This is a genomic window from Pseudomonas vlassakiae (assembly GCF_014269035.2).
In the GTDB taxonomy this organism is placed as follows: Bacteria; Pseudomonadota; Gammaproteobacteria; order Pseudomonadales; family Pseudomonadaceae; genus Aquipseudomonas; species Aquipseudomonas vlassakiae.
This window is the reverse complement of sequence record NZ_JABWRP020000011.1, coordinates 113,527-212,408: the sequence shown is the minus strand read 5'-3', so window position 1 is coordinate 212,408 and position 98,882 is coordinate 113,527. Positions and strand designations below refer to the sequence as shown.

General features: G+C 62.9%; 97 protein-coding genes and 1 tRNA gene (1 of these 98 running past the window's edge). 58 read left to right on the top strand and 40 right to left on the bottom strand.

Going from position 1 to position 98,882, the window contains the following annotated elements:
* Nucleotides 1-36: 36 nt before the first annotated feature.
* On the bottom strand, nt 37-927 hold the full coding sequence (locus tag HU738_RS16295) for a bestrophin family protein (RefSeq protein ID WP_186603558.1): 891 nt from the start codon (nt 925-927) through the stop codon (nt 37-39).
* 210 nt (nt 928-1,137) lie between these two features.
* Here HU738_RS16295 and HU738_RS16290 point away from each other — a divergent pair, with 210 nt between their 5' ends.
* On the top strand, nt 1,138-1,371 hold the full coding sequence (locus HU738_RS16290) for a helix-turn-helix domain-containing protein (protein WP_186603559.1): 234 nt from the start codon (nt 1,138-1,140) through the stop codon (nt 1,369-1,371).
* Nucleotides 1,372-1,395: 24 nt separating this feature from the next.
* On the opposite strand, the gene HU738_RS16285 is transcribed toward HU738_RS16290, so the two are convergent.
* Entirely contained in the window at nt 1,396-2,043 is a 648-nt protein-coding gene (locus HU738_RS16285; protein WP_186603614.1) for a trypsin-like peptidase domain-containing protein, read from the bottom strand.
* A 253-nt stretch (nt 2,044-2,296) separates the two neighbouring features.
* On the opposite strand from HU738_RS16285, the gene HU738_RS16280 reads away from it, so the two are divergent.
* On the top strand, nt 2,297-2,587 hold the full coding sequence (locus tag HU738_RS16280; protein WP_186603560.1) for a hypothetical protein: 291 nt from the start codon (nt 2,297-2,299) through the stop codon (nt 2,585-2,587).
* Nucleotides 2,588-2,679: 92 nt separating this feature from the next.
* Here HU738_RS16280 and HU738_RS16275 read toward each other — a convergent pair.
* A tRNA-Leu gene (locus HU738_RS16275) sits at nt 2,680-2,764 on the bottom strand.
* 108 nt (nt 2,765-2,872) lie between these two features.
* Between HU738_RS16275 and queA the strand changes: the two genes are divergently transcribed.
* From queA to HU738_RS16245, 6 genes are all read left to right on the top strand, one after another.
* Nucleotides 2,873-3,922, top strand: a complete 1,050-nt coding sequence (gene queA, locus HU738_RS16270; RefSeq protein WP_099814285.1) for a tRNA preQ1(34) S-adenosylmethionine ribosyltransferase-isomerase QueA — start codon at nt 2,873-2,875, stop codon at nt 3,920-3,922.
* 14 nt (nt 3,923-3,936) lie between these two features.
* On the top strand, nt 3,937-5,052 hold the full coding sequence (gene tgt, locus HU738_RS16265) for a tRNA guanosine(34) transglycosylase Tgt (protein WP_176510082.1): 1,116 nt from the start codon (nt 3,937-3,939) through the stop codon (nt 5,050-5,052).
* Nucleotides 5,053-5,094: 42 nt separating this feature from the next.
* Entirely contained in the window at nt 5,095-5,430 is a 336-nt protein-coding gene (gene yajC / locus HU738_RS16260) for a preprotein translocase subunit YajC (protein ID WP_008092587.1), read from the top strand.
* 64 nt (nt 5,431-5,494) lie between these two features.
* Entirely contained in the window at nt 5,495-7,357 is a 1,863-nt protein-coding gene (gene secD, locus HU738_RS16255) for a protein translocase subunit SecD (protein ID WP_099814287.1), read from the top strand.
* 10 nt (nt 7,358-7,367) lie between these two features.
* The gene (gene secF / locus HU738_RS16250; RefSeq protein ID WP_176510067.1) at nt 7,368-8,276 is read left to right on the top strand and encodes a protein translocase subunit SecF; all 909 of its coding nucleotides are present in this window, start codon (nt 7,368-7,370) and stop codon (nt 8,274-8,276) included.
* A gap of 120 nt (nt 8,277-8,396) precedes the next feature.
* Nucleotides 8,397-8,939: a glycine zipper 2TM domain-containing protein gene (locus HU738_RS16245; protein WP_176510066.1), complete on the top strand. Its 543-nt coding sequence runs from the start codon at nt 8,397-8,399 to the stop codon at nt 8,937-8,939.
* A gap of 213 nt (nt 8,940-9,152) precedes the next feature.
* On the opposite strand, the gene suhB is transcribed toward HU738_RS16245, so the two are convergent.
* Nucleotides 9,153-9,971, bottom strand: coding sequence for a type III secretion system regulator SuhB (suhB, locus tag HU738_RS16240; protein ID WP_186603561.1), 819 nt, complete (start codon nt 9,969-9,971; stop codon nt 9,153-9,155).
* Between the two features lie 151 nt (nt 9,972-10,122).
* On the opposite strand from suhB, the gene trmJ reads away from it, so the two are divergent.
* The 21 genes from trmJ to HU738_RS16135 all read left to right on the top strand — a co-directional run bounded on the left by trmJ (nt 10,123) and on the right by HU738_RS16135 (nt 28,889).
* Nucleotides 10,123-10,893 carry a tRNA (cytosine(32)/uridine(32)-2'-O)-methyltransferase TrmJ gene (gene trmJ / locus HU738_RS16235; protein ID WP_176510064.1) on the top strand — a complete coding sequence of 257 codons (771 nt, stop codon included), beginning with the start codon at nt 10,123-10,125 and terminating at the stop codon, nt 10,891-10,893.
* A 3-nt stretch (nt 10,894-10,896) separates the two neighbouring features.
* The gene (cysE, locus tag HU738_RS16230) at nt 10,897-11,685 is read left to right on the top strand and encodes a serine O-acetyltransferase (protein ID WP_054887561.1); all 789 of its coding nucleotides are present in this window, start codon (nt 10,897-10,899) and stop codon (nt 11,683-11,685) included.
* Nucleotides 11,686-11,864: 179 nt separating this feature from the next.
* Entirely contained in the window at nt 11,865-12,356 is a 492-nt protein-coding gene (iscR, locus tag HU738_RS16225; RefSeq protein ID WP_054887562.1) for a Fe-S cluster assembly transcriptional regulator IscR, read from the top strand.
* A gap of 46 nt (nt 12,357-12,402) precedes the next feature.
* Nucleotides 12,403-13,617, top strand: coding sequence for an IscS subfamily cysteine desulfurase (locus tag HU738_RS16220; RefSeq protein ID WP_027920282.1), 1,215 nt, complete (start codon nt 12,403-12,405; stop codon nt 13,615-13,617).
* A 46-nt stretch (nt 13,618-13,663) separates the two neighbouring features.
* Nucleotides 13,664-14,050 (top strand): Fe-S cluster assembly scaffold IscU, encoded by a 387-nt coding sequence (gene iscU, locus HU738_RS16215; protein WP_007929523.1) that lies wholly within the window; start codon nt 13,664-13,666, stop codon nt 14,048-14,050.
* Between the two features lie 35 nt (nt 14,051-14,085).
* Nucleotides 14,086-14,409: an iron-sulfur cluster assembly protein IscA gene (gene iscA / locus HU738_RS16210; protein WP_023630636.1), complete on the top strand. Its 324-nt coding sequence runs from the start codon at nt 14,086-14,088 to the stop codon at nt 14,407-14,409.
* 8 nt (nt 14,410-14,417) lie between these two features.
* Complete coding sequence (hscB, locus tag HU738_RS16205) at nt 14,418-14,939, top strand: co-chaperone HscB (protein WP_186603562.1); 522 nt, start codon at nt 14,418-14,420, stop codon at nt 14,937-14,939.
* Between the two features lie 42 nt (nt 14,940-14,981).
* Nucleotides 14,982-16,844, top strand: coding sequence for a Fe-S protein assembly chaperone HscA (gene hscA / locus HU738_RS16200; protein ID WP_186603563.1), 1,863 nt, complete (start codon nt 14,982-14,984; stop codon nt 16,842-16,844).
* A gap of 3 nt (nt 16,845-16,847) precedes the next feature.
* Nucleotides 16,848-17,189: an ISC system 2Fe-2S type ferredoxin gene (gene fdx, locus HU738_RS16195; RefSeq protein ID WP_054887566.1), complete on the top strand. Its 342-nt coding sequence runs from the start codon at nt 16,848-16,850 to the stop codon at nt 17,187-17,189.
* Nucleotides 17,190-17,199: 10 nt separating this feature from the next.
* Nucleotides 17,200-17,400 carry a Fe-S cluster assembly protein IscX gene (iscX, locus tag HU738_RS16190; protein WP_023382209.1) on the top strand — a complete coding sequence of 67 codons (201 nt, stop codon included), beginning with the start codon at nt 17,200-17,202 and terminating at the stop codon, nt 17,398-17,400.
* Between the two features lie 90 nt (nt 17,401-17,490).
* Nucleotides 17,491-17,916 carry a nucleoside-diphosphate kinase gene (gene ndk, locus HU738_RS16185; RefSeq protein WP_054887567.1) on the top strand — a complete coding sequence of 142 codons (426 nt, stop codon included), beginning with the start codon at nt 17,491-17,493 and terminating at the stop codon, nt 17,914-17,916.
* 28 nt (nt 17,917-17,944) lie between these two features.
* Entirely contained in the window at nt 17,945-19,090 is a 1,146-nt protein-coding gene (rlmN, locus tag HU738_RS16180) for a dual-specificity RNA methyltransferase RlmN (protein WP_186603564.1), read from the top strand.
* A gap of 13 nt (nt 19,091-19,103) precedes the next feature.
* On the top strand, nt 19,104-19,865 hold the full coding sequence (pilW, locus tag HU738_RS16175; RefSeq protein WP_186603565.1) for a type IV pilus biogenesis/stability protein PilW: 762 nt from the start codon (nt 19,104-19,106) through the stop codon (nt 19,863-19,865).
* The gene (locus HU738_RS16170) at nt 19,862-20,893 is read left to right on the top strand and encodes a RodZ domain-containing protein (RefSeq protein ID WP_186603566.1); all 1,032 of its coding nucleotides are present in this window, start codon (nt 19,862-19,864) and stop codon (nt 20,891-20,893) included. Before pilW ends, HU738_RS16170 begins: the two co-directional genes overlap by 4 nt.
* 3 nt (nt 20,894-20,896) lie before the next feature.
* Nucleotides 20,897-22,006, top strand: coding sequence for a flavodoxin-dependent (E)-4-hydroxy-3-methylbut-2-enyl-diphosphate synthase (ispG, locus tag HU738_RS16165; protein ID WP_027920273.1), 1,110 nt, complete (start codon nt 20,897-20,899; stop codon nt 22,004-22,006).
* Nucleotides 22,007-22,030: 24 nt separating this feature from the next.
* Nucleotides 22,031-23,320: a histidine--tRNA ligase gene (hisS, locus tag HU738_RS16160; protein WP_176510058.1), complete on the top strand. Its 1,290-nt coding sequence runs from the start codon at nt 22,031-22,033 to the stop codon at nt 23,318-23,320.
* A gap of 39 nt (nt 23,321-23,359) precedes the next feature.
* Nucleotides 23,360-23,998: a tetratricopeptide repeat protein gene (locus HU738_RS16155; protein WP_054887573.1), complete on the top strand. Its 639-nt coding sequence runs from the start codon at nt 23,360-23,362 to the stop codon at nt 23,996-23,998.
* Nucleotides 23,999-25,141, top strand: coding sequence for an outer membrane protein assembly factor BamB (bamB, locus tag HU738_RS16150; protein WP_176510057.1), 1,143 nt, complete (start codon nt 23,999-24,001; stop codon nt 25,139-25,141).
* A 117-nt stretch (nt 25,142-25,258) separates the two neighbouring features.
* On the top strand, nt 25,259-26,722 hold the full coding sequence (der, locus tag HU738_RS16145) for a ribosome biogenesis GTPase Der (RefSeq protein ID WP_054887575.1): 1,464 nt from the start codon (nt 25,259-25,261) through the stop codon (nt 26,720-26,722).
* A gap of 239 nt (nt 26,723-26,961) precedes the next feature.
* Nucleotides 26,962-28,110 carry a pyridoxal phosphate-dependent aminotransferase gene (locus tag HU738_RS16140; RefSeq protein ID WP_186603567.1) on the top strand — a complete coding sequence of 383 codons (1,149 nt, stop codon included), beginning with the start codon at nt 26,962-26,964 and terminating at the stop codon, nt 28,108-28,110.
* Nucleotides 28,098-28,889, top strand: coding sequence for an amidohydrolase (locus HU738_RS16135; protein ID WP_176508738.1), 792 nt, complete (start codon nt 28,098-28,100; stop codon nt 28,887-28,889). The genes HU738_RS16140 and HU738_RS16135 overlap by 13 nt, the downstream gene beginning before the upstream one ends.
* A 111-nt stretch (nt 28,890-29,000) precedes the next feature.
* Here the strand turns inward: HU738_RS16135 and HU738_RS16130 are convergent, their stop codons facing one another.
* Together HU738_RS16130 and HU738_RS16125 are read right to left on the bottom strand one after the other, a co-directional pair.
* Complete coding sequence (locus tag HU738_RS16130; protein WP_186603568.1) at nt 29,001-31,556, bottom strand: PepSY domain-containing protein; 2,556 nt, start codon at nt 31,554-31,556, stop codon at nt 29,001-29,003.
* Nucleotides 31,557-31,658: 102 nt separating this feature from the next.
* Entirely contained in the window at nt 31,659-33,971 is a 2,313-nt protein-coding gene (locus HU738_RS16125; RefSeq protein WP_186603615.1) for a TonB-dependent receptor, read from the bottom strand.
* 216 nt (nt 33,972-34,187) lie between these two features.
* Between HU738_RS16125 and HU738_RS16120 the strand changes: the two genes are divergently transcribed.
* Together HU738_RS16120 and HU738_RS16115 are read left to right on the top strand one after the other, a co-directional pair.
* A complete protein-coding gene (locus HU738_RS16120; RefSeq protein ID WP_054887579.1) occupies nt 34,188-34,868 on the top strand; it encodes a Fe2+-dependent dioxygenase in 681 nt (226 codons plus the stop codon).
* A 3-nt stretch (nt 34,869-34,871) separates the two neighbouring features.
* The gene (locus tag HU738_RS16115; RefSeq protein ID WP_186603569.1) at nt 34,872-35,621 is read left to right on the top strand and encodes a tetratricopeptide repeat protein; all 750 of its coding nucleotides are present in this window, start codon (nt 34,872-34,874) and stop codon (nt 35,619-35,621) included.
* A 72-nt stretch (nt 35,622-35,693) separates the two neighbouring features.
* On the opposite strand, the gene HU738_RS16110 is transcribed toward HU738_RS16115, so the two are convergent.
* Complete coding sequence (locus HU738_RS16110; RefSeq protein WP_054887581.1) at nt 35,694-36,857, bottom strand: type III PLP-dependent enzyme; 1,164 nt, start codon at nt 36,855-36,857, stop codon at nt 35,694-35,696.
* Nucleotides 36,858-37,363: 506 nt separating this feature from the next.
* Here HU738_RS16110 and HU738_RS16105 point away from each other — a divergent pair.
* From HU738_RS16105 to HU738_RS16095, 3 genes are all read left to right on the top strand, one after another.
* Nucleotides 37,364-37,852, top strand: a complete 489-nt coding sequence (locus HU738_RS16105) for a sigma-70 family RNA polymerase sigma factor (protein WP_186603570.1) — start codon at nt 37,364-37,366, stop codon at nt 37,850-37,852.
* Between the two features lie 17 nt (nt 37,853-37,869).
* Nucleotides 37,870-38,832, top strand: coding sequence for a FecR family protein (locus HU738_RS16100; RefSeq protein WP_186603571.1), 963 nt, complete (start codon nt 37,870-37,872; stop codon nt 38,830-38,832).
* A 107-nt stretch (nt 38,833-38,939) separates the two neighbouring features.
* Complete coding sequence (locus HU738_RS16095; protein WP_186603572.1) at nt 38,940-41,369, top strand: TonB-dependent siderophore receptor; 2,430 nt, start codon at nt 38,940-38,942, stop codon at nt 41,367-41,369.
* Nucleotides 41,370-41,508: 139 nt separating this feature from the next.
* Here the strand turns inward: HU738_RS16095 and HU738_RS16090 are convergent, their stop codons facing one another.
* Genes HU738_RS16090 through HU738_RS16075 form a run of 4 tightly spaced genes read right to left on the bottom strand, consistent with a single transcriptional unit; the run spans nt 41,509 to nt 44,954 of the window.
* Complete coding sequence (locus HU738_RS16090) at nt 41,509-42,666, bottom strand: osmoprotectant ABC transporter ATP-binding protein OsmV (protein ID WP_186603573.1); 1,158 nt, start codon at nt 42,664-42,666, stop codon at nt 41,509-41,511.
* Nucleotides 42,663-43,316, bottom strand: coding sequence for an ABC transporter permease (locus tag HU738_RS16085; RefSeq protein WP_054901077.1), 654 nt, complete (start codon nt 43,314-43,316; stop codon nt 42,663-42,665). The genes HU738_RS16090 and HU738_RS16085 overlap by 4 nt, the downstream gene beginning before the upstream one ends.
* Nucleotides 43,313-44,227, bottom strand: coding sequence for a glycine betaine ABC transporter substrate-binding protein (locus tag HU738_RS16080; RefSeq protein ID WP_186603574.1), 915 nt, complete (start codon nt 44,225-44,227; stop codon nt 43,313-43,315). The genes HU738_RS16085 and HU738_RS16080 overlap by 4 nt, the downstream gene beginning before the upstream one ends.
* Nucleotides 44,228-44,240: 13 nt before the next feature.
* Complete coding sequence (locus HU738_RS16075; protein ID WP_054887588.1) at nt 44,241-44,954, bottom strand: ABC transporter permease; 714 nt, start codon at nt 44,952-44,954, stop codon at nt 44,241-44,243.
* A gap of 431 nt (nt 44,955-45,385) precedes the next feature.
* Between HU738_RS16075 and HU738_RS16070 the strand changes: the two genes are divergently transcribed.
* The 3 genes from HU738_RS16070 to HU738_RS16060 all read left to right on the top strand — a co-directional run bounded on the left by HU738_RS16070 (nt 45,386) and on the right by HU738_RS16060 (nt 47,711).
* Complete coding sequence (locus tag HU738_RS16070) at nt 45,386-45,700, top strand: type II toxin-antitoxin system RelE/ParE family toxin (protein WP_225923476.1); 315 nt, start codon at nt 45,386-45,388, stop codon at nt 45,698-45,700.
* The gene (locus tag HU738_RS16065; protein ID WP_186603575.1) at nt 45,701-46,030 is read left to right on the top strand and encodes a helix-turn-helix domain-containing protein; all 330 of its coding nucleotides are present in this window, start codon (nt 45,701-45,703) and stop codon (nt 46,028-46,030) included. It begins immediately after the preceding gene.
* A gap of 97 nt (nt 46,031-46,127) precedes the next feature.
* Nucleotides 46,128-47,711: a peptide chain release factor 3 gene (locus tag HU738_RS16060; protein ID WP_054886973.1), complete on the top strand. Its 1,584-nt coding sequence runs from the start codon at nt 46,128-46,130 to the stop codon at nt 47,709-47,711.
* A 33-nt stretch (nt 47,712-47,744) separates the two neighbouring features.
* On the opposite strand, the gene HU738_RS16055 is transcribed toward HU738_RS16060, so the two are convergent.
* The 4 genes from HU738_RS16055 to HU738_RS16040 all read right to left on the bottom strand — a co-directional run bounded on the left by HU738_RS16055 (nt 47,745) and on the right by HU738_RS16040 (nt 51,521).
* Nucleotides 47,745-48,824, bottom strand: a complete 1,080-nt coding sequence (locus HU738_RS16055; RefSeq protein ID WP_186603576.1) for a polyamine ABC transporter substrate-binding protein — start codon at nt 48,822-48,824, stop codon at nt 47,745-47,747.
* 51 nt (nt 48,825-48,875) lie between these two features.
* Nucleotides 48,876-49,217, bottom strand: a complete 342-nt coding sequence (locus tag HU738_RS16050; RefSeq protein ID WP_176508725.1) for a cupin domain-containing protein — start codon at nt 49,215-49,217, stop codon at nt 48,876-48,878.
* 32 nt (nt 49,218-49,249) lie between these two features.
* On the bottom strand, nt 49,250-50,656 hold the full coding sequence (locus HU738_RS16045) for an NAD(P)/FAD-dependent oxidoreductase (RefSeq protein ID WP_186603577.1): 1,407 nt from the start codon (nt 50,654-50,656) through the stop codon (nt 49,250-49,252).
* Nucleotides 50,657-50,720: 64 nt separating this feature from the next.
* Nucleotides 50,721-51,521: an AraC family transcriptional regulator gene (locus tag HU738_RS16040; protein WP_186603578.1), complete on the bottom strand. Its 801-nt coding sequence runs from the start codon at nt 51,519-51,521 to the stop codon at nt 50,721-50,723.
* A 213-nt stretch (nt 51,522-51,734) separates the two neighbouring features.
* Here HU738_RS16040 and HU738_RS16035 point away from each other — a divergent pair, with 213 nt between their 5' ends.
* The 3 genes from HU738_RS16035 to HU738_RS16025 all read left to right on the top strand — a co-directional run bounded on the left by HU738_RS16035 (nt 51,735) and on the right by HU738_RS16025 (nt 54,235).
* Nucleotides 51,735-52,634, top strand: coding sequence for a hypothetical protein (locus HU738_RS16035; protein ID WP_186603579.1), 900 nt, complete (start codon nt 51,735-51,737; stop codon nt 52,632-52,634).
* A gap of 454 nt (nt 52,635-53,088) precedes the next feature.
* The gene (locus tag HU738_RS16030; RefSeq protein WP_186603580.1) at nt 53,089-53,616 is read left to right on the top strand and encodes a hypothetical protein; all 528 of its coding nucleotides are present in this window, start codon (nt 53,089-53,091) and stop codon (nt 53,614-53,616) included.
* Between the two features lie 16 nt (nt 53,617-53,632).
* On the top strand, nt 53,633-54,235 hold the full coding sequence (locus HU738_RS16025; protein WP_186603581.1) for a hypothetical protein: 603 nt from the start codon (nt 53,633-53,635) through the stop codon (nt 54,233-54,235).
* A gap of 102 nt (nt 54,236-54,337) precedes the next feature.
* On the opposite strand, the gene HU738_RS16020 is transcribed toward HU738_RS16025, so the two are convergent.
* From HU738_RS16020 to HU738_RS15980, 9 genes are all read right to left on the bottom strand, one after another.
* Nucleotides 54,338-55,306 (bottom strand): peptide ABC transporter ATP-binding protein, encoded by a 969-nt coding sequence (locus HU738_RS16020; RefSeq protein ID WP_186603582.1) that lies wholly within the window; start codon nt 55,304-55,306, stop codon nt 54,338-54,340.
* Nucleotides 55,306-56,274, bottom strand: a complete 969-nt coding sequence (locus HU738_RS16015) for an ABC transporter ATP-binding protein (protein ID WP_186603583.1) — start codon at nt 56,272-56,274, stop codon at nt 55,306-55,308. Before HU738_RS16015 ends, HU738_RS16020 begins: the two co-directional genes overlap by 1 nt.
* Nucleotides 56,275-56,284: 10 nt before the next feature.
* Complete coding sequence (locus HU738_RS16010; protein WP_054886980.1) at nt 56,285-57,211, bottom strand: ABC transporter permease subunit; 927 nt, start codon at nt 57,209-57,211, stop codon at nt 56,285-56,287.
* 8 nt (nt 57,212-57,219) lie between these two features.
* The gene (locus tag HU738_RS16005) at nt 57,220-58,230 is read right to left on the bottom strand and encodes an ABC transporter permease subunit (RefSeq protein ID WP_186603584.1); all 1,011 of its coding nucleotides are present in this window, start codon (nt 58,228-58,230) and stop codon (nt 57,220-57,222) included.
* 75 nt (nt 58,231-58,305) lie between these two features.
* Nucleotides 58,306-59,901, bottom strand: a complete 1,596-nt coding sequence (locus HU738_RS16000) for an ABC transporter substrate-binding protein (protein ID WP_186603585.1) — start codon at nt 59,899-59,901, stop codon at nt 58,306-58,308.
* Between the two features lie 73 nt (nt 59,902-59,974).
* A complete protein-coding gene (locus HU738_RS15995) occupies nt 59,975-61,354 on the bottom strand; it encodes an OprD family porin (protein ID WP_054886983.1) in 1,380 nt (459 codons plus the stop codon).
* Nucleotides 61,355-61,601: 247 nt separating this feature from the next.
* On the bottom strand, nt 61,602-63,194 hold the full coding sequence (locus HU738_RS15990; RefSeq protein ID WP_186603586.1) for an ABC transporter substrate-binding protein: 1,593 nt from the start codon (nt 63,192-63,194) through the stop codon (nt 61,602-61,604).
* Between the two features lie 149 nt (nt 63,195-63,343).
* Nucleotides 63,344-64,969 (bottom strand): ABC transporter substrate-binding protein, encoded by a 1,626-nt coding sequence (locus HU738_RS15985; RefSeq protein WP_186603587.1) that lies wholly within the window; start codon nt 64,967-64,969, stop codon nt 63,344-63,346.
* 418 nt (nt 64,970-65,387) lie between these two features.
* Complete coding sequence (locus HU738_RS15980; protein WP_176508717.1) at nt 65,388-66,104, bottom strand: SIMPL domain-containing protein; 717 nt, start codon at nt 66,102-66,104, stop codon at nt 65,388-65,390.
* A 202-nt stretch (nt 66,105-66,306) separates the two neighbouring features.
* On the opposite strand from HU738_RS15980, the gene HU738_RS15975 reads away from it, so the two are divergent.
* The 4 genes from HU738_RS15975 to HU738_RS15960 all read left to right on the top strand — a co-directional run bounded on the left by HU738_RS15975 (nt 66,307) and on the right by HU738_RS15960 (nt 70,678).
* Entirely contained in the window at nt 66,307-67,563 is a 1,257-nt protein-coding gene (locus HU738_RS15975) for an ATP-binding protein (protein WP_054886987.1), read from the top strand.
* Nucleotides 67,563-68,123: a response regulator transcription factor gene (locus HU738_RS15970; RefSeq protein ID WP_054886988.1), complete on the top strand. Its 561-nt coding sequence runs from the start codon at nt 67,563-67,565 to the stop codon at nt 68,121-68,123. The genes HU738_RS15975 and HU738_RS15970 overlap by 1 nt, the downstream gene beginning before the upstream one ends.
* Nucleotides 68,124-68,320: 197 nt before the next feature.
* On the top strand, nt 68,321-69,262 hold the full coding sequence (locus tag HU738_RS15965; RefSeq protein ID WP_054886989.1) for an AEC family transporter: 942 nt from the start codon (nt 68,321-68,323) through the stop codon (nt 69,260-69,262).
* Nucleotides 69,263-69,319: 57 nt separating this feature from the next.
* Nucleotides 69,320-70,678 (top strand): amino acid permease, encoded by a 1,359-nt coding sequence (locus HU738_RS15960; RefSeq protein WP_186603588.1) that lies wholly within the window; start codon nt 69,320-69,322, stop codon nt 70,676-70,678.
* 19 nt (nt 70,679-70,697) lie between these two features.
* Here HU738_RS15960 and HU738_RS15955 read toward each other — a convergent pair whose 3' ends face one another.
* From HU738_RS15955 to gatC, 5 genes are all read right to left on the bottom strand, one after another.
* On the bottom strand, nt 70,698-71,741 hold the full coding sequence (locus HU738_RS15955; protein ID WP_186603589.1) for a calcium/sodium antiporter: 1,044 nt from the start codon (nt 71,739-71,741) through the stop codon (nt 70,698-70,700).
* A gap of 72 nt (nt 71,742-71,813) precedes the next feature.
* Nucleotides 71,814-72,188 (bottom strand): septal ring lytic transglycosylase RlpA family protein, encoded by a 375-nt coding sequence (locus tag HU738_RS15950; protein WP_082433675.1) that lies wholly within the window; start codon nt 72,186-72,188, stop codon nt 71,814-71,816.
* Between the two features lie 134 nt (nt 72,189-72,322).
* Nucleotides 72,323-73,768, bottom strand: a complete 1,446-nt coding sequence (gene gatB / locus HU738_RS15945) for an Asp-tRNA(Asn)/Glu-tRNA(Gln) amidotransferase subunit GatB (protein WP_176508714.1) — start codon at nt 73,766-73,768, stop codon at nt 72,323-72,325.
* 11 nt (nt 73,769-73,779) lie between these two features.
* Nucleotides 73,780-75,231, bottom strand: a complete 1,452-nt coding sequence (gatA, locus tag HU738_RS15940; RefSeq protein WP_176508713.1) for an Asp-tRNA(Asn)/Glu-tRNA(Gln) amidotransferase subunit GatA — start codon at nt 75,229-75,231, stop codon at nt 73,780-73,782.
* A 15-nt stretch (nt 75,232-75,246) separates the two neighbouring features.
* Nucleotides 75,247-75,534, bottom strand: a complete 288-nt coding sequence (gene gatC / locus HU738_RS15935) for an Asp-tRNA(Asn)/Glu-tRNA(Gln) amidotransferase subunit GatC (RefSeq protein ID WP_054887192.1) — start codon at nt 75,532-75,534, stop codon at nt 75,247-75,249.
* 204 nt (nt 75,535-75,738) lie between these two features.
* Here gatC and mreB point away from each other — a divergent pair, with 204 nt between their 5' ends.
* From mreB to tldD, 8 genes are all read left to right on the top strand, one after another.
* A complete protein-coding gene (gene mreB, locus HU738_RS15930; protein WP_003255163.1) occupies nt 75,739-76,776 on the top strand; it encodes a rod shape-determining protein MreB in 1,038 nt (345 codons plus the stop codon).
* A gap of 162 nt (nt 76,777-76,938) precedes the next feature.
* Nucleotides 76,939-77,982 (top strand): rod shape-determining protein MreC, encoded by a 1,044-nt coding sequence (gene mreC / locus HU738_RS15925; RefSeq protein WP_176508742.1) that lies wholly within the window; start codon nt 76,939-76,941, stop codon nt 77,980-77,982.
* Entirely contained in the window at nt 77,982-78,470 is a 489-nt protein-coding gene (mreD, locus tag HU738_RS15920) for a rod shape-determining protein MreD (RefSeq protein ID WP_054887193.1), read from the top strand. The genes mreC and mreD overlap by 1 nt, the downstream gene beginning before the upstream one ends.
* Nucleotides 78,471-78,500: 30 nt before the next feature.
* Complete coding sequence (locus tag HU738_RS15915) at nt 78,501-79,112, top strand: Maf family protein (protein ID WP_186603590.1); 612 nt, start codon at nt 78,501-78,503, stop codon at nt 79,110-79,112.
* A gap of 54 nt (nt 79,113-79,166) precedes the next feature.
* Nucleotides 79,167-80,624 (top strand): ribonuclease G, encoded by a 1,458-nt coding sequence (gene rng, locus HU738_RS15910; protein ID WP_176508711.1) that lies wholly within the window; start codon nt 79,167-79,169, stop codon nt 80,622-80,624.
* 82 nt (nt 80,625-80,706) lie between these two features.
* Nucleotides 80,707-84,522 carry a YhdP family protein gene (locus HU738_RS15905; RefSeq protein ID WP_186603591.1) on the top strand — a complete coding sequence of 1,272 codons (3,816 nt, stop codon included), beginning with the start codon at nt 80,707-80,709 and terminating at the stop codon, nt 84,520-84,522.
* 14 nt (nt 84,523-84,536) lie between these two features.
* Nucleotides 84,537-85,388 (top strand): carbon-nitrogen hydrolase family protein, encoded by an 852-nt coding sequence (locus HU738_RS15900; RefSeq protein ID WP_186603592.1) that lies wholly within the window; start codon nt 84,537-84,539, stop codon nt 85,386-85,388.
* A gap of 2 nt (nt 85,389-85,390) precedes the next feature.
* Nucleotides 85,391-86,830: a metalloprotease TldD gene (gene tldD / locus HU738_RS15895; protein WP_186603593.1), complete on the top strand. Its 1,440-nt coding sequence runs from the start codon at nt 85,391-85,393 to the stop codon at nt 86,828-86,830.
* Nucleotides 86,831-86,868: 38 nt separating this feature from the next.
* On the opposite strand, the gene yjgA is transcribed toward tldD, so the two are convergent.
* Nucleotides 86,869-87,390 (bottom strand): ribosome biogenesis factor YjgA, encoded by a 522-nt coding sequence (yjgA, locus tag HU738_RS15890; protein ID WP_027920225.1) that lies wholly within the window; start codon nt 87,388-87,390, stop codon nt 86,869-86,871.
* 109 nt (nt 87,391-87,499) lie between these two features.
* On the opposite strand from yjgA, the gene pmbA reads away from it, so the two are divergent.
* The 6 genes from pmbA to HU738_RS15860 all read left to right on the top strand — a co-directional run bounded on the left by pmbA (nt 87,500) and on the right by HU738_RS15860 (nt 92,754).
* Nucleotides 87,500-88,846 carry a metalloprotease PmbA gene (pmbA, locus tag HU738_RS15885; protein ID WP_176508706.1) on the top strand — a complete coding sequence of 449 codons (1,347 nt, stop codon included), beginning with the start codon at nt 87,500-87,502 and terminating at the stop codon, nt 88,844-88,846.
* 128 nt (nt 88,847-88,974) lie between these two features.
* The gene (locus HU738_RS15880; RefSeq protein ID WP_186603594.1) at nt 88,975-89,376 is read left to right on the top strand and encodes a FagA protein; all 402 of its coding nucleotides are present in this window, start codon (nt 88,975-88,977) and stop codon (nt 89,374-89,376) included.
* Nucleotides 89,369-90,745, top strand: coding sequence for a class II fumarate hydratase (locus HU738_RS15875; protein ID WP_186603595.1), 1,377 nt, complete (start codon nt 89,369-89,371; stop codon nt 90,743-90,745). Before HU738_RS15880 ends, HU738_RS15875 begins: the two co-directional genes overlap by 8 nt.
* A 29-nt stretch (nt 90,746-90,774) precedes the next feature.
* A complete protein-coding gene (locus tag HU738_RS15870) occupies nt 90,775-91,236 on the top strand; it encodes a DUF2753 family protein (protein WP_186603596.1) in 462 nt (153 codons plus the stop codon).
* 1 nt (nt 91,237) lies between these two features.
* Nucleotides 91,238-91,849 (top strand): superoxide dismutase, encoded by a 612-nt coding sequence (locus HU738_RS15865; RefSeq protein WP_186603597.1) that lies wholly within the window; start codon nt 91,238-91,240, stop codon nt 91,847-91,849.
* Nucleotides 91,850-91,860: 11 nt separating this feature from the next.
* On the top strand, nt 91,861-92,754 hold the full coding sequence (locus HU738_RS15860) for a ZIP family metal transporter (RefSeq protein WP_186603616.1): 894 nt from the start codon (nt 91,861-91,863) through the stop codon (nt 92,752-92,754).
* 18 nt (nt 92,755-92,772) lie between these two features.
* On the opposite strand, the gene HU738_RS15855 is transcribed toward HU738_RS15860, so the two are convergent.
* The 10 genes from HU738_RS15855 to lptC all read right to left on the bottom strand — a co-directional run.
* Nucleotides 92,773-93,093 (bottom strand): helix-turn-helix domain-containing protein, encoded by a 321-nt coding sequence (locus HU738_RS15855; RefSeq protein ID WP_176508702.1) that lies wholly within the window; start codon nt 93,091-93,093, stop codon nt 92,773-92,775.
* Nucleotides 93,086-93,457, bottom strand: coding sequence for a type II toxin-antitoxin system RelE/ParE family toxin (locus HU738_RS15850; RefSeq protein ID WP_186603598.1), 372 nt, complete (start codon nt 93,455-93,457; stop codon nt 93,086-93,088). Before HU738_RS15850 ends, HU738_RS15855 begins: the two co-directional genes overlap by 8 nt.
* A 91-nt stretch (nt 93,458-93,548) precedes the next feature.
* Nucleotides 93,549-93,821: an HPr family phosphocarrier protein gene (locus tag HU738_RS15845; RefSeq protein WP_186603599.1), complete on the bottom strand. Its 273-nt coding sequence runs from the start codon at nt 93,819-93,821 to the stop codon at nt 93,549-93,551.
* Between the two features lie 20 nt (nt 93,822-93,841).
* Entirely contained in the window at nt 93,842-94,696 is an 855-nt protein-coding gene (gene rapZ, locus HU738_RS15840; RefSeq protein ID WP_176508699.1) for an RNase adapter RapZ, read from the bottom strand.
* Between the two features lie 2 nt (nt 94,697-94,698).
* Nucleotides 94,699-95,163, bottom strand: a complete 465-nt coding sequence (gene ptsN, locus HU738_RS15835) for a PTS IIA-like nitrogen regulatory protein PtsN (RefSeq protein ID WP_085673595.1) — start codon at nt 95,161-95,163, stop codon at nt 94,699-94,701.
* Between the two features lie 12 nt (nt 95,164-95,175).
* Nucleotides 95,176-95,484 (bottom strand): ribosome hibernation-promoting factor, HPF/YfiA family, encoded by a 309-nt coding sequence (gene hpf / locus HU738_RS15830; RefSeq protein ID WP_003255135.1) that lies wholly within the window; start codon nt 95,482-95,484, stop codon nt 95,176-95,178.
* Nucleotides 95,485-95,562: 78 nt separating this feature from the next.
* Complete coding sequence (locus HU738_RS15825; RefSeq protein ID WP_176508698.1) at nt 95,563-97,056, bottom strand: RNA polymerase factor sigma-54; 1,494 nt, start codon at nt 97,054-97,056, stop codon at nt 95,563-95,565.
* Between the two features lie 176 nt (nt 97,057-97,232).
* Entirely contained in the window at nt 97,233-97,958 is a 726-nt protein-coding gene (gene lptB / locus HU738_RS15820; protein WP_060511298.1) for an LPS export ABC transporter ATP-binding protein, read from the bottom strand.
* The gene (gene lptA, locus HU738_RS15815) at nt 97,959-98,483 is read right to left on the bottom strand and encodes a lipopolysaccharide transport periplasmic protein LptA (RefSeq protein WP_027595608.1); all 525 of its coding nucleotides are present in this window, start codon (nt 98,481-98,483) and stop codon (nt 97,959-97,961) included. It abuts the gene before it with no gap.
* Nucleotides 98,470-98,882, bottom strand: partial view of an LPS export ABC transporter periplasmic protein LptC gene (lptC, locus tag HU738_RS15810; protein ID WP_176508697.1) — the 3' portion only. 160 nt of this gene lie beyond the right edge of the window; 413 of the gene's 573 nt are visible here — the last part of the coding sequence; its start codon lies off the right edge, out of view — the gene reads right to left on this strand; its stop codon occupies nt 98,470-98,472. The genes lptA and lptC overlap by 14 nt, the downstream gene beginning before the upstream one ends.

The window sequence follows — 98,882 nt, the reverse complement described above, 5'->3', positions numbered from 1 at the left end:
GGCCTGACAGATAGCCGGGGCTGCAAAGCAGCCCCTTTACTGCACCAACTCCCCACACTGAGCTTCCCGCTGCATCGATTCCAGATTCCTTTCAATCGTCTCGCAGATGGTATCCATCTGGATCTGATGCTCACTGAAACGAAACGGACTTTGCAGGTCTGTCCCGATCCGCTCGATCGCCAGCAGCATGAACCCGACCACTGTCGATGCCAGCGGTGTGAACCAGCCCAGCGATTCCACCAGCCCCACCGGCACGATCAGGCAGAACAGGGTGATGAACAGCCGTGGAAAGTACACGTAAGGGTAGGGCAGTGGGGTGTTGGCGATCCGCTCCATGCCACCTTGGGCGTTGGACAGGTCCACCAGCGTCGACTCCAGCCGCGCCAGGCGAATGCTGTCCAGCCGCCCAGCCTGATATTCGCGTGCCAGCAACGCCGCCGAGCCGCTGAGAATATCGTTGGCGAAGTTGTTCGAACGGTTACGCCGCTCGAACTCGCCAGGCGGAATGAACGCCATCAGCTCGTCCGGGCAGGCCTCGCCCTTCAGGTGCGCCGCCAGGCAGTTCACATAGGCGATGTGCCGGCGCAGCAAGGTAGCCTTGACCGGGTTCGGTCCCTCTTCGCTGTCATCGATCAGCGTCAGCGTCTGCCGGGCGAAGCTGCGTGAACTGTTGACCAATGCCCCCCACAAGGTCCGCGCTTCCCACCAGCGGTTGTAGGCGCTGCTGTTGCGAAAGCTCACCAGCACCACCAGCGCCGAACCCAACAAGGTCAGTGGGATCAGCGGCAGGGTGAACTTGCTGTTGAAGAACAGCATGAAATCGATGGTGACCAGCACGTCCCAGAGCAGCAGCCAGAACAGCGACCAGCCGATGTAGCCGAAAGTCTTGACGACCAGGCGGTATTTGCGGGCGATGACGTCTTTCACACGAGCTGCCTCGAAAAAGCCGGGGATGCAGGATGGGACGTCGAGTGGCGGGTATGGTTCGGTGCTGTCCGCGAACAGGTGTTACTGGACGTGTTGTTTAAAAAGCGCGAAGCGTACTACACAGCTTTCGGATGCCGCTGACTAGAGTGTCGAAAAGAGAACTGGCATTGTCGATGCTTCTTCGTTTAGCGCATTTAAGCAGGAGCCGTGATGACGCCAAATCTGATTCCTTTCGACATGGCAAACCTCCTGGATTGCGAAGAGGCAATCGAGCAGTACCTGATGCAGGTGATGAAAGATGGCAACTCTGCCGAGCTTGCCCGGGCGCGGCTTCACATCGACAGAGCCCGGACGCGCAATGCCGTGATCAACCGAGCTGCTGTTTCATCTGCACCAACGCTACCCGCTTGCCATCCTGAGCCTGCCGCTGCGCAAGGCCGGTGAAACCCGCCTGACTGCAAATGTTGATCAAGGCTTGCTCGCTACCGCCACATAACCCTTGACTGCAGCAGGTGCGTTGTGTGGCTTGCCCTTGTGCGCCAGGTACTGGAAGCGCCGCCATTCCTTGTCGATTTCGTTGTACGACATGAACACGCTGACCCGCGCCTTGTCGGCCAGGTCCGGGCGGCTGCGGGCATCGATCCCGTCCTTGGCGATGAAGGCTACGTTCATCCCCACCACCTTGCCATCATCGGCAAATACCGGGCCGCCAGACATGCCTTTGGTGATGGGGCCGTCATGCACTGAGTAGAAGACGCTGCCTGGTGTACCTTTCAGACGCACGAGGGAGTCGAGCGTGCGCCCCTTGCCTTGCACCGGCATCATCATGCTGTTGAAGCCGACCGCCGTCACCGACTCGCCAGGCACGAACTGGCGCCACTGCGGCACCTTGCTGGCCTTGTGCTTGAAGAACACCACATCACCCAGCCCTTCATGCACCACGTTGCGCAGGAACGGGGTGTGCTTGGCGGTGACGGCGTAGTCTTCGTTCCACTGGATGGCGCTGGCCATCAGCAGCATCGGGAGGGGGGCACCGGAAGTAACGACAAAAGCCTGGTCGTAGACGGGGTCTGAAACGTAAGCGGTTGGCATTCCATTGCACCCACTGAGCAGCATCATTGCTGCCAGACAGGGCGCGGTTTTGTTCATGGGTCACGCAGTGTTAATGGGTAAGGGGGCGCAACTATGGCGAAGAGCCATCACGGCATCAATACTTTTGGCATATAACCGACGAATGACAGCTTATGGCCATCAATGTCTTGGCGGCCAATAGATTCGTTGGATACCTGGAGGGCACGTGGTCGTGGGCGTGGCGTCAAAAAGCGGGTTGGTTTATCAGGTTTAATGAACTGGGTTGAATTGAGCTGCATTGAGCTGCATTGAGCTGCAAATATGGCGTGATGCTCGAAGCATTGGGGGGCCGGACCCTGTTCGTCTGCGCTATCGAGAGCTGCTGAACGAAGCAATCAATGCCGTGGTGCGCGAGGGTCTGACTGCGGATCAGGTGGTGGCTGGGCTGGATCTGCCTGAAGCAGAGAAAGTGCAGTTTGCGCCATTGCTGCGCGGCGAACTGGATATTCTGGCGCTGCACAACTGCGCCCGTTACAGGTTGGGCCTGAATCAGGTGAAGGCATGGATTGATGCCGGTCGTCCCTGCTGAGGCCGAGCAAGCCGTGAGCTGCCCAGTAGCCCTGTCAGGGGGAAACGCCAGGCACAAAAAAACCGACCATAAGGTCGGTTTTTTCCGGATTTTGGTGCCCCGAGGGAGACTCGAACTCCCACTCCTTTCGAAAACGGATTTTGAATCCGCCGCGTCTACCAATTCCGCCATCAGGGCTTGTGGCGCGCAGTATAGAGAGGTGCTCGTGGTCGGTCAATCGGCTTTCATGGTCAATTTTCACACATTGGGCTAAACTTCCCGGCCCTGTCGAACCCGAACATCATCATGCGCGTCGCCGATTTTTCCTTCGAACTCCCCGATTCCCTGATCGCCCGCCACCCTCTGGCCGAGCGCCATGGCAGCCGTCTGCTGGTCCTCGATGGCCCGAGCGGGGCGTTGGCGCACAAGCAATTCCCCGATCTGCTCGACTACCTGCGGCCGGGCGACCTGATGGTGTTCAACAACACCCGGGTGATTCCGGCGCGGTTGTTTGGCCAGAAAGCCTCCGGCGGCAAGCTGGAAGTCCTGGTCGAGCGTGTACTCGACAGCCACCGTGTGCTGGCCCATGTACGTGCCAGCAAGGCGCCGAAAGAAGGCGCAGTGATCCTCATCGATGGCGGTGGCGAGGCGGAGATGGTCGCCCGCCACGACACGCTGTTCGAACTGCGCTTCACCGAAGAGGTGCTGCCGCTGCTCGATCGTGTCGGGCACATGCCGTTGCCGCCCTATATCGACCGCCCCGACGAAGGCGCCGACCGTGAGCGCTACCAGACCGTGTACGCCGAACGCGCCGGTGCGGTGGCCGCGCCGACTGCCGGCCTGCACTTCGACGAGGCGCTGCTGGAGCAGATCGCCGCCAAGGGCGTCGAGCGTGCCTTCGTCACCTTGCACGTGGGTGCTGGTACTTTCCAGCCAGTGCGGGTCGACAAGATCGAAGACCACCACATGCACAAGGAATGGCTCGAAGTGAGCCAGGACGTGGTCGACGCCATCGAGGCCTGCCGCGCCCGTGGCGGCCGGGTGATCGCAGTCGGTACCACCAGCGTGCGCTCGCTGGAGAGCGCAGCGCGCGATGGCGTGCTCAAGGCCTTCAGCGGTGATACCGACATCTTCATCTACCCGGGTCGGCCATTCCATGTGGTCGATTGCCTGGTCACCAACTTCCACCTGCCGGAGTCCACGCTGCTGATGCTGGTCTCGGCCTTCGCCGGTTACCCCGAGACCATGGCTGCCTACGCGGCGGCGGTTGACCAGGGTTACCGCTTCTTCAGTTACGGTGATGCCATGTTCATCACCCGCAATCCGGCGCCACGCGGCCCAGAGGATCAAGCATGAGTCGCACCTGTCGAATGTCGTTCGAACTGCTGGCCACCGACGGCAAGGCCCGTCGTGGCCGGCTGACCTTCCCCCGTGGCACGGTCGAGACCCCGGCGTTCATGCCGGTGGGCACCTATGGCACGGTCAAGGGCATGCTGCCGCGTGACATCGAGGCCATCGGCGCCGAAATCATCCTCGGCAACACCTTCCACCTGTGGCTGCGCCCGGGTACCGAGGTGATCAAGAAGCACAACGGCCTGCATGACTTCATGCAGTGGAAAGGCCCTATCCTCACCGATTCCGGTGGCTTCCAGGTGTTCAGCCTGGGCGCCATGCGCAAGATCAAGGAGGAAGGCGTGACCTTCGCCTCGCCCGTCGACGGCTCCAAGGTGTTCATGGGCCCGGAAGAGTCCATGCAGGTGCAGCGTGACCTGGGCTCGGACATCGTCATGATTTTCGACGAGTGCACGCCGTACCCGGCCGAGCACGACGTGGCGCGCACCTCCATGGAACTGTCGCTGCGCTGGGCCCAACGCTCGAAGAATGCCCACGCCGACAACACGGCGGCACTGTTCGGTATCGTCCAGGGTGGCATGTACCAGGACCTGCGCATGCGCTCGCTGGAAGCCCTGGAAAACATCGGTTTCGACGGCCTGGCCATTGGTGGCCTGTCGGTTGGCGAGCCGAAGCACGAAATGATCAAGGTGCTCGACTACCTGCCGGGCCAGATGCCTGCTGACAAACCTCGTTACCTTATGGGGGTAGGCAAACCGGAAGATCTGGTTGAGGGTGTGCGCCGCGGCGTCGACATGTTCGACTGCGTGATGCCCACGCGCAACGCGCGCAACGGCCATCTGTTCGTCGATACAGGGGTGATCAAGATCCGCAACGCGTTCCATCGCCATGATGATTCGCCGCTGGATCCGACCTGTGACTGCTACACCTGCACCAACTTCTCCCGCGCTTATCTGCATCATCTGGACAAGTGTGGCGAAATGCTGAGCAGCATGCTGAATACCATCCACAACTTGCGCCATTACCAGCGCTTGATGGCCGGTTTACGCGAGGCTATTCAACAGGGTAAATTGGCCGCCTTTGTCGACGCCTTCTACGCCAAACGCGGGCTGCCTGTGCCGCCTTTGGACTGACTGTTCGCATCCATTATTAGAACATTACATTAGGAGTGCCCAATGAGCTTCTTGATCCCCGCCGCTTACGCGGACGCTGCAGCACCCGCCGCTGGCCCAGCCGGCACCGGTTTCGAATGGATTTTCCTGGTCGGTTTCCTGGTCATCTTCTACCTGATGATCTGGCGCCCGCAGGCCAAGCGCGCCAAAGAGCAGAAGAACCTGCTGAGCAACTTGCAGAAAGGTGATGAAGTTGTCACCAACGGCGGCATCGCCGGCAAGATCGTCAAAGTTTCCGATGACTTCGTGGTCCTGGAAGTTTCCGACACCGTCGAACTGAAGTTCCAGAAGGGTGCCATCGCGGCCACCCTGCCAAAGGGTACGCTCAAGGCTATCTGAGTTACCGGTTTCATTTTTCCAGTCGGGGCGCGCAAAGCGCCCCGCGTCTTGAACGGGCGGCGTGATGCTGAACAAATACCCTCTGTGGAAATACGCACTGATCCTGGTGGTACTGGCGATCGGTTTCATTTATTCCGCTCCCAACCTCTACCCGGATGATCCGGCGGTGCAGATCAGCGGTGCCAGCTCGGCGCTGCGGGTCAACCAGGCCGACCTCGATCGCGTCAGCAAGGCGCTGGTCGATGCCGGTATCACCGTCAAGGGCGCGAGCCTGGGTGAGAAGGGCAGTGGGCTGATTCGCCTGACCAACCAGGAAGATCAACTGCCAGCCAAGGATGTCGTGCGCAAGGCACTGGGCGATGATTATGTCGTGGCCCTGAACCTGGCCCAGACGACCCCGCAATGGCTGCGCAACCTGGGTGCAAGCCCGATGAAGCTGGGCCTGGACCTGTCCGGTGGTGTGCACTTCCTGCTCGAAGTGGACATGGACAAGGCGATGAGCGCCCGCATGAAAGTCTACGAAGGCGAGGTCAAGACCTTGCTGCGCAAAGAGCGCATCCGCTACCGCAGTCTGCCGCAGCAGGATGGCGGCGTAATGCTGGGCTTCGCTGACGATGCTACCCGCGAGCAGGCACGCGCCCTGATCCGCAAGAATTTCAATGACTTCGACCTGACCACCACCGAGCGCAACGAGCTCGCCGTGCTGCGTCTGGCGCTGACCCAGGCGAAAGTCGCCGAGATCCGCGAGTACTCGATCAAGCAGAACCTGACCACCGTGCGCAACCGTGTGAACGAGCTGGGCGTGGCCGAGCCGCTGGTGCAGCGCCAAGGCGCCAACCGCATCGTGGTCGAGCTGCCGGGCGTGCAGGACACCGCCGAAGCCAAGCGTATCCTCGGTAAAACCGCCAACCTGGAGTTCCGCTTCGGTGCCGAGCCGGGCGCTTCCAAGGCCACTACCGAGGTCTTCGAGTTCCGTGAAGGCAACCGTTCCGCTGCTGTCGAGCGCGGCCTGATCATCACCGGTGACCAGGTTACCGATGCCCAGGCCAGCTTCGACGAGCATGGTCGGCCGCAGGTGAACATTCGCCTGGATGGCCACGGTGGCGAGCTGATGAGCCGCGCCACCCGCAGCAACGTTGGCCGCAGCATGGCGGTGATCTTCATCGAGCAGAAGCCGGTCACTCGCTACGTCAAGCAGACTGTCGATGGCGTCGAGAAGGACGTTGCCGTACAGAGCTTCCAGGAAGAGAAAAAGATCATCAGCCTGGCGACCATCCAGTCGCCACTGGGTAGCCAGTTCCGTATCACCGGCCTGAACGGCCAGGGTGAGTCGTCGGAACTGGCCCTGCTGCTGCGTGCCGGTGGTCTGGCTGCGCCGATGTACTTCGCCGAAGAACGTACCATTGGTCCAAGCCTGGGTGCCGACAACATCACCAAGGGTATCGATGCGTCGCTGTGGGGCATGCTGTTCGTCTCGCTGTTCATCATCGCCATCTACCGCGGCTTCGGCGTGATCGCCACTGTTGCCCTGGCGGGCAACATGGTCCTGCTGCTGGCGCTGATGTCGCTGTTGGGCGCGACCCTGACCCTGCCAGGCATCGCCGGTATCGTGTTGACCATGGGTATGGCGGTGGACGCCAACGTGCTGATCTTCTCGCGTATCCGTGAGGAGCTGAATGCCGGTATGTCGGTGCAGCGCGCCATTCACGAAGGTTTCAACCGCGCCTATACCGCGATCATCGACGCCAACCTGACCAGCCTGCTGGTCGGCGGCATCCTGTTCGCCATGGGTACCGGCCCGGTCAAGGGCTTCGCGGTCACCATGTCCCTCGGGATTTTCACCTCGATGTTCACCGCCGTCATGGTGACCCGTGCAATGGTCAACCTGACCTGCGGCGGGCGTGACATCAAGAAGCTGTGGGTTTGAGGGAGCTGCGATGAAAACCATCAACTTCATGGGCGTGCGCAATGTCGCGTTCGCCGTCACCGTGCTCCTCACCGTGCTGGCGCTGTTCAGCTGGTGGCAGAAGGGCCTGAACTTCGGCCTGGACTTCACCGGCGGTACGCTGATCGAGCTGACCTACGAGCGCCCGGCCGACCTCAAGGCGGTACGTGCCGAGCTGGTCGACTCCGGCTTCCACGAGGCCGTGGTGCAGAGCTTTGGCGCCACCACCGACCTGCTGGTGCGCATGCCGGGCGATGACCCGCAGCTGGGCAACAAGGTTGCTGCCGCGCTGCAGAAGGTCGGTGGCGACAACCCAGCCACCATCAAGCGCGTCGAGTTCGTCGGCCCGCAGGTGGGTGAAGAGCTGCGCGACCAGGGCGGCCTCGGCATGCTCCTGGCATTGGGTGGCATCCTCATCTACCTGGCCTTCCGCTTCCAGTGGAAGTTCGCCGTGGGCGCGATCGTCTCGCTGATCCACGACGTGGTGGTGACCTTGGGTATCCTGTCGTTCTTCCAGATCACCTTCGACCTTACGGTGCTGGCGGCGGTACTGGCGATCATCGGCTACTCGCTGAACGACACCATCGTCGTCTTCGACCGCGTACGTGAGAACTTCCGTGTGATGCGCAAGGCCTCGCTGATCGAGAACATCAACGTCTCGACCACCCAGACCCTGCTGCGCACCATCGCCACCTCGGTGTCGACCTTGCTGGCGATCGCTGCGCTGCTGTTCTTCGGCGGCGACAATCTGTTCGGCTTCTCGCTGGCGCTGTTCATCGGTGTCATGGCCGGTACCTACTCGTCGATCTACATCGCCAACGTGGTACTGATCTGGCTGAACCTGAACAGCGAAGACCTGATTCCGCCTGCGAAAAACGAAGGTGTGGATGAGCGTCCTTAAGGATTAGTCCTACGCCGTTCGGCGACCAAAAAGGCGTGAGTGTTGAACTCACGCCTTTTTTTTCGCTCCAAGGCTGGGAGAAGGCGGGAAGGCTCCCGCAGGCAGGATCAGGAGGTTCATGTGAACAAATCAATGCTGGTAGGTGCTGTACTGGGTGCTGTCGGTGTGACTGCCGGAGGTGCTGTCGCAACCTACAGCTTGGTGAACAAAGGGCCTGAGTACGCGCAGGTCACCGACGTGCAACCGATCAAGCAACAGGTCAAAACCCCGCGTGAGGTCTGCAAGGACGTCACCGTTACGCGTCAGGCGCCGGTCAAGGACCAGCACCAGATCGCCGGTACCGTGGTCGGTGCCATTGCGGGTGGCTTGCTGGGTAACCAGATCGGTGGCGGCACCGGCAAGAAGATCGCCACCGTGGCCGGTGCGGTCGGTGGTGGTTATGCCGGTAACAAGGTGCAGGAAGGCATGCAGGAGCGTGATACCTACACGACCACGCAAACCCGCTGCAATACCGTCAACGACATCAGCGAGAAGGTGGTGGGCTACAACGTCAAGTACACCATCGGCGACCAGGTCGGCCAGGTGAAAATGGACCGCGAACCGGGTTCGACCATTCCGCTGGACAAAAATGGCAAGCTGATCCTCAGCGAAGCCGGGCAATGATTTCGGTCTTGCATTGCTTTTTGTGGGAGCGGCCTTGCGTCGCGAATGGACTGCGAAGCAGTCCCGGCAATTTATGATATGGCAGAGATCCCGGGGCCGCTTTGCGACCCTTTCGCGACGCAAGGCCGCTCCCACAAGGTGTGTGCAAGCTCTGGAAATCAGGCATAAAAAAAGCACCTCAATAGGTGCTTTTTTTGTGCCTGCGATCCGCGCTTAGCGCTTCATGCTTTCTGGCAGGTGTGGCTGGATAGCGGTCAGTACGGCCTTGAAGCACTTGATGTTGCCTGCAACGATGTGGCCCTTGTCGAGGAAGTCATGGCCACCGTTGAAGTCGCTCACCAGGCCACCGGCTTCCTGGATCAGCAGCACGCCTGCCGCCATGTCCCACTCCGACAGGCCCGACTCCCAGAAGGCGTCGAAACGGCCGGCGGCCACGTAGGCGAGGTCCAGGCTGGCGGAGCCGGCGCGGCGGATGCCGGCGGTCTGGCCAGTCAGGGCGCGGAACATGCCCAGGTAGTTGTCCAGGTCGGCCATCTGGTTGTCACGGAACGGGAAGCCGGTGCCCAGCAGGGCGCCGTCCAGGCTGGTGCGCGAGCTGACGCGCAGGCGACGGCCATTGAGCTGGGCGCCACGGCCGCGGCTGGCGGTGAATTCTTCCTGGCGAACCGGGTCGACGATCACGGCATGCTCGAGGCGGCCACGGTATTTGCAGGCGATGCTGACAGCGAAGTGCGGGATGCCGCGCAGGAAATTGGTGGTGCCGTCCAGCGGATCGATGATCCACAGATAGTCCTTGCCTTCTTCGCCGGTGCCGGCGTGCAGGCCGGTTTCTTCACCTTGGATGGAGTGGTTCGGGTAGGCCTTGCGCAGGGCGTTGACGATGCTCTGCTCGGCGGCACGATCCACTTCGGAGACGTAGTCCTTGGCCTCTTTCTCGTCGACCTTGATGCTATCCAGGCGTTCGATGGAGCGGAAAATCAGTTCACTGGCGCTGCGAGCGGCGCGCAGGGCGATATTCAGCATAGGCTGCATGGGCGGGTCACCTGGAGATGTTAAAGAAGAAAGCCGGACATTCTAACAGAAAAGTTTGGCGGCAGAAGTGTCACATTTGCTTTCGTGGCGTTACGCTGGTCGGTTCTGTAAGATCGTTTTCCCCCAAACCTGCATCTGAGAGCACAACACCTTGCTGCAAAATATTCGTGTTGTTCTGGTCAATACCAGCCACCCCGGCAACATCGGCGGCGCTGCGCGTGCCATGAAAAACATGGGCTTGTCGCGTCTGGTGCTGGTGCAGCCAAAAGAGTTCCCGTCCGGCGACGCCACCGCGCGGGCTTCGGGCGCCGACGATATCCTGGCCAATGCCCAGGTGGTCGACAGCCTTGAAGACGCGTTGGTCGGGTGCAATCTGGTCATGGGCACCAGTGCTCGTGAGCGCAGCATCCCCTGGCCGTTGATCGACCCGCGCGAATGCGGGGCCAAGGCCGTGGAGCACGCCAACGGTGGTGAAGAGATCGCCCTGGTGTTCGGGCGTGAGCACGCCGGCCTGACCAACGAAGAACTGCAGCGATGTCACTTCCACGTGCACATTCCCTCGAACCCCGACTTCAGCTCGCTGAACCTTGCCGCCGCAGTCCAGGTGCTCTCCTATGAGGTGCGCATGGCCTGGCTGGCAGCCGAAGGCGCGCCTACCAAGGTCGAGAAGTTCGACGCCAACTCGCTGCGCAGCAACGAGCTGGCGACCATGGACGAAATGGAGCTGTTCTACGAACACCTGGAGAAAACCCTGGTGGACATCGGCTTCCTCGACCCCGAGAAGCCCAAGCACCTGATGCCGCGCCTGCGCCGGCTGTACGGGCGCAGCTCGGTAAATCGTTCGGAAATGAGCATTTTGCGCGGCATCCTCACCGAGACCCAGAAGGTCGCCCGGGGTGAGCCGCATAAACGGAAGGACTGACAGATGTTCGAACGTCTGCGTGAAGATATCCAGAGCGTATTCCATCGTGACCCGGCGGCACGCAATGCCTTCGAGGTGCTGACCTGCTATCCGGGCATGCACGCCATCTGGCTGCACCGCCTGGGCAATGCCTTGTGGAAGCGTGACTTCAAGTGGCTGGCGCGCCTGGTGTCGAACTTCGGTCGCTGGATGACCGGTATCGAGATCCATCCCGGCGCGACCATCGGTCGGCGCTTCTTCATCGACCATGGCATGGGTATCGTCATCGGTGAAACCGCCGAGATCGGCGACGATGTCACCCTTTATCAGGGGGTGACCCTGGGCGGCACCAGCTGGAACAAGGGCAAGCGTCACCCAACCCTGGAAAACGGTGTGGTGGTCGGGGCGGGTGCCAAGGTGCTTGGCCCGTTCACCGTCGGTGCCGGGGCCAAGATCGGCTCCAATGCCGTGGTGACCAAGGCGGTTCCGGCCGGCGCCACTGCGGTTGGCATCCCGGGGCGGATCATCGTCAGGAACAGCGAGGACACCGAGCTCGAGGCCAGGCGCAAGGCCATGGCCGAGAAGATCGGCTTCGATGCCTACGGTGTCAGCGGTGACATGCCGGACCCGGTAGCCCGCGCCATCGGTCAGATGCTTGATCATCTGCAGGCGGTCGACGAGCGGCTGGAGGGGATGTGCGGCGCGCTGACCAAGATGGGCAGTGACTATTGTGCCAAGGAGCTGCCGAAGTTGCCGGAAGATGACTTCGCGGTCGAAACCCAGGCGGCCCAGCGCGACACTCAGTCGCATTGATTGCGTCGCGGTGAAGTCACTCTGACATATGGGGCGTGTGCTCGCGCCCCATTGCTGCTACACTCGCGCCCGCCTCCCTGATGCAAACCCGACTAAAGCAGTAGGTCTAATAGTTGACTTAAATGCTCGGGAATCGCATACTCGCACACATCCCGTAACTCCCGTGGTACCCATTAGCCATGCGACTGACTACCAAAGGCCGATACGCCGTCACTGCCATGCTCGACCTGGCATTGCACGCGCAGCATGGGCCGGTGTCTTTGGCCGACATTTCCGAGCGCCAGGGCATTTCCCTCTCTTATCTGGAACAGCTGTTCGCCAAGCTGCGCCGCAGCAGCCTGGTTTCCAGTGTGCGCGGTCCGGGCGGTGGCTACCAGCTGTCGCGCGGCATGGAAACCATCCAGGTGGCCCAGGTCATCGACGCGGTCAACGAGTCGGTCGATGCCACCCGTTGCCAGGGCCTCGGGGATTGCCATGCCGGTGACACCTGCCTGACCCACCACCTGTGGTGCGACCTCAGCCAGCAGATTCACGAATTCCTCAGTGGCATCAGCCTGGCTGACCTTGTCATGCGCCGTGAGGTGCAGGAAGTCGCCCAGCGCCAGGACCTGCGGCGTGTCGCAGGCCGTACCGCCCTGCTGGACAAGATTGAGACGTCCGCCGTCGACTGACCGCTTAACAGTCACGAGCGACGCCACCGCCTGATAGGAGATACCCATGAAGTTGCCGATCTACCTCGATTACTCCGCTACCACGCCGGTCGACCCACGTGTCGCCCAGAAGATGGCCGACTGCCTGCTGGTCGACGGCAACTTCGGTAACCCGGCCTCGCGTTCCCACGTGTTCGGCTGGAAGGCCGAGGAAGCGGTCGAGAACGGCCGCCGCCAGGTTGCCGAGCTGATCAACGCCGACCCGCGCGAAATCGTCTGGACCAGCGGTGCCACCGAGTCCGACAACCTCGCCCTGAAAGGTGTGGCGCACTTCTATCAGACCAAGGGCAAGCACATCATCACCTCCAAGATCGAGCACAAGGCGGTCCTGGATACCGCTCGCCAGCTCGAGCGCGAAGGTTTCGAAGTCACCTACCTGGAACCGGGCGAAGACGGCATCGTCACCCCGGCCATGGTCGAAGCCGCCCTGCGCGACGACACCATCCTGGTCTCGCTGATGCATGTGAACAACGAAGTCGGCTCGATCAACGATATCGCCGCCATCGGTGAGCTGACCCGTTCACGCGGCGTGCTGTTCCATGTCGACGCCGCCCAGTCCGCCGGCAAGGTCGAAATCGACCTGCAGAAGCTGAAGGTCGACCTGATGTCGTTCTCGGCGCACAAGGTCTACGGCCCCAAAGGCATCGGCGCGCTGTACGTCAGCCGCAAGCCGCGCGTGCGTCTGGAAGCCATCATCCACGGCGGTGGCCATGAGCGCGGCATGCGTTCGGGCACCCTGCCGACCCACCAGATCGTCGGCATGGGCGAGGCCTTCGCCATCGCCAAGCAGGAAATGGCCGCCGAGAACGTGCGCATCAAGGCCCTGAGCGACCGCTTCTTCAAGCAGGTCTCGGACCTCGAAGAGCTGTACGTCAACGGCAGCAAGACTGCCCGCGTGCCGCACAACCTGAACCTGAGCTTCAACTACGTCGAAGGCGAGTCGCTGCTGATGTCGCTGAAGGACATCGCCGTATCGTCCGGTTCGGCCTGTACCTCCGCTTCGCTCGAGCCGTCGTATGTACTGCGCGCTCTGGGCCGCAACGACGAGCTGGCGCACAGCTCGATCCGCTTCTCCTTCGGCCGCTTCACCACCGAAGAAGAAGTCGACTATGCCGCGCAGCAAGTCTGCATGGCCGTCAACAAACTGCGTGAGCTGTCGCCGCTGTGGGACATGTACAAAGACGGCGTTGACATCTCCAAGATCGAGTGGGCCGCCCACTAAGCAGTCGCCGGCAAGAGCGGCTCCCTGATGAGGAAGGAATTGCACCATGGCATACAGTGAAAAGGTCATCGACCACTACGAAAACCCACGCAACGTCGGCAAGATGAACGCCGAGGACCCGGATGTCGGTACCGGCATGGTCGGCGCCCCTGCGTGCGGTGACGTGATGCGTCTGCAGATCAAGGTCAACGAGCAAGGCATCATCGAAGACGCCAAGTTCAAGACTTACGGCTGCGGTTCGGCCATCGCTTCCAGCTCCCTCGCCACCGAGTGGATGAAGGGCAAGACCCTGGACGAAGCCGAAACCATCAAGAACACCCAGCTGGCGGAAGAACTGGCGTTGCCGCCAGTGAAGATCCACTGCTCGGTACTCGCCGAAGATGCCATCAAGGCAGCTGTTCGCGACTACAAGCAGAAGAAAGGCTTGATCTAAGCCGCCCGTTGCAAGGTAAGAGTCAAGGAGTTCCGATGGCTATCAGCATGACAGAAGCCGCCGCCAACCACATTCGCCGCTCCCTCGACGGGCGCGGCAAGGGTGAGGGCATTCGCCTGGGCGTGCGCACCACCGGCTGCTCGGGCCTGGCCTACGTGCTGGAGTTCGTCGACGAGCTGGCCGCGGAAGATCAGGTGTTCGAGAACCATGGCGTCAAGGTGATCATCGATCCCAAGAGCCTGGTCTACCTCGATGGCACCGAGCTGGACTTCGTCAAGGAAGGGTTGAACGAAGGCTTCAAGTTCAACAACCCCAACGTGCGCGGTGAGTGTGGCTGCGGCGAAAGCTTCAACGTCTGAGGCTGGCCGTGGGTACTCCTTGTCATTTCGCTCTGTTTGACCTCCAGCCCAGCTTCCGCCTGGACCTCGACAAACTGGCCACTCGCTACCGCGAGCTGGCGCGCGAGGTCCATCCGGACCGCTTCGCCGACGCCTCCGAGCGCGAGCAGCGGGTAGCGCTGGAAAAGTCGGCGGCGCTCAACGACGCCTACCAGACCCTGCGCAGTGCGCCGCGCCGTGCCCGCTACCTGCTGGCTATCGGTGGCCACGAAGTGCCCCAGGAAGTCACGGTCCATGACCCTGATTTCCTGATGCAGCAGATGCAATGGCGCGAAGAGCTCGAAGAGCTGCAGGATGAAGCCGACCTCGACGGCGTGGCGGTGTTCAAGAAGCGCCTGAAGGTCGCCCAGGACACGCTCAACGAGGATTTCGCCGCCTGCTGGGACGTGCCTGCCGAGCGCGACAAGGCCGAGCGCCTGATGCGCCGCATGCAGTTCCTCGACAAGCTCGCCCAAGAAGTGCGCCAACTGGAAGAGCGCCTCGACGATTAACCCGGCGTCGCCCGTGATGACGCCTAAGGTATTCAGATAAGCATGGCCCTACTGCAGATCGCCGAACCCGGTCAAAGCCCCCAGCCACACCAGCGCCGCCTGGCGGTGGGGATCGACCTGGGTACCACCAATTCACTGGTCGCTGCCGTGCGCAGCGGTCGCAGCGAGCCCCTGCCCGATGCGCAGGGCAACGTCATTCTGCCGTCGGCAGTGCGTTACCTGGCCGGTCACAGCGAAGTCGGCCTGGCCGCGCGCGAAGCCGCTTCCAGCGACCCGCTGAACACCGTGCTGTCGGTCAAGCGCCTGATGGGTCGTGGCCTGGCTGACGTCAAGCAGCTCGGCGAACAGCTGCCGTACCGCTTCATCGGCGGCGAGTCGCACATGCCGTTCATCGACACCATCCAGGGGCCGAAAAGCCCGGTGGAAGTGTCCGCCGACATCCTCAAGGTGCTGCGCGAGCGTGCCGAAGCCACCCTGGGTGGCGAGCTGGTGGGCGCGGTGATCACCGTGCCGGCCTATTTCGACGACGCCCAGCGCCAGGCTACCAAGGATGCCGCGCGCCTGGCCGGCCTGAGCGTGCTGCGCCTGCTCAACGAGCCGACCGCCGCGGCCGTGGCCTATGGCCTGGACCAGAACGCCGAAGGCCTGGTGGCCATCTATGACCTGGGTGGCGGCACCTTCGATATTTCCATCCTGCGCCTGACTGCCGGCGTGTTCGAAGTGCTGGCCACCGGTGGCGATACCGCGCTGGGTGGCGACGATTTCGACCACGCCATTGCGGGCTGGATCATCGAGCAGGCCGGCCTGTCCGCCGATCTCGATCCGGCCACCCAGCGTCAGTTGCTGCAGGCCGCCTGCGCTGCCAAGGAAGCCCTGACCGATGCCGACACCGTCCGCGTCAGCCACGGCGCCTGGGCGGGCGAGCTGAGCCGCGCCGCCTTCGAAGCCATGATCGAGCCCCTGGTTGCCCGCAGCCTGAAAGCCTGCCGCCGCGCCGTGCGCGACAGTGGCATCGAGCTGGAAGAGGTGGGCGCAGTGGTGATGGTCGGTGGTTCGACCCGTGTGCCGCGTGTTCGGGAAGCCGTGGGCGCGCTGTTTGGTCGCACCCCGCTGACTTCGATCGACCCTGACCAGGTAGTGGCCATTGGCGCCGCCATCCAGGCCGATACCCTGGCCGGCAACCGCCGCGAAGGTGGCGAACTGCTGCTGCTCGATGTCATCCCGCTGTCCCTGGGTCTTGAGACCATGGGCGGGCTGATGGAGAAGGTGATCCCGCGCAACACCACGATTCCGGTGGCCCGTGCCCAGGAATTCACCACCTATAAAGATGGCCAGTCGGCCATGATGATCCATGTTCTGCAGGGCGAGCGCGAGCTGATCAGCGATTGCCGCTCCCTGGCGCGCTTCGAGTTGCGCGGCATTCCAGCCATGGTGGCTGGCGCCGCCAAGATTCGCGTGACCTTCCAGGTCGACGCCGACGGCCTGCTCAGCGTTGCTGCCCGTGAACTGGGTTCGGGCGTGGAGGCCAGCATTCAGGTCAAGCCGTCCTACGGCCTGACCGATGGCGAGATCGCCCGCATGCTCAAGGACTCCTTCGAGCACGCCGGTTCCGACAAGCAGGCGCGCCAGCTGCGTGAGCACCAGGTTGACGGCGAACGCCTGCTCGAAGCGGTGCAGGGCGCCCTGGATGCTGACGGTGACCGCCTGCTCAGCGAAGAAGAGCGGGTCGCCATCGAGTATCAGATGCAAGAATTGCGTGATTTGCTCAGCGGCACCGATGGCGCAGCCATCGAGCAGCAGACCAAGCGTCTGTCGCAGGTGACCGATGCCTTTGCCGCCCGCCGCCTTGATTCGACGGTCAAAGCCGCACTGGCCGGGCGCAACCTGAATGAGATCGAGGAGTAACCGATGCCCCAGGTGATTTTCCTGCCGCACGAGAAGTTCTGCCCGGACGGGCTGGTGGTCGAGGTAGAGCCAGGAACCAACATCCTGGAGTTGGCCCACGAGCACCACATCGAGATGGAAAGCGCGTGCGGCGGTGTGTGCGCCTGCACCACCTGCCACTGCATCGTGCGCGAAGGCTTCGACTCGCTCGAGGAGGCCGACGAGCTGGAAGAGGATATGCTGGACAAGGCCTGGGGCCTGGAGGCGCAGTCGCGCCTGGCCTGCCAGGTGATCGTCGGTGAAGATGACCTCACCATCGAGATTCCGAAGTATTCGCTCAACCACGCTGCCGAAGCGCCGCACTGAGGTTTGCCCGATGAGCCTGAAATGGATTGATGTACTTGAGATCGCCATCCAGCTTGCGGAAAGCAAGCCGGACGTCGATCCTAGATATGTGAATTTCGTCGATCTGCACCGTTGGGTGCTGGCCCTGCCAGAGTTCAGCGACGATCCGTCACGTGGCGGTGAGAAAGTGCTCGAGGCCATCCAGGCGGCCTGGATCGAAGAAGCCGACTAAGCGTGACGCTGCAGGTTAGGCAATCCCCTGGAACCCGCGTATAATTCGCGGGTTTAATTTTTCGTAACACTCAATATTCTGGAGTTTTCCATGGCTGTTCAACGTACTTTCTCGATCATCAAGCCTGACGCCGTTGCCAAGAACGTCATCGGCAAGATCACTACCCGCTTCGAAGAAGCCGGCCTGAAAATCGTTGCCTCGAAAATCAAGCAACTGTCCAAAGCCGAAGCCGAAGGCTTCTACGCCGAGCACAAAGAGCGCGGCTTCTTCGCTGACCTGGTTGCCTTCATGACTTCCGGTCCGGTCGTTGTTCAGGTTCTGGAAGGCGAAAACGCCATCGCTCTGAACCGTGAGCTGATGGGCGCTACCAACCCGAAAGAAGCTGCTCCTGGCACCATCCGTGCCGACTTCGCCGAATCGATCGACGCCAACGCCGTTCACGGTTCGGACTCCGAAGCTGCTGCCGCTCGCGAGATCGCTTACTTCTTCGCTGCTACCGAGGTAACCACTCGCTAAGCGAAAGCTTACGGGTGAGGGTGAATCCATGACGACATCTACTGGCAAGATCAACCTGTTGGGGCTGACCCAGCCGGAAATGGAAAAGTTCTTCGACTCGATAGGGGAGAAGCGCTTCCGTGCCGGCCAGGTGATGAAATGGATTCACCATTTTGGCGTGTCCGACTTTGCGGCCATGACCAACGTAGGCAAGGCCTTGCGCGAAAAGCTCGAGGCCGTTGCCGAGATTCGCCCCCCGGAAGTGGTCAGTGAAGACATTTCCGCCGACGGCACCCGCAAGTGGGTGATCCGCGTTGCCTCCGGCAGCTGCGTCGAGACCGTCTACATCCCCACCGACGACCGCGGTACCCTCTGCGTCTCGTCGCAAGCCGGCTGCGCCCTGGACTGCAGCTTCTGCTCCACCGGCAAGCAAGGCTTCAACAGCAACCTTACCGCCGCCGAGGTGATCGGCCAGGTGTGGCTTGCGAACAAATCCTTCGGGACCGTCCCGGCCAAGATCGACCGCGCAATTACCAACGTGGTCATGATGGGCATGGGCGAGCCCCTGCTGAACTTCGACAACGTCATCGCCGCCATGCACATCATGATGGATGACCTGGGCTATGGCATTTCCAAGCGTCGCGTCACCCTGTCCACCTCGGGCGTGGTGCCGATGATCGACGAACTGGCCAAGCACATCGACGTGTCCCTGGCGCTGTCGCTGCATGCGCCGAACGACGAGCTGCGCAACAAGTTGGTGCCGATCAACAAGAAGTACCCGCTGAAGATGCTGCTGGAGTCGTGCATGGGCTACATGTCGACCCTGGGCGGCAAGCGCGTGCTGACCATCGAGTACACCCTGCTCAAGGACGTCAACGACCAGCCCGAGCATGCGGCGCAGATGATCGAGCTGCTGCGCGACGTACCGTGCAAGATCAACCTGATCCCATTCAACCCGTTCCCGCATTCGGGTTACGAGCGGCCGAGCAACAACGCCATCCGCCGCTTCCAGGACCTGCTGCACCACGGTGGTTTCAACGTCACCACCCGTACCACCCGTGGCGACGATATCGACGCCGCCTGTGGTCAGCTGGTCGGCCAGGTCAACGACCGCACCCGCCGCAGCGAGCGCTACATCGCCGTCCGCCAGTTGTCCGCTGACGCCGAGCTGCAAGACAGCGCCGTGCGCCACTGAGTCCGGCCTTGCCATGAGCCTGCGCGCCGCGCTGTCGATCCTTGCGCTTTTGCTGCTGGCCGGCTGCGTGTCGGGCGGCGCGAGCGATCCCCTGGCCAACCGCCAGGGGCGGGCAGAGGCAGGGCGTGCCTACACGCAGCTTGGCCTGGGTTATTTGCAACAAGGTTTGACCCAGCAAGCCAAGGCCCCCTTGGCCAAGGCCCTGGCGCTGGATGCTGCGGATGCCGACGCTCACGCCGCCATGGCTCTGGTGTTCCAGGCCGAAGGCGAGCCAGCTCTTGCCCAGGCGCACTTCGAAAAAGCCCTTGCAGCCCGCCCGGGTGACACGCGAATTCGCAACAACTACGGCAGTTTCCTATATGCTCAGCAACGTTTCGCCGAAGCCGAGCAGATGTTTCGCCTGGCCAGTGCCGATACCCTGTATCCTGAGCGTTCGCGGGTGTACGAGAACCTTGGCCTGACGGCCCTGGAGCTCGACGATCGCGACCAGGCACATGCGTATCTGACCAAGGCCCTGCAACTCAACCGACGCCAGCCCAGAGCGTTGCTGGAAATGGCTGAGTTGTCCTTCGAAAACAGGCATTATGTGCCGGCCCGGGATTACTACGATCGTTTCAGCCAGTTGAGCGATCACAACGCCCGTAGCCTTTTGCTGGGCAGCCGCCTTGCCCGGGTATTCGGCGAGCAGGGCACCCTGGCCGATCTGGGCCAGCAATTACAACGACTTTATCCCGGTACGCCGGAATATCAGCAATACCTGTCGGAGCAACGATGAAAGCCGCGCATCCCGAAGTAGCAGCAGCGACTGGCCAGAACCCCGGTGAGCTGTTGCGCCAGGCCCGCGAGAAACGGGAGTGGTCGCAAGCCGAGGTGGCCCGCAAGCTCAACCTCACCGTAAGTTCGCTGAACCACGTGGAAACCGGCGCCTTCGACAAGCTGCCAGGGCATACTTTCGCGCGTGGTTACATTCGCGCCTACGCCAAGTTGATGGACATGGACCAGGCGCCGCTGGTCGAGGCCTTCGACCAGTACACCGGTACCCATGCCAAGGGCAGTGATGTGCACTCCCTGGGCCGTATCGAAGAGCCAGTGCGGCTTTCGCACAACATCATGCGTGGCGTCACCTTGCTGCTGCTGGTTGCAGTGGTCGGCGGCAGCTTCATCTGGTGGCAGGATCAGGGCAGCTTGAAAGGCAAGGACCTGGCCAAGATGGCGCTGGAGCACGTGGAAGTCGAAAGTGCCGACGGCACCACCCAGATTCACCCACTGGACGAACCTGAAGACCAGGCAGTGACCGCGGGCCAGCAGCCTGAAAGCGCACCGCTGGCGCTGGAGCAGGCCCCCGCCGAGGCGGCAGCCGAAACCACCGGCGAGGCCGCCCCGGCTGCGACTGCACCGGCGCCCGCGCCTGCTCCTGTTCAGGTGCAGCAGGCACCGGTCCATGCTGTCGCACCCGCCCCGGCCCCTGCGGCTCCGGTGGCACCGTCAACGTCGGCCGCGGCAGTCGCCAGCGTGCCGGCCACCGCTGCTGAGCCTGCCGCGCCTGTGGCCGTGCCGGCCGGCAGCGCCAAGGTTGCAATCCAGTTCACCGCCGATTGCTGGACCCAGGTGTCCGATGGCAACGGCAAGGTGCTGTTCAGCGCGATCAAGCGCAAAGGGGACAACCTCGAGCTGACCGGCAAGCCGCCGTTCGCGGTCCGCCTGGGCTTTGCCCGTGGCGCCCAGGTCAGCTACAACGGCCAGGCCGTCGATGTGGCCCCATTCACCAGTGGCGAGACCGCTCGCCTGAAGTTGGGACAGTAAGTCATGCACGGCGAATCTCCGATCAAACGTCGCGAATCCCGCAAAATCTGGGTCGGCAATGTGCCGGTGGGGGGGGATGCCCCCATCGCGGTGCAGAGCATGACCAACACCGACACCAACGATGTGATGGCCACCGTGGCGCAGATCCAGCGCCTGGTCGACGCCGGCGTCGACATCGTCCGCGTCTCGGTACCCGACATGGACGCCGCCGAGGCGTTCGGCAAGATCAAGCAGCTGGTCAGTGTGCCGCTGGTTGCCGATATCCATTTCGACTACAAGATCGCCCTGCGTGTGGCCGAGCTTGGCGTCGATTGCCTGCGCATCAACCCGGGCAATATCGGCCGTGAAGACCGCGTGCGGGCGGTGGTGGACGCTGCCCGCGACCGGGGTATCCCGATCCGCATCGGCGTCAACGCCGGTTCTTTGGAAAAGGACCTGCAGAAGAAGTACGGCGAGCCGACCCCGGCCGCGCTGGTCGAGTCGGCCCTGCGTCACGTCGAGCACCTTGATCGCCTGGACTTCCAGGACTTCAAGGTCAGCGTCAAGGCCTCCGACGTGTTCATGGCCGTCGAAGCGTATCGCCTGCTGGCCAAGCAGATCATCCAGCCGCTGCACCTGGGGATCACCGAAGCCGGTGGCCTGCGCTCGGGGACAGTGAAATCTGCCGTCGGCCTCGGTATGCTGCTGGCCGAAGGCATTGGCGATACCATCCGTATCTCGCTGGCGGCCGACCCGGTCGAGGAAGTGAAGGTCGGCTACGACATTCTCAAGTCGCTGCACCTGCGTTCGCGGGGCATCAACTTCATCGCCTGCCCGAGCTGCTCGCGGCAGAACTTCGACGTGGTCAAGACCATGAACGAGCTCGAAGGGCGCCTGGAAGACCTGCTGGTGCCACTGGACGTGGCGGTGATCGGCTGCGTGGTCAACGGCCCTGGCGAAGCCAAGGAGTCCCACGTGGGGTTGACCGGTGGTACGCCGAACCTGGTCTACATCGACGGCAAGCCGGCGCAGAAGCTGACCAATGACAACCTGGTCGATGAGCTGGAAAAGCTCATCCGCCAGAAAGCGGCCGAAAAGGTCGAGGCTGACGCGGCGCTGATTGCCCGCAGCTGACACACAGATTCGTAAGGACTTTTCGTGAGCAAATCGCTGCAAGCCATCCGTGGCATGAACGACATCCTGCCAGAGCAGTCGCCACTCTGGCGCTACTTCGAAGGCACCGTCGCCGGCCTGCTGGACACCTATGGGTACAGCCAGATCCGCACGCCGATCGTCGAGTTCACCGAGCTGTTCAAGCGCTCCATTGGTGAAGTCACCGACATCGTCGAAAAAGAGATGTACACCTTCGAGGACCGCAACGGCGATTCGCTCACCCTGCGCCCTGAAGGCACCGCCGCCTGCGTGCGGGCTGTGCTGGAGCATGGCATCACCGGCAACGGCCAGGTGCAGAAGCTCTGGTACATCGGCCAGATGTTCCGCCACGAGCGCCCACAGAAGGGGCGCTATCGGCAGTTCCACCAGATCGGTGTGGAAGTGTTCAACCTGGACGGCCCGGACATCGACGCCGAGCTGATCATGCTGACCTGGCGCCTGTGGGGCCTGCTGGGCATCCAGGATGCGGTCAAGCTCGAACTCAACAGCCTGGGCACCAGTGAAGCCCGCGCCCGTTACCGTGACGCGCTGGTCGAGTTCCTCTCGGCGCGCCTGGAGCAGCTCGACGAAGACAGCCAGCGTCGCCTCAAGAGCAACCCGCTGCGTATCCTCGACAGCAAGGACCAGGGCACCCAGGCGGTGCTGGTCGGCGCACCGAAGCTGGAAGATTATCTGGACGATGATTCCCGCGTGCACTTCGAGGGCCTCAAGGCACGCCTCGACGCCGCCGGCATTCCGTTCGTGATCAACACCAAGCTGGTCCGCGGCCTGGACTACTACAGCAAGACCGTATTCGAGTGGGTCACCGACAAGCTCGGTGCCCAGGGCACCGTCTGCGCCGGTGGCCGTTACGACGGACTGGTCGAGCAGATGGGCGGCAAGCCGACCACTGGCGTTGGTTTCGCCATGGGCATCGAGCGCCTGATCCTGCTGCTGGAAACCCTCGGCAAGGTCCCCGAGTCGATCAACCGCACCATCGACGTCTACCTGTGCGCCTTCGGCGAGCAGGCGGAACTGGCCGGCCTGCGCCTGTCCGAAGGCCTGCGCGATCGCCTGCCGGGCCTGCGCCTGGCGGTCAACGCCGGCGGGGGCAGCTTCAAGAGCCAGTTCAAGAAAGCCGACAAGAGCGGCGCACTGTTCGCCCTGATCCTCGGCGACGACGAACTGGCCAAGCAAGAAATCGGCTTGAAGCCCCTGCGTGGTCAGGGCGAACAACAGAACATTGCCTGGGATGCTCTGGCTGAGCACCTGGAAACCGCGATCGCTCAGGCGTAACGCGGTTCAACAAGCGAATAGGCGAAAAGGAGTATTGGGGTGTCGAGTACCGATGATGAACTGGCAGGGGTCAAGGACTGGTGGAACCGCAACGGCAAGCCGCTGCTGACCGGTGCCCTGCTGGCTGGCGTGGTGGTGTTGGGCTGGAATACCTGGCACAAGTACCAGAGCAACCAGTCGCAAGGTGCCTCGCAGCTGTATCAGGCCCTGCTTGAGACCAGCCTGACGCCGAATGGCCAGCCAGACGCAACCAAGGTCGCGGAGCTGGCCGGCAAACTCAAGAGCGAGTTCGGCGGTACTGCGTACGCCCAGTACGGCAGCCTGTTCGTGGCCAAGGTCGCGGTCGAGAGCGGCAAGCTCGACGACGCTGCTGCCGAGCTGAAAAGCGTGCTGGACAAGCCGGCCGATGTCACCCTGGGCGAAATCTCGCGCCAGCGCCTGGCACGCGTGCTCGCCGCCCAGAACAAGGCCGAAGAAGCCCTCAAGCTGCTCGACGGTGATGCCGACAAGGCATTCCTGGCCAGCCGTGAGGAACTGAAAGGTGATCTGCTGGTGCAGTTGGGTCGTGGCGACGATGCCCACAGTGCCTACGAGAAAGCCAAGGCCGCGCTGTCTGATGAAGCAGCAGTCGGTGGCCTGCAACTGAAGCTGGATGACCTGGCCAAAGGGGACGCGTAAGTGATCGGTTGGAAACAAGCAGCAGTGCTGACCCTGGCCGTGCTGGCCGCAGGTTGCAGCAGCAACAGCAAGAAGGAACTGCCTCCGGCCGAGCTGACCAAGTTCACCGAGGAAGTGGTGCTGAAGAAGCAGTGGAGCCGTTCGATCGGTGACGGCCAGGGTGAAACCTACAACACCCTGGTTCCGGCGATCGAGAACGACCGTATCTACGCCTCCGACGTCAACGGTGAAGTCTTCGCCCTCGACCGCATCACCGGTGACGTGGTGTGGAAGAAGGACCTCGAGCTGCCGGTCTCCGGCGCTGTCGGCGTAGGCTACGGCCTGGTGATGCTCGGCACCCTCAAGGGTGAAGTCATCGCGCTGGATTCCAGCACGGGTGAAGAGCGCTGGCGCTCGCGTGTTACCAGTGAAGTGCTGGCGCCACCGGCCAACAACGGTGACGTTGTGGTGGTACAGACCCAGGACGACCGCCTGATCGGACTGGATGCCGCTACCGGCGACCGCCGCTGGATCTACGAAAACACCCCGGCGGTGCTGACCCTGCGTGGTACCGGCGCGCCGATCGCCACCAACCGTCTGGCCGTGGCCGGCCTGTCCACCGGCAAGGTGGTGGCGGTGGACATCAACAACGGCGTGCCGGTGTGGGAGAGCCGCGTGGCCATCCCGCAGGGCCGTTCCGAACTGGACCGCGTGGTCGACATCGACGGCGGGTTGCTGCTGTCTGGTGGTACCCTGTACGTCAGCACCTACCAAGGCCGCGTAGCGGGCCTGGACCTGGAAAGCGGCCGCGTGCTGTGGCAGCGCGATGCTTCCAGCTATGTGGGTGTCGCCCAGGGCTACGGTAACGTCTATGTCAGCGAGGCCACCGGTACCGTTGAAAGTGTCGACGAGCGCTCTTCCAGCGCCCTGTGGACCAACGACTCCATGGCTCGCCGTCAGCTGACCGCGCCTGAAGTGTTCTCCAGCTATGTGGCTGTGGGGGACTTCGAGGGTTACCTGCACCTGCTGAGCCAGGTCGATGGCCGCTTCGTCGGCCGTGAGCGTATCGACAGCGATGGCCTGCGCGCCCGCCCACTTGTGGTCGGCGACACCATCTACGTCTTTGGCAACAGCGGCAAGCTCGAGGCACTGACCATCCGCTGAAGCTATGCTTGGAGCCTTGGCGGGCTTCAGGCCGCGGCGTAGGACACGCCGCCCGAACTCCGGCCGCTGCCTTGCAGCGGCCTTTGCATTTTCAAGAATTCAAGAGTGGAGAGCCGCATGGTTCCCGTAATCGCCCTGGTGGGCCGCCCGAACGTCGGCAAATCCACCATGTTCAACCGCCTGACCAAGACCCGCGATGCCATCGTCGGTGACTTGTCGGGCCTGACCCGTGATCGCCAGTACGGTGATGCCACCTGGCAGGGTCGTTCCTTCATCCTCATCGACACCGGCGGTATCACCGGTGACGAAGTGGGCATGGACGAGAAGATGGCCGAGCAGTCGCTGATGGCCATCGAGGAAGCCGACTACGTGCTGTTCCTGGTCGACGCCCGCGCCGGCATGACCGCCGCCGACCAGATGATTGCCGAGCACCTGCGCAAGCGCAACAAGTCGGCCATCCTGGTCGCCAACAAGATCGACAACATCGACGCCGACGTCGCCCGCGCCGAGTTCTCGCCGTTGGGCATGGGCAATGCCATTCCGGTAGCCGGCTCCCAGGGCCGTGGCATCAACGCGCTGATGGAGGCGGTACTCGGCCACATCCCGCGTGACCAGGTCGAGGAAGCGCTGGACGCTGAAGTCGCCGAAGGCGAGGAAGCGGTACGCATCCCAGGCCCAAGCGAGAAAGATGGCATCAAGATCGCCATCATCGGCCGCCCGAACGTGGGCAAGTCGACCCTGGTCAACCGCATGCTCGGCGAAGAGCGCGTGGTGGTGTACGACCAGCCGGGCACCACCCGCGACAGTATCTACATCCCGTTCGAGCGTGATGACGAAAAGTACACCTTCATCGACACCGCTGGCGTGCGCAAGCGCGGCAAGATCCACGAGGAAGTCGAGAAATTCTCGGTGGTGAAGACCCTGCAGGCGATCAAGGACGCCAACGTGGTGATCTTCGTCATGGATGCCCGCGAAGGTGTGGTCGACCATGATCTCAACCTGCTGGGCTTCGCCCTGGAAGCCGGCCGCGCCATCGTCATCGCCCTGAACAAGTGGGATGGCATGGAGTCGGGTGAACGCGACTACGTGAAGACCGAGCTGGAGCGCCGGCTGTTCTTCGTCGACTTCGCCGACATCCACTTCATCTCGGCCCTGCACGGCACGGGCGTGGGCCACCTGTACAAGTCGGTACAGGCCGCGTTCAAGTCAGCGGTCACCCGCTGGCCGACCAGCCGCCTGACGCAGATCCTCGAAGATGCCGTGAGCGAGCACCAGCCACCGCTGGTCAACGGTCGCCGCATCAAGCTGCGCTATGCCCACCTCGGTGGTGCCAACCCGCCGCTGATCGTGATCCACGGCAACCAGACCGACAAGATTCCGAAGTCGTACTCGCGTTACCTGGAGAACACCTACCGCCGCGTGCTGAAGCTGGTCGGTACGCCGATCCGCATCGAGTACAAGGGCGGTGAGAACCCGTACGAGGGCAAGAAGAACACCCTCACCGATCGCCAGGTCAACAAGAAGCGCCGGCTGATGTCGCACCACAAGAAGGCCGAGAAGAAGCGCCGCGACAAGCGCTGATTCTGCGGTAACTTCTTCGCGGCGGTTCGACGCCTCGATGAACCCGCGCCCGCAGGACTGCACAGTATTCGGATCTGTGAAGTCTCTGTGGGAGCGGGTTCATCGAGGCGTCGAACCGCCGCGAAGAGGCCCGTTGATCCAGCGCAATCCCTCTGTTGTTTCAACCTTTTTCCTGACCGCTCGATCCGCTATGCTCGGACTCCACCCCGTGCCGGATACACCCCAGGAAAGAGGGCTCCATGATCCGCAGCAAACTGCCGAATGTCGGCACGACCATCTTCACCACCATGTCCCAGCTCGCCATGCAGACCGGCGCGCTCAACCTGTCCCAAGGCTTTCCCGACTTCAATGCCCCGCAGGCGTTGCTCGATGCAGTCGGCCGGCATGTCGCCGCCGGGCATAACCAGTATTCGCCGATGACCGGCCTGCCGGCCCTGCGCCAACAGGTGGCGGCCAAGGTCGCGCGGCTGTACGGCGCGCAGGTGGATGCCGATCAGGAGGTGACCATCACCCCGGGCGCCACCGAGGCGATTTTCTGTGCCATCCAGGCTTTGATCCACACCGGTGACGAGGTGATCGTCTTCGACCCTTGCTACGACAGCTACGAGCCGTCGGTGGAACTGGCGGGCGGGCGCTGCGTGCATGTGCAACTGAGCGACGGCGACTTCCGCATCGACTGGCAGAAGTTCAGCAATGCCTTGAGCCCACGCACGCGCATGGTCATCCTCAATTCGCCGCACAACCCCAGTGGCGCGCTGATCAGCCGCGAAGACCTGGACCAACTGGCCAGTCTGATCGCCGATCGCGACATCTGTCTGGTCAGCGACGAAGTCTACGAGCACCTGGTCTACGACGGTGTGCGCCATGCCAGTGTGTTGGCCCACGAGCAGCTGTATTCACGGGCGTTCGTCGTCAGCTCGTTTGGCAAGACCTACCACGTCACTGGCTGGAAGACCGGTTACGTGATTGCGCCGCCGGCCTTGAGCGCCGAACTGCGCAAGGTGCATCAATACGTCAATTTCTGTGGCGTGACACCGCTGCAATGCGCCCTGGCCGACTTCATGGCCGAGCACCCGGAACACATCGACGAACTGCCGGGCTTCTACCAGGCCAAGCGCGACCTGTTCTGCGACCTGCTCGAAGGCTCGCGTTTCAGCTTTACCCGCACGGCGGGCACCTATTTCCAGCTGGTCGACTATTCGCAGATCCGCCCGGACCTGAACGATGTCGATATGGCTCTGTGGCTCACCCGTGAACATGGCGTGGCGACCATTCCGGTGTCGGTGTTCTACCAGCAACCCATCCCCGAGCAACGCCTGGTACGCCTGTGCTTTGCCAAACGTGAGGAGACGCTGCGTCAGGCAGCGGAAAAACTATGCGCGATCTGAGTGCACTGCCCAACCTGAAAGTCGCCCTGGTCCAGACCACGCTGGCCTGGCATGACCGTGAGGCCAACTACGCGCATTTCGAGGTGCTGCTGGACCAGGCCCGCGGCAGCGATCTGGTGGTTCTGCCCGAGATGTTCACCACGGGTTTTTCCATGCAGTCGGAAACCCTGTGCGAGCCTGAGAACGGCCCGACCTACAAATGGCTCAAGGCCCAGGCCAAGCGTATCGACGCGGTGATCACCGGCAGCGTGATCATCCAGGCCGCCGACGGCAGCCACCGCAACCGCTTGCTGTGGGCGCGGCCGGATGGCGAAATCCTGCATTACGACAAGCGTCACCTGTTCCGCATGGCGGGGGAGCACAAGCATTACACCCCCGGTGAGCGCCAGGTGCAGTTCGAGATCAAGGGCTGGCGGGTGCGCCCGCTGATCTGCTATGACCTGCGCTTCCCGGTGTGGAGTTGTGATGCCCAGGACACGGACCTGCTGCTGTATACCGCCAACTGGCCGGCAGCGCGGCGCCAGCACTGGAACCGCCTGCTGCCAGCGCGGGGCATCGAGAACCTGTGCTACGTGGCGGCGGTGAACCGGGTGGGGACCGACGGCAAGGGCTTCGCCTATTCTGGCGACAGCCAGGTGCTGGACTTCCAGGGTGAGAGCCTGCTCAGTGCAGGCGAGGCAGACGGGGTGTTCACTGCGGTGCTGAGCGCGGCGGAACTGGCGGCGTACCGCACCAAGTTCCCGGCCAACCTGGATGCCGATACCTTCGAGCTGCATTGATAGCCTGTACAGCCTCTTCGCGGATAAATCCGCTCCTACAGGGGACCCTCTGCCCTTGTAGGGAGCGGATTTATCCGCGATGAGGCCGGTGCCGGTTACATCAATACCTGATCAGAACACATCCCGCCGATACCGCCCATCCTCGATCAGTTGCTGTACCGTTGCTTCCCCAAGCATGCCGTTGAGCGCCGCATCCACGCCTGCCGCCATCCCTTGCAAGCTGCCGCAGACATACACGCAAGCCCCATCAGCCACCCAGCGCTTGAACTCCTCGGCGTGCTGCAGCAGTACATCCTGCACATAAACCTTCTCGGCCTGATCCCGCGAGAACGCCAGGTCCAGCCGCGCCAGGTCGCCGCTGTCGAGCCAGCCCTGCAGCTCTGCGCCGCACAACAGGTCATGCGCCCGGTTGCGCTCGCCGAACAGCAACCAGTTGCGTTGCTCGCCCGCATTGACCCGCGCCCGGATCAGGCTGCGCAGGCCGGCCAGGCCGGTACCGTTGCCGATCAGGATCATCGGTGCCGCGGCCTCAGGCAGGTGGAAACCGCTGTTGCGGCGCAAGCGCAGGCTCAAGGTGCCCTGGAGCGGCAGGTACTCGGTCAGCCAGCCGGACCCGAGGCCGAGGCTGCCGTCGGCATGGCGCTCCTGGCGCACGATCAGCTCCAGCACGCCATCGCTGGCGATGGACGCGATCGAGTACTCGCGGCTGCCGATCGGTACCAATGCATCGACCAGCGCCTGCGCATGCAGGCCGAGCAGGTGATCGCGACGGCTTGGCAACTGGCGGCCAGCCAGCGCCTGGCGCAAGGTTTGCTGCAGGCCATCGACGTGCACGACGGCGTTGGCGTCGAGTGCCATGCCGTCGAGGAACGCATCGATCCGTGGCTGGCCATTGAGCGGCAGGACCTCCACCAGGTCACCGGCTTCCCAGCTCGCGGGTTGCTCGGGCCGCAGCCCGAGCAGGTAGACCGGCTGGCCTTGGCTGCCAGGGTTGAGCAGCGCGCGTTGCACCAGCGTCCAGTTGCCGAAACTCGGTGGCTGCCAGGCGCTGACAGGCTGCGCACCGGTCAGTTGCGCCAGTTCCTGTTGCCACTGCTGCAAGGCGGCCTGGTCGGCGTTGTCCACTTCCACCGGGCTGAATGCGCTGCTTGCGCCGCGCTCGCCAAGCCACGCCTGCAGGCGCCGGGCGAAGCCACAGAAGTGCGGATACTGGCGGTCGCCAAGGGCGAGCAGGGCATAGTTGAGGTGGTTCAGTGCCCAGGGTTGGCCCAGGACTTTGCGTTCGAAGCCGCGGGCGCTGTCGGGCGCTTCGCCGTCTCCGAAGGTGCTGACCACGAACAGCGCGCGGCGGGCCTGAAGCAGGTCGTGTTCACCTACATCGGCCAAGGCGCGCACCTGTACCGGCAAGCCGGCGGCCTGCAGTTGCCCGGCGCTCTGCCAGGCCAGTTGCTCGGCGAAGCCGCTCTGACTGGCGAAGCCGATCAGCCAGCTGTCGCCGCTGGCCTGGCTGCTGTCTACGGTACCGCGAGCGGCGCGTACCTGGCGCTTCTTGCGGCGGCGGTCGAGGTACAGCAGCCAGCCGGTCACGAAGAACAGCGGCATGGTCAGGCTGGCCAGGGTGACGATGATGCGACCCGGCAGGCCGAAGTATTCGCCAACGTGCAGGGCGTAGACGCTCTGCAGCAGCTGGGCCTTGAAGGACTTGTCGCTGTAGCGGTCCTGGCTTTTCACCTGGCCACTGGCCGGGTCGAGCACCAGGGTGTTGAACGCGCGCGGGTGGGCGGCGCCTTCGAGCAGGTAGAACAGATTGGCCGGCTGGCCACCTGCCGGCGGCAGACGCAGGTTGTACAGGGCCAGGCCTGGGCCGGCGGCGTCCTTCAGGTTGGCCCAGATGGCGTCGTAGTCGACCACCAGTGGCGGCGCGTTCTTGTCGATCTTGGGCGGCCCATGGCGGCCACGGCCTTCGCTACGCTTTTGTTGCTGCCCGGCAGCGGGTTGGTCAGCCAGCAGTTTGTTCAGGCCCGAGCGGTACCATTCGTAGGACCAGAACAGCCCGGTCAATGCGAACAGCAGGTAGAACAGCAGGCACCAGGTACCGGCCACGGCGTGCAGGTCCCAGTTGAAGGCGCGGCCTTTCCTGGCCCAGTCGAACGTCAGCCAGGTGCGCCAGTTCAGCGCCTTGCGTGGCCAGCGCAGGTACAGGCCGGACAGGCAGAAGAACACCAGCATCAGGGTACAGGCCCCGGTGATCTGCCGGCCAGTGTCGCCCATGGCGAGGAAGCGGTGAAGGGTCAGCATCAGGTTGAAGAAGCCTTGCCCAGCCGCATCACCCTTGAGTTCGCCGGTATATGGGTCGGCATAGCGCAGCGCGCCGCGGCGCTCGCCCGGTGGCGGGGTGAAGAACACCCGCGCGGCGTTGCCTTCGCGCACGTCGACCCACAGCATCGACACCTTGTCGCCCTGCTCGGCCTCGACCCGGCGCACCAGTTCGCCCATTGGCAGGACGCCTTCGGCGCGTACCTCGACCTTGAGCACATCGGCGTTGAAGGTGCGCAACAGCTCTTCCTGGAACGAGTACAGCGCACCAGTGATGCCCATCAATGCCAGCACCAGCCCGGCGGTGATGCCAAACAACCAGTGCAGTTGGAACAGCGTTTTCTTCACCACATCCATCACCTTGTGTTGCTGCCGCGGACCGCAGGGCGGGCATTATGCCTTGATACGCAAAAGCCCCGCTCACAGGTATGAACGGGGCTCGGCGGTGTTGCGTCAGAAGTGGACGCTGGTGGTCAACAGTGCAGTCCGCCCGGCCGCCTGGTTGGCGAAGTGGGTGGAGAAGGCCTTGTCGTAGTACACCTTGTCCGTCAGGTTCTGCACGTTGAGCTGCAGGTCGACGTTCTTGGTCAACTTGTAAGCGGCCATGGCGTCATAGCGGACATAGCTGTCGACCATGGTGGTGTTGGCCACGCTGCCGTACACGTCATCCACATAGAACGCACCGCCACCGACGGTCAGCTTCGGCGTGATGGAATAGGTTGTCCACAGGCTGGCGCTGTTGTTCGGCGTGTTCGGCAGCTGGTTGCCGTCATTGGCCGCGCCCAGCGGGCCGCCGTCGATCTGGCGCGCTTCCATGTAGGTGTAGCCGGCGAACACTTGCCACTTGTCGGTGATCTTGCCGCTGGCGGACAGCTCGATACCCTGCACGCGGGTTTCGCCGACGTTCTCGTAGGTGGTGGTGTTTACCTGGACGCGCGCGTTTTCTTTCTCGGTACGGAACAGTGCCGCAGCCAGGGACAGGCGTTCGTTGAACAGGTCCCACTTGGTACCGATTTCGTAGTTGGTGGTTTCTTCCGGCTCCATGTCGCTGGAGAGCAGGTTGCCGCTGCGGTCGGTGGTGTTGCCCAGCGGGTTGCCTTCCATGCCTTCGCCGAGGTAGGCCCCCGGCGGGGTGGCCGAGGTAGCGTAGGACACATAGATGCTGCCGTTGTCGGCCGGTTTCCACACCAGGCCCAGCTGGCCGGTGATGAACTCACTGGTGTCCTTGCCCTTGGAGACGATGCCCTTGGAACTTACCGCAGTGCTGCCGTTGGCGTTGTAGCCACGGTACTGGGTGTCGAAGTGGTCGTAACGCAGGCCCATGTTCAGCAGCCACTGTGGCGACAGTTCGAGGGTATCGAACACGTAGATGGCCCGGGTGTTGCTCTTGGTGTTGGTGCCGGCATAGTTGCGCGAGATGGCACCGTTCCACGGATCATCCGGGTTCGGGTTGCTCAGCGAGGTGCAGTTGTAGCCGCTGGTGGCACCGATCATGCCTGGGGTGCAATTGGTGTTCGCTGCGCCACCTGGGACGGTGTCAGTGTCAACGTTGTAGGTTTCGCGATCGCTTTCTTCGCGGCTCAGCTCGATACCGGTGGAGAAGCTGTTCTTCAGGCCGCCCAGGTAGAATTCGCCGAACAGGTCGGTCTGGTTGGTGGTGGTGGAAGTGTTGCCAACGCGGGTGTTGGCGCGGCGCCAGACGCTGCCATTGTTGACGTTGCCCTTGCTGTCGTCGGGCTGGGTCAGGATGTAGTCCTGCATGCTGTTGCCGTGACGGAAGGTGTTCTTGATGGTCAGCGCATCGGTCAGGTCGTGCTCGATGGCGAAGGTGGCGATGTCGACACGGGTCTTGCGGAAGTCGCGGTCGGTCAGGCCGTAGAAATTGTCGCTGTCGCCACCGTCGTTCGGCTTGCTCGGGTGAGCCGAGGTACGCGCTGCGCTGCCAGCGGTCGGAATGCTGTACGGAATACCCGAGTCCGGCAGGTCGTCGCTTTCCAGGTGGTAGTAATCGAGGTTGACGCGGGTCGCGGTGCCCAGGCCGAAGGCCAGCGACGGGGCGATACCCCAGCGGTCGTAATTGACCTTGTCACGGCCGGCGACGTTGCTTTCGTGGGTCATCAGGTTCAGGCGGCCGGCAACGGTGTCGCTGAACTGGTAGTTGCCATCGAAGGTATAGCGCTGGGTCTGGTCGCTGCCCCAGGTCCAGGCGCCGTCGAGCGAGTTGCCCAGGTGTGCGCGCTTGCTCACCAGGTTGATGGTGCCGCCGGCAGCGCCGCGGCCGCCAATGGCCGAGTTCGGGCCCTTGGCCACTTCGACCGATTCGACGGCAAAGATTTCGCGGGTCTGGGCGCCCGTGTCACGCACGCCGTCCAGGTAGGTGTCACCCTGGGCGTCGAAGCCGCGGATGAACGGGCGGTCGCCTTGCGGGTTGCCGCCTTCGCCGGCACCGAAGGTGATGCCGGGCACGGTGCGCAAGGCGTCCTGCAGAGTCAGGGCGTTGGTGTCCTTGATCACTTGCTGCGGGATCACGGTGACCGAGCGCGGGGTGTCTACCAGCGGGGCGGTGTACTTCTGCGAGGAGGCCCTTTCGACCTTGTAATCGGTGCTGGCCTGCTCAGCCTTGCCATTGACGCTGGTGGCGTCGAGGGTGATGGCGGTGCTGGCGGCCGGATCAGCGGCATAGGCGCCGGACGCGCTGAAGGCGACACCGATGGCTGTGACGATCAGGCGTGGTGAGCTCACTGCAGATGGTACGTGACGCATTATTGAAGGCCTTCCCCAAGGTGTGAAGGCGGCGGATGTTAATGTAAGGATTTGTAAGGCACAATTGAGACTCGTTACCATTCGCTATAAATTTACAATCTTTACATATTCTCTTTACGGTTTATGGACGCTGAATCGTCTAAGGCATGCCAAGGGCTTTGCATCGCAAAAGGGAATCAATATCATTGACGCTTTACAGATCTTAACGGTGCCGCCGCCATGCTGCTTCATATCCCAGGGTTGTTCGACGCCGATGAGCTGGCGCGCATCCGCGAGGCACTGGCGCAAACCGACTGGGCCGATGGCAAGGTCACGGCCGGTTACCAGTCGGCCAAGGCCAAGCACAACCTGCAACTGCCGGAAGGGCACCCGCTGGCCAAGGAAATCGGTAGCGCCCTGATCGATCGCTTGTGGCAGACCCCGCGTTTCATGTCGGCGGCCTTGCCGCACAAGGTGTTCCCGCCGCTGATCAACTGCTACCGCGAAGGCGGCAACTTCGGTTTCCACATCGACAACGCCCTGCGCCAGCCCAAGGGTAGCCCGGAGCGGGTGCGCACCGACCTGTCCTCGACCCTGTTCCTCAGCGAACCGGACAGCTACGACGGTGGCGAACTGGTGATTCAGGACACCTACGGCGTGCAGCAGGTCAAGCTGGCAGCCGGTGACCTGGTGCTGTACCCGGGCACCAGCCTGCACAAGGTCAACCCGGTAACCCGTGGCGTGCGCTACGCGGCGTTCTTCTGGACCCAGAGCCTGGTGCGCGAGGACAGCCAGCGGGCGTTGCTGTTCGAGATGGACAATGCCATCCAGCAACTGACCGCCGATGTGCCGGACCACCCGTCCTTGCTGCAGCTGACCGGCACCTACCACAACCTCCTGCGCCGCTGGGCCGAGGTCTGAGCCGTGTCCTATCAGCTGCGTCGTGAAGAAGTGGTGGATGCTGCCGGCCTGCAGGCGATGCTCGAACACAGCCCCGGCAAGGCGGCCCAGGCGATCCTGGCGGCGGCGGGGGAGGGCATGGTCGAGGCGCAACTGCTGCTCGGGCAGATCCTGCTCGATGGCCGTGGCATCGAGCAGGATGCCGGCGTCGCCCGGCGCTGGTTCGGCATTGCGGCCCAGGGCGGCAGTGCCATGGCGCACAACATGCTTGGGCGTTGCCTGGAGCATGGCTGGGGTGGCGCTGTTGATCCGTCGCTGGCCGCCATCCACTACGCCCGTGCGGCGGATGCTGGTCTGGACTGGGGCCTGTACAACCTCGGCAACCTGCTGGCCACCGGGCGCGGGTTGCCGGCCAACCAGGCGCAGGCACTGGCCTGTTACGAAAAGGCTGCGCAGATGGGCCATGCCAAGTCGATGAACCTGTACGGGCGCTACCTGGAGCATGGCATTGCCACCGCGCCGAGCCCGGTGCGGGCGGTGCGCTGGTATCGGCGTTCGGCCGAGGCGGGGGATTTTCGCGGGATGTTCAGCTTGGCGATGGTGCTGATCGAACGGGGCGAAGTGGCCGAGGCCGGGACCTGGCTGGAGAAAGCCAAGGTTGAAGGTAACCTGAACTTCCTGCGCAGCGCCCTGGTGACTTTGCAGGGGGCGGGGCCGGTGTTGATGGCTTTTGCCGCAAGCTATGCCGAAGAGCTGGAACGGCGCAAAGCCTGATATGGCCTGTACCGGCCATTTTGCGGATACAGCAGCACAAATGAAAACGGGGCCTTTCGGCCCCGTTTCGCATTACAGGTAGTAAGCCTTCAGCGGCGGGAAGCCGTTGAATTCCACTGCGCTGTAGCTGGTGGTGTAGGCACCGGTCGACAGCCAGTACAGGCGGTCACCGATGGCCAGGTTCAACGGCAGGCCGTACTTGTAGTTCTCGTACATGATGTCGGCGCTGTCGCAGGTCGGGCCGGCGATGACCACTTCTTCGGCTTCGCCTTTCTTCTCGGTCCAGATCGGAAACTTGATGGCTTCGTCCATGGTTTCGATCAGGCCGGAGAACTTGCCCACGTCGGTGTAGATCCAGCGCTCGACGGCGGTGCGCGACTTGCGTGCGACCAGCACCACTTCGCTGACCAGGATACCGGCGTTGGCGATCAGCGAACGGCCTGGCTCGAGGATGATTTCCGGCAGGTCGTCACCGAAGTCTTCCTTGAGGAAGCGGATGATCTCCTCGGCGTAGGTCTCGAGGCTGTTGGTACGGGTGATGTAGTTGGCCGGGAAGCCGCCACCCATGTTGATCAGCTTCAGCTCGATGCCGTCTTCTTCCTTCAGGCGCTCGAAGATCACCTTGACCTTGGCAATGGCCGCGTCCCACACGCTGATGTCGCGCTGTTGCGAACCGACGTGGAAGGAAATGCCGTAAGGCACCAGGCCCAGGTCACGGGCAAGGATCAGCAGGTCCATGGCCATGTCGGTCTGGCAGCCGAATTTGCGCGACAGCGGCCAGTCGGCAGTGGTCGAGCCCTCGGTGAGGATACGCACGTACACTTTCGAGCCCGGTGCGGCCTTGGCGATGTTGCGCAGGTCGGCTTCCGAGTCGGTGGCATACAGGCGCACGCCCTTCTCGTAGAAGTAGCGGATGTCCTTGGATTTTTTGATGGTGTTGCCGTAGCTGATGCGGTCGGCACTGACACCACGGCCCATGACCTTGTCCAGCTCGTAGATCGAGGCGATGTCGAAGCTCGAGCCTTTTTCCTTGAGCAGGTCGATGATCTCGACGGCCGGGTTGGCCTTGACCGCGTAGTACACCTTGGCGAATTCGAAACCCGCACGCAGGTCGTCATAGGCCTGGCTGATCATCTGGGTGTCGATGAGTACGAACGGGGTTTCCTGCTTGTCGGCGAACGCCTTCATTTTCTGGAAGGTGTCACGCGCGAAATAGTCTTCGACCTGGATCGACATGCTCAGGGACTCCATGGGCAAACTGAATGATTAAGTGGCTGCAAACTGAACGTCCTCCGTATCCCCACTTTGGTTCGCCTACTCAGTACTTGAGCCGGATGGATCGTTTCCAGCATGGACGTTCGGCGCGCACTTTAGGGCGTGAAGAATGCAGAATCAACAGGCAATCCCGGTGCGATCGTCGTTGATCGACCCCCTACCCGTTGAATAACCGACTCGCATGACCGGCTGATGTTCCCCGGGGTGTTTCAAGCGTAAAAAATTGTGGAATGGAGCGTTTTGACCCCTGCGCAGGCAAGCCCCTTTTTACAGGCATCAAGCGATTCCCGTGGGGGCGGGCGGGCCCGCGAAAAGGCCTCAGGTGTTCATATTTATGGCCACATTTCCCTGGCACTGCCGTGCATGAAAAACCCCATAAATTTTTTGTTACCGTCGGGCAGATTTGCCGTTATGGATGAGAAACATTACTATTCGCACCCTGAACCGCCTCCCTGACGACCCTGAACGTGTCCGCACACAAAGGCTTCCTCGACCACTACCATGAGCTGATCGGCACCTGGACGCGCAAGTTGCGCAGTCGTCAGCAGGCCGAGGACCTCACGCACGATGCCTTCCTCCGGGTGCTGGAAAACCCGCGCGAACAGGTCGAGCAGCCCCGTGCCTACCTGCACCAGACCGCCCGCAACATCGCCGTGGATGGTTTCCGTCGCGAAGACCGGCGTCAGGCCCTGGAACTGGAAGCGTTCGATGAAGGCGTGGCCAGCAGCGACGATCCGGAAGCCTACGTCCAGGCCCTGGAACTGGCCGACAGCGTCGAGCGGGCGTTAGCCGAGTTGCCGCTGAATTGCCGCCGGGTGTTCATCTGGCAGAAGCTTGAAGGCCTGAGCCAGGCCGAGATCGCCGAGCGCATGGGTTTGACCAAGAACATGGTCGAAAAGTATATGATCCGCACGCTCCGACATCTGCGTGAGCACTTGGATGTGTCGGCACGATGAGTCAGGAGACCATTCCCATGAAACAGCACGGTTCCGAGACCGTCCGTGAGCAGGCGGCCGCATGGTTCGTCCGCATACAGGATGCGCCGCGCGATGCCGCGCTGCAAAAGCAGCTGCGTACCTGGCTGGCTGCCGATCCCAGCCATCGTGTTGAGTACGATGCCCTGGCCACGGTCTGGAGCGCGGCGCAGCTGATCCCCCGCCAGCGCCTCGAAGCGCTGTGCGAGCCGGACCCGATCCCACAGCTGCCGCAACGGCGCCTGCTGCGCCAGGCACTGGCGGCCAGTGTGGCGGTGGTGGCACTGGGGCTGGGCTGGACGGCCTGGCAGCAGCAACAGCTCAATCACCAGGGTCAGCTGCAGACCGCCTTTGGCGAGCGCCGTCAGGTCGAGCTGCCAGATGGTTCGCGCCTTGAACTCAACAGCGCAACCGAGCTGCAGGTCGATTTCAGCCCAGGTCGTCGTCATGTTCAACTGAACGCAGGTGAGGCGATGTTCATCGTCGCCCCTGACCGCAGCCGTCCGTTCGTGGTCGACACCGCCCAAGGCAGCGTGATCGTCACCGGCACCCGTTTCGATGTGCGCCTGGACCCTGCAGCTACCCGGGTGGCGGTCGAACAGGGCTCGGTGCGCGTGCAGGGCCGCGACACTTCGCTGGCGCAACTGGGGGCAGGTCAGGGTTCCTCTATCGATGCGCATGGGCGAGTTGCCGCGCCCCAGGCAGTGGACGCCGCCAAGCTGACCGCCTGGCGTCAGGGCAAGCTGGTGTTCGACAACGCCACCCTCGCCGATGTGGTAGCCGAAGTGTCGCGTTACCGCACCCAGCCTTTGCGCGTGGCACCTGGCAAGGTTGCCCAACTGCGCCTTTCCAGCACCTTCAGCACCGATGACACGGACGCGCTGCTGCGCGCCTTGCCGAGCATCCTGCCGGTGGCGATCAAGGCCCATGAAGACGGTTCCCGCGAAATAGTCGCGAAATAGATTCAGGTTTTTTTCCGCTCGTTCGTCTCCCCCGTCAGCTGCAACTGCCAAGCATTTCCATTTGCATGCGGTTGGCGTTTATTCCTTCTTCCGGATGTTTCGACGACGTGAACAACAACAAACCGTTTCCACGCCTCAGCGCTCTGGCGCTGGCCTTGGCGGTCAGCGCCGTGACCGTGAACGTTCAGGCCGGGCAGGCCGAGCGCACAATCCAGATCCAGGCGCAGCCGTTGGCCTCGGCGCTGAGCCAGTTGGGCCAGCAGACTGACCTGCAGCTGTTCTTCAGCCCCGAACTGGTAGCCGGCAAGCAGGCCCCGGCGGTGTCCGGCAACCTGGCGCCTGAGCAGGCCCTGCAGCAACTGCTGCAGGGCAGCGGCCTGACCTACGAGAAGTCCGAAGACACGGTAGTGGTGAAACCGGCCCAAACTGCCGGCACGCTCACCACCGGCAGCCTGGAGCTGGCGCCTACCGATGTGAAGGTGGTCGGTGACTGGCTGGGTGATGCCGACCAGGCCGTGGTGCAGAACCACCCTGGCGCACGTACCGTGGTACGCCGCGAGGCGATGGAAGAGAAGGGCGCGATGAACGTGCGTGACGTGCTGCGCGGCATCCCGGGGGTGCAGGTGCAGGACAGCAACGGCACCGGTGGCAGTGACCTGTCGCTGAACGTAGGTGTGCGCGGCCTGACCTCGCGGCTGTCGCCGCGCTCGACCGTGCTGATCGACGGCATTCCGGCAGCCTTTGCGCCCTATGGCCAGCCGCAGCTGTCGATGGCACCCATCTCCTCGGGCAACCTCGACAGCATTGACGTGGTGCGCGGTGCGGGCTCTGTGCGTTATGGCCCGCAGAACGTCGGCGGGGTGATCAACTTCGTGACCCGGGCGATTCCCGAAAAGCCGTCGGCTGAACTGTCCACCACGCTGGAAACTTCCCGGCATGGTGGCTGGAAGCACACCGAGTCGGCGTTCGTCGGCGGCACCGCCGACAATGGCATGGGTGTGGCTTTGCTCTATACCGGTGTGAACGGCAATGGCTATCGCGAAAGCAACAACGGCAACGACATCGACGACGTCATCCTCAAGACCCACTGGGCACCGACCGACGTCGATGAGTTCTGGCTCAACTTCCACTACTACGATGGCCGTGCCGACATGCCCGGTGGCCTGACCCAGGCCCAGTACGACAGCAACCCGTACCAGTCGCTGCGCGACTACGATTACTTCGCCGGCCGGCGCAAGGACGTGTCGTTCAAGTGGCAGCGCCAGCTCGACGATGCCACCCAGTTCGAAGTGCTGACCTACTACACCGACAGCTTCCGTGGCAGCGCCATCGCCGCCCGCGACATGAAGACCCTGTCGTCTTACCCGCGCAACTACCACACCTTCGCCATCGAGCCACGGGTGTCGCGGATCTTCTTCGCCGGCCCTACCACCCAGGAAGTCAGTGTCGGCTATCGCTATCTGAAAGAAGCCATGCGCGAGCAGTCGACCCGCCTGGCGCTGATCGACAATGTGCCGACGCCCACGCCGACCTCCGACGGTCACGTGTTCCAGGACCGCAGCGGTGGCACCGAAGCCAGTGCCTACTATATCGATGACAAGATCGATGTCGGCAACTGGACCATTACCCCTGGCATCCGCTTCGAACACATCAATACCGACTGGCGCGACCGCCCGGTGCTCGGTGCCAACGGCCAGCCGGTAGCGGAAAAGAACCGCAGCATCACCAGCAACGAGCCATTGCCGGCGCTGAGCGTGATGTACCACATCTCCGATGCGTGGAAAGTGTTCGCCAACTACGAGACCTCGTTCGGCAGCCTGCAGTACTTCCAGCTGGGCCAGGGCGGCACCGGCAACAGCACGGCCAACGGCCTGGAGCCGGAAAAAGCCAAGACCTATGAGCTGGGGACCCGTTATGACAACGGCGGCTTCGCCGGCGAGCTGACGGCGTTCTACATCGACTTCGATGACGAGCTGCAGTACATCAGCAACGACGTGGGCTGGACCAACCTCGGGGCGACCAGGCACCAGGGCATAGAGGCCTCTGCACGTTATGACCTGGCCGGACTGGATCCGCGCCTGGAGGGGCTGTCGGTGAGCGGTGGCTACACCTATACCCGCGCGACCTATGAAGGGGATATTCCCGGTTTCAAGAGCCGTGACCTGCCGTTCTATTCGCGTCAGGTGGCCACTGCCGGGGTGCGCTACGCGATCAACCGCTGGACCTGGAATCTGGATGCCTACGCCCAGTCCAAGCAGCGTGCGCCAGGGACCGGAATCAATGCCGATGGCAGCTTCAACGGTGATTACATCACCGAGCCGAGTGCCGATGGGCAGTACGGCGATATTCCGGGGTATGTGACCTGGCATGCCCGTGGCGGGTATGAGTTCGGCGCGGACCTGTCCAACCTGAAGCTGGCGGCGGGGGTGAAGAACCTGTTCGACAAGCAGTACTTCACCCGCTCCAGCGACAACAATGCCGGCATCTATGTCGGCGAGCCGCGGACCTTCTATGTGCAGGCCAGTGTAGGGTTCTGATCCGCGATAGCCGGGGCCGCTCTGCGGCCCTTTCGCGACACAAGGCCGCTCCCACATGTACAGCGACAGCTTCCAACTCTGCGCAATACCTGTGGGAGCGGCCTTGTGTCGCGAAAGGGGTGCAAAGCACCCCCTGCGATTAAGAAGCGACCGCCTCAGCCGGCGAGACAATGCTGGTCTTCGCCCCCCGCGATCGCCCCGAGCTCAGGTAAGCCGCAATCGACTCCTGGGTTACCTCACCCAGAAACACCTGTTCGGCGTCCAGCACCGGCAACCAGGCCCGGTTGAACTCGTACATTCGCGACAACAGGATGCGCAGGTGCTCGTCATGCGACGCCGTGGCATTGAACGGCCGCAGGAAATCGCCACAGGTACCTTGCTGGCGGTGCATGTCACGCCGGCGCACATACCCCAGTGCCTTGTTCTGCCCGTCGGTCACCACCACATAGCGACGGTCGTGCTCGTCGAGCAGCTCCAGAGCATCGCTCACCGGCGTCTGCGGGCTCACCGAGGGCGCGTTGTCCGCGGCATCCTCGGCACGTACCAGCAACAGGCGCTTGAGCGTGCTGTCCTGGCCGACGAAGTTGCTCACGAAGTCATCCACCGGGTGCGCCAGCAAGGTATCCGGGTGGTCCAGCTGCAGCAGCTTGCCAGCGCGGAAGATGGCGATCTTGTCACCCAGCTTGATCGCCTCGTCGATGTCATGGCTGACCATGATCACGGTCTTGTTCAGTGCCCGCTGCATCTCGAAGAACTCGTTCTGGATCATCTCGCGGTTGATCGGATCGACCGCGCCGAACGGCTCGTCCATCAGCAGCACCGGCGCTTCTGCGGCCAGCGCCCGGATCACGCCGATGCGCTGCTGCTGGCCACCGGACAGCTCGCGGGGGTAGCGCTGCAGGTACTGCTTGGGTTCGAGCTTGATCATGTGCATCAGCTCGCGGGCGCGCTCGTGGCACTTCTGCTTGTCCCAGCCGAGCAGGCGCGGGACCACGGTGATGTTCTCTTCGATGGTCATGTTGGGGAACAGGCCGATCTGCTGGATCACGTAGCCGATGTGCCGGCGCAGGGTGACTTCGTCCAGCGCGCTGGTGTCTTCGCCATTGATGAACACCTGGCCGGAGGTGGGCGTGATCAGGCGGTTGATCATCTTCAGCGTGGTGCTCTTGCCGCAGCCCGAAGGGCCGAGGAACACGCAGATTTCGCCTTCGTTGACGGTAAGGCTGACCGCGTCGACGGCTTTGACGTCCTTGCCGTTGACGTTGAAGGTTTTGCTGAGGTTCTTGAGTTCGATCATGAGCGCAGTCCTTCTGGAGTCAGGGCACGTTGCAGGGTTTGCAGGAGCAGGTCGGCGATGATCGCCAGCAGGCTGACCAGCACGGCGCCGACCAGCAGCATCGACATGTCGCTGCGGCTGATGGAGGTGAGGATGAGCACGCCCAGGCCGCCAGCGCCGATGGTGGCGGCGATGGTCATGACGCCGATGTTCATCACGACGGCGGTGCGCACGCCAGCGAGGATCACCGGCACCGCGATCGGCAGTTCGACCATGCGCAGGCGCTGGCCGAAGGTCATGCCGATGCCCCGCGCTGCTTCACGAATGCCGGGCTCGACGTTGGTCAGCGCGAGGTAGGTGTTGCGCAGGATCGGCAGCAGTGAGTAGAGGAACACCGCCGTGATCGCCGGCAGCGGCCCGAGGCCCTGGCCGAACTTGGAATAGAACGGCAGCAGCAGGCCGAACAGGGCGATGGAAGGGATGGTCAGCAGCACGGTGGCGCTGGCTTGCAATGGGCCGGCAACAGCCGGGAAGCGCGTCATCAGGATGCCCAGCGGCACGCCGACGATGATCGCCAGGCCCACGGCGACGCCGACCAGCATGATGTGCTGCCAGGTCAGTTGCAGCACCTGGGCCCAGTCGAGGTGGGCGAACGTGTCGAGCAGGCTCATGGCTGTACCTCGCTTTGCAGTGGGTGCTCACGCAGGAAGGCGGCGGCCACCGTGGACGGGTTCTGGTGCTCGACGTCGACCTTGGCATTGAGCTGGCGCATGGTTTCGTCGTCCAGTTGCTCGGCCAGCGGCTTGAGCAGGCCGGCCAGTTTCGGGTTGGCGTCGAGCACCTGTTTGCGCACCACCGGGGCGGCGGTGTAGTCGGGGAAGTAGTGCTTGTCGTCTTCCAGCAGCTTGAGGTTGAACGCGCTCAGGCGGCCGTCGGTGGTGTACACGAGGCCGGCGAACACCTGGTTGTTGTGCATCGCGGTGTAGACCAGGCCGGCATCCATCTGGCGAATGTTGGCGCGGCCCACTTGCAGGTCGTACATCGCCTTGAGGCCGACCAGCCCGTCCGGACGGTTGGCGAACTCGGTGTCCAGTGCCACCAGGTGCTTGCGCTGGCTTTCGTCACGCAGCACCTGGTTGAGATCGCTGATCGTGTTGACCTGTGGATAAGCCTCGGCCACCTGCTTGGGCAAGCCCAGGGCGTAGGTGTTGCTGAACTTCGAGGGGGTCAGCCAGATCAGGTCCTTCTTCGCGTCCAGTTCCTTGACCTTGGCGTAGGTGGCCTCGGCACTGGGCATGCGCTCGTCGATATGGTTGTACGAGACCAGCGATACGCCGGTGTATTCCCACATCAGGTCGAGCTGGCCGGTTTCCTGGGCCTGGCGCGCGATGCTGCTGCCCAGGCCGGAGGTGACACGTACGTCGAAGCCGTTGGCGCGCAGGTACTGCGCGGTGATTTCGGCAAGCACGGTCTGTTCGGTGAACACCCGCGCACCGATGCGGATCAGTGGTTTTTCCGCTGCCTGGGCAAATCCTGCAAACAGCAGGGCCGCACCCAGCAGCAAGGCGATTCTTTTGTTCATGGGTTCCCTCGTGTTATCCAGCCAGGCCACGTTCCAGCCAGCGCTTGCTGGAGAAACTCACCGCAGCGTCCAGCACCAGCGCCAGCAAGGCGGTGCAGGCGGCGCCGAGCAGCAGCTGTGGCTGGTTGTTCAGGGCGATGCCGGGGAAGATCAGGCTGCCCAGGCTGTTGGCGCCGATCAGAAACGCCAGTGGTGCCGTGCCGACGTTCAGCGCCAGGGCCACGCGCACGCCGCCGACGATGATCGGCACGGCATTGGGCAGTTCCACCTGCCAGAGCTGTTGGCGTGGGGTCATGCCGATGCCGGTGGCGGCTTCCTTGAGCGAGGCGGGAACGTTTTTCAGGCCCTCGTAGGTGTTGCGCACGATGGGCAGGAGGGAGGCGAGGAACAGCGCGAAGATCGCAGGCCCGGCGCCGATGCCCAGGATACTCAGGGCAATGGCCAGAACGGCCAGAGGGGGGATGGTGTTGCCTACGTTGAAGAACTGCATGAAGCGCTCGGCTTTGTCGACCCGGTGCGGTCGACTGAGCGCAATGCCAGCGGGGATGCCCACGGCCAGCGCCGCCGCCATCGAAGCCAGCACCAGTACCAGGTGCGCTTGCAGGTAGAACCCAAGATCGTCGCGATAGCGCGCGATCGTGTCGATGCCGATCCAGTGGATCAGCAGGGCCAGGATGACGAGCACGGCGGCCCATCCCAACAGCCCTTTTCCGTAGCGTGTTGCCACAGGCGGACTCCTTGTGTTGTCGGCGAGCACACTTCTTGGTAGCCGGCCAGTGCTGGCGGCGGGTGGTGTGTTCGCGAGTAGCAGCGCGAGGCAGCCGAAGGCTGCGCTCAGGCCATGAGCCGAACCCCGTCGGGCCCGAAAATGCTGGTGAAACCAATCCCCAACCGAAGCGGGTTGCAGGGGAATGGACGTCTCCGTGGGCGTAAAGGTTCCCATCTGAGGCGGCATTTGGCCAGCGTTAATCACTGGCGTCTTAGAAATTTCACGCGAAAAATAAGCGCCTTTCCTACATCAAGGCGTTGAATTACCTGCTATCCAGCCGTTTGTCCCGCCGAGCAATATCTGCTTTGAAATGCTCTCGATATTCACTTGAGAGAATATTCTTCAGAGGGTATGTTGTGGTGTGGTCTATAAGGATGTGCCCGGAATTCATGATCGAATTCAAGGCGCTGGCACTGGAGGTTCAGGATGAGCTGTTGGCTCAACTCCATCTGCTTGCCTGCCGCGGCCCGGCTCTGGGGCGACCCCGTGTGGATTCCTTGAAAGGCTCTAGGCATTCGAACATGAAAGAGTTGCGCTTCAGTGTCGGCGATGGAGTGTGGCGGGTAGCGTTCGCCTTTGATCCATCACGCTGTGCGCTGCTGTTGGTAGCCGGCGATAAGGCAGGCATTAGTGAGCGTAGGTTTTACCGCAGCCTGATCGGTCGTGCTGACGCGCGTTTCGAACGGCATCTGTGTAGAGATTGAATGATGAAAACACTCGATGAGGTTATGAACGAGCTTTCGCCTGAGCGTAGAGCCAGGGTTGAAGCCCGCGGTCGTGAACTGATCCGTGAAGAAATGACCTTGCAAGCGTTGCGCAGGCAACTGGCAGTCACCCAGGAAGGGCTGGCGGAGCGTCTGGATATCCGCCAGGGCAATGTTTCGAAAGTGGAGAAGCGGAGTGACATGTTGATTTCCACCTTGCGCAGCTATGTGGAGGCTCTGGGCGGGACTTTGGAGCTGGTTGCGCATATTCCAGGGCGCCCCCCCGTCACGCTTGACGGTTTCCTTGAGGAGCAGGAAAAACGCGCTTGATTCCTGCAATGGACCGGTTGGGGGATCAAATTTTGGTCCGCGCCCAACTTCAGGTATGATATCGCCCCTTTCAAATCCCCCAGTCAGGCGATTTCCCATGACCAACCAGGCCGCCGAAGTCGCGAAGCGCCGCACTTTCGCAATCATTTCCCACCCCGACGCCGGTAAGACCACCATCACCGAGAAGCTGCTGCTGATGGGCAAGGCCATTGCCGTCGCCGGTACCGTGAAGTCGCGCAAGTCCGACCGCCACGCCACCTCCGACTGGATGGAAATGGAGAAGCAGCGCGGCATCTCCATCACCACCTCGGTGATGCAGTTCCCGTACCGCGAGCACATGATCAACCTGCTCGACACCCCCGGCCACGAAGACTTCTCGGAAGACACCTACCGCACCCTGACCGCGGTGGACTCGGCACTGATGGTGCTCGACGGCGGTAAAGGTGTAGAGCCACGGACCATCGCCCTGATGGACGTGTGCCGCCTGCGTGACACGCCGATCGTCAGCTTCATCAACAAACTCGACCGCGACATCCGCGACCCGATCGAGCTGCTCGACGAGATCGAAGCCGTCCTGAAGATCAAGGCCGCGCCGATCACCTGGCCGATCGGTTGCTACCGCGACTTCAAGGGTGTGTATCACCTGACCGGCGACTACATCGTGGTCTACACCCCGGGCCATGGCCACGAGCGCACCGAAGCCAAGATCATCCAGAAGCTGGACTCCGACGAGGCCCGCGCACACTTGGGCGACCAGTACGACTCGTTCGTGGAACAACTGGAGCTGGTGCAGGGTGCCTGCCACGAATTCAACCAGGAAGAGTTCATCAACGGTCAGCTGACCCCGGTGTTCTTCGGTACCGCGCTGGGCAACTTCGGTGTCGACCATGTTCTCGACGCCGTCGTCGACTGGGCGCCGCGTCCGCTGGGTCGCGTGGCCCATGAGCGCACCGTCGAGCCTGTGGAAGAGAAATTCACCGGCTTCGTGTTCAAGATCCAGGCGAACATGGACCCGAAGCACCGCGACCGTATCGCCTTCATGCGCATCTGCTCGGGCAAGTACGAGAAGGGCATGAAGATGCGCCACGTGCGTATCAACAAGGACCTGCGCATCGGCGACGCGCTGACCTTCTTCTCCTCCGAGCGTGAGCAGCTGGAAGAGGCCTATGCCGGCGACATCATCGGCCTGCACAACCACGGCACCATCCAGATCGGCGACACCTTTACCGAAGGCGAGGCGCTGGGCTTCACCGGCATCCCGCACTTCGCCCCGGAACTGTTCCGCCGTGTGCGCCTGAAAGACCCGCTGAAATCCAAGCAGCTGCGTCAGGGCCTGCAACAGCTGGCCGAGGAAGGTGCGACCCAGGTGTTCTTCCCCGAGCGCAGCAACGACATCATTCTCGGTGCGGTGGGTGTGCTGCAGTTCGACGTGGTCGCCAGCCGCCTGAAGGAAGAATACAAGGTCGAGTGCGCCTACGAGCCGATCACTGTCTGGTCGGCCCGCTGGATCGGCTGCGACGACAAGAAGAAGCTCGAGGAATTCCAGAACAAGGCCATGGAAAACCTGGCTATCGACGGCGGCGGTCACCTGACCTACCTGGCGCCGACCCGGGTCAACCTGGCGCTGATGGAAGAGCGCTGGCCGGACATCAAGTTCCGCGCTACCCGCGAACACCACTAAGTATCGGAATTGGGGCCGCAAAGCGGCCCCATTTCAGTTCCCGGCCTTGATACTGGTCCAGATCCGGGTCCTGATGCGGTCGATCTTGGCCGGCATCGCCTCCAGCGCATAGAGTTTGCCCATCACATCCTCGCTCGGGTAAATCATCGTATTGCCTTTCATCGCCGGTTCCACCAGCCCGTCCGCCTTGAGGTTGCCGTTGGCGTACTGCACGTGGTTGCTGATGTTGGCCATCACCTCTGGCTGCAGCAGGTAATTCATGTAGGCATACCCGGCCTTCTCATCCGGTGCATCGGCCGGCATGGCCACCATGTCGAACCACATCGGCGCACCTTCCTTGGGGATCGAATACCCCACCTTCACCCCGTTCTTCGCCTCTTCGGCGCGGTTCTTCGCCTGCAGCACATCCCCCGAGAAGCCCACCACCACGCAGATATCGCCGTTGGCCAGGTCGCCGGTGTACTTCGACGAGTGGAAGTAGCTGATATAAGGCCGCACCTGCATCAGCAGCGCCTTGGCCTTGTCGTAGTCGGCCGGGTTCTGGCTGTGGTGCGGCAGGCCCAGGTAGTGCAGGGCGATCGGCAGCAGTTCGGGGCCGTTGTCCAGTACCGCGACGCCGCAGCCTTTCAGCTTGCTCATGTACTCGGGCTTGAAGATCAGGTCCCAGGAATCCACCGGCGCATGGTCGCCGAGCACCGCCTTGACCTTGTCGATGTTGTAGCCGATGCCGGTGCTGCCCCACAGGTACGGAAAACCGTACTGGTTGCCCGGGTCGTTGACCTCCAGCGCCTTGAGCAGCACCGGGTTGAGGTTGTGCCAGTTGGGCAGCTGCGACTTGTCCAGCGGCTTGAGGGCCTTGCCCTGGATCTGCCGGGCCATGAAATGGTTGGACGGGAACACCACGTCGTAGCCGGAGTTGCCGGTCATCAGCTTGCCGTCGAGGGTCTCGTTGCTGTCGTACACGTCGTAGGTCGGGACGATGCCGCTGGCCTGCTGGAAGTTTTTCAGCGTGTCGGGCGCCACATAGCTGGACCAGTTGTAGATCTTCACCGTTTCGGCGGCGCTGGCGAAGCCTGCGGCCAGCATCAGGGGGGCGAACAGGAACATGCGCATATCGGGATACCTTGCTTTGTCTGTTGTTATCGAAGGCAGGCGATCAGCGGATCAGAAAATGAGCACGTAGGTCTTGCGCACGGTCTCCTGGATATCCCAGGTGCCAGTGCTGTTGGCCGGTAGCATCAGGGCGTCTCCGGCTTCTATGACCAGGGTTTCGCCACCGTCGGGGGTGAAGGTGCAGCGGCCCTTGATGAAATGGCAGAACTCCTGCTGCACGATCTGCCGGCGCCAGCGCCCGGGGGTGCACTCCCAGATGCCGGTCTCGACGCCATCATTGCGCTCCACGCAGGTAACCGAAGTCACTGCAACGGGTTCGCCAAGTGGCACCGCGACCGGGTTGGAGCTGTCGAGCACGGCGCTGTCGGTGCGTTTGAACTGGGTGATGCTCATGGCCGGTGGTTCCTGTGTCAGGGAAAGGGAAGTCAGTGCATGAAGCCTTCCATGAAGTCCGCTAACGAGCTGGCCAGGCGCCGCCTCCAGGGCGCGCTGGCGGGGTTGGCGAGGGTCCGGTCCTCGTGGACGAAGCTTTGGATGATTGCGTTGTAACCGAGCCAGCGGCAGGGCTCCGGCGGCCAACTGGCCAGGCTCGCCACTGGGCGGTTGTCGAGTACCCAGGGTTGCGCGGTCAGCAGGCTGTGCTGGTTGAGGATCAGCGCCGCCAGCGTGCGCCCGGCGAGGTTGGTGGCGCCGACACCTTCGCCGCCGTAGCCGCCGGCCAGGGCGATGCCGCGCTGGCGGTCGCAGAGCATGTGCGGGTGGAAGCGCCGCGCCATGCCCAGGTTGCCGCCCCAGGTGTGGGTGATGCGCGCGTGCCTGAGCTGCGGGAACAGTTCGCTGAACAGATAGCGACGCAGCTCGATCTCGTGCTCATCAAGGTTGAAGTTCTCGCGCAGCCGGCCGCCGAAGCGGTAGCCGCCGCGGGCGCCGAACACCAGGCGGTTGTCGGCGGTGCGCTGGCCGTAGGTGACCTGGCGGCTGCTCTCGCTGAAGGCCTGGCCTTGGCTGAGGCCGATCTGCTCCCAGGTCGATTCCGGCAGCGGCTCGGTGGCCACCAGCAGGCTCTGCACCGGCAACTGATGCTTGCCCAGCGGCGGCAGGCTGGCGGCGTACCCTTCGACCGCAGGCACCATCCACTGGCAGCGGATGCGTGCCAGAGGCGAGCGCACTTCGCCGGGCTGCCAGTCGATGGCCGGGGTGTTCTCGTAGATCGTCACGCCCAGCGCCTCCACGGCCCGGGCCAGGCCACGGGCCAGCTTGGCCGGCTGGATGGTCGCGGTGTGCGGGCTGTAGATCGCGCCGTAGGCATTGCTGACTCGCAGTTGCGCGTCCAGCTGCTCGGGACGCAGCCAGCGGTAGTCGTCCTCGGTCATTCCCTGGCGATAGAGATCGTCGAGATAAGCACGCAGGCTGCGTTCCTGTTCTGGGTAACGCGCGGCGCAATACAGCACGCCGCCTTTGCGGTAATCACAATCGATGCGTTCGCGCTGCTGCACGCTGTGCACTTCATCAGGGATGCCATGCAGCAGGTCGATGCTGGTGCGGCGCTGTTGCGGCGACAGGGTGGCCAGCAGGCGGTCTTCACCGAGCAGGTTGCCCATCAACCACCCGCCATTGCGTCCCGAGGCGCCGAAGCCGGCGATGTTGGCCTCGATCACTGCGATGTTCAGGTGTGGCGCCTGGCGCTTGAGGTAATAGGCAGTCCACAGCCCGGTGTAGCCGGCGCCGATGATGCACACATCGACCTCAGCGTCCTGGCGCAGGGCCGGGCGCGCGCACAGTGGCTCGTCAAGCTGGTCCATCCACAGGCTGAGCGTGCGCAGGGGTTGCATCGGGTTTTGCTCCACATCCATCAAGGTCTGTGGGCGATGCTAGTGGTGTCGGCCAGTGGCTGTCTTACGTGCGTGCACGCAGGGAAATTTGCTTGAGGTAGGCCTTGGGAGTGAGGCCGGTGTGCTCGCGGAAGCACTTGTAGAATGCCGAAAGCGAATTGAAACCGGCGTTGAACGCCAGGTCGTCGATCGATGCTTCGACGCTGTCGTCGCCAAGGCTGGCCATCAGGTGTTGCAGGCGTGCCTGGTTGACGTAACGGTAGAAGCTTTGCCCGAGCACCTGGTTCAGCAGGTAGGAAATCTGGTTGCGGCTGTAGCCGCTGGCGTCGGCCACTTGTTGCAGGTCCAGTTCCGGGTCGAGGTAGGGGCGCTGGCGCTGGAAGTAGTGTTCCAGGTCCTGGGCCATGGTCGACAGCTGCCGAGGTGACAGGCCCAGGCGGCTGGTGGCCGGGCGTGGGCCGCTGCTGGTCTGGGCGACGCTGTTCTGTCTAACCAGGGTGGCGTATTCGTTGACCCGCCAGATCAGGCCGTCCTTGACGGTGATCGCTTCGCTGGACTGGAACGCCACCAGGCCTTCGCCGCCTTGCACCGTGACCTGATACTGGATGAACGCGGTGCAGCCGTCGACGCGGATGCGGTCGCTGTGGACGATGTCCTCGCCGGCCTCATGGGGCAGGCAGGCGCGCACGTAGTCGCGCAGTTCGGCGTAGCCGAGCACGCGGTTCTGGAAGAAATCGTGGTACTGGATGTCAGGGTGGTAGAGCGCGATCACGCCGTCGAGGTCACGGTGCTTCCAGCACAGGTGGTAGCGCAGCACGGTATCGGCGGTGAGCGGGGTCTGGGCGGGGCCGTCAGGTAGCGTCATGGGTAGATCATGCCTCGTCTGTCAGACCCGTTACAAGAATGCAGAACACCTGATGCAGGGGGGCGCGTCGCGCATTTTGCACGGTCAGACCTCGGCCAATTTCAGTAACTCATTGATATTCAAAGGCGTCATTTTTTGTCACAACTGGCACAACCGCTGCAATGGTGACTGCGCGAACGGAATTTATCGCTCACAACATAAGGCGCATACATCATGATCACCCCTGCCGATTACCCTGCTATCGATACGCAAAACCGTTCAGGAGTCTCCTGGGCGGCGATCTTTGCTGGCGCGGCCGCTGCTGCCTCGGTGTCCCTGATATTGCTGGTACTGGGGGCCGGACTCGGTTTCGCGGCCACCTCACCGTGGGCCGACGAGGGCGCCAGCGCGAAGGCCCTAGGCGTTTCCAGCATCGTCTGGCTACTGGTCACACAGGTCATTGCATCGGGTTTGGGCGGCTACATTGCCGGTCGCTTGCGTGTGAAATGGACCAACTTGCATGGTGATGAAGTCTACTTCCGCGACACTGCCCACGGTTTTCTGTCCTGGGCCGTGGCTACCCTGGTAGCAGCCATGCTGGTAGTGGGGGCCGCAGGCAATCTGCTGGGGGCCGGAGCCAGTGCAGCCTCGCAGGCAGCTACCGTTTCAGCCACTACAGGGGGGGCCGCAGCTGCGGGTAGCAACAACGACTCGATGGATTACTTCGTCGATAGCCTGTTCCGTGGCGATGGCCCGGCGCCGGTCAGCGAAGACGCGGCCAATGGCATAGCTGCGCGCATCCTGGCCAAGGGCGTTGCAGGCGACAGGGCATTGCCTGCAGAAGACCGCGCTTACCTGGCGCAACTGGTTGCCCAACGGACTCGCCTGAGCCAGGCCGAGGCCGAAGCGCGGGTCGACCAGGTAATGGCCCAGGTGCAACAACTGAAAACCGCTGCCAAGCAAGCGGCGGACACTGCTGCCAAGGTGGCTGCCTGGACTGCGCTGTGGACCTTCGTCGCACTGCTGTGCGGCGCATTCTTCGCCAGCCTGGCTGCCCTTTACGGTGGTCGTCAACGCGACAGCGTGCAGTGGCTGGAAGGCGACTATGCAGCCCACCGCACCCTTCAACGTTAAGCAAGGAGAACTGCCATGCGCTCGATACTGCTTTGGATGATTGGCGTCCCGATCCCGGTCATCATTCTGATTGCGCTGTTCATGCATTGACTGAAGAAGGGCGGCTTTGCTGCCGTTCATTTTTCTGGCCAGTACCCTGTCGCCTTGAGCGGCACGAGGAACAACAACATGCGCTCGATATTGCTCTGGATGATCGGGGTGCCGATCCCGGTGATCATACTGATCTGGCTCTTCATGCATTGATAACCAAGGGCCGCTGTGCGCGGCCCTTGTCCATTCATGGAACCCTGGAGGCCGAGCATTAAAGCGTGGATATGTCAGGGAACCATTTATACATGCCCATGCTCTTTGCCGCACTTTAGTCTTCGCGCTGTGACGGCGCCATGAGGCCCCTGCAAATAGCTGGGTCCCTGCGTGCTGGTCATGCCTGAATACTAAAAGTGGAGTGTCCGACGTGGCTGATTCAATTCAAAACGAAAGTGGCGAATGGGAAATGTTGAACCCGAATGGTGACTGGGTAATTGTTTCCGGTGACATTGATCCAGACGCGCCAACTCATGCGCAAGCGCGATTGGCTGGGAAGTTTCGCAAGGTCAAACGGCCAAGGCTGGGAGGTGCGACGGGAAAAGCCAGCGGGCGCTTGCGCAAAGGTATTGTTTCCCAGGCCGGCAAGGCATTTTTGGAGCATTTTATCGCTCCCGTCGCGGTCGAGATAATCGTCGATGAGATAGAGGGCAATCTATTCAAGCATCCCGCCGATAGCGTGAAAAATGCTGACGGCAGCTATACGTACAAGGATGGATCCATTGCAACGGACAGGCAGATAAAACATCCCGATGGCAGCGTGTCGACCCCGGACGGTAAAGTGGCTTATCAGAACGGTACTTCCTATGATCGTGCGACCCAAGTCGTGAAATTTGCGGATGGCGCGGAAGTACAGGGGGAATATGACGAGAATGATAAATTGGTCGTGACGCTTTAATAAGGCGGTGATCACAATGGTTGAAAAATTGCCACCAGAATCCACCCACAACTGGTCATCGGGGCAACGCTGGGAAATGAGGAACGCTGACGGAAACTGGCAACTTCTGGAGGAGGATTTTGACCCGGCAGGTCTCGAGGCAATCGGGGATGGGCTCTGGATGTTCCCTGCCCCGCATGGTGCAGAGCATAGCCGATCAGAAAGGAGCCTTTTCGGTGAGATTTTTCGGGTATCGGCAGGCCTCATGCTTGAAAACCCTGAGTCTCAGCGGCGTCCGCAGCAGATTGAGGGTTGGGGAGAAAGAGTCCTGGACGACGCGGTACCGGGTACTGAAATCTATATCGATGATCGGGGCAAGTACGTCTTCCGCCACATCGGCGCGAATCATGTTCTTTTGGACAATACGGCCCGTTATGAAGATGGCTCTGTAGGCAAGGAAACTACTTTGACCTTGCCTGATGGACGGATCTTTCACGCCAGTGGGCACACGGTGTATCCGGATGGGCGCTCACTCAACCGGCGTACCGGTGTGCTGTCCGATCTTGGTGGGAACCTGCAGCACCTTGAGCGCCGGGCAGACGGGGAATGGGATGTGCCGGCAGCCCAGGGTTCCACATAACGGCATAGCCTGCCGACCGTGAACGGCCCATCGCGGATAAATACGCTCCTACGACGGTAGCGATGTAGGAGCGGATTTATCCGCGATGGATTTCACACTGATCTAGAGAAATTGCTCGGCATAATGGCAGGCCACCTGCCGGGTACTCACCTGCCGAAACGCTGGCACCTCCTTGGCACACCGCTCGGTCGCATACGGGCAACGCTTGTGGAACGCACACCCGTCCGGTGGATTGAGCGGGTTGGGCAGCTCCCCGGCAATGCGGATCTTCGGCTTCAGCGGATCCGGGTGAATCGCCGGTGTCGCCGACAGCAGCGCCTGGGTATACGGATGCAACGGCTTTTCGTAGATATCCTCTTTCGGCCCCATCTCCGCCGGCCGCCCCAGGTACATCACCAGCACCTGATCGGCCACATGCCGCACCACCGCCAGGTTGTGCGAGATGAACACGTAGGCGGTGTTGAATTCCTTCTGCAAGTCCATGAACAGGTTCAGCACCTGCGCCTGGATCGACACGTCCAGCGCCGAGGTCGGCTCATCCGCCACCAGCACCTTCGGCTGCAGCATCATCGCCCGGGCCAGGGCAATGCGCTGGCGCTGGCCGCCGGAGAACATGTGCGGGTAGCGCTGGTAATGCTCAGGCCGCAAGCCGACCTGCTCCATCATCTTCTGCACTTTCTCGCGCCGTTCGGCCTTGCTCAGCGAGGTGTTGATCAACAGCGGCTCGGCCAGCTGATCACCGATCTTCTGCCGCGGGTTCAGCGAAGCGTAGGGGCTCTGGAACACCATCTGCACGTCGCGGCGCAGTTGCTTGCGCTCGGACTTGCTGGCGCCCTTCACCTCGGTGCCGGCGATCTGCAGCGAGCCGGAGGAAGGTTCTTCGATCAGTGTCAGGGCGCGGGCCAGGGTCGACTTGCCGCAGCCGGACTCACCGACCACGGCCAGGGTCTTGCCGGCCTCCAGCTCGAACGACACGCCATTTAGCGCGCGTACCAGGGCGTGGCCCTTGAACAGCCCGCGGGAAACTTCGTAATGCCGGGTCAGCTCCCGGGCAGTGAGAACGACGGCCATCACGCCACCTCCTGGTTCAGCGGGTAGAAGCAACGCACCAGGCTGTGGGCCTGCGGGTCGAGAGGTGGGCGCTGATGGCGGCAGTTGTCCTGCACGTAAGGGCAGCGCGGCGACAACAGGCAGCCAGCCGGGCGGTCATAGCGGCCGGGAACGATGCCGGGCAGGGTGGCCAGGCGCTCGGCGCCGACGCTGTGCTCGGGGATCGCCGCCAGCAGTGCTTCGCTGTACGGGTGGGCGGGTACGTCGAACAGCTCCGGTACCTGGCCCACTTCCACGGCCTGGCCGGCGTACATCACACACACGCGCCTGGCGGTTTCGGCGACCACGGCCAGGTCGTGGGTGATCAGGATGAGCGCCATGTTGCGCTCCTTCTGCAGGTTGACCAGCAGCTCCATGATCTGCGCCTGGATAGTCACGTCCAGCGCGGTGGTCGGTTCGTCAGCGATCAGCAGTTTGGGTTCGCCGGCAATCGCCATGGCGATTGCCACGCGCTGGCTCATGCCGCCGGAGAGTTGGTGCGGGTAGGCGTCCAGGCGGCTTTCCGCAGCCGGGATTTCCACTTTTTTCAACAGCTCCAAGGCCCGCTGGCGTGCAGCCTTGCCTTTCAGGCCGAGGTGCTGGCGCAGGACTTCCTCGATCTGGTAGCCCACGGTGTAGCTGGGGTTGAGCGCGGTCATTGGGTCCTGGAAGACCATGGCGATGTCCTTGCCCACCACCTTGCGCCGCTGGCGGCCGCTGAGCTTGAGCATATCGGTGCCGTCGAAGGTCAGCGAATCGGCAGTGATGCGCCCAGGGGCGTCGATCAGGCCCATCAGGGCCATCATGGTGACCGATTTGCCCGAGCCGGACTCACCGACGATGGCCAGGATCTCGCCGGCGTCCACCGCCAGGTCCAGGCCATCGACCACGGGGACGGCATCGGCGGCGCCGAAGCGCACGTTCAGGTTGTTGATCTGCAACAGTGACATGGCGTTCTCCTCAGGCGGCGTTCTTGAGTTTCGGGTCCAGCGCATCGCGCAGGCCGTCGCCCATCAGGTTGATTGCCAGCACACTGAGCAGGATGGTCAGGCCGGGCAGGCTCACCACCCACCAGGCGCGCTCGATGTAGTCACGGGCCGAGGCCAGCATGGTGCCCCACTCGGGGGTTGGCGGTTGCACGCCGAGGCCGAGGAAACCCAGCGCGGCGGCGTCGAGGATTGCCGAGGAGAAGCTCAAGGTCGCCTGCACGATCAGCGGCGCCATGCAGTTGGGCAGCACGGTGACGAACATCAGCCGTGGCAGCCCGGCACCGGCCAGGCGTGCGGCGGTAACGTAGTCGCGGTTCAGTTCGCCCATCACCGCGGCGCGGGTCAGGCGCACATAGGACGGCAAGGACACGATGGCGATGGCGATTACCGTGTTGATCAGGCCTGGGCCGAGGATGGCGACGATGGCCACCGCCAACAGCAGCGACGGCAGGGCCAGCATCACGTCCATCAGGCGCATGATCGACGGGCCGAGGACCTGCGGGAAGAACCCGGCCAGCAGGCCCAGCAGGATCCCCGGGATCAGCGACATCACCACCGACGACAGGCCGATCAGCAGCGACAGCCGCGCGCCCTGGATCAGGCGCGACAACAGGTCACGGCCGAGTTCGTCGGTGCCGAGGATGAATTGCCAACTGCCGCCTTCCAGCCACACCGGCGGGGTCAACAGGAAGTCGCGGTACTGCTCGCTCGGGTCATGGGGGGCGACCCACGGTGCGAACAACGCGCAGAACACCACCAGGCACATGAAGGCCAGGCCCATTACCGCGCCCTTGTTGCGCGAGAAGGCCTGCCAGAATTCTTTGTACGGTGAAGGGTAGAGCAGGCTCTGGTCCACCGGGCTGGCCGGTGCGACGGATTTCGGAATCGGGCTAGTCATGGAAGGCCTCAGCGCTGATGACGGATGCGTGGGTTGGCCAGGCCGTAGAGGATATCCACGACGAAGTTGACCAGGATCACCAGGCAGGCAATCAACAGTATGCCGTTCTGGACCACGGGGTAGTCACGGGCGCCGATGGCTTCGATCAGCCATTTGCCGATGCCCGGCCAGGAGAAGATGGTTTCGGTCAGCACGGCGCCGGCCAGCAGCGTGCCGACCTGCAGGCCGAACACGGTCAGCACCGGGATCAGCGCGTTGCGCAGGCCATGCACGAACACCACGCGGGCCGGCGACAGGCCTTTGGCGCGGGCGGTGCGGATGTAGTCCTCGCGCAGCACTTCGAGCATTGACGAGCGGGTCATGCGGGCGATCACCGCCAAGGGGATGGTGCCGAGCACGATGGCCGGCAGGATCAGGTGCATCACCGCGTCCTTGAACGCGCCTTCCTCGTCGCTGAGCAGCGTGTCGATGAGCATGAAGCCGGTCTTTGGCTCGATGTCGTAAAGCAGGTCGATACGCCCCGATACCGGGGTCCAGCCCAGGCTCACCGAGAAGAACATGATCAGGATCAGGCCCCACCAGAAGATCGGCATGGAATAGCCAGCCAGGGAGATCCCCATCACCCCGTGGTCGAACAGCGAACCGCGCTTGAGCGCGGCGATCACCCCGGCCAGCAGGCCGACGATGCCGGCGAACAGCAGGGCGGCCATGGCCAGCTCCAGGGTGGCGGGGAACAGGGTGAGGAACTCGGTCCACACGCTCTCGCGGGTGCGCAGCGATTCACCGAGGTCGCCGTGGGCCAGCTTGCCGACATAGTCCAGGTACTGGACCGGCAGTGGCTTGTTCAGGCCCAGGCGCTCCATGGCCTGGGCGTGCATTTCGGGGTCGACCCTGCGCTCGCCCATCATGACTTCCACCGGGTCGCCGGGGATCAGGCGTATGAGCGCGAAGGTCAGCAGGGTGATACCGAAGAAGGTCGGTATCAGCAGGCCCAGGCGCCGGGCAATAAAACTCAACATTGTCGGGGTTACCTCATCAGCCGGTCAGGGCAGTGCCGCCGGTGCCCGTGTGGGGTCCCGGCGGTCGTTGTTGTTCTACTTCACCCGGGTGGTGGCGAAGTTGTTGTTGGTCAGAGGGTTGATCACATAGCCCTCCACGTTGTCACGCATGGCGGTGAACATCTTCGGATGGGCCATGCTGATCCAGGGTTGATCGTCATCGTACACCTTCAAAGCCTCGGCATAGAGCCTGGCGCGTTGGTCGTTGTCGATCACTTCGCGGGCGCGAGTGATCAGTTCCTGGAACTTAGGGTTGCACCAGCGTGCATAGTTCTCGCCGCTTCTGGCAGCATCGCAACTGAGCAGCGGGCTGAGGAAGTTGTCCGGGTCGCCGTTGTCGCCGGCCCAGCCGGTGGAGACCAGGTCCGCCTCACCCTTCTTGGCGCGGCGCAGCATCTCGGCCCATTCCATCACGCGGATGTCCAGCTTCAGGCCGATCTGTTTGAGGTCTGCCTGGAGCATTTCCGCGGAAAGCCGCGGGTTGGGGTTGGTCGGGCCGCCGCCGTTGCGGGTGAACAGGGTGATCACCGTGCCCTCCGGCACGCCAGCTTCCTTGAGCAGCTCGCGGGCCTTGGCCAGGTCGCGGGGCGGGTTCTTGTTCTCGGTGTTGTAACCGATCATGGTGGGGGGGTAGGGGTTTACGCCGACCAGTGCGTTGCCCTTGCCGAACAGCTGATCGACGTGGGTCTGGCGGTCGAAGGCCATGTTGATGGCTTTGCGCACACGCACGTCGCTCAGGTATTTGTGTTCGGTGTTCATCGAAATGTAGCCGGTGACCAAGGCTTCGATTTCGTCGACCTTGAGTGTCGGGTCGTTCTTGATCAGCGGTACGTCATCGGGCTTGGGGTACAGCGCCACCTGGCATTCGTTGGCGCGCAGCTTCTGCAGGCGCACGTTGCTGTCGGTGGCGATGGCGAACACCAGCGCATCGGCCGGCGGCTTGCCGCGGAAATAGTCCGGGTTGGGCTTGTAGCGGACCTGGGCGTCCTTGTTGTAACGCTGGAAAATGAATGGGCCGGTGCCGATCGGCTTGCTATTGAGGTCGCCGGTCTTGCCGGCCTTGAGCAACTGGTCACCGTATTCGGCGGAGTAGATCGAGGTGAAGGCCATGGCCATGTCGCGCAGGAAGGGGGCTTCCGGGCGGGTCAGGGTGATCACCACGGTGTGGTCGTCGGTCTTGGTCACCGACTTGAGCAATTCCTTGAAGGCCATGCTCTCGAAGTACGGGTAGCCGACGCTGGTCTTGTCGTGCCACGGATGGCTTGGGTCGAGCTGTCGATTCAGGCTCCACAGCACGTCATCGGCGTTGAACTCGCGGGTTGGCTTGAAGTAGTCGGTGGTGTGGAACTTCACCCCTTCACGCAGGTGGAAGGTGTAGGTCAGCCCGTCCGCTGAAATGTCCCAGCGTTCGGCCAGGGCCGGCTGAATGTCGGTGGTGCCAGGCTTGAAGTCGACCAGGCGGTTGAACACCGTCTCGGCCGAGGCATCGGCGGTGACTGCAGTGGTGTACTGGACGATGTCGAAGCCTTCCGGGCTGGCTTCGGTGCACACCACCAGCGGCTTGGCCGCGAGGTTGCCGGCGGCGCCCAGGATGACCGCTGCCAGGGCAGCGCGGAGCGGTAGCGATGTCATGGAAACTCCCTGCTTGCAATGATTCCAGCGTAGCCGCCACGGCCCGGGTTGAAGCGGGCCATGGCGCCATCGGTCAAAGAATGTTGAATGGAATGGTGGTCACCAAGCGGAACTCGTCGAGGCTGCCATCGGCCTGCGCCTTGCTGGCGCGGTGGGCGGTGTAGGTGGCGCGGATGCTGGTGTCCTTGAACGGCCCGCTCTGTACGGCATAGCTGGTGCCGATGCCCCACTCGTAGTGGGTTTCGCCATCCAGGCCGTTGACGTCATAGGCGGTGCCCCGGTAGTGGGTGCCGTCGATGCCCCAGCCACGGGCGTTGTACAGGTTGAACTTGAGGCCTGGTACGCCGTACGGCGCCATGTTCAGCACGTAGGAGATCTGCAGGGATTTCTCGTTGGGGCCGTTGAAGTCCGACAGCAGCGAGTTGGCCAGGTAGATGCCGTTGGTTTCGTGCAGGTAGTCGAAATACTCGTTGCCGTTGACTTGCTGCCACGACGCGGTGAGGGTGTGCGCCTGGTGGGTCAGGCCGAACGACAGGCTGTAGGTGTCGTTGTCGATCTCACCCATCTTCTTGCTGCCCTCGTCCACCGTCTTGTAGTAGTTCAGGCCGGTGGTCAGGGCGAGTACGGCGTTGTCGCCGAGCACATGGCTGGCGCCGAAGTAGTACTGGTTCCAGAAGTCGTCGACCTTGGTGGCGTACAGGCTGGTGGTCAGGCTCTTGAACGGCTGGTAGTTGACCCCGGCGGTGCTGGCGCGGTCGGTCTCGACGCCGGTGGCGCCGTATTCGCTGCGGAACTTGCTCAGGCTCTGTTCGGTGCGTGGCGAAACGCGGTCGAAGGTACCCAGGTCGAGCGACAGGTTGTCGAACTCGGCGCTGTGCAGGAATGCGCCCTGGAAGCTCGACGGCAACGCACGGTTGCCGATGTAGGCGATCATCGGTGTGTCCACAGACTGGCGGCCGACGGTGAGGGTCGTATTGGACACACGCGCCTTGACGTTGGCCAGGCCCATCTTGCTCCACTGGCCGACCGGGTCGCCGTCGCTGTGGGTGAGCGTCCGGTTGTTCGGGCCGGCGATCGCGGCGCGGCCCTGTTGCAGGGCGATCGCGTTGTAGCCGGCGGCCTCGACGGCAAAGCCGACAGTGCCCTGGGTGAAGCCCGAGCTGTAGTTGAGGATGGTGCCCTGCACCCAGTTGTCGCGGCTGTGGGTATCGTGGCGGGTGCCGTCGCCCTTGTAGTACTTCCACAGCGGTGCGCGGGTGGCACGTTCGTGGGCATACCAGTTGCGGGTGCTGCCGGACAGGCTCTGGCCGTCGATGAAGCCATTGGCCTGGTCCTGTTCGCTGCTGGATTTCAGGCTGAACGGGATGTAGTCCTGGCTCTGGGTGTCGGCCTCTGTCACGGCGGAAAAGGTGCCGATGGATAAGGCCAAAGCGGTCAAGGTGAATAGTCTCAAAGTTAAAGCTCCCTTTCTGTTCTTTTAGTTATCACCTGGCCTTGTGGGCCGGGTTGTTTGCTGCGGTGTTGCCAGGGTTGCCCGGGGTTGCCGGGCAAAATCGGAGGAGGTGTGTTGCCTGTCCCGGCCCTTTCGCGGAGGTTCGACGCCTCGATAAACCCGCTCCTGCAGGTAGGGCGCAAGCTCGAACCTGTCGTGATCCTGTGGGAGCGGGTTTACCTGCGAAGAGGCCTTCGAGGGTTAAAGGTCAGTCAACACTCACACCGGAAAAGTCATTGCGGCCGAACGGGCTGACCTTGAAATCGGCCACCTTGATGCTCAACGGCTGGTTCACCGTGGAATGCGCTACCGGGGTGATCGGCACCTGCTGTTTGAGGCGCTGCTGGGCCTGCTGATAAAGCGCCGTGCGTTGCTCGCGGTCGGTCACCTGCTTGGCCTGCTTGACCAGGCGGTCGTATTGCGGGTCGCACCACAGCGAATAGTTGTTGCTGCCAATGGCGTCGCAGTTGTAGAGGGTGCCGAGCCAGTTGTCCGGGTCTCCGTTGTCGCCCGTCCAGCCGATCAGGGCGATGTCGTGTTCGCCACTCTTCATGCGCTTGAGGTATTCGCCCCATTCGTAACTGACGATGCGCACCTTGAAGCCGAGCTTGTTCCAGTCGGCCTGGAGCATTTCGGCCATCAGCTTGGCGTTGGGGTTGTAAGGGCGCTGTACCGGCATGGCCCACAGGGTGATCTCGGTGCCGGGCTTGACCCCGGCCTGCTGCAGTAACTGTTTGGCTTTTTCCGGGTCGTACGGCGCGTCCTTGAGGCTGTTGTCGTAGGACCACTGGGTTGGCGGCATGGCATTGACTGCCAACTGGCCGGAGTCCTGGTACACCGCCTGGATGATGGCCTGCTTGTTCACCGCCATGTCCATGGCCTGGCGCACTTCGAGGCGGTCGAACGGTGGGTGCTGGGTGTTATAGGCGATATAGCCGAGGTTGAAGCCGGGCTGTTGCATGACCTGCAGCTTGCCGTCGGCCTTGAGCGCCGGCAGGTCGGCCGGGCGCGGGTGCAGGGTGACCTGGCATTCGTTGCGGCGCAGCTTCTGGATGCGCACCGATGGGTCGGTATTGATCGAGAACACCAGGTTGTCGATCTTCACTTCATCAGGCGCCCAGTAATCCGGGTTGCCCTTGAAGCGAATCTGCGAATCCTTCTGGTAACGCTGGAACACGAACGGCCCGGTGCCGATCGGTTGCTGGTTGATGTCGCTGGGGCGCCCACTGGCCAGCAACGTTTCGGCGTACTCGGCCGAGAGTATCGAGGCGAAGCTCATCGCCAGGTTCTGGATGAACGCGGCATCGACCTTGTTCAGGGTGAACACCACGGTCATTGGGTCGGTCTTCTCGACCCGGGTGATGTTCTTGTCCAGTCCCATGCTGACGAAGTATGGGAATTCGGTGGGGTAGGCCTTACGGAACGGCTGGTCCCTGTCGAGCATGCGGTTGAAGGTGAACAGCACGTCATCGGCATTGAAATCACGGCTCGGCGTGAAGGCCTTGTTGGCGTGGAACTTCACGCCGGGGCGCAAGTGGAAGGTATAGCGCAAGCCGTCTTCGGAAACTTCCCACCGGGTCGCCAGCGCCGGGTGCACGGCGGTGCCGCCACGTTCGAACTCCACCAGGCGATTGTAGATCGGCTCGGCGGCGTCGTTGTCGGTGGCACTGGTGTACTGGGCGGTGTCGAAGCCGGCCGGGCTGCCTTCGGAGCAGAACACCAGGTTCTTGGCCTGAAGGGCAGGGGCCTGGCTCAGCAGGCCGAGGGCAAGCAGGGGCGAAAGGCGAGTGACGTGGCGCATGGCGATTCCTTTTCCAGCTGTTCAAGCCGCTTCGGGGTACGAATGACGGCAACAGTTTCCCGACTCCGTCGCGGGTAGCGTCGGAGGGGGCACGAAATGCTTGGTGGTGAGGCGCACCCGCCTTCGAGCGGCGGGTGCGGGGAGCTACCCTATTTGTCCACGCTGACGCCGTAGAAGCTGTTCAACCCGAACGGGCTGATCTTGAAGTCCTTCACCTTGGCGCTCATCGGTTGGTAGACCGTGGAGTGGGCGATCGGCGTGATCGGCACCTGTTCCTTGAGGATGTGCTGGGCCTTCTGGTACAGCTCGGTGCGCTTGGCCTGGTCGGACGTGGCCTTGGCCTGCTTGATCAGGTCGTCGTAGGGCTTGAAGCACCACTTGGAGAAGTTGTTGCCGTCGACGGCGTCGCAGCCGTACAAGGTGCCGAGCCAGTTGTCCGGGTCACCGTTGTCACCGCTCCAGCCGATCAGCATGGCGCCCTGTTCTCCGCCTTTGGAGCGCTTGATGTACTCGCCCCACTCGTAGCTGACAATCTTCGATTTGATACCGATCTTGGCCCAGTCGGACTGCAGCATCTCGGCCATCAGCTTGGCGTTGGGGTTGTAGGGACGTTGCACGGGCATGGCCCACAGGGTGATCTCGGTGCCTTCCTTGATGCCGGCTTCCTTGAGCAGTTGTTTGGCCTTCTCGGGGTCGTACGGTGCGTCCTTGATGCTGGTGTCATACGACCACTGTGTGGGCGGCATGGCGTTGACCGCCAGCTGGCCCGCGCCCTGGTAGACCGATTCGATGATCTTCTTCTTGTCCACGGCCATGTCCAGTGCCTGGCGGACTTGCAGCTGGGCCATCGGGTTAGGCTCGTTGCTGCCCTTGATCTTGTCCATCACGTTGTAGGCGATGTAGCCGAGGTTGAAGCCGGCCTGCTGGGGCATCTGCAGGTTCTTGTCGGCCTTCAGCGGCTCGATGTCGGCCGGCCGCGGGAACAAGGTGACCTGGCACTCATTCTTCTTCAGCTTCTGCATGCGCACGGAGGCGTCGGTGGAGATGGCGAAGATCAGGTTGTCGATCTTCACATCTTCGGGCTTCCAGTAGTCCTTGTTGCCCTTGAAGCGGATCTGCGCGTCCTTCTGGTACTTGCTGAACACGAACGGGCCGGTGCCGATCGGCTTCTGGTTGATGTCGGCGGCCTTGCCGTCCTTGAGCAATTGCCCGGCGTACTCGGCGGACTGGATGGAGGCGAAGCTCATGGCCAGGTTCTGGATGAACGCGGCGTCCACTTCATTGAGGGTGAACTTCACCGTGTGATCGTCAAGCTTCTCCACCTTGGCGATGTTCTTGTCCATGCCCATGTCGGTGAAGTAAGGGAATTCGGTGGGGTAGGCCTTACGGAACGGGTGATTCTTGTCGAGCATGCGGTTGAAGGTGAACAGCACGTCGTCGGCGTTGAATTCGCGGGTCGGCTTGAAGTAGTCGGTGGTGTGGAACTTGACCCCTTCGCGCAGGTGGAAGGTGTAGGTCTTGCCGTCGTCGGCCACGTCCCATTTGGTTGCCAGACCCGGGATGACCGCGGTGCCGCCGCGTTCGAACTGGGTCAGGCGGTTGAACACGGTCTCGGCCGAGGCGTCGAAGTCGGTTCCGGTGGTGTATTGCCCCGGGTCGAAGCCGGCCGGGCTGCCTTCGGAGCAGAACACCAGGTTGGACGCGGCCTGGGCCAGTGGAGCACCGGCGAGCAAGCCTGCACCTAGCAGGAACGGAATGACTGCGTGTTTGAGCATGGTGGCCTCATTGTTGTCATTTTTGGGGTTGAGGTGGCCTCGTGAGCCGACCTGCGGATACTTATGCAGGGGGTATTCCCAATGCAACAGGGAGAAGGATAGTTGGCGTCAGAAAAGTAGTACGAGCGTACATGGATGTCGCATTCGTATAACTTTCAGCGAAGTTGAACGTTTGCGCGGGCGAAATGATGGCTTTTTGCGAGATGTTTCGGTGCGGGAGAGAGTGTAGGACGCACCTCTATGGTGCGTAGGAAATATCTGAAAAGCTTGAATTTGACGCGATCCCTGTGGGAGCGGCCTTGCGTCGCGAAAGGGCCGCAAGGCGGCCCCGGCAATCTAGCGGTTCAGCCGAGATCTTGGGGCCGCTGCGCGCCCCTTTCGCGACACAAGGCCGCTCCCACAGGATTTTTGTGGTCGCTTAGGGCATCTGCACTTCGATCAGCCCGTCGGCATTCATGCTGACTTCACTGGTCCCGGCTTCGATATCCGGTGCTGGCGCGGCCTCGTCAGCGCCCATGGCCTTCATCGCCATCGGCGCACTACGCAGGTAAGGGCGTGGGTAACCGGAGCTGTTCAGGTTCAGGCTGACCACTTTATAGCCCTTGCCGCCCAATGCTTCGGTGGCCAGCTGTGCGCGGGCCTTGAACGCATTGACCGCATCCTTGAGCAGCTCGTCTTCGCTGGCCTTGCGCGTGGCCGGGGCGATGGAGAAGTCCATGCTGCCCATCTTCAGGTCCTGCAGCAGGTCGGCGGTGAGCTGGGACAGGGCCGGGAAATCGGCACCTTCCAGGCGCAGCTCGGCGCGCTCACGCCAGCCGGTTATCTTCTGCCCTTTGCTGTCATACACCGGGTAGCTGTTGCGGCTGCCCTGGCTGATTTTCACGTCCTTGACCTGGCGCGCCTGCTGCACGGCCTTGTTCATGGTTTCGGTGATTTGCTTGGCGAGCTTGCCGGGGTCGGTATTCTGCGCTTCGCTGTAGAGGGTCACGACCATCAGGTCGCGCGCCACTTCCTTGCTGACTTCGGCGCGCAACGATACCTGGTTGTAACGCGGTTCGTCGGCCGCCAGGGCCGGCAGGCTGGCGAGCAGGCCACAGGACAGGATCAGGGCTGCGCCGCGACGTGGAATGTGCATGTGTTACTCCTTGGCAATGATAGGCGTGGGTTGAGGTCATCCTTTCCACGCATGGCCCATCAGACCGGGACCCGTGTAGTGGGTTCAAAAGTGCCACCATCAACATGTGACAAAGTGTGGCGCTTTGCCGCATCGCTGCAGTGGGGCGCCCGGCTTCGGTATACTCCACCCGATTTTACTGGAGCACACATCGGGAGAGCGCATGCTCGCCGCCGCACAACCGCTGTCCGCAACACGCCAGAACCTCTGGCGCCTGACTGTCATTCGCGTTCTGGTCCTGGCCGCCCAGGCAGGCTCCGTGGGCGTCGCCTACTGGACCGACCTGCTGCCACTGCCATGGCTTTCGTTGGCTGCGACCCTGGCCCTGTCGTCGCTGCTCTGCGCCTTCACCGCCCTGCGCCTGCGCCTGTCGCTGCCGGTCACCGAGACCGAATATGCCTTGCAGCTGGCCTGCGACCTGCTGATCCACAGTGCCTTGCTGTACTACTCGGGTGGCTCGACCAACCCGTTCGTATCCTATTACCTGGTGCCGCTGGCCATCGCTGCGGTGACCTTGCCGTGGCTGTATTCGCTGATCCTCTCGGGCATCGCCCTGACCGCCTACAGCCTGCTGCTGGTGCAGTTCTACCCGCTCGAGGGGCTGCCGATGGCGCGGGACAAGATGCAGGTCTACGGCATGTGGCTGAGTATCGCCCTGGCCGCCGCCGTGATCACCTTCTTTGCCGCGCGCATGGCCGAGGAACTGCGCCGTCAGGAGCAACTGCGCTCCGAGCGCCGCGAAGAAAGCCTGCGTGACGAACAGTTGCTGGCCGTGGCCACCCAGGCTGCCGGCGCGGCCCACGAACTGGGCACCCCCTTGGCGACCATGAGCGTGCTGCTCAATGAAATGCGCCAGGACCACACCGACCCACTGCTTCAGGAAGACCTGCAGATCCTTCAGGACCAGGTCAAGCTGTGCAAGGAAACCCTGCAGCAACTGGTGCGCGCCGCCGAGGCCAACCGCCGTCTGGCGGTGGTCGAACAGGACGTCACCGCCTGGCTCGACGAAGCGTTGAACCGCTGGCACCTGATGCGCCCGGAGGCCAGCTACCGCTTCCAGCGCCTGCGCGACGGCCTGGTGCCGCGCCTGACGCCGCCACCGGACCTGACCCAGGCGCTGCTGAACCTGTTGAACAATGCCGCCGATGCCTGCCCCGATGACCTGCAGGTGACCCTTGACTGGGACGCCCAGGACATCCTGATCAGCATCCGCGACCATGGCCCCGGTGTACCGCCGGCCATCGCCGAAGCAATCGGCAAACCCTTCATTACCACCAAAGGCAAAGGCTTCGGCCTGGGCCTGTTCTTGAGCAAGGCCAGCGTGACCCGTGCGGGCGGTTCGGTGAAACTCTATAGTCATGAACAGGGTGGCACCCTGACCGAACTGCGCCTGCCCCATGGCAAGCGAGGAGATGAATGATGAGCGAAGAAAACCAGGTCGAAGGCGAAGAGCTGCCGCACCTGTTGCTGGTGGACGATGACGCCACCTTTACCCGGGTCATGGCCCGGGCCATGAGCCGCCGCGGTTTCCGTGTGAGCACTGCCAGCTCTGCCGAGGAAGGCCTGCTTCTGGCCCAGCAGGACCTGCCGGACTACGCCACGCTGGACCTCAAGATGGAAGGCGACTCGGGCCTGGTGCTGCTGCCCAAGCTGCTGCAGCTGGACCCGGAGATGCGCGTGGTGATCCTGACCGGTTACTCGAGCATCGCCACCGCCGTCGAGGCGGTCAAGCGCGGTGCCTGCAACTACCTGTGCAAGCCGGCCGACGCCGACGACGTGCTGGCGGCACTGCTGTCGGAACATGCCGACCTGGACTCGCTGGTGCCGGAAAACCCGATGTCGGTAGACCGTCTGCAGTGGGAGCACATCCAGCGCGTGCTGAATGAGCACGAGGGCAATATCTCCGCCACTGCGCGGGCGCTGGGCATGCACCGTCGCACCCTGCAGCGCAAATTGCAGAAGCGCCCGGTTCGCCGCTGACCTTCTGCTGCCTGTACCGGCCCTTTCGCGGGTGAACCGCTCCCACAGGGTATGCGATCCCTGTAGGAGCGGGTTTACCCGCGAAGAGGCCGGCACAGACAGAAGCTTGTTTAAAGTCCCGCTCGATCCCCGCATTTCCTGACGCGTTGGCGTATCATTAGCCGCCTAACGGCAACCCCCATCAGGACCGCTTGCGCATGCTCGCCCTTCTTATCCAGACGCTGAACATCACGGCCCCCGTCTTCGCCATGCTGTTCATGGGCGTGCTGCTCAAACGTATCCACCTGATCGACGACAACTTCAACCGCGTCGCCTCGCAGCTGGTGTTCAACGTCTGCATGCCAGCGTTGCTGTTCCTCGGCATCTACCACGCCGACCTGGCCACCGCGGTTCAGCCCAGGGTCATCCTCTACTTCGTGGTCGCCACCCTGGTCGGCTTTGCCGTGGCCTGGGGCATGGCCATCTGGCGCAGCCCTCTGGCCGACCGTGGCATTTACACCCAGGGTGCGTTCCGCGGCAACAACGGCGTGATCGGCCTGGCCCTGGCTGCGAGCCTCTATGGCGATTACGGCATCTCCCTGGGGGCGGTGCTCGCCGGCCTGGTGATACTCATGTACAACTCCCTGTCGGCGGTGGTGCTGGCGGTGTACAGCCCGGACCTCAAGTCCGACCCGTGGAGCATCTGCAAGAGCATCCTGAGCAATCCGCTGATCATCAGTGTGCTGGTGGCCACGCCCTTGGCCTACGGCCAGGTGCCGCTGCCGAACTGGCTGCTGACGTCGGGCGACTACCTGGCGCAGATGACCCTGCCGCTGGCGCTGATCTGCATCGGTGGCACCCTGTCGTTGGCGGCCCTGCGCGACAGCGGCAGGCTGGCCATCGATGCGAGCCTGGTGAAGATGGTCCTGCTGCCGCTGATCGGCACCTTGGGGGCCTGGTTGTGCGGCTTCCGGGGGGCCGAGCTGGGCATCCTGTTCCTCTACATCGGCAGCCCGACGGCGGCGGCCAGCTACGTCATGGCCCGCGCCGCCAACGGCAACCATGAACTGGCGGCCTCGATCATCGTGATAACCACGTTAATGGCGGCGATCACCACCAATATTGGTATTTTCATCTTGCAGTGGGGCGGATGGATCTAGATCCTTGACTGCAAAACAACAGCAACAACACTGCCTCACTGAGCCAAAGGACACTTCATGCAAGACCAGAGCACGCCCGAGCCGCTGAAGCGCGGGCTGAAGAATCGCCATATCCAGCTGATTGCGCTGGGTGGTGCCGTCGGTACCGGGCTGTTTCTGGGCATCGCCCAGACCATCCAGCTGGCGGGGCCCGCCGTTTTGCTGGGCTACGCCATTGCCGGCCTGATGGCCTTCTTCATCATGCGCCAATTGGGAGAGATGGTGGTCGAGGAGCCTGTCGCTGGCAGCTTCAGCCACTTCGCCCACCAATACTGGAGCGAGTTCGCCGGGTTCGTTTCCGGTTGGAACTATTGGGTGGTGTACGTGCTGGTCGGCATGGCCGAGCTCACGGCCGTGGGTATCTATGTGCAGTACTGGTGGCCGGCGTTCCCGACCTGGGCCACGGCGGCGATCTTCTTCGTGGTGATCAACCTGATCAACCTCACCCAGGTGAAGGTCTATGGCGAAATGGAGTTCTGGTTCGCCTTGGTCAAGGTGGTAGCGATCGTCAGCATGATCGGTTTCGGCGCCTGGATGCTCGCCAGCGGCCAGGGCGGCCCGGATGCCAGCGTGGCCAACCTGTGGCAATACGGCGGGTTCTTTCCCAATGGCGTGACCGGGCTGGTGATGGCGCTGGCGGTGATCATGTTCTCCTTCGGTGGCCTGGAGCTCGTCGGCATTACCGCCGCCGAGGCCGACAACCCGCGCCAGAGCATCCCCAAGGCGACCAACCAGGTGGTCTACCGCATCCTGATCTTCTACATCGGTGCCCTGGCCGTGCTGCTGTCGCTGTACCCTTGGCAGAAGGTGGTGCAAGGCGGCAGCCCGTTCGTGATGATCTTCCACGAACTGGACAGCGACCTGGTGGCGACCATCCTCAACATCGTGGTGTTGACCGCTGCGTTGTCGGTGTACAACAGCTGTGTGTACGCCAACAGTCGCATGCTGTTCGGCCTGGCCAGCCAGGGTGATGCGCCGCGCCAGTTGCTCAAGGTCAGCCGCAGCGGCGTGCCCCTGACGGCGTTGGCTGTTTCAGCCTTTGCGACCGGCATGTGCGTGCTGATCAACTACCTGATGCCTGGCGAGGCGTTCGGCCTGCTGATGGCGTTGGCGGTGTCGGCGCTGGTGATCAACTGGGCCAGCATCAGCATCACCCACCTGAAGTTCCGCAAGGCCAAGCTGGCGGCCGGGATCAACCCGTTCTACCAGAGTTGGGGGCACCCGCTGACCAACTACCTGTGCCTGGCATTCATCGTGCTGATTCTGGTGGTGATGTACCTGACCCCGCCGATCCGCATCTCGGTGGTCCTGATCCCGGCGTGGATTGCGGTGCTGTGGCTGGCCTTCAAGCTGAAGAAGGCTCGGCAGGGAAGATAGTCAAAGCAGGCCTGGCCTGTCAGTGCTGCCTGCGCCAGGCTCGGGCCGTGGTGTACAGCAACACCGTGCCCAGCACCGGCAGCACATAGAACAGCATCAACCGCTCCAGCCGCCCGGCCAGTGGCAGGCCCATGGTGAAGGCTGCGACATGCAGGCCATAGACCAGGTACAGGCAGAGGAACACCAGCCCCTCGCTGCGGGTGATCCGGTAGCCGGAATAGAACACCGGCAGGCTCAGGGCCGCGACACCCAGCATCACCGGCAGGTCGAATGCCAGCGCATTGGGCGAGATGGTCAGCGGCTCGGGTGTGATCAGTGCGGTCAGGCCGAGCACTCCCAGCAAGTTCAACAGATTGCTGCCGATCACCGTGCCGACGGCAATCTCCCGTTCGCCGCGAATGGCGGCAATCAGCGCGGCGGCAAGCTCGGGCAGGGATGTACACACGGCGACCACCGTCAGGCCGATGACCCGCTCGGACAGTCCGAGATCGGTGGCCACTTCAATGGCCGCCTCCAGCAGCAGGTGGCCGGCCAGGCTCAACAGGCCAAGGCCGAACAGCACCTGTAGCAGCGCCCCGGACCAGAAGCGCCCAGCGCTGGCTGCAGCGGCATCCTGGGCCGGATAGGTGCGGGCATAGTGGCGCGACTGGTGCCAGAGCATGGCCAGGTAGCCCGCCAGGGCGAGCAGCAACAGCAACCCTTCGGCCCGGCCCAGGTGGCCGTTGCCACAGAGAGCATAGACCAGGGCGCTGGCGGCAATCATCAGCGGGATGTCCAGGCGCACCAGCTGGCGCGATACCCGCAGTGGAATGATCAGCGCGGCCAGGCCGAGGATGACCAGTACATTGAAGATGTTGCTGCCGATCACGCTGCCCACGGCCACGTCGGGCGCACCTTGATAGGCGGCTTGCAGGCTTACGGTCAGCTGCGGTGCGGTACTGCCGAAGGCCACCAGGCTGAGGCCGATGATCAAGGGGCGCACGCGCAGGCGTTCGGCCAGGCGCAGCGCCGCGCGCACCAGCAGTTCGGCACCGACGATCAGCAGCAGCAGGGCAGCGCCCATTTGCAACAGGCTGAAGGTGGGGAGGGTGGCCAGGTCGAAAATGATGGGGCTCCAGTCAGGGCAGGTGTCAGGTCAATCGCTCAGACCTTGTACCCGGACGCGCGCCGTTCCGCTACGGAGCATGCCGATTTTTTCTGCTGCAGCACGTGACAGGTCGATCAGCCGGCCTCGGGTATGCGGGCCGCGGTCGTTGATGCGGACCACCACGCTGCGATCGTTGGCCAGGTTGGTGACCAGCACCCGGCTGCCGAATGGCAGGCTGCGGTGGGCCGCGGTGAGGCCGTGCTGGTTGAACGGTTCGCCGCTGGCAGTGCGTTTGCCGTGGTGGCGCGAGCCGTAATAGGACGCGGTGCCGGTTTCGTTGTAACCGCGCGGGTCGATGTCATGGCTGGCACAGCCGGCCAGGAAGGAGAAGAGGGCGAGGGTACCTAGGGATCGTTTCAGCAATTGGGATGCTCCGGTGCATTGGGGCCGCTGTGCGGCCCATCGCGGATGAATCCGCTCCTACAGGCATGTCGCTGTTCTCTGTAGGAGCGGATTCATCCGCGATCGAGGGCAAGGCCCTCGCCGCTTTTTTCAGCTCACCCTTCGAGCTTGGCCTTGAGCAGTTGGTTCACCTGCCCCGGGTTGGCCTTGCCTTTGGAGGCCTTCATCGCCTGGCCGACGAAGAAGCCGAACATCTTGCCGCGCTTGGCCTCGTCAGCGGCACGATACTGTTCGACCTGCTCGGCGTTCGCAGCGAGCACTTCGTCGAGCATCTTGTCGATTGCACCGGTATCGGTGACCTGCTTGAGGCCCTTGCTTTCGATGATGCTGTCGGCATCGCCTTCACCCGCGGCCATCGCCTCGAACACGGTCTTGGCAATCTTGCCGCTGATGGTGTTGTCACGGATGCGCAGCAGCATGCCGCCCAGGTGCGCGGCGCTGACCGGCGCCTGGTCGATTTCGATGCCCAGCTTGTTCAGCAGGCTACCCAGTTCGACCATGACCCAGTTGGCGGCCAGCTTGGCGTCGCCACCGATCTTCGCCACTTCCTCGAAGTAGTCCGCCTGTTCGCGGCTGGAAGCCAGCACGTTGGCGTCGTAGGCCGACAGGCCGTACTGGCTCTGGAAGCGCTCGACCTTTTGTGGTGGCAGCTCCGGCAGGCCGGCGCGGACGGTTTCGAGGAAGCTGTCCTCGATCACCACCGGCAGCAGGTCCGGGTCGGGGAAGTAACGGTAGTCGTTAGCCTCCTCCTTGCTGCGCATGGAGCGGGTCTCGTCCTTGTTCGGGTCGTACAGGCGGGTTTCCTGGACAACCTTGCCGCCGTCCTCGATCAGGTCGATCTGGCGCTGGATCTCGCTGTTGATCGCACGCTCGATGAAGCGGAACGAGTTGACGTTCTTGATCTCGCAGCGGGTACCGAATTCGGCCTGGCCTTTCGGCCGGATCGACACGTTGCAGTCACAGCGCAGCGAGCCTTCGGCCATGTTGCCGTCGCAGATGCCCAGGTAGCGCACCAGCGCGTGGATGGCCTTGACGTAGGCCACGGCTTCCTTGGCGCTGCGCATGTCCGGCTCGGAGACGATTTCCAGCAGCGGGGTGCCGGCGCGGTTCAGGTCGATACCGGTGGAGCCGCTGAAGTCTTCGTGCAGGCTCTTGCCAGCGTCTTCCTCAAGGTGCGCGCGGGTGACGCCGATGCGCTTGATGGTACCGTCTTCCAGGGCGATGTCCAGGTGGCCCTTGCCGACGATCGGCAGGTCCATCTGGCTGATCTGGTAGCCCTTGGGCAGGTCCGGGTAGAAGTAGTTCTTGCGCGCGAACACGTTACGCTTGCCGATTTCGGCATCGATCGCCAGGCCGAACATGCAGGCCATGCGCACGGCTTCCTGGTTGAGCACCGGCAGGACGCCGGGCATCCCCAGGTCAACCAGGCTGGCCTGGGTGTTCGGCTCGGAGCCGAAGGTGGTGGCGCTGCCGGAGAAGATCTTCGACTGGGTGGCCAGCTGGGTATGAATCTCCAGCCCGATCACAACTTCCCATTGCATGTGTGAATTCCTCAGAAGCCGTTAGGGGCGCGGGTGTGCCAGTCGGTGACTTGCTGGTAACGGTGCGCGACGTTGAGCAGGCGGCCTTCCTGGAAGTACGGTGCCAGCAGCTGCACGCCGACCGGCAGGCCATCGACGAAGCCGGCTGGCATCGACAGGCCTGGCAGGCCCGCCAGGTTGGCGGTGATGGTGTAGACGTCTTCCAGGTAGGCGGCGACCGGGTCGCTGCTCTTGGCGCCAAGCTTCCAGGCCGGGTTCGGCGTGGTCGGGCCGAGGATCAGGTCGACCTCGGCGAAGGCGGCCATGAAGTCGTTCTTGATCAGGCGGCGGATCTGCTGCGCCTTGACGTAGTAGGCGTCGTAGTAGCCGGCCGACAGGGCGTAGGTGCCGACCATGATGCGGCGCTGCACTTCGGTACCGAAGCCTTCGCCACGGGAACGCTTGTACAGGTCGGTCAGGTCTTTCGGCTCTTCGCAGCGGTAGCCGAAGCGCACACCGTCGAAGCGTGACAGGTTGGAGGAGGCTTCTGCCGGCGCGATCACGTAGTACGCCGGAATGGCATGCTGCATGTTCGGCAGGCTGATTTCCTTGACCACCGCACCGAGCTTTTCCAGCTCCTTGACGCTGGCCTGGACCAGCTCGGCGATGCGCGGGTCGAGGCCGGCACCGAAATACTCCTTCGGCAGGCCGATGCGCAGGCCCTGCAGCGAGCCGTTGAGGGCGGCGCTGTAGTCCGGCACCGGCTCGTCGATGCTGGTGGAGTCCTTGGCATCAAAGCCGGCCATGCCTTGCAGCAGCAGGGCGCAGTCTTCGGCGGTACGTGCCAGCGGGCCACCCTGGTCGAGGCTGGAGGCGTAGGCAATCATGCCCCAGCGCGACACGCGACCGTAGGTCGGCTTGAGGCCGGTGAGGTTGGTCAGTGCCGCCGGCTGGCGGATCGAGCCACCGGTGTCGGTGCCGGTGGTGGCCGGCAGCAGGCGCGCGGCCACGGCTGCCGCGGAACCGCCGGACGAGCCGCCTGGCACGTGCTCGAGGTTCCACGGGTTCTTCACCGCGCCGTAGTGGCTGGACTCGTTGGCCGAACCCATGGCGAATTCGTCCATGTTGGTCTTGCCCAGGGTGACCATGCCGGCTTCGGCCAGCTTGGCGACCACGGTGGCGTCATACGGCGCCTTGAAGTTGTCGAGCATCTTCGAGCCGCAGCTGGTGCGCACGCCGAGGGTGCAGAACAGGTCCTTGTGGGCGATCGGCGCGCCGAGCAGTGCACCGGTTTCGCCAGCGGCGCGACGGGCGTCGGCAGCACGCGCCTGGCTCAGGGCCAACTCTTCGGTGACGCTGATGAAGCTGTTGATCTGTGGGTCGATCTGCTTGACGCGCGCCAGCAGGGCGCCGGTCAGCTCTTCGGAGGAAAACGACTTGTCGGCGAGTCCGCGGGCGATCTCGGCCAGGGTCAATTCATGCATGGCAGGCTCTATCCCTTACTCGATGACTTTCGGAACCAGGTACAGACCGCTTTCGGTCATTGGCGCGATGGCCTGGTAGGCGTCGCGCTGGTTGCTTTCGGTGACCTGGTCGGGACGCAGGCGCTGGCTGGCCTCCAGGGGGTGGGCCAGGGGCTCGATGCCGTTGGTGTCGACCGCTTGCATCTGGTCGACCAGGCCGAGAATGCTGTTCAGGGCGTCAGTAATGCGTGGCAGTTCGCCTTCATTCAGGCCCAGACGGGCCAGATGGGCAATCTTTTCCACGTCGCTGCGTTCAAGCGCCATGGTGATCTCCAGGGGAAACAAAGAACCGAATAGGGTCCGCGGTGAGGAACATGTCAGCATTTTGGCGGTCCAACGGCCGCGATCATCTGCTGGCGTGCTCGGAAAAACAGCCAATTTAACATATTGGCTCCTTGCCCAAAATCCCTGCCATTGTTAGAGTTTGCCGCACTTTTTTACCCACGCTTTCCCCAGGGTCACTTTCCCATGTTCAAGAAACTGCGTGGCATGTTTTCCAGCGATCTTTCCATCGACCTGGGGACTGCCAACACCCTTATTTACGTGCGTGAGCGCGGTATCGTCCTGAATGAGCCCTCGGTTGTTGCCATCCGTACCCACGGCAACCAGAAAAGCGTCGTCGCCGTCGGTACCGAAGCCAAGCGCATGCTGGGCCGCACGCCTGGCAACATTGCTGCCATTCGTCCGATGAAGGACGGCGTCATCGCCGACTTCAGCGTTTGTGAAAAAATGTTGCAGTACTTCATCAACAAGGTTCACGAAAACAGCTTCCTGCAGCCCAGCCCGCGCGTGCTGATCTGCGTGCCGTGCAAATCGACCCAGGTCGAGCGCCGCGCCATTCGCGAGTCGGCCCTCGGTGCCGGTGCCCGTGAAGTGTTCCTGATCGAAGAGCCGATGGCCGCTGCCATCGGTGCCGGCCTGCCGGTCGAAGAAGCCCGCGGCTCGATGGTCGTCGATATCGGTGGCGGTACCACCGAAATCGCACTGATCTCGCTGAACGGCGTGGTCTATGCCGAGTCCGTCCGGGTTGGCGGCGACCGCTTCGACGAAGCCATCGTCACCTATGTGCGCCGCAACTACGGCAGCCTGATCGGCGAATCCACCGCCGAGCGCATCAAGCAGGAAATCGGCACCGCCTACCCGGGCGGCGAGGTGCGCGAAGTCGACGTGCGCGGCCGTAACCTGGCCGAGGGCGTACCACGCGCCTTCACCCTGAACTCCAACGAAGTCCTGGAAGCCCTGCAGGAATCCCTGGCGACCATCGTCCAGGCGGTCAAGAGCGCCCTGGAGCAATCGCCGCCGGAGCTGGCCTCCGACATCGCCGAGCGCGGCCTGGTGCTGACCGGTGGTGGTGCGCTGCTGCGTGACCTCGACAAACTGCTGGCGCAGGAAACCGGCCTGCCGGTGATCGTCGCCGAAGACCCGCTGACCTGTGTCGCCCGTGGCGGTGGCCGCGCCCTGGAGATGATGGACAAGCACGCGATGGACCTGCTCTCCAGCGAGTGATCCCCCGCTGCTTTCGAAAGCCCGGTTTACAGGTAGCACGCGCAGTGCTACCTGTATGCGCTGGCTGGCGTCCATCGCGGCGTCGTTTCCGTCAACCCGCAACCAGGCTGGTGCGTTGTCCCATGTCCAATGACCTCCTGAGTCGTCCACGAGGAACGGCCCATTAAACCGCTTTTCTCCAAGGGCCCTTCGCTGGGCGTTCGCCTGCTGGTACTGGTAGTGCTGTCGGTCGCGCTGATGGTTGTCGACGCGCGTTTCGACGTGCTCAAGCCGGTGCGCAGCCAGATGGGCCTGGTGCTCATGGAATCGTACTGGATCACCGACCTGCCGCAGCGGATGTGGCAAGGGGTGGCCGGCCAGTTCGGCAGCCGCACCGAGCTGATCGCTGAAAACGAAAAACTCAAGACCGAAGCCCTGCTGCTTCAAGGGCGCCTGCAGAAGCTGGCGGCCCTGACGGAGCAGAACGTGCGCTTGCGTGAGTTGCTCAACTCCTCGGCGCTGGTCAACGAGAAGGTCGAAGTGGCCGAGCTGATCGGCGTCGACCCCAATCCGTTCACCCACCGCATTCTGATCAACAAGGGTGAGCGCGATGGTGTGTTCCTGGGGCAGCCGGTACTCGATGCCCGTGGCCTGATGGGCCAGGTGGTCGAGCTGATGCCGTATACCTCGCGGGTCCTGCTGTTGACCGACACGACCCACAGCATTCCGGTGCAGGTCAACCGCAACGGCCTGCGCGCCATCGCCAGCGGCACCGGCAACCCGGAGCGCCTCGAGTTGCGCCATGTCGCCGACACCGCCGACATCAAGGAAGGTGACCTGCTGGTGAGCTCTGGCATGGGCCAGCGTTTCCCGGCCGGCTACCCGGTGGCCACGGTCAACGAAGTGATCCACGATTCCGGCCAGCCGTTTGCCATCGTCCGCGCCATTCCAACCGCCGCGCTCAACCGCAGCCGCTACATGTTGCTGGTGTTCAGTGACCGCCGGACACCGGAGCAGCGGGCCACCGAAGCAGCCATCGCCCAGGAAGAGGCCGATCGCAAGGGCACTGGCCAACCTGCTGCCAATGCCGAGCAGCCGGCAGTTGCCCCAGCCCCGGCACAGCCAGCGGCGCCGGCCGCTACGGGTCAGGCGCCTGCGGCCCCGGCTGCAGCGCCCGGCAACCCTGCCGCCGCGCCTGCGGCGCCCGCCCATCCCCGGAGGCAATGATGGCCAAGTCGCGCCGTAACCACGGTTGGGTCATCTGGCTGACGTTCGCCATCGGCCTGCTGCTCAGCGTTTCACCCATGCCGCAGTTCCTTGAAGTGTTCCGGCCCATGTGGCTGGCGATGCTGGTGTCGTTCTGGACCTTGAACGTGCCAGGCAAGGTGGGCATGACCACCGCTTTCATTCTGGGGCTGGCCGAGGACGTGCTGTACGGCACCTTGCTGGGGCAGAACGCGCTCATCCTCACGCTCATCACGTTCCTCGTGCTGTCGCTGCAGCAGCGCCTGCGCATGTTCCCGCTGTGGCAGCAGAGCCTGGTGATCCTGGTGATCTTCGGTATCGCCCAGCTGATCCAGCTGTGGCTCAGTGCGCTCACCGGCAATCGCCTGCCAACCTTGGCGCTGGTCTGGCCAGCCGTGATCAGTGCCTTGCTCTGGCCATGGATCAGCTTCGCCCTGCGCGACCTGCGCCGACGTTTGCGCATCAACTGACGGCGCTGCCACTGACAGGGAGATGTCCAGATGAAACCACTCTACCTCGCCTCCGGCTCACCGCGCCGGCGTGAACTTCTCGGCCAGATCGGCGTGCCGTTCACCGTCATCAGTGCCCCCATCGATGAAACCCCGCTGCCGGGCGAAAGCGCCGAGGCCTATGTCGAGCGCCTGGCCCGGGCCAAGGCCGAAGCTGGCCTGGCCACACTGCAAGGCCCTGCCGTGGTGCTTGGCGCCGACACGGCGGTGGTGCTCGATGGCCGTATTCTGGGCAAGCCTGAAAACCGTGAACAGGCCTTGACGATGCTGGCCGACCTGGCTGGCCGAGAGCATCAGGTGCTGACGGCCGTGGCCTTGAACGATGGCCAGCATTGCGAAAGCCGGTGTGTCAGCAGTGTCGTGCGTTTTCGCCCTGTCGATGGCGCTGAAGCCGAGCGCTACTGGGCCAGTGGCGAGCCTGCGGACAAGGCGGGGGGCTACGCCATCCAGGGCCTGGGTGCAATATTCGTCACCGGGCTCGACGGCAGTTACTCGGCGGTAGTTGGCCTGCCCTTGAGCGAAACGGCCGAGATGCTCGCCCGGTTCGGTATCGCCTGCTGGCAGATACCGGCACTTTTGCCAGAGGTAACAAACCAGCGGTAGCCAGCCCAGCACGCGCGATCCATCATTACCGAAGACCTTTGACGAGAGCCTGCCATGAGTGAAGAGATCCTGATCAACATCACCCCGATGGAATCACGCGTGGCGGTGGTGGAAAACGGGGTGCTGCAGGAAGTGCACGTCGAGCGTACCCAGCGCCGCGGCATCGTCGGCAATATCTACAAGGGCAAGGTCGTGCGAGTGCTGCCGGGCATGCAGGCGGCATTCGTCGACATCGGCCTGGAGCGCGCGGCGTTCATCCATGCGTCGGAAATATCCCAGCGTGAAGGCTCGGCGGTGGAGAACATCACCGCACTGGTGCACGAGGGCCAGGCCCTGGTGGTGCAGGTGACCAAAGATCCGATCGGCACCAAGGGTGCACGCCTGACCACGCAGCTGTCGATCCCCTCGCGTTACCTGGTGTACATGCCCCGCAGCAGTCATGTCGGCATTTCCCTGAAGATCGAAGACGAAGCCGAACGCGAGCGCCTCAAGCAGGTGGTCAGCGACTGTATGAACAGCGAGAACATCAAGGACGCCGGGGGCTTCATCCTGCGTACCGCTGCCGAGGGGGCGCGGGCTGAAGAAATCCTCCAGGATATCCGTTACCTGCGCCGCCTGTGGGAGCAGATCGGCAGCCAGATCCAGACCTGCGGCGCGCCCACGGTCATTTATGAAGACCTCGGCCTGGCCCTGCGCACGCTGCGTGACCTGGTCAACCCGAAGATCGAGAAAATTCGTATCGACTCGCGGGAAACCTTCCAGAAAACCACGCAGTTCGTCGCCGAGCTGATGCCGGAGATCGCTGATCGCCTGGAGCATTATCCAGGCGAGCGGCCAATCTTCGACCTGTACGGGGTCGAGGACGAAATCCAGCGCGCCCTGGAGCGCAAGGTACCGCTCAAGTCTGGCGGCTACCTGGTGGTCGACCCGGCCGAGGCAATGACCACCATTGACGTCAATACCGGTGCGTTCGTCGGCCACCGCAACCTGGAAGAAACCATCTTCAAGACCAACCTCGAAGCCGCCACGGCCATCGCTCGGCAGCTGCGCCTGCGCAACATCGGCGGGATCATCATCATCGACTTCATCGACATGGAAGACGAAGAGCACCAGCGCCAGGTGCTGCGCACCCTGGAAAAGCAGCTGGAGCGGGATCATGCCAAGACCAACATCATCGGCATCACCGAACTGGGCCTGGTGCAGATGACCCGCAAGCGCACCCGTGAGAGCCTCGAACAGGTGCTCTGCGAGCCATGCATCGCCTGTCAGGGGCGCGGCAAGCTGAAGACCCCCGAGACCATCTGTTACGAGATCTTCCGCGAGATCCTCCGCGAAGCCCGTGCCTACCAGGCTGAGGGTTACCGTGTGCTGGCCAATCAAAAGGTGGTCGATCGCCTGCTGGACGAAGAGTCCGGCAACGTTGCCGAACTGGAGACCTTCATTGGCCGAACCATTCGCTTTCAGGTCGAGTCGATGTATTCGCAGGAACAATACGATGTGGTGCTGCTCTGAGGCTTTCTGATACCCGCCCCGGATGGCGCCGGCTGGCAAGACCGGCACGTCGGGCCATCATGGATAAACGACCTGGAGGGCCATGGCCATGGGACGTCTGAACCGCGTTCTTGTCGCCTTGACCCGTTGGGGGCTGGGCATCTGTGCCTTGCTCGCGGTGCTGGTGGCATTGTATGTCAGCCTCGGCCGCGAGCTGGTGCCGCTGGTGGCCGAATACCGTGGCGATGTCGAGAGCAAGGCTGAACAGGCGCTTGGGCTACCCGTGCATGTCGGGGCGCTGGAAGGGCGCTGGAGCGGCCTGGCGCCGGTATTGCGCGTGCGCGACCTGCAACTGGGCGAGGGCGCATCGGCCCTGCGCCTGGATGACGTCAAGGTGGTACCGGACCTGTGGGCCAGCCTGACCTCCCGTGAAGTGCGCCTGGCACGCATCGAGCTCGGTGGCCTGCAACTGATTCTGCGCGAGGACGAGCAGGGTGGCTGGGCCCTTGAAGGGTTGCCTAAAAAGGATGACGCGCCGCTGGATCCTGCCGAGTTGCTGCAGCGCTTGCGTCAATTGGGCCGCATCGATGTGTTCGACAGCCAGGTCACCCTGCAGCCCTGGCAGCGCGACCCGTTGACCCTTACCTATGTCAGCGTCGGCCTGCAAGCCGGGGCTTCACGCCAGGCTCTCGACCTGCGGGCGACCTTGCCCGACGGCCAGCCGCTGGCGCTCAATCTGCGCAGCCGGGCAAATGCCAAGGCCTGGCGCGATGGCGCGGTCGAGGCTTACCTGAGCCTGCCGCAGAGCGACTGGGCGCGGTGGTTGCCACCTGCTTTGCTGGGCCAGTGGCGGGCGGAAGCACTGAAGGCCGGTGGCGAGTTCTGGGTCGACTGGAGCAAGGGCCAGTTGCAGCAGGCAGTGGTGCGCCTCAACGCACCGCAACTGCGCGGTGCCTACGCCGAGCGCAAGGCGGTGGCCCTGGACAACCTCGCGTTGACCGCCTGGTTCCAGCGCCGCGATCAGGGTTTCGATGTGCTGGTGGATTCACTCGCGGCGAGCATCGGCAAGAGCCGCTGGGAATCGCACCTGCAAGTGAACCAGCGCCTGGGCGACGACCCGGCCGACGAAACCTGGCAGGTGCAGGCCGACCGCCTTGACCTCACCCCGTTGACCCCGCTGATCGATGCCCTGGCACCCCTGTCGGACAAGCTCATGGCCGTGGTCGATGGGCTGAACGTCACCGGGGCGCTGCGCAATGTCCGGCTAGAAGCACGGCCAAACGCCGAGGGCGACCAGCGGCTGCAGTTCGCCGCCAACCTGGAGCGGGTCGGTTTCGATGCCTATCATGGTGCACCGGCGGCCGGCAATGTCAGCGGCAGCATCAGCGGCGACCTCGGGCATGGCGAGCTGCGTCTGGATACTGACGCATTCATGCTGCACCTGTACCCGATCTTCGCCAAACCCTGGCAATACCAGAAGGCCAATGCGCGCCTGACCTGGGCGCTCGACAAGCATGGTTTCACCCTCGTCGCCCCCTACCTCAAGGTGCTGGGCGAGGAGGGCAAGATTGCTGGCGATTTCCTGATTCGCCTGCTGTTCGACGAAGGCACCGAAAGCTACATGGACCTGCGGGTCGGCCTGACCGAAGGCGATGGCCGCTATACCGCCAAGTACCTGCCCGAAGTGCTGAGCCCGGCCCTCGACGAATGGCTGCGCAGCGCCATCGTCAAGGGCAACGTCGATGAGGGCTACTTCCAGTACCAGGGTTCGTTGAACCACGGCGCCACGCCGGAGGCTCGCAGCATCAGCCTGTTCTTCAAGGTTCACGACGCTGCACTCGACTTCCAGCCAGGCTGGCCGCAGGTGCAGCAGGTGGACGGCGATGTGCTGATCGAAGACAGCGGCGTGCGCATCAAGGCCAGCAAGGGCTTGCTGCTCGACACCAAGGTCAGCGACGTCAGCGTGAATATTCCCCATGTCGACAGCGGCCAGCACAGCCATCTGTACCTCGACGGCAATTTCGACGGCAGCCTTGGCGATGGTTTGAAAATCCTCAAGGAAGCCCCGATCGGGACTGGCGAGATCTTCGCCGGCTGGGAAGGCGAGGGCCCTCTCAAGGGCAATGTGAAGCTCGACGTACCCTTGGCCCATGGCGAGCGGCCAAAAGTGCTGGTGGACTTCGCCACTGCCGATGCACGTCTCAAGGTGACCCCGCCCAGCCTGGACCTGACGCGCCTCAAGGGTGACTTCAGCTTTGACTTCGACAAGGGGCTGAGCGGCAAGAACATCAGCTTGCAGGTGTTCGGCAAGCCGGTCACTGCGCAGATCACCGCCGAGGGCCAGCCCGGGCAGATGCAGACGCGCATCAGCGCCAGTGGTCAGGCTTCGCTGAAGTCCCTGACCGACTGGTTGCAGTTCAGGCAGACCTTGCCCGCCTCAGGCGACCTGCCGTACCAGTTGCAAGTCAATCTGGGCAGTCGTGATAACAGCCTGAACGTCAGCTCTTCGCTCAAGGGCTTGACCATCGACCTGCCGGCTCCGTTCGGCAAGGCGGCGGCGGAGACCCGCGACAGTCGTTTCAGCATGAACCTGCAAGGGCCTGAGCGGCGATTCGATGCGGCTTACGCCGACCTGGCCCGTTTCGCCTACGCCGCACCGGCCGACAAGCTGGGCCAGGGCCGTGGCGAACTGTTGCTTGGCGCCGGGCAGGCGCAGCTGCCAGCGGCTCAGGGGCTGCGGGTCAAGGGGCGGCTGGAAAGCCTGGACCTGGGCCCCTGGCAGGAACAGGCCGCTCGCTTTGCGAGTGACGACCCCGGTGGCAATGCCCGGCAGAACTTGCAGAGCGTCGACCTGAGCATCGGCCAGCTGAAGGCCTTCGGCATGAACCTGAACCAGGCCGTCGTGCGCCTGACCCGGGGCGGCCCTGCCTGGGACCTGCGCCTGGACAGCAAGGAAGTCATCGGTAACGCGCGCCTGCCGGATGCCAAGGCTGCGCCGCTGGTGGTGCGCCTGCAGACACTGCGCCTGCCGCCCGCCGACCCCGCTGAAACCCAATCGGAAGAAGGCCCCGACCCGTTGGCCTCGTTCGACCCACGCAAGGTGCCGGCGCTGGACCTGAGCATCGACAAGCTGTACCGCGGCGACGACCTGTTCGGCAATGTCGCGCTGAAGTTGCGCCCCACCGCACGGGGCGTGGCTGCGCAAGACATCGACCTTGACTTCAAAGGCTTGCATGTCGATGGCAGCGGCGGTTGGGAAGGCGAAACGGGGGCTACCAGCAGCTGGTACAAAGGCCGGCTCGATGGCAAGAACCTCGCCGATGTGCTCAAGGCCTGGGGGTTCGCCCCGACCGTGACCAGTCGCGATTTCCGCCTGGATGTGGATGGCCGTTGGCCGGGTTCGCCCGCCTGGGTCGGCCTCAAGCGCTTCTCTGGCAGCATGGATGCGGCCTTGCGCAGCGGTCAGTTCGTCGAGGTGGAAGGTGGCGCACAGGCCCTGCGAGTGTTCGGCCTGCTCAACTTCAACTCGATTGGCCGGCGCTTGCGCCTGGACTTCTCCGACCTGTTCGACAAGGGCCTGGCCTATGACCGGGTCAAGGGCCTACTGGTGGCCAGTAGCGGCGTCTACGTGACCCGCGAGCCAATCAGCGTGACCGGGCCGTCGAGCAACTTTGAGCTCGATGGCACCCTCGACCTGGTGCGCGATCGGGTCGCTGCCAACCTGCAGGTGACCCTGCCGGTGACCAACAACCTGCCACTGGCCGCGTTGATCGTCGGTGCGCCTGCGGTCGGGGGCGCGCTGTTCCTGGTCGACCGGCTGATCGGCGACCGTGTGTCGCGTTTTGCCAGTGTGCACTATCGCGTCGAAGGCCCGGTGAAAGAGCCTAAAATCACGTTTGTGAAACCGTTCGATAAATAATGGCGGGAGTGCCCATGAAGGCAGCGGTCATCCAGATGGTCAGCCAGGACGATGTGCTGGCCAACCTGCAACGTGCAGGCGTCTTGTTCGAACAGGCAGCCCTGGGCGGCGCTCGGTTGGCGGTGCTGCCGGAAAACTTCGCGGCAATGGGCCGCAAGGATGCCGCCGCCATCGGCCGCGCCGAAGCCATGGGCGAAGGCCCGATCCTGCCGTGGTTGAAACGTACCGCACGTGACCTCAGATTATGGATTGTTGCCGGTACCTTGCCGCTGCCGCCACAAGGCCAGCCTGACGCCAAGGCCCATGCCTGTTCGCTGCTCATCGACGAACACGGCGAAGTGGTGGCGCGCTATGACAAGCTGCATCTGTTCGACGTGGATGTGGCTGACAACCGTGGCCGCTACCGCGAGTCGGATGACTATGCCCATGGTGCGCAGGTGGTGGTGGCCGACACGCCGCTAGGCCGATTGGGGCTCAGCGTGTGTTACGACCTGCGCTTCCCCGAGCTGTACAGCGCCTTGCGCAGCGCAGGCGCGGAGTTGATCACGGCACCGGCTGCCTTTACTGCGGTCACAGGCGCAGCGCATTGGGAAGTGCTGATCCGCGCTCGGGCCATTGAAACCCAGTGCTATGTTTTGGCGGCGGCTCAAGGCGGTACCCACCCAGGCCCGCGGGAAACCCACGGCCACGCCGCGATCGTCGACCCTTGGGGGCGGATCGTCGCAGAACAGGCGCAAGGCGAAGCGGTTTTGCTCGCCGAGCGTGACATTGATGAACAGGCGTCCATTCGGGCGCGCATGCCGGTTACCACGCACCGGCGCTTTTTCTCGCAGGACGCCTTGCGGCCTGCGCACACCTCGGAGTGACTATGAGCCAGATGTTATCCACCGTCAGCGAGCAACTCCTGGCCCCGGGCGGACTCACCCTCGACAGCCTGCAGAGCGTGCTGGGCGAGCTGGCAGGCCCCGGCATCAATGCGGCGGACCTGTATTTCCAGGGCCAGATCTCGGAAACCTGGGCGCTGGAGGACGGCATCGTCAAAGAAGGCAGCTTCAACCTGGACCAGGGCGTCGGTGTGCGTGCCCAGTCCGGTGAGAAGACCGGCTTCGCCTACAGCAATGCCATCAACCTCGAGGCGCTGACCTCGGCGGCCCGTGCGGCCCGCTCGATTTCCCGCGCCGGCCAGCACGGCACGGTCCAGGCGTTCCGCAGCCAGGACGTGACGGCGCTGTATGCACCGGACAACCCGCTGGACGTGCTCAGCCGTGCCGAGAAGGTCGAGCTGCTCAAGCGTGTGGATGCGGCCACCCGTGCCCTCGATCCGCGAATCCAGCAGGTCAGCGTAAGCATGGCCGGCGTCTGGGAGCGCATCCTGATTGCCGCAGCCGACGGTAGCCTGGCCGCTGATGTGCGCCCGCTGGTGCGTTTCAACGTCAGCGTCATCGTCGAGCAGAATGGCCGCCGCGAGCGTGGCGGGCAGGGGGGCGGTGGGCGTACCGACTACCGCTTCTTCACTGAAGACCGCGTCATGGGCTATGCCCGCGAAGCGCTGCGCCAGGCACTGGTGAACCTCGAAGCCATCCCGGCCCCGGCCGGTACCTTGCCAGTGGTTCTGGGGTCCGGCTGGTCGGGCGTGCTGCTGCACGAAGCGGTCGGCCATGGCCTGGAAGGCGACTTCAACCGCAAAGGCAGCTCGGCATTCAGTGGGCGGATCGGTGAGAAGGTGGCTTCGCCCCTGTGCACCATCGTCGACGACGGCACCCTCGAGGGGCGCCGCGGCTCATTGAGTGTCGATGACGAGGGCACGCCGACCGAATGCACCACGTTGATCGAGAACGGCATCCTCAAGGGCTACATGCAGGACAAGCTCAATGCACGCCTGATGGGCATGGCGGTTACCGGCAACGGTCGCCGCGAGTCTTATGCGCACCTGCCGATGCCGCGCATGACCAACACCTACATGCGGGCCGGCAAGAGCGATCCACAAGAAATCATCGCTTCGGTGAAGAAGGGTATCTACTGCGCCAACCTCGGTGGTGGCCAGGTCGATATCACCAGTGGCAAGTTCGTGTTCTCGACCAGCGAAGCCTACCTGATCGAAGACGGCAGGATCACCGCCCCGGTGAAAGGCGCGACCCTGATCGGCAACGGGCCGGAGGCCATGAGCCGGGTGTCGATGGTCGGTAACGACCTGGCGCTGGACAGTGGAGTGGGGACGTGTGGCAAAGACGGCCAATCGGTGCCGGTAGGCGTCGGGCAGCCGACCTTGAAGCTCGATGCGATTACCGTAGGCGGTACAGGCGCTTGATCGATGTCCGGGGGCTGCAGGGCAGCCCCAGGCGGCAGTCAGCGCAGCCCGCGCTGCATCTCGTCGAGATCGCGGATGTACTTGAACACCTTGCGCGCAGCGGCAGGCGGTTTGTTCCGCGCCTTTTCGTGCTGGGCATGACGAATCAGCGAGCGCAGTTGCTGGCGATCGGTCTCGGGGTATTCGTTGACGAAACGCTCGAGGTCTTCATCGTTACCGTCGATCAGGCGGTCGCGCCAGCGTTCCAGGTTGTGGAAGCGCTCGTTGTACTGGCGGCTGGAGCTGTCGATCTGCTCGAGCACGGCGTGGATGGCGTCCAGGTCCTGGTCGCGCATCAGCTTGCCGACGAACGACATGTGGCGTTTGCGTGCGCCGTGGGCGGTGTGCTTGCTGGCGTCGGCCAGGGCCTTGCGCAGCTCGTCGGTGAGCGGCAGGCGCGCCAGGGTGTCGGCCTTGACCGTGGTCAGGCGTTCGCCGAGTTCGACCAGCGCATGCAGTTCGCGCTTGATCTGGGTTTTGCTTTTTTCGCCGTCGAAGGCGTCGTCGTATGAATCAACCATGGTGGCAGTCCGCTAGAAATCGCCGCCATGATAACCAGTCGGGGGCCGCTTGTCCGTGCCCGGTCGTAGAATGACCCTCGCCGAACGCAGAATTTGAGTGGAGAAAACCATGAGTGCAGTCCAGAGCGTAGGCCCCAAGGACCTGCCAGCGTTGCAAGAGCAGGTCGAGGCGATCATTGCAGAAGCACGCAAGCAAGGCGCCAGTGCCTGCGAAGTGGCGGTGTCGCTGGAGCAGGGCCTGTCCACCACGGTGCGTCAGCGCGAGGTCGAGACGGTAGAATTCAACCGCGACCAGGGCTTCGGCATCACCCTCTATGTAGGCCAGCGCAAGGGCTCGGCCAGCACTTCGGCCAGTGGCCCGGATGCCATCCGGGAAACCGTGGCCGCTGCTCTGGCGATTGCCAGACACACCTCCGAGGACGAGTGCTCAGGGCTGGCTGATGCCGCGCTGATGGCCCGCGAAATCCCCGACCTCGACCTCTATCACGACTGGGACATCGAGCCTGAGAAGGCCATCGAGATGGCGCTGGCCTGCGAGGCGGCGGCATTCGACGCTGACACGCGCATCCTCAATGCCGATGGCACCACCCTGAACACTCACCAGGGTTGCCGCGTGTACGGCAACAGCCACGGCTTCATCGGTGGCTACGCCTCGACCCGGCACAGCCTGAGCTGCGTGATGATCGCTGAAGGCGAAGGCCAGATGCAGCGTGACTACTGGTATGACGTGAACCGCCAGGGCCACCTGCTGGCCGACCCGCGCAGCATCGGCGTGCGCGCCGCGCAGCGCGCAGCCAGCCGCCTGGGTGCGCGGCCGGTGCCGACCTGTGAAGTGCCCGTGCTGTTTTCCGCCGAGCTGGCGGGTGGCCTGTTCGGCAGTTTCCTGTCGGCCATCTCGGGCGGCAACCTGTACCGCAAGTCGTCGTTCCTCGATGGCGCTATCGGGCAGCGCCTGTTCCCGTCCTGGCTGACACTCGACGAGCGCCCCCACATTCCTCGCGCGCTGGGCAGCGCCGCATTCGACGGTGACGGCCTGGCGACCTACGCGAAGCCGTTCGTCGATAAAGGCGAGCTGGTGTCGTACCTGCTGGGTACCTACTCCGGACGCAAGCTGGGCTTGCCAAGCACTGCCAACGCCGGGGGCGTGCACAACCTGTATGTCACTCACGGCGTCGAAGACCAGGCGGCGCTGATCCGGCGCATGGGCCGTGGCCTGCTGGTGACCGAGCTGATGGGCCATGGGCTGAACATGGTGACCGGCGACTACTCGCGGGGTGCGGCGGGCTTCTGGATCGAGAACGGCGAGATTCAGCATGCCGTACAGGAAGTGACGATTGCCGGCAATATGAAAGACATGTTCCAGCAAATTGTTGCAATTGGCTGTGATCTTGAAACCCGTAGCAATATCCACACGGGGTCGGTCCTGATCGAGCGGATGACGGTCGCTGGCAGCTGACATCGGGACAGGAATGCCCAGCGTCAATGAAACCCGGCCATCGTGCCGGGTTTTTCTTTCCTCGTTTGATGCTTGAAGTGATTCTATTTATCAATTAATAATGAATATCATTATCTGGCCACCTGGCGATGATGTTCATGAAACCCCTCCTGCGCGAACTGCCTTACCTGGAAAACTGGCGCTGGCTCAGCCGGCGTATCCGCTGCGCCCTTGAACCCGATGAGCCGCGCCTGATCGAGCACTACCTGGCCGAAGGCCGTTACCTGGCGTGCTGCACCGAAACTTCGCCATGGACCGTGGCGCTGACCTCCTTCCGCCTGCTGCTGGATACCGCTTGCGACCGCATGTTGCCGTGGCATTGGCGCTGCCTGTGCCTGGACCAGGCCTGGCGACCGCTGCTCGACCTGCGCAACCTCGATCGCCACGAGCGGAACCTGCGCTGGCAGCCTTATGCCCTGCAACTGGCCAGCTGCCGGCTGCTGCCGTCGATTTCTCCCGATGAACTGATGCAAGGATTTGAACATGAGTGATACCCGTATCGAGCGTGACAGCATGGGCGAGCTGCAGGTGCCGGCCAAGGCCCTGTATGGCGCGCAGACCCAGCGCGCGGTAGATAACTTTCCGATCAGCGGCCAGCGCATGCCCGCCCAGTTCATCCGCGCCTTGTTGCTGGCCAAGGCCGCTGCGGCCCGGGCCAACATCGAGCTGGAGCAGCTGTCGCCAGGGCAGGGCCAGGCCATCGTCGAGGCGGTCGAGCAATTGCTGGCCGGAGATTTCATCCAGCACTTTCCGGTGGATGTGTTCCAGACCGGCTCGGGGACCAGCTCGAACATGAACGCCAACGAGGTGATCGCCACCTTGGCCAGCCGCGTGCTCGGTGAGCCGGTCAATGCCAATGACCACGTCAACTGTGGCCAGAGCAGCAACGACATCATCCCCACCACCATTCATGTCAGCGCCGCGCTGGCGCTGCATGAGCAACTGCTGCCGGCGTTGAGCCACCTCGTTCAGGTGATCGAGGCCAAGTCGCGCCAGGTGCATCAGTATGTGAAGACCGGCCGCACCCACCTGATGGACGCCATGCCAGTGCGCATGAGCCAGGTGCTCGATGGCTGGGCTGCGCAGGTCAATGGCGCCAAAGCACATCTTGAAGCGACCCTGCCGAGCCTGCAGGCATTGGCCCAGGGTGGCACCGCAGTGGGCACCGGGATCAACGCCCACCCACAGTTCGCCGCCGGCTTCGCGCGTCAACTGAGCGGGCTTACCAAGGTTGAGTTCACCCCTGGCCATAACCTGTTCGCGCTGATCGGTTCCCAGGACACCGCCGTGGCGCTGTCTGGCCAGCTCAAGACCACCGCCGTGGCGCTGATGAAGATCGCCAACGACCTGCGCTGGATGAACTCAGGCCCCTTGGCTGGCCTGGGCGAAATCGAGCTGCAGGGCCTGCAGCCGGGTTCGTCGATCATGCCGGGCAAGGTCAACCCGGTCATCCCGGAAGCCACTGCCATGGTCGCCGCCCAGGTCATTGGCAATGACGCCACCATCGCTGTGGCCGGGCAATCGGGAAACTTCGAGCTTAACGTGATGCTGCCGGTGATCGCCCGCAACTTGCTGGAGAGCATCGAGCTGATGGCCAACGCCAGCCGACTGCTGGCCGACAAGGCGATTGCCAGCTTCAAGGTCAACGAGGGCAAGCTCAAGGAAGCCCTGGCGCGCAACCCGATCCTGGTCACCGCGCTGAACCCGATCATCGGCTACCTCAAGGCTGCCGAAATCGCCAAGACCGCTTACCAGCAGGGCCGCCCGATCATCGAGGTGGCACTGGAGCACACTGACCTGTCGCGCGACCAGCTCGAAGCACTGCTGGATCCGGAAAAACTCACCGCTGGCGGCATCTGACACGCTCTGGCGCCTAGGGGAAGCATCTCATGCAGCACTGGAAACGCACGACCGAGGCAGCCAACCGCCTGTTCGAACAGGGCGAGCTGGTCGATGCCCGGGAACATTACCTGCAAGCACTGGCCCTTGCCCAGGTGCTGTTCGAGCGCTGGCATGACGTCGACGAAGCGGTGGCCGCGCTGGTCATCGCCCACCATAACCTGGCCGATTTGCATCTGCGTCTGAACCAGCCGCACGAGAGCGCCGACTATCTGTGTGCCGCCCATCAGCGCTTGCTCCAGGCCAGTCAGGATGCGCGTTTGCCGCAGGCGCTGCGTGATGCCGCACTGCGCCATAGCGGGCGCACCTACACCGAACTGCTGAGTTTTATCGCCGAATACGGCCAGTATCCGCGTACCGAGCGCCTGCTCAACTGCCACGGCGCCGAGGCCAGCGAACTTGCTGCCCAGCCGGACGTGGCGCCCAGAACCCATGCCTACGGAATCCATTGACATGCCGCATACCTTGCCTGCACTGACTTACGCCTACGATGCACTGGAACCGCACATCGATGCGCAAACCATGGAAATCCACCACACCAAGCACCACCAGACCTACGTCAATGGCCTGAATGCGGCCATCGAGGGCACCGAGTGGGCCGAATGGCCGGTCGAGAAACTGGTCGGCGCAGTCAAGCAACTGCCCGAGAACCTGCGCGGTGCAGTCACCAACCACGGCGGCGGCCACGCCAACCACAGCCTGTTCTGGTTGGTCATGTCGCCCAAGGGAGGTGGTCAGCCACAAGGCCCGCTGGCCAAGGCCATTGACGCCGAGCTGGGTGGTTTCGAGGCATTCAAGGAGGCATTCACCAAGGCGGCGCTGACCCGCTTTGGCAGCGGCTGGGCGTGGCTCAGCGTCACCCCGCAGAACAAGCTGGTGGTGGAAAGCAGTGGTAACCAGGACAGCCCGCTGATGCATGGCAACACGCCGATCCTAGGCCTGGACGTGTGGGAACACGCCTATTACCTGAAGTATCAGAACCGCCGACCGGAATACATTGGCGCTTTCTATAACGTGATCGACTGGGCGGAAGTGGATCGCCGCTATCACGAAGCCCTGAAGTGAGTCGGCCCGGTATGCGCGCTGAGGTGATGTCCGTCAGCAGTGTGCGGCTATTCCGGTTGGCACTGGGCACCTTGCTGTTGCTGGCCGGCACGGCGTTGCTGCTGGCTCGAGGCATTGCCTGGCTGGACCTGGAACCGCGCATGTTACGCGCGCTGGAAGGCGGCGCTCTGTGCGCACTGGGTACGGCGCTGGGCGCGGTACCGGTGCTGGTGATTCGCAATATGCCGGTAGCCCTGGCCGACACCTTGCTGGGCTTCGGGGCAGGGGTGATGCTGGCGGCCACGGCGTTCTCGCTGATCCTCCCCGGGCTGGATGCCGCCCAGGCCATCGGCTTCAGCCCATGGGGCGCCGGTGGCCTGATCAGCTTCGGCCTGATGCTCGGTGCCCTGTGTCTGTTTCTGGTAGACCTCAAGGTCTCTGGTTCTTCGCCGAAGGCCTTGGTCGGTACGCAGAACCAGCCAGTCATCGCCGCACGAATCTGGCTGTTCGTGATCGCCATCATCGCTCACAACATCCCCGAGGGCATGGCCATCGGTGTATCTGCCGGTGGCGGCATGGCCGACGCCGACAGCCTGGCGATGGGCATAGCCTTGCAGGATGTGCCTGAAGGGCTGGTGATAGCGTTGGTGCTGGCAGGGGCGGGGATGCCCCGGTTCAAGGCATTTCTGATTGGCGCCGCTTCCGGCCTGGTCGAGCCACTGGCGGCTGTGGTCTGTGCCTGGTTGGTGAACATGGCGGAGTTGCTGTTGCCGGTGGGCCTAGCCTGTGCGGCCGGGGCGATGTTGCTGGTGGTGACCCAGGAGATCATTCCCGAGTCGCGCAGCAACGGGCATCACCGCCTTGCCAGCCTGGGGCTTTGCGTCGGCTTTTGCCTGATGATGGTGATGGATACGGCAATGTCGTGAGTCTGGACAGGGCCGGCTTCAGGCGAAGATGACTTCAACCCGGCCTTCCCGGCGGGAGCGGGGGGCTGCCTTCACCACGATTTGCACATCGCGGCCGAGGCGTGCCAGGCAATCGATCATTTTGGATTCACTGATGCCGCGGAACTTGCCACGCATCATGTCGGAGACCTTCGGCTGTGGCAGGCCAAGGACTGCGGATGCCTGCACCTGGGTCATGTGACGGGCCTTGATGATGCTGCATATCTTGCTGGCGAGATGAGCCTTCACCAACATCTCGCCAGCGTTTTCGCTGCCAAGGTCGGTATAGACGCTACCGCCGCTTTCTTCGATCTCAATCATCTCTTTCTCCTCGCGAGTGAGCTTCAGCCAGTTTCAGGCGTGACTTGATCAAGTCAATGTCGTGGCTGGAGGTCTTGATGCCAGAGGTGGATTTCTTCTGGAAGCAATGCAGGACGTAGACTGCCGAAGCAAATGCCACGGTGTACACCGCACGATAGGTGCTGCGGTTGTAGTCCTCCACGACTTCCAGCACGCCCGCTCCGCTGAACCCTTTGAGGCACTTCACCTGCAGATGCTTGCCACCTTCCTGCGCCTGGTGCAGTGCAAAACGGAAAATGTCCTGTACATCCTCTGGTAGTGCTTGAAGATCCTTTTTGCTGCTGCCCACCCAGTAAAGCGTCTTGGTTGGTTTGAATGCTTCCATAGCCTGGTCTCAATCTATACCTATATAGGTATAAAGACAACCGCGCAGGAATGCACCCTGACAATTGGCAGGGCATGTTGCAGAAAGGGGCTTACTCGCCTTCGTCGAAGTAGTTGTTGATCAGCGCCACCAGCGCATCCAGTGCCTCGCTGTCCTGCTCGCCCTCGGTCATCAGGTGCACCTGCGTACCTTTTCCCGCAGCCAGCATCATCACTGCCATGATGCTCTTGCCGTCCACAAGTTTGTCGGGCGCGCGGCCGATGCGGACCTGGCAGGGATACTTGCCGGCCACGCCGACGAACTTGGCTGCCGCCCGGGCATGCAGGCCCAGCTTGTTGATGATGGTGATTTCGCGGGCGGGCATCGTGCGGTGGATCCTGTGGGCTAGAGGTCGCGGTGGCGGACCTGGACGTTTTTCAGGGATTGCTGCAACAGCTGGCCGAGGCGCTCGGTAATGTAGACCGAGCGGTGATGGCCTCCGGTGCAGCCAATGGCGATGGTGACATAGGCGCGGTTGCTCGCGGCAAAACGTGGCAGCCATTTGAGCAGGTAGCTGGAGATGTCGTTGAACATTTCTTCGACGTCCGGCTGTGCAGCAAGGTAGTCGATGACTGGCTGCTCCAGGCCGGAATGTTCGCGCAGCTCCGGTTTCCAGTAGGGGTTGGGCAGGCAGCGTACGTCGAACACCAGGTCGGCATCGACCGGCATCCCGCGCTTGAAGCCGAATGACTCGACCAGAAAGGCGGTGCCAGGCTCAGGCTGGTTGAGCAGGCGCAACTTGATCGAATCGCGCAGTTGGTAAAGGTTGAGGCTGGTGGTATCGATCTTCAGGTCGGCAAGGTCGGCAATCGGCCCCAGCAGTTCGCTTTCAACGCGGATGGCTTCGGCCAGCGAACGGTCGGCGTTGGTCAGCGGATGGCGACGGCGGGTTTCCGAGAAGCGCTTGAGCAGCGTGTCTTCGTCGGCATCGAGAAACAGCACATCACACTGAATGTGGCGCCCACGGGCCTCCGCCAACAGCTCGGGGAAGCGTGACAGGTGGCTGGGCAGGTTGCGTGCATCGATCGAAACCGCCACTTTGGGTTGCAACAGTTCGGTATTGATCAACGCGTTCTCGGCCAGCTGTGGCAGAAGCCCGGCCGGGAGGTTGTCGATGACGTAAAAGCCATTGTCTTCCAGGACATCGAGGGCGGTGCTTTTGCCGGAGCCAGACCGGCCGCTGACGATGATCAGGCGCATGTTCAGTGCTCGTTCTGTGCGTCCAGGACAACCTGGTACAGGGCCTCGCTGCTACCGGCGGCACGCAGTCTATCGCGGACCTCCTTGCGATCGAGCATGCTGGCGATCTGGCGCAGCAGTTCAAGGTGGGCATCGGTGGCCGCCTCTGGTACCAGCAGGACGAACAGCAGATCCACCGGAGCGCCATCGATGGCGTCATAGTCGATCGGCGCATCCAGGTGCAGCAGGGCACTTACCGGGGAAGCGCAGCCTTCAAGCCGGCAGTGGGGGATGGCAATGCCATTGCCAAAGCCAGTCGAGCCCAGTTTTTCGCGAGCGATGAGCTTTTCGAAGACGTCTTGCATCGCAAGCTCAGGTACTTGCTCGGCAATCAGGTTGGCGACCTTTTCCAGGGCGCGCTTCTTGCTGCCGCCCGGCACGTTCACCAGGGAACGGCCGGGGGTCAGGATGGTTTCAAGTCGGATCATGGATGAGAGGGATCAGCGGGCAGCTGCACCTTGCAGCAGGCTTTGCTGTTTTTCCTTGTGTTTTTTCAGTTGGCGGTCGAGCTTGTCGGCCAAGGCGTCGATCGCTGCATACATGTCTTCGTGTTCCGCGTTGGCAACCACTTCACCGCCGGGAATCTGCAGGGTCGCCTCGACCTTCTGCTGCAGCTTCTCGACCTTCATGATGACCTGCACGTTGGTGATCTTGTCGAAGTGACTTTCCACCCGAGCGAGCTTTTCAAGCACGTAATCGCGCAGTGGCTGGGTGACTTCTACATGCTGTCCACTGATATTGACTTGCATACAGCTTCTCCTTTGTTGCCCGTGCATAAAGAGGCAGGTATTGCACCTGCCCCACAAACGCTGTGGCACATCCGGGGGCTACATCAGTCGCTTGCGCTCGCTCGACGGTGCGATGCCGAGGGACTCGCGGTACTTGGCGACGGTGCGACGGGCTACCTGGATGCCTTGTGCCTCCAGTAAACCAGCGATCTTGCTGTCACTCAATGGCTTTTTCTGATTTTCCGCAGCAACCAGTTTCTTGATGATCGCGCGGATCGCCGTAGACGAGCATTCTCCGCCTTCGGCGGTGCTCACGTGGCTGGAGAAAAAGTATTTCAGTTCGTAGATGCCACGCGGGGTGTGCATGTATTTCTGTGTGGTCACCCGCGAAATGGTCGACTCATGCATACCCACCGCTTCGGCGATGTCATGCAGGACCAGCGGCTTCATTGCTTCGTCGCCGTGGTCGAGGAAGCCGCGCTGGTGTTCGACGATCTGCGTGGCGACCTTCATCAGCGTTTCGTTGCGGCTCTGCAGGCTCTTGATGAACCAGCGCGCCTCTTGCAACTGGTTGCGCATGAAGGTGTTGTCGGCGCTGGTATCGGCGCGGCGGACGAAGCCGGCGTACTGCGGGTTGACCCTCAGGCGCGGGATCGCTTCCTGGTTCAGCTCGACCAGCCAGCGGTCGCTGTCCTTGCGCACGATCACGTCGGGAACCACGTATTCCGGTTCGCTCGACTCGATCTGTGAACCGGGCCGCGGGTTGAGGCTCTGCACCAGCTCGATCACTTGGCGCAGTTCGTCTTCCTTGAGCTTCATGCGGCGCATCAGCTGGCTGTAGTCGCGGCCGCCGAGCAGGTCGATGAAGTCGGTGACCAGGCGCTGGGCCTCGCTCATCCAGGGCGTGCTGGCGGGCAGCTGGCGCAATTGCAGCAGCAGGCACTCGCCCAGGCTGCGGGCGCCGACGCCGGCTGGCTCGAACTGCTGGATGCGGTGCAGCACCGCCTCGACCTCGTCAAGCTCGATATCCAGCTCCGGGTCGAAGCCTGCGCAGATTTCTTCGAGGGTATCTTCGAGGTAGCCCTGGCCGTTGATGCTGTCGATCAGGGTGACGGCGATCAGGCGGTCGGTGTCGGACATCGGTGCCAGGTTCAACTGCCACAGCAGGTGGCTCTGCAGGCTTTCGCCGGCCGATGTGCGGGTGGTGAAGTCCCACTCGTCGTCATCGTTGCTGGGCAGGCTGCTGGCGCTGGTCTGGTAGATGTCTTCCCAGGCGGTATCGACCGGAAGCTCGTTGGGGATTCGCTCGTTCCACTCACCGTCTTCCAGGGTTTCGGCACTGGTGGTGCTTTCCTGGAAGCTGTTGTCCGGGACTTCGGCGGCCGGCTTGTTCTCGACGTTGTCCGCCATCGGATCGCTGTTGTCGAAGTCGTCGCCGTCTTCCTGACGTTCGAGCATCGGGTTGGACTCCAGCGCTTCCTGGATTTCCTGCTGGAGGTCCAGGGTGGAAAGCTGAAGGAGGCGGATGGCCTGTTGCAACTGCGGGGTCATCGTCAGTTGCTGGCCCATTTTTAGGACGAGCGATGGTTTCATGGCAGGGGCTTAATACCTTGTTCGCCGGCGCGCATGCGCCATCCACTACACGAGGGCGCCAAAGCGCCAAATTCAAGCAAGATTTATGCCTCAAATTGTAGCGTTTGCCTAGAGCACTGTAACAACTTAAGCTCCTGCAGGGCATTAATGCCAGTGCTCCAGGCAGGTCCCGAGGGTCAGAGCCGGAACTCGTGGCCCAGGTAGACTTCCTTGACCAGGTCGTTGGCCAGGATGGTCTCGGCGTCCCCTTCAGCGATCAGTCGGCCATCGTTGACGATGTAGGCGGTCTCGCAGATGTCCAGGGTTTCACGGACGTTGTGGTCGGTAATCAGTACACCGATCCCCTTGGCCTTGAGGTGGTGGATGATCTGCTTGATGTCGCCCACGGAAATCGGGTCGACGCCGGCAAACGGTTCGTCCAGCAGGATGAACTTCGGTGCGGTCGCCAGGGCGCGGGCAATTTCGACGCGGCGGCGTTCACCACCGGAAAGGCTCATGCCGAGGTTGTCGCGGATATGGCTGATGTGGAATTCCTGCAGCAGGCTTTCCAGCTCTTTGCGCCGGCCTTCGCGGTCGATGTCCTTGCGGGTCTCGAGAATGGCCATGATGTTGTCGGCTACCGATAGCTTGCGGAAGATCGAGGCTTCCTGCGGCAGGTAGCCGATACCGGCGCGGGCGCGGCCGTGCATGGGCTGGTGGCTGACATCGAGGTTGTCGATCAGTACGCGCCCCTGGTCGGCCTGGACCAGCCCAACGATCATGTAGAAGCAAGTGGTCTTGCCGGCGCCGTTGGGGCCGAGCAGGCCGACGATCTGCCCGCTGTCGATCGACAGGCTGACATCACGCACGACTTGCCGCCCCTTGTAGCTCTTGGCCAGGTGCTGGGCTTTGAGGGTTGCCATTTACTCGGCCTTCTTCTTCGGCTGGATCACCATGTCGATGCGCTGACGTGGTTGAGTCACGTTGCCGCCACGACCAGCGGTCGCAACCTGGGTCTTGGTGTTGTAGACGATCTTCTCGCCTTCGGTGGTGTTGCCTTCGTTCTCGACCTTGGCGCGGTCGGTGAGGATCACCGTGTCTTTCTGCGCCTGGTACTGGATGGTCACCGCCCAGCCTTTCATCTTGTCGGGCTTGGCCGTGCTCTGTTGTTGCTCGAAGTAGGCCAGGTTGCCCACCGAGGTCACCACGTCGATGTCGCCATTGGCGGCACGGGTCATGGTCACGGTGTTGCCTTTGATCATCATCGAGCCCTGGGTGATGATCACATCGCCGGTATAGGTGGCCACGCCCTGCTTGTCGTCCAGGTGCGCGTTGTCGGCCTGGATGCGGATAGGCTGGTCACGGTCGGTCGGCAGGGCGAAGGCGCTCGCGCTTCCCAGTGCTGCGCTCAGGCTGAGCAAAAGGGGGAGGGTTTTAACGAGCCTCATACTGTCCTCTTACGTTAGAGAGCAAGTCCATCTTGCCTTCTTTCAAATACGCTTTCATTCCTTTACCCGTAGTCGTGCCACCGGCGCCGTCGATTCTAACGGCTTGCTCGGTCTGCGCATATTGCTTCTGCGGGAATACGGTCATGCGCGAGCTGGTAACGATCAATTCACGCTGCTTTTCGTCGATGCGTTGCACGCGGACCTTCTCGATCAGCTCGACCTCCGTGCCATCCGGGTTGACCTCTGCGCGTTCGCTCTGCACATGCCAAGGGTATTCGGTGCCCCGGTACAGGTGCAGGTCGGGCGTGGTCAGCAGGGTGACTTCACTGGCCCTGAGGTGCTCGACCTTGTCGGCGGTCATTTCGTATTGCAGCTTGCCATCAGGCATGAACTGCACGC

Coding starts and splice junctions, on each gene's coding strand:
- HU738_RS16290 (WP_186603559.1), top strand. CDS start 1,138: ATGACGCCAAATCTGATTCCTTTCGACATGGCAAACCTCCTGGATTGC.
- HU738_RS16285 (WP_186603614.1), bottom strand. CDS start 2,043: ATGCTGCTCAGTGGGTGCAATGGAATGCCAACCGCTTACGTTTCAGAC.
- queA (WP_099814285.1), top strand. CDS start 2,873: ATGCGCGTCGCCGATTTTTCCTTCGAACTCCCCGATTCCCTGATCGCC.
- tgt (WP_176510082.1), top strand. CDS start 3,937: ATGTCGTTCGAACTGCTGGCCACCGACGGCAAGGCCCGTCGTGGCCGG.
- yajC (WP_008092587.1), top strand. CDS start 5,095: ATGAGCTTCTTGATCCCCGCCGCTTACGCGGACGCTGCAGCACCCGCC.
- secD (WP_099814287.1), top strand. CDS start 5,495: ATGCTGAACAAATACCCTCTGTGGAAATACGCACTGATCCTGGTGGTA.
- secF (WP_176510067.1), top strand. CDS start 7,368: ATGAAAACCATCAACTTCATGGGCGTGCGCAATGTCGCGTTCGCCGTC.
- suhB (WP_186603561.1), bottom strand. CDS start 9,971: ATGCAGCCTATGCTGAATATCGCCCTGCGCGCCGCTCGCAGCGCCAGT.
- cysE (WP_054887561.1), top strand. CDS start 10,897: ATGTTCGAACGTCTGCGTGAAGATATCCAGAGCGTATTCCATCGTGAC.
- iscR (WP_054887562.1), top strand. CDS start 11,865: ATGCGACTGACTACCAAAGGCCGATACGCCGTCACTGCCATGCTCGAC.
- HU738_RS16220 (WP_027920282.1), top strand. CDS start 12,403: ATGAAGTTGCCGATCTACCTCGATTACTCCGCTACCACGCCGGTCGAC.
- iscU (WP_007929523.1), top strand. CDS start 13,664: ATGGCATACAGTGAAAAGGTCATCGACCACTACGAAAACCCACGCAAC.
- iscA (WP_023630636.1), top strand. CDS start 14,086: ATGGCTATCAGCATGACAGAAGCCGCCGCCAACCACATTCGCCGCTCC.
- hscA (WP_186603563.1), top strand. CDS start 14,982: ATGGCCCTACTGCAGATCGCCGAACCCGGTCAAAGCCCCCAGCCACAC.
- fdx (WP_054887566.1), top strand. CDS start 16,848: ATGCCCCAGGTGATTTTCCTGCCGCACGAGAAGTTCTGCCCGGACGGG.
- iscX (WP_023382209.1), top strand. CDS start 17,200: ATGAGCCTGAAATGGATTGATGTACTTGAGATCGCCATCCAGCTTGCG.
- ndk (WP_054887567.1), top strand. CDS start 17,491: ATGGCTGTTCAACGTACTTTCTCGATCATCAAGCCTGACGCCGTTGCC.
- rlmN (WP_186603564.1), top strand. CDS start 17,945: ATGACGACATCTACTGGCAAGATCAACCTGTTGGGGCTGACCCAGCCG.
- pilW (WP_186603565.1), top strand. CDS start 19,104: ATGAGCCTGCGCGCCGCGCTGTCGATCCTTGCGCTTTTGCTGCTGGCC.
- HU738_RS16170 (WP_186603566.1), top strand. CDS start 19,862: ATGAAAGCCGCGCATCCCGAAGTAGCAGCAGCGACTGGCCAGAACCCC.
- ispG (WP_027920273.1), top strand. CDS start 20,897: ATGCACGGCGAATCTCCGATCAAACGTCGCGAATCCCGCAAAATCTGG.
- der (WP_054887575.1), top strand. CDS start 25,259: ATGGTTCCCGTAATCGCCCTGGTGGGCCGCCCGAACGTCGGCAAATCC.
- HU738_RS16140 (WP_186603567.1), top strand. CDS start 26,962: ATGATCCGCAGCAAACTGCCGAATGTCGGCACGACCATCTTCACCACC.
- HU738_RS16135 (WP_176508738.1), top strand. CDS start 28,098: ATGCGCGATCTGAGTGCACTGCCCAACCTGAAAGTCGCCCTGGTCCAG.
- HU738_RS16120 (WP_054887579.1), top strand. CDS start 34,188: ATGCTGCTTCATATCCCAGGGTTGTTCGACGCCGATGAGCTGGCGCGC.
- HU738_RS16110 (WP_054887581.1), bottom strand. CDS start 36,857: ATGTCGATCCAGGTCGAAGACTATTTCGCGCGTGACACCTTCCAGAAA.
- HU738_RS16100 (WP_186603571.1), top strand. CDS start 37,870: ATGAAACAGCACGGTTCCGAGACCGTCCGTGAGCAGGCGGCCGCATGG.
- HU738_RS16090 (WP_186603573.1), bottom strand. CDS start 42,666: ATGATCGAACTCAAGAACCTCAGCAAAACCTTCAACGTCAACGGCAAG.
- HU738_RS16085 (WP_054901077.1), bottom strand. CDS start 43,316: ATGAGCCTGCTCGACACGTTCGCCCACCTCGACTGGGCCCAGGTGCTG.
- HU738_RS16080 (WP_186603574.1), bottom strand. CDS start 44,227: ATGAACAAAAGAATCGCCTTGCTGCTGGGTGCGGCCCTGCTGTTTGCA.
- HU738_RS16070 (WP_225923476.1), top strand. CDS start 45,386: ATGATCGAATTCAAGGCGCTGGCACTGGAGGTTCAGGATGAGCTGTTG.
- HU738_RS16065 (WP_186603575.1), top strand. CDS start 45,701: ATGATGAAAACACTCGATGAGGTTATGAACGAGCTTTCGCCTGAGCGT.
- HU738_RS16060 (WP_054886973.1), top strand. CDS start 46,128: ATGACCAACCAGGCCGCCGAAGTCGCGAAGCGCCGCACTTTCGCAATC.
- HU738_RS16055 (WP_186603576.1), bottom strand. CDS start 48,824: ATGCGCATGTTCCTGTTCGCCCCCCTGATGCTGGCCGCAGGCTTCGCC.
- HU738_RS16050 (WP_176508725.1), bottom strand. CDS start 49,217: ATGAGCATCACCCAGTTCAAACGCACCGACAGCGCCGTGCTCGACAGC.
- HU738_RS16045 (WP_186603577.1), bottom strand. CDS start 50,656: ATGCAACCCCTGCGCACGCTCAGCCTGTGGATGGACCAGCTTGACGAG.
- HU738_RS16040 (WP_186603578.1), bottom strand. CDS start 51,521: ATGACGCTACCTGACGGCCCCGCCCAGACCCCGCTCACCGCCGATACC.
- HU738_RS16035 (WP_186603579.1), top strand. CDS start 51,735: ATGATCACCCCTGCCGATTACCCTGCTATCGATACGCAAAACCGTTCA.
- HU738_RS16025 (WP_186603581.1), top strand. CDS start 53,633: ATGGTTGAAAAATTGCCACCAGAATCCACCCACAACTGGTCATCGGGG.
- HU738_RS16020 (WP_186603582.1), bottom strand. CDS start 55,306: ATGGCCGTCGTTCTCACTGCCCGGGAGCTGACCCGGCATTACGAAGTT.
- HU738_RS16015 (WP_186603583.1), bottom strand. CDS start 56,274: ATGTCACTGTTGCAGATCAACAACCTGAACGTGCGCTTCGGCGCCGCC.
- HU738_RS16010 (WP_054886980.1), bottom strand. CDS start 57,211: ATGACTAGCCCGATTCCGAAATCCGTCGCACCGGCCAGCCCGGTGGAC.
- HU738_RS16005 (WP_186603584.1), bottom strand. CDS start 58,230: ATGTTGAGTTTTATTGCCCGGCGCCTGGGCCTGCTGATACCGACCTTC.
- HU738_RS16000 (WP_186603585.1), bottom strand. CDS start 59,901: ATGACATCGCTACCGCTCCGCGCTGCCCTGGCAGCGGTCATCCTGGGC.
- HU738_RS15990 (WP_186603586.1), bottom strand. CDS start 63,194: ATGCGCCACGTCACTCGCCTTTCGCCCCTGCTTGCCCTCGGCCTGCTG.
- HU738_RS15985 (WP_186603587.1), bottom strand. CDS start 64,969: ATGCTCAAACACGCAGTCATTCCGTTCCTGCTAGGTGCAGGCTTGCTC.
- HU738_RS15980 (WP_176508717.1), bottom strand. CDS start 66,104: ATGCACATTCCACGTCGCGGCGCAGCCCTGATCCTGTCCTGTGGCCTG.
- HU738_RS15975 (WP_054886987.1), top strand. CDS start 66,307: ATGCTCGCCGCCGCACAACCGCTGTCCGCAACACGCCAGAACCTCTGG.
- HU738_RS15970 (WP_054886988.1), top strand. CDS start 67,563: ATGAGCGAAGAAAACCAGGTCGAAGGCGAAGAGCTGCCGCACCTGTTG.
- HU738_RS15965 (WP_054886989.1), top strand. CDS start 68,321: ATGCTCGCCCTTCTTATCCAGACGCTGAACATCACGGCCCCCGTCTTC.
- HU738_RS15960 (WP_186603588.1), top strand. CDS start 69,320: ATGCAAGACCAGAGCACGCCCGAGCCGCTGAAGCGCGGGCTGAAGAAT.
- HU738_RS15955 (WP_186603589.1), bottom strand. CDS start 71,741: ATGGGCGCTGCCCTGCTGCTGCTGATCGTCGGTGCCGAACTGCTGGTG.
- gatB (WP_176508714.1), bottom strand. CDS start 73,768: ATGCAATGGGAAGTTGTGATCGGGCTGGAGATTCATACCCAGCTGGCC.
- gatA (WP_176508713.1), bottom strand. CDS start 75,231: ATGCATGAATTGACCCTGGCCGAGATCGCCCGCGGACTCGCCGACAAG.
- gatC (WP_054887192.1), bottom strand. CDS start 75,534: ATGGCGCTTGAACGCAGCGACGTGGAAAAGATTGCCCATCTGGCCCGT.
- mreB (WP_003255163.1), top strand. CDS start 75,739: ATGTTCAAGAAACTGCGTGGCATGTTTTCCAGCGATCTTTCCATCGAC.
- mreD (WP_054887193.1), top strand. CDS start 77,982: ATGGCCAAGTCGCGCCGTAACCACGGTTGGGTCATCTGGCTGACGTTC.
- HU738_RS15915 (WP_186603590.1), top strand. CDS start 78,501: ATGAAACCACTCTACCTCGCCTCCGGCTCACCGCGCCGGCGTGAACTT.
- rng (WP_176508711.1), top strand. CDS start 79,167: ATGAGTGAAGAGATCCTGATCAACATCACCCCGATGGAATCACGCGTG.
- HU738_RS15905 (WP_186603591.1), top strand. CDS start 80,707: ATGGCCATGGGACGTCTGAACCGCGTTCTTGTCGCCTTGACCCGTTGG.
- HU738_RS15900 (WP_186603592.1), top strand. CDS start 84,537: ATGAAGGCAGCGGTCATCCAGATGGTCAGCCAGGACGATGTGCTGGCC.
- tldD (WP_186603593.1), top strand. CDS start 85,391: ATGAGCCAGATGTTATCCACCGTCAGCGAGCAACTCCTGGCCCCGGGC.
- yjgA (WP_027920225.1), bottom strand. CDS start 87,390: ATGGTTGATTCATACGACGACGCCTTCGACGGCGAAAAAAGCAAAACC.
- pmbA (WP_176508706.1), top strand. CDS start 87,500: ATGAGTGCAGTCCAGAGCGTAGGCCCCAAGGACCTGCCAGCGTTGCAA.
- HU738_RS15880 (WP_186603594.1), top strand. CDS start 88,975: ATGATGTTCATGAAACCCCTCCTGCGCGAACTGCCTTACCTGGAAAAC.
- HU738_RS15875 (WP_186603595.1), top strand. CDS start 89,369: ATGAGTGATACCCGTATCGAGCGTGACAGCATGGGCGAGCTGCAGGTG.
- HU738_RS15870 (WP_186603596.1), top strand. CDS start 90,775: ATGCAGCACTGGAAACGCACGACCGAGGCAGCCAACCGCCTGTTCGAA.
- HU738_RS15865 (WP_186603597.1), top strand. CDS start 91,238: ATGCCGCATACCTTGCCTGCACTGACTTACGCCTACGATGCACTGGAA.
- HU738_RS15860 (WP_186603616.1), top strand. CDS start 91,861: ATGCGCGCTGAGGTGATGTCCGTCAGCAGTGTGCGGCTATTCCGGTTG.
- HU738_RS15855 (WP_176508702.1), bottom strand. CDS start 93,093: ATGATTGAGATCGAAGAAAGCGGCGGTAGCGTCTATACCGACCTTGGC.
- HU738_RS15850 (WP_186603598.1), bottom strand. CDS start 93,457: ATGGAAGCATTCAAACCAACCAAGACGCTTTACTGGGTGGGCAGCAGC.
- HU738_RS15845 (WP_186603599.1), bottom strand. CDS start 93,821: ATGCCCGCCCGCGAAATCACCATCATCAACAAGCTGGGCCTGCATGCC.
- rapZ (WP_176508699.1), bottom strand. CDS start 94,696: ATGCGCCTGATCATCGTCAGCGGCCGGTCTGGCTCCGGCAAAAGCACC.
- ptsN (WP_085673595.1), bottom strand. CDS start 95,163: ATGATCCGACTTGAAACCATCCTGACCCCCGGCCGTTCCCTGGTGAAC.
- hpf (WP_003255135.1), bottom strand. CDS start 95,484: ATGCAAGTCAATATCAGTGGACAGCATGTAGAAGTCACCCAGCCACTG.
- HU738_RS15825 (WP_176508698.1), bottom strand. CDS start 97,056: ATGAAACCATCGCTCGTCCTAAAAATGGGCCAGCAACTGACGATGACC.
- lptB (WP_060511298.1), bottom strand. CDS start 97,958: ATGGCAACCCTCAAAGCCCAGCACCTGGCCAAGAGCTACAAGGGGCGG.
- lptA (WP_027595608.1), bottom strand. CDS start 98,483: ATGAGGCTCGTTAAAACCCTCCCCCTTTTGCTCAGCCTGAGCGCAGCA.